A 115,343-nucleotide genomic window follows, 5' to 3' on the forward strand; every position below is an offset into this window, starting at 1 on the left:
AAATCATTAGTCCAGGGATTCCAAGCCAATTCAGGGTTTCCCTTTTCTTTAGTTAATTTTAAATCATGGCCCTCATAGGTGTCCTTATAAATGGTTTGAAGTTGTTCCTGAGAACCCAAGGATCCCTCATGATTCGTAAAATAAGTATCTGGAAGAGGGAACTTAATGGAATCGTATTTGTTCAAATGACGAATAGCTGGCATCCAATTTCTATGAGGCGCTTTGTGTTGAACCATTAGCATAAACGGTTGTCCCCCATCCTTAGCAGCCTTCATAAAATCTAGGGCTTGATTGGTAATAATGTCTGTTGCATAGCCAGGAATATCCAAAGTATCAGCCGTTTTACCTTGTTCTCCTTGTTTGATAAAGGTGGGATTGTAATAGTGTCCTTGATCTTCAAGAATGTTCCAGTAGTCAAATCCTTGCGGTAATCCATTTAAGTGCCATTTTCCTACTAACCCCGTTTTATAACCCTCTTTTTGAAGCATTTTTGGAAAGGTCGGTTGGCTTCCATCAAAACTTTCTCCATTCATCCTAAACCCATTAATGTGGCTAAACTTACCTGTTAAAACTACCGCTCTACTTGGTCCACACAACGAATTGGTACAAAAATTATTTTTAAACAACACGCCTTCATCTGCAATTCGGTCAATATTTGGGGTGGGAGCCAACTGTCCAATAGGATGACCATATGCACTGATGGCTTGTTCGGCATGGTCATCTGCCATAATGTAAACGATATTAGGTCTTTTGGCGTCTTCCTGCTCGGGCTTTTCTTCTTCTTTTTGTTTACAACTTTGACTTATAAGTATTAAACAAATTAGGTATAAAATATGTTTCATTAGGATTTAGTTTTAATAATGGTCGTTTGAATAACCTCATCATTAATAATCGTTCTTTCAAAAAATTTGAAGACCATATCCAACTCCTCATAAGGAATTCGTGAAATTTCATGCTTTCCTCCTTTAACAATGTTAAAATAATATGAGGTTTCAAAGTCTTCTAACTTATCTACAATCACCTTTGCTCCATCTAGAAATAAATAACCAGGCTTCTCTGGGTCACAAAAGTGATGTGGCGCCGATGCAAATGGCACTAAGTTATCTTCTGTGCCATGGTAAAAGACACTAGGTATAGCATTCTCTTTTGTTATGTATTCAGCATTTACAATAGCCCCAGCACATGAAAACATGCCAGCAAATTCAACTTGCTTATATTTCTCTAAATCATCTGCAAAATGCTCTTTCATAAACACCGCGTTCAAGGTGCCCTCTGCTCCAGCACTACTACCTCCGGCAATAAGGAGCTTGGTGTCGACATGCAATCGATTAGAATTGGAAACCACAAAGGCTGCTGCATCTAAATAATCAATAGCTGCTTGTTTAAAAACCTCCAGTTTATCCTCTTTTGTACAATCGCAACCGAATCCTGTTTTGGTACCTTTTCTAAGTAATCTATAAGAAATAGAAATACCGATATATCCATGCTGTGCCGCATATTGGCAAAGTTCTGCATCATCTTTAAAATCTCTAGAACCCACAGAAAATCCACCCCCATGCATCCATAACAATGTAGGTAGTTTATCCCCTGCCTTAATATTCTCTGGAGTATAAACATCCAGTTTTAAAGTATCCTTTCCTTTAATAGAATAGGTATAAGTTGTTTTGGTTTGTGCGGTCGCATATACACCAAGAAATAAGAAAAGTGCAATAGTTAAAACTCTCATTTAATTAATTTTTTTTATTAAAATGCCACTTAGGACGGGTTTACCTTCTACTGGTTTTAAAGTGATCTTGAGACCTTCATTCTTCGGAATAAGGATATTTGATATGATATTAACTCCATATTTTTCTGGATATTCTGAAGCCAGGTTGACATTTTTCTGAACCAAATACCCATTAAGATATATATCAAATATGCGACGGTTTGTTACTTCAACAACCTCAGCAGATTGGGTCAAATTATAAATGTTTTGAGTGGGTTTCATTTTTGGTTCAACAAAAAATAAACTTACTTGATATTCACCGCTAGGTATATCTACTTTATAATCGGTACATCCTTCTAACATGGTTTGAAACAAGGGGTCTGATGTAGTGTTTCTAACATTAAACGGAACGCCTTGATTTTTATCCTTGGTCATACCATAAGGGGCTCCACTTAGATAACCAAATCCTGGGGTTTGATATGTCTGGTCTGGTACAAATGTGAGATTTCGTTCTTGATCATGAAAATAAAAATGTCCCCCAACATTAATCCCAAACTGGTCAAAGTTTTTAAAATCTAAGGTCTCTAATTTATTAACTGAAACCACTTTTTCTACAGAAGAATTACCGGCCTCTAACCTCAATATGTTTTCACCATCTCGAAAAGGAACTTCCACGCTTGCTGCCCCATTTTCAAATGAAATTTCACCCAAGTTTATTCCATTTACATAAACCATCCCTTTAGGTTGATTTGAATACACCTGAATAGGATAAGTTTCATCTTGAAACAAGGTTAGTCCCGACAAGAAATTTGTTACGACATATACAAAAGGTTCTCTTTTATCTAAAACTGATTTATACCAGAAATAAATATCCTTTGGAGTTCTATCGTATTGCACTATTCCTTTTTGATTGACGTGCGGTATGGCGTCTCCTCGAAATTCTGAACCAAAATCTGCAAAATTCCACGCTGTCATTCCTGTCATAAAAGGTCGTTCCTGAATCTGTTCTACATAAGATTGATGCAACTTAAATTGGTAATCTGTTGAGAAATCAAACTTTTTTGGGGTTTTTGTAAAAATGCGAACATCGGCTCCAGGACCGTATTCAGAAAGTAACATGGAACGTTTTGGAAACCGTTGGTGCTGTTCATCTAAAAATGAACCTAAGTCCTTTATCTCAGCATCGTACCACCCAAAATACAGGTTCCAACCTAAAACCATTGGTAGATCTGCAATGCCTGTTTCATTATAGATTTCATTTAAATGGCAAGCCATAACGGTTAATCTATTTGGCGCCAACTCACGGGTCAAATTCTCCAATTGATTGGCTAATTTAAGTGTGGTTGATTTGAGTGCAGTTCGTTCTTCTTCAGTGTATTTATCAAACACCATACGAATGAAAATTTCATTCATATACCCAAACATCACCACCGAAGGATAATTATAATATTGTTTAATATGCTCCTTTTGCATGTTGATACAAACATCAAAAAACTCAGGAGAGTCTGTTACTTTATTAACGATGGGGATTTCAGTCCAGACTAAAATTCCCAGCTCATCACACAGCTTATACAAATCCCGATGATGGGGGTAATGAGCAAACCGTATAACATTCCCTCCCATATTTTTAATGAGATAAATGTCCTTTTCCTGAAGTTCAATGGGAACCGCATTACCTAAACCTTGAAAATCTTGATGTCTATTGACTCCTATTAATTTAATCGGCTTCCCATTTAAAAAGAATCCTTTATCAGGGTCCACAGATGTCCATCTAAAACCTACATGAGAATGCTTTGTTTCTAACACTTCCCCATGAGCATCTTTTAATTTTAGAACAAGGTCATATAAATAGGGTTGCTCTGGCGACCACAGCCTTGGTTGATAAACCAAAGGCAATTTTACTTTAAATTCATTGGATGATTCTGCCGGTAATTTGAAAGATTCTGTGCGGCTTTTTACTAATTCACCATTGGCATCCAATAATTCCATATACAGAGATACCTGAGAATTTGTATTGGAGGTATTATCTAATATAGAAGAAACTTCAACCCCAGCCTTTTCATTTGAAACTTCATAATAATCGACATAGAACCCTTCCGAAGCAAAATCATTGAGACTAAAATGTTGCTTTGGTAAAGAAATGAGTTCAACCTCCCGACAAATCCCTCCATAAAAGGTAAAATCGGCATTTAAAGGTGGGATGTTCTCATTATGAGAGTTGTCAACTGTAACTTCAATAAGATTATATTCCCCAAATCTAATGAATGGTGTGATATTAAAATTAAATGCTGTATATCCTCCTTTGTGATTACCAATTAACGTACCATTTACGTAAACGGTAGCCTCTTGATTAACGGCATTGAATTTTAGAAATTGAATTTGATCCTTTTCCTCTACAGGAATATAAATTTGTTTTTTATAATATCCTTGACCTCTCCTATAACCAGGGTAATCATCAAAAGCATCTTCAACATTCCATGTGTGGGGCAAATTAATGGTTTCCCAAGTATTGTGATCCTCTGAAAATTGCCAGCCAGAGTTTATGGTTTGCGTTTGGCAAAAGAAAACATCACAGCAAAACAACGCTAATAATAGGATGCTTGCTGTAACGTTTTTGCCAGATGGTAATTTAAATTTGATAATAAATATTTAAGTTATTTCAATATCAATTTAGTGGTTTGTTCGCTATCGTTTACTTGCATTCTAAGGAAATAAACTCCTGAACTGATTTGCTGATTATCATGTCTATCCCAGGTAAATTGGAAATTCCCTGCAGGTTGCTGTGCATCTAGAAGTTTAGAAACCAAACTACCGTTTATATTATAAATTTCCATTTTAACTTGAGAAGATTCTTTCAAATCCATTCTTACCTCCAAAATATCAGCAACTGGATTTGGATAGAAACTCAACATGTTTTTTAATTTAAAATCGCTTACAGAAAGTGGTGCATCAGATTTAATAATCTCAATAGCTCCTAAATAATAAAACCCGAAACTATTGTCATTGTTTGGTCCAGGCTCTGCCGTAAAAGTTATTTCTCCACTTCCGTTTGGCTGAATGTTCATAGCATCTGCTGTATTTGCCGTATTGTTGGAAGTGTTCAACGCAACCACTTCTGTTGTAGAACCTGCAACTGTATATTGGGTTTCCCTGTTATCGCTCACCCCATTTCTTGAAGCAAAAATCGAAAATGAGTAATAAAAAGAGGGATCTAATCCAGTTAGGGTAAAACCTCCTGTAGCCTCTAAACTTCCATTAAAGGTAGACGTTTCACCAAAAAAACTATCTGCTGCTGCTGATGAAGGAAACGGCAATGAAGCATCTGGGGTAGGATTTCCTGCTGTATTAACCGTATCAAAAGCATCATCAATGGTTAAAGTAACTCCAGTACTAGCCCCATTTGAGTCTATTAAAACACCTGAAAGCCCATCAGCATCTACTGCATTTGCTACTGAAAAGTTGTTCCAATTACCCTCAGTTTCATTCGTTGTAATACCAAAATCAATGTATGTATATTCCTGAGCGAAGGAAATACAAGAAAATAAAGCGAAAATAAATGTAATTTTTTTCATAATTCATTAATTTAAAATTAGACGTTTGGTTAAAGACTTATCATTATTGGTTATAGTCATGAGATACACCCCATTTTCAAGATTCCCTCTAGACCAAGAAATTTTATGATTTGAAATTTGATGGTTACCGTCATAAACTCTTGAGCCTAGAAGGTCATAAACTTGAATATTGGCTTGATTTCCCACAAATTCGCTATTGCTTACAGTACAGGTTTCACTCACCGGATTAGGGAATAATTTAAATTCTGTGCTAAATAAAAATTCTTCAACACTCAAAGCATTTTGGACTGCAATATGCACTCCCTTACCTAACACTCTTTCAAAAAGAATAAAATGGGCATCATCATTCATATGAATTCCATCCCCAGAATCGTATTCAGATAAAATGCCATTCCCATCAGCTTCTCCTAAATCAGTCCAAAAGTCAATCGTATTTTCCCCAAACATGGTATATGTCTCATCTATCATATCCAATTGAATATTTAAATTGGTGGTATTAGATCCAAAATCTCTTGGTTGTGGTGTCGTTACCCAAAGTGGAATATTAGCATTTGCTGCCACGTCACTTATCAGACCATAGTTATACAATTGGTCAGCTACCGGGTAGCCACTAGCGGCGTCATTTGATGGAAGATTGATAATAATTCCACCTGCTTCCAGTTCGACAGCCTTTGATATGTTTCGTTCCACATCGATGGTTCTATTAACTCCCGCAGGAATTGGTGTCCCAGTTGGCAAAATATTGTATGTAGCAAATCCACCTAATGCCAAATTAACCACCTCAAATCTGGTATCCATTTCCGTGAGATAGGTGTTATATCTCCACACCCATGCATTGTTAAGATCGGAAGGACCTGTTCCGGCCGCTGTTGAGGAACCAAGCACTATAATTCTATAAACTTCTCCCTCATTAGGGATTACTTCAAAAACATTTTCACTTGTATCAGTTAAACCCTCTCCCGAAATTCGAACCAAACATTCATTTGAAATTTCATCAGGAACTACCATATCATAATGTTGCGCTGAACCTACTGCAGTTGCTATAGTAGACCATGTGGCACCATTATCTGAAGAAAATTCTATCAGCATATCAGGAACTGATATACTAGTCCATTTAACTCTCACAGTCTTTCCAACTTCCCATAAATGACCTCCATTAGGATAATTAAGAGCCAGTTCTGGGTCAGGAGTGGTATCTGATATTGGTGTTTCACTAACAATCAACTGTACCGCCCCTAAATAATAAAACCCGAAACTATTATTGTTATTTGGGCCCGGCTCTGCGGTCAATACAATCTCCCCACTTCCGTTAGGTTGAATATTCAAAATATTGGCCGTATTCGTCGTGTTATTGGCTGGGTTTAATGCTTGAGAATCTGTAGTTGCTCCTTCTACAGTATACAAGGTTTCACGATTATCACTCACTCCTGATCTTGAGCTAAAAACGGAAAAAGAATAATATAGGGCAGGATCCAAATTAGACAATGTAAAACCGCCTGACGGATTCACATTACCATTAAATCCCGATTCTGTTTCCCCAAAGAAACTATCCATTGATGCCGAAGAAGGAAAAGGCAAAGCCCCATTAGGGCTTGATGTCCCGTTGGAATTAATATGGTCAAAAGAATCGGTGAGCGTAAACAGGATTCCCATATCAGCACCTGAATCATCTATCAAGTTTGCTGTAAGGCCTTCTTCGTTCTGTGAAGAAACCACTATGTTATTCCAATTGCCAGAAGTTGTGTTGGATGAACCTCCAAAATCTATGTAAGCATATTGTTGAGCAAAACCAACATAGCCTATCATAATTAATAAAAAAAGTAATAGTCTCTTCATAATTATAAAATTTAATTTGTGTGCTTTATTCTAAATAAAAACTCGTATTGAACTTAAATTCTGAGTTTGGGGCAATAGCAATTTCAAATTCTCCCGGTTCCACACCAAAAATCATGTCGCTGTTATAAAATTTCAAATCCTCAATAGAAATTGAAAAGGAAACCTTTTTACTTTCACCCTTTTTCAAGAATATTTTTTCAAAACCTTTTAATTCTTTCACAGGTCGGGTAACACTTCCTACTTTGTCATGAATGTATAACTGCACGATTTCATGCCCATCCATATTTCCTGAATTAGTAATGGTTATTGAAGCCTTCAAAGTTCCATTAGCATTTAAGGTCTTGGAAGACAATGTGAGATTCGAATACGTAAATTGAGTGTAACTCAAACCATATCCAAATGAGAATAAAGGTGAATTTGGCACATCTATATAATTACTTTTATAATCTTCCTTAGGATTAGTCTCAGGAATTGGCCTTCCTGTATTTTTCATGTTGTAATAAATAGGCACTTGCCCCACATTCCTGGGGAATGTCACTGATAGTTTACCAGAGGGGTTCACTTTACCAAATAATAAATCTGCAGTTGCTGCACCACCCATGGTACCTGGAAACCAAACTTCTAATATGGCATCAACCAATCCTACTTCTTCAGAAAGATTTAATGGACGTCCATTCATGATCACCAAGGTGATTTTTTTATCAGGATTAGCTTCTCTAATTTTCTTAATAAGCTTAGGTTGTAATCCAGGAATTTTCAAGTTGGTTCTTGAAGCCGCTTCCCCACTCATATGATGCCCTTCACCCATTACCAAAACAATTTCTTCTGCTTGTTTTGAAACTGAAATAGCTTCAGCAAAACCTGATTCATCATCCTTTAAAATATCACAACCCTTGGCATACAAAATTTGATTGGACTTGAGGTATTCTGAAACGCCCTCAAAGACGCTGACTGCCTTCCCCTGCCTATCACCTTTGGCTGCCCAATTTCCTAGAATATCATATTCATCTTTGACTAAGGGTCCTATAAAAGCTATTTTATTTGTGCTTTTTGAAAGCGGTAAGGCTTCACTATTGTTTTGTAGTAATACCGAAGATGCCGCTGCGATCTCTCTGGCTTTAGCTAAAAACTCCGGTTTATATTTAGTAGTGTTTTCTCGTTCTTCATTAATGTATCTGTAGGGATCTTCAAATAATCCCAATTTGTATTTAGCTAATAGAATTCTTCTACAAGCATCATCTACATAACGCTTAGGAATTTGACCTTCCTCTACAAGATCTTTTAAAAAATGATGGTACAATTTACCCACCATATCCATATCTACTCCTGCATTCATACCAATTCTAGCGGCGTCAATACTATCCTTGGCAAATCCGTGAGGAACTAGCTCATTAATAGATGTATAATCTGAAACCACAAATCCATTAAAATTCCATTCATCACGCAGGATATCTCGTAAGGTGAATTTATTCCCAGAAGTCGGCACCCCATTTAACTCATTAAATGCAGACATGAACGTTTCCACTCCAGCATCTACCGTAGCCTTGAAAGGGGGTAAATACACATTTCGTAATTCCCTTTCACCCATATTCACTGTGTGATAATCGCGGCCTGCTTGAGCTGCTCCATACGCTACATAATGTTTAGCACAAGCCAAAATCGTATTAGGCTGCGATAAGTCGTCACCCTGAAATCCTTTAACATAGGCTTTTGCTATTTGACTACCTAGGTACACATCTTCACCTGCACCTTCTGAAATGCGCCCCCAGCGTGGTTCTCTAGAAATATCCACCATGGGTGCAAAGGTCCAATGCAAGCCCTCTGCAGAGGCTTCTTCGGCTGCAATACGCGAACTTTCTTTAACCATATTCAAATCCCAACTACATGACATTCCTAAATTGATTGGAAAAATGGTTCGGTGACCATGAATCACATCATAACCAAACAACAACGGAATACCAAGTCTAGATTCTTCAATAGCGATTTTCTGTAAGTCTCTTGTACCTTTGACCGTAAATGCATTCAGCATTGCACCCAAATTGCCTTCACGGATGTATCTACCATTGTCTGTTCCTACGATAGGCCCCGTTTGATCCCAACTTCCACTATACATTACCGTCTGACCAATCTTTTCTTGAAGGGTCATAAGCTTCATTAAGGAATCGACTTTTGCCTCATAGTTTTGGGACCAAGAGATAATTCCTGTCAGAAAAGAAATTAAAAAGGTCGTATGCTTAAGCTGATTCATATCAATCTATTTTGCTTTAATTATTTTGGTTCGTTCTGAAATGCCGCTTTCATTAAAAGCTTCGATAGTGAAAAAATACTCGGTATCTTTATCCATACCTCGGAAATCGTAAAAATCCTCTTCATAAACCATGATGCTGTTATATAACTTATCAGGAGCAATTCCATAATAGATGTTATACCCTATTGCTTGTCCTTGCTTTTTCCAAGTAATCATAGCATTTCGCGAATCTTGCTGGCTTCTATCAACCTTAAAACCAGAAACTGATTTTGGCTTCTCTGATAACCCTTTTCCAAAAACTCTAAAATCGGACACTGCAAATAATCCAGAAGCATTATGAATATTTACCATCTTGATATAACGTGCTTGTTTGGATTTTGTTAGCTGCACATAATCATGTGGCACATCTTTATCATTCCTAGATTTATCAACTACCAAAGTCCAATTTTCAGCATCATTTGACATGAATATTTGATATTGGTAATAGATATCCATCGCTTTATTAAATTGCGTTGCCTTATGGTCTGCATAGTTAATTTGAAGCGCCTTTATTTCCATGATTTTGCCCAAATCAACCTGAAGCCACTCACCATTATCTGCTGTTTTTGCTGACCAGTAGGTTTGTATGTTTTCATCTGTTAGATTTGAAGCTCCATAACAGATTCTTTCATAAACCTTTTCTCCTCCATGATCCATTCTGTTTGTCTCCACATCCTGACATGCTTCAAATGAAGAAACGGTCACAGGTTTTTTATAGGATAGTAACATCCAGCCTGAAGAAGCACCCTCTGAATGATCTCTTCTTTCAGTTGGAAGCAGAATTGGAAAATCACCATAAGACGTAACAGAATACATCACATCATCTTTATCAAAACCAGCAGGAAACATATCAATTCTTCTTTCAAAACGATCTTTAACTGATATTTTACATGTTCCTGTATTCCAATAGTTTCCGTAGTTATCTGCAAAAGTATTTCCGTGACCTGCTCCAACTACAAAGCCCCCTGGCTTATAGGACATGGGATTGTGTTTTTGATACTCAAACGGTCCTAATGGATGATCTCCAACATGAACACCGTTGGCATACCCCTTAAATTCAGTTCCTGGAGCACCATATTGCATATAATATTTACCGTTGTGCTTAGTCATCCAAGCACCTTCAATAAAATTACCCCAAGGTGCAGGTTCCATATCATTATTGGGTCCAAAACGTTCCCAGCCATGTTCTGAAGGCTCTAAACCGACAACTTCCTTTATTTCCCCGTATGGTTTCTGAATATCATCAACTTCGGTCGCTTGATATAAGGTTTCATAATCTGCTTGATCTCCTTTAGGCAGCCACGTATTATAATCTACTTCAACACCCACAAGTGGCAATTTTCCGCTTGAACCATAATACATATAAACTTTACCATCATCATCCTGAAAAATAGCCGGATCCCAAGTGGGAAGCATTGCTGTATTAACATGTCTTGTCCATCGTCCAGATTTTGGATCGGCCGTTTTCCAGATTGGGTGATCTCTTTTCCAAGTAGAACCTACGTAAAACAACGTATCATTCACCACCCAAGCCGCAGGAGCACATTGGTCATCTTCTCTAGGATTTCTTTGAAAACTGCCATAAACGAAATTCCAATCTGACATATCTTTACTCCAAAAAAATCCCGCTTGATTGGTAGCAAATAAATAATAATCACCTTTATAGGTAATAATGACAGGGTCTGCGCTTGATCTGCGAGACACAGGAATATTATTATGATTTTCAGTCACATAATTGTAGCCAATATTTATTGGGTTACAATAAGTTGTTGCAGGAATATTAGGATCAAACCACTCCGTTTTCCCGTTGGTCTGAGAGACCAACTTAATTGGAATGGATCCCATTACTATTAGAATAAACAATAAAAACTTGATCCTATTCATGCTTATACATTTTCTTTAAACACCAATGACAAAGTCTTCATGCAGCCATGAATTTATTAAGTCATTATTTGTCTTAGGTTTTTAGTTTTTTAATTCAAATTCTCTCATCATTTCAGTCGCTGAATCGGTGCCAACAAAAACTTGGAAAGCACCTGGTTCTGCAACAAAATTCAAATCGTAATTATAGAATTTTAGATCCTCTTCTGTTATAAAAAAGGTCACCCTTTTAGTTTCTCCTTTTTTAAGGTCTATTTTCTTGAATCCCTTCAACTCTTTAACCGGTCTGGTAACAGAACCTACAACATCCCTGATGTATAGTTGAACCACTTCCTTACCGTCATAATTTCCCACATTGGTTACATCAACTGCAACTTGAATACTTCCATCGGCACTCATGGAATCTGCACTCAAACTGTAATTGGAATAATCAAACTTGGTGTAGCTTAAACCATATCCAAATGGAAATAGAGGTTCATTTCTAACATCTAAATAATTACTTCTGAATTTTTCAAACCTTCCTTCCTTATTCGAAAGAGGTCGACCTGTATTCTTATGATTATAAAAAATAGGAACTTGCCCCACATTCATAGGGAAAGTGGATGTCAATTTTCCGGATGGATTCACATCTCCAAATAAGACGTCGGCTATGGACAAACCTGCTTCGCTACCAGGGAACCAAACATTTAAAATAGCAGGTACCGTTTTATTTTCTTCTACAATAGCCAAAGGTCTTCCTGTAAATAAAACTACCACCACTGGTTTCCCAGTCTCCAACAAGGCGCTTAATAAATCCTTTTGGGCTTGCGGAATTTGAAGTTTGGAAACGCTACTACTTTCTCCACTTAACTCGGCTGTTTCTCCTATCGCAGCTACAATAACATCAGATTTAGAAGCAACCATCAAGGCCTCATCTATTAATTGTTTATCACTTTTATCATCCCTTGGGATTTCCTTATTAAACATGGTAATACGTTTCTCAAAATCTAAATCAAAATCTACATTACTTCCCTTGGCATAAAGAATATTTACTTGATCCCCCACTGCTTGTTTTAAGCCATCCAATACTGTAATAGACTTTTCTTGTTTAGTAGCCACACTCCAGGTTCCTGCCATATTAACAGCTGTATTTGCTAAAGGACCAACCAAAGCAATAGTTCCTGACTTTTTTAGAGGTAACAGTTGATTTTCATTTTTCAACAACACCATAGATTCAGCTCCAACTTTTCTAGCAAAATCCCTATGCTCTTCAGAGAAAACCTCGGTCTTGGCACGCTCCACATCACAATATTTATAAGGGTCATCAAAAAGGCCTAGTTTGTATTTGGCAGTTAAAATTCTTTTAACAGCTGTATCAATATCATTCATCGTCACCTTCTCTTCGTCCAATGACTTTTTTAAAGTGCCTGGTAAACCCTCACCAACCATATCCATATCAATCCCAGCCTTTAGTGCTAAGGCAGAAACGTCCTGAAGATCACCCATTCCATGAGCAATCATTTCAGGAATCCCAGTATAATCTGTAACTACAAAGCCATCAAACCCCCATTGATCTCTCAATAAATCAGTCATCAGCCACTTGTTACCAGTTGCTGGTATCCCATCTACTTCATTGAAGGATGCCATTACCGATCCTACTCCCGCTTCAACTGCAGCTTGATAAGGATATAAATATTCGTTAAACATTCGGTATTTACTCATATCTACCGTGTTATAGTCCCTACCAGCCTCTGGCGCTCCATATAGCGCAAAATGCTTCACACAGGCCATCATAGTATTGTTTTGGGTTAGGTCATCACCTTGATAACCTCCTACCATAGCTTTTGCTATTTCTCCACCTAAAAAGGGATCTTCTCCATTTCCTTCTGAAATTCTACCCCAGCGTGGATCTCTTGAAATATCCACCATAGGCGAAAACGTCCAGTTGATACCATCGGCAGTAGCTTCCTGAGCTGCAATTTGAGCTGTTCTTTTTATCATTTCCATGTCCCAAGTACAAGACAAACCAAGGGGAATTGGAAAGGTAGATTCATAGCCATGAATAACGTCCATACCAAAAAGTAAAGGGATTTTAAGACGGCTTTTCTCAACTGCTATTCGCTGTACTTCCTTAATTTTTTCTACGGATTTGATATTGAATAACCCCCCTACTTTCCCTTCTTCTATCTTTTGGGCTATGTTAGAGCTTTGTGCTTGTCCCGTAGTTATATCTCCAGAAGACGGTAAGTTTAATTGGCCTAATTTCTCATCCAAAGTCATCAACCCCAAAATGGAATCCACTTGAGCCTCAAATGGGTTTTCGGTATTGGAATTAGACACCTTTGTTTTGTTGGAAGCTTCTTGATTACAGGACATCATTGAAAAAATAAGCAATCCTGCAGTAAGGGTTTTTAGTTTCGTCATTGTACTCATTATTCTAATATTTTCGATTTTGAAAAAAGCCAGGGTAATAAATTGGGTTCAGCAAATGTTGAATCCCAACTGTTATGATTTGCGTTTCCATATAAATTAAAATTTGGCTTTCCTCCATAACTTAATAGGGCTTGTACCATTTGGATGGAATGTTCAGGGGTAACTACATCATCTTTGGCCCCATGAAAAATCCACATCGGTAATTTGGTCGCATAATTTTCTGCCAATTCTGGATTTCCCCCTCCGCAGATAGCAAAAGCAGCAGCAAAGACATTTGGTTTTCTTGATAAAAGCTCAAAGGTCCCCATCCCTCCCATGGAGAGGCCTCCAAGGTATATTTGATCTTTTTTAATGTAAGGTTTGGCTATGGTTTCTTCAAGTAATTTCATCACCAAATCCAAGGCCTTGGTTGGCGCAGCATCCTTTGGAAATGTTAATGTTAAAGGGTATGAACTCCTATCTACATTGGCATTGGCCCAATAATCATCTTTAGGACATTGTGGAAAAATCACAATTGCAGGAAAGGAGTCTCTATTCTTTTCAGAAGCAAATAAACTACTGCCATGTACTAATTGCGATTGATTGTCATTACCCCTCTCTCCAGCGCCATGTAAAAACAACACTAGCGGGTATTGCCTACTCTCCTTAAAATCCTTGGGAAACATTATTCGATACATTAACGTATCATTTGCATTAATGAAATTTTCCTTTTGATATAATTCCTTTTGTGCGTGTCCCATTCCATAAATCAATAGGATTGTTAGCACTAAATATTTCTTTATACTCACCATCTTTTAATATGTAAAACCTAAAATGTTTAATCCGTTTTGAACATCTTCATTTGCCATAAACAAGTCCCATAAAAGTCCTGTTCTGTAATTTTCAATCATCACAATTTGAGGGCCTTGATCAATAGCTAAATAGGCATTAGCGACCCAATAGTTGTAAGCAGGACTAAAGGCATCGTAAAAACCTGCAGGCCCCAAGAGTATATTTTCTTTACTGTAGAAGAAGTGCATCGCATTTAAGGACTCCTCTGGTGTGTAGGGAATGGAGCTTATCGCTGCTGTCGGGGAAATGACTCCCGTATCATTTTCTGGTTCATGGGCACTATATCCTATTGAACCATCACCATTTCTACTGTAACTAGCTGTTAAACCCCAACAATTAGGACCATAATCCGTGTAATTATTAGGATTATCGACACAATAAGAATAATTGATTAGGGTATGATTTCTATTTAAATCCCAATAATTGGCATATTGATCTGATAAATTTCTAGGATCCAATCCCAAATAAGAATAGTGAGCCCAAAACAAAGGCCCCGTTCCAGATCCAACATGATCTAAAACTAGAGGATACCCATATTGACTAGCACCTGATACAATGCTTCCATTATTTGCCCAACCTTGATGGTAAGCTTCCGCCGGAATAGGGAAATCCGGCGAAGCTGCACCTAAAATAAACGCTATTAATGTTTCATTATAACCCTTTAATTCCAAGTTAATGGCGAACTCATGGTTTGGACTCCAGTGCCAGAATAATTTATTTTGACCTTGGGTATACCAATCCCATTCCACGCCTTTCCAAAGCATATCTGCTTGATCGGCAAGAGCGATTTCATCTGCAGAACCTTCTTTAAAATACTCTTTGACACAAATCAAGCCTTGAACAAAGAATGCTGTTTCAACGATATCCCCTCCATCATCCAGATTACTGAAAGGTAAAGCAAATCCTGTTGGTCCATCAATCCAATGAGACCAGGCTCCATGAAATCTATCGGCACCTTCATAAAAGTTTAAAATTTGCTGAAGTCTAGCTACGCCTTCTGATCGTGTTATAAAACCACGCTCAATCCCCACCAATATGGCCATTAATCCAAATCCTGATCCTCCTGAAGTCACAACATTTTGATTTAGGGTAGGATTACTGGGGTGATATCTTTCTTTAGCCGCACCAGAATTAGGTTCGGCATAATCCCAAAAGTATTTAAAGGTTTCCTCTTGAACCAAGTCCATGATTTCATCATTGGTCAAAGGATTTTCTTCAGGGTCTGGGTTTGGGTTATAGGGGGGTTGATAACCTGGACCATCATCATTTCCACAAGAAACAACTAACAAAAAAAGTACAAGTACGGTTAAATAATTTCTGATCATATCAATATCTCTAAAAGGTAAATTCCAACTTTTTCAAACCATTTTGAACATCGTCATTTTTCATAAATAAATCCCACAACAATCCCGTTCTGTAATTCTCAATCATTACAGGAATGGGTCCTTGATCAATAGCTAGATAGCGAGGTAAATACCATTTATATTCTAAACTAAATGCATCATAGGGACCATATTTTCCTATCAAGGAATCTTCATTTTTATACATATACCTCAGCATGTTCATACTAGCCTCTGGAGTATAGGGAAATGAAGACAAAGCAGCTGTAGGAGAAATAACCCCTAAATCATTTCCTGGTCTATGTCCCGCATATCCTTTCATGGAATAACTGGAAGTCAAGCCCCACAGGCTATCACCATAACCTTTAAAATGTTTAGGATTTTCTTGGGCATATTCATGGTGGATAATGGCATGGTTTTGTACCAATTTCCAATAGTCTGCATACTGATCTTTTAAACCTTTAGGGTTCAACCCTAAATAGGAATAGTGCGCCCAAAATAACGGACCAACAGCGGCATCATCATGTTCAAAATAATCAAGTACCAAGGCTTTTCCATAAAGTGAATCATTGGAAACAATTTTTCCGTTCCTAGCCCATCCTTTTTCATAAACACTTTTGGAAATGGAATGCGTTGGTGAGGATGCAGCTAGAACATACATGATCAAGCATTCATTATACCCCCCAACTGGAAAGTTCATTTCCCACCCATAATTAGGAGACCAATGCCAGTAGAGTACATCTTTACCTCCCTGAGTATACCAATCCCACTCAACATCTCTCCACAATTCATTTATTCTGGCAACCAAAGCTTCTTCTCTTTCGTCACCTCCTTTAAAGTACTCCGAAACGGTTAGTAGCCCTTGTACTAAAAAAGCTGTTTCAACTAAATCTCCTCCATTGTCCTTTTTACCAAATGGGACAACCTTTCCTGTCTCTCCATTCAGCCAGTGTGGCCAGGCTCCATGAAATCGATCTGCTTTCTCGAGAAAATTAACAATTTGCTCATATCTTTCAAGGGCTTGCTGTCGAGTTATAAAGCCACGTTCCACCCCAACTAAAATGGCCATAAGGCCAAAACCACTTCCTCCAGTAGTTACTGTATTCTTTGGAGAAGTTGGATATTCATCATCCATATGTAATCTTTCCCTAGCCAAACCAGAATTTGGTTCTGCACCATCCCAGAAATAATCAAAGGTTTGTTTTTGAACAGTGTCTAATAATTGGTCATCAGTTAAATCAACCTGGTCGGCCTTTGATTCTGAAATTTTGTGGTCTGCTTTCTTACCTTCTGATTTACACCCCAACATAAATAAAACCAAGAAAAAGGAAAAGAAAAATATGGGATTTAAGCGTCTCATTTTAAATTCGATTTGATTTTAAGAAATTTAGCTGCATTTCGGTTTTAAGGAAATACAGCTAAAAATCAAATAAGGCTAATTCAAATAATTACAGTCACTTATGTGACAGTAAGTCTTTTATTAAAGCATACTTTGTATCTCCTCTTGAGATAATGCTCTATTAAACAATTTTAGTTCATCCATATAACTTAAATCAGAAAAATGATTCCATCCTATGAAATTGGGAGCCCCAGACATAATTGATAGAGAAGTACAATCAGTCCAATCAACACCTCCAAAAGACCCTTGTTTTACAACTTCTCCATTGATATAAACGACACATTCTGATCCTGAAATGGTAAAGGCAAGATGTATCCATTCATTAACTGTTGGATCTACATCTGCATCAGAACCCCCATCAAACCATACGCCACTACCACCGTTACCAGCATTCAGCTTGAATCGTTGCATGTCACCTGCTGCTTCTCTAAAGAAACAGAACCCTTTGGTCAAGTCATTGGCAGTGCCATCCATTGGTGGGCGTAAGGTTAAAATTCCTGCTCTGTTTGGATCATCGTTCAACTTATACCAGAATGCAGCACTAAATTCACCTCCCAATTCCAAATCTGCAGCTGGGAAGGTTAAATAAGAATCAGCAGCTCCTGCATAGGCGTCAATTCCCACTTGACTTTGACCTGCAAAACCTGGAGCACCTACAATACCTACCTCATCTTGGCTCAACAATTCCATGTAATTTCCTTCAAAAGGCATATAAAAGACTTCACCTTCAATAGTAGGTTCATATGGATTAGTGACATTTATAACATTCTGGATTTCTTCCTGAGAAAGTGTGGCATTAAAAAAGCGTAATTCATCCATAGGACTAGCATCTGAAGCGTGACCCCAATAATCAAAAGTTGGCCCCCCTGCTCCTATTACCATATCCACACAACCAGTCCAATCAACAGGACCTGTTGGAGTTCCAGTATTCATAGCAGCTCCATTAAAATAAACTACTGTTTCATCTGGGGAAACTGTAAACGCAATATTGATCCAATCTCCATTGTTTACACTGATTGATCCTCCATTATTCCAACTTTCTCCAGTTCCAACACCTACATTCAGTTTCACTGTTTGAGAACTGGAAGATCCTTCTCTAAATAAACGAAATCCTTGATTTCTATCGGCAGCGTCATCGCCTATCGTCAAGATACCTGCACGATCTGGACTAGAAACTACTTTGTACCAAAACATTCCGGTAAAATTGCTCCCTAACATATCTTCCATTGGAAAAGTCAGGTAAGAATCTGCAGCGCTTTGGAACGCGTTGTTCCCTAAAAATTTATCATCGGTCAAGGTAGGTGAACCTACTGTCCCAGCTTCTGAAACACTTACATATTCTCCAAAGTCAGCATCAAAAGGCATATAAAATACCTCATTGGCAAATAATGGTGTATAAACGGGTTTACTAATAGTAGCACTCACTTCCGTTTCATTTCCTTCCATATCGGTTGCAGTGACAGTAAGAATATGATTTCCAAAGTCTATACCTGATTGGTCAAAAGCGTCACTAAAAATTCTATAATCAGTAAATGAATCATATTGGTTGATTACCTCTCCATCTAGGGAAACCGTAATCACGTCAATCTCAATATCATCTTCTACCTTAAAATCCACTTCTATAGTGCTGTTCATTTCCAAGGCATCAATGGTCGTACCATCCGTAGGGCTATTCAATAGAATAACAGGCGCCCCCATGTCAGGTCCTGGATCCACAGCTGTGATGGGATCGATACCATCATAACAGGAATACATCAAGAACCCTGTGAATAAGGCCAAAGTATATTTTAAAATATTTTTCATATCAGTTTTCATTTATTAGTCAATTAATTATTAAGAGGTAAAGCATCCACTTGAGCTTGAGGATAAGGCAGTAATTCCTTATCTGCTGTAAAGTTTCTACCATCATAGCTTAATTCATCATACCAATTCAATCGAATCATATCAAAATAACGGACACCCCATTCCATAGCCAACTCAGCCAATTTTTCGTCCATGACCATTTGAGTGGTTACACCAGAAACACTACCTAATCCTGCTCTTGCTCTTACTAGATTCACAGCTTGATCTGCAGTCAAGGAATTACCACTAGCTCCATGAGTCAAAGCTTCGGCATACATCAACAAAATTTCAGCATATCTTACAATAATGTAATTTTTACCTGCACCGTAGTTGTTTCTACCTACTACAATTTGATTGGAAGGCATGTAATGTTTTCCACTGAAGAAATCAGCACGAACGGAATTATTGATCACATCTCCATCAGGGGTTGAATTTGAAACAAAAGAGGGTAAATTGGCATAGTTAGGGTCACTTTGAATCTCAGCAATTCCATCAGGAGTAAACAAAACACTGGTTTGAAGTCTTACAGTCTCACCTCTATCCAACATAAACTTGATATACTTCATACTTGGCTCATAGAATCCCCAACCGCCTTCAGCATTTGCTCTAGCAGGAGTGTAAGACGTTGGTCCAAAAGGTGCATATAAATGGTAGAAGGTGTCTCCTGTCGCATTCCCAAAATCAGAGAACTGAATTTCCCAAAGATTTTCGTCACTCACTTCACCATCTGTCTTAAACAGATTGTAAAAATCTGGATAAAGCATGAATTTGTTTGAGTTGATAATTTCACCAGTGACATTGGCCACCTCTTGATAATTCTCTAATTCTTGATAGGCCATTGCCTGTAAAGCCATTGCAGCATATTTAGTAATACCTCCATAAATATCTGTTCGTTCGTTAGGTCGTGCCTCCAATAGATGTGGTATTGCTTCATTCATTTGTGCAACAACATACTCCATCATGGCATCTTTGGATACAGTTCCATTAATGTACTCTGTATCCGGCTCTGTTGTATTAATAATGAAGACATCTCCCCAGTTCCTGGCTAAATTGAAGTGCAACCAAGCTCGCATGACTTTAATTTCTGCCAAATACTGGTCTGCTTCATCATAGTAACTAGGGTCTGCATAACTTCTATATAGATTTACCAACTCCATCGCCGTATTCAATTTCACTATATCGGAATAATGCAAAGCAAATAAAGAATTGTACATCCAATAATCTTTATTGTAAATAAATTGGTCTGTATCCCAGAATGGTTGTTGGTCTCCCAATCCTCCAGAGTTTACATCATCCCCACGCACAGATAATAAGAGTGGTTCCTCCCATCCTCTGGTACCAAAAATCTGATAGGCTCCCACAAGTGGATCAATCATATCTTCGGTATTTGTATAATCTAAATCATCGGCATTTAACTGCCCCTCTTGTTCATTAATCTTATCCGAACAGGATACCATTCCAAGGGACAAAAGAATGGCCCAAATGGTTTTGTTTATTAATTTTTCTATTCTTTTCATATCTCTTTTTTTATATTTTCACATTAATACCTACCGTATATACAGCTGGAATTGGATAGGTTTGTCTATCCACCCCGTTTGGAACTTCAGGATCAAATCCATTGTACTTAAAGAATGTAAATGGTCGATCAGCAGTTAATGTCAAACGAGTTTCTGGAAATTTACCATTAAGCAATTTAGTTCCCTTGATAGTGTAAGACAATTGAATATTTTGAATTCTGAAGAAGTCGCCATCTTCAATCCAAAAATCACTCAATTTTTGATTCCATGATTTTCTCAACCCTGCAGATGAAGGATATTCATTACTTGTACCTTCCCCATGCCATCTATTTTTTGCTAAATCAGCATCCATATTGGTATCATTGGTAAAAATGATTTCTCCTCTTTTACGGTTTAAGATTTTGTTTCCAGATTGGCCATAAAAACTAGCAGAGAATCCCCAGTTTTTATAATTGACTCCAATATTCCCACCATAGGTAAACTTAGGTAAGAAAGAGCCTAGAACTACTCTATCCTCATCAGTAATTTGTCCATCACCATTCTGGTCTCTATAAATTAAATCCCCTGGTTGGATATTTTGTCCTGCATCGATAGCTGCCTGAGCCGTAGGATCGGCATCAATTTGTGCTTGATTTTGATAAACTCCAATTCTTTCATAACCAAAGAAGGCTAAAATAGGCTCACCTTCCATGGTTCTTTGACGGAATTCAGCTGATCCAGAATCAATATACCCTCTTGAATCCTCAATGCTTATGGTCTCATTTTTCAAGGTTGTAAAATTGGCTCCAATACTATAACTGAAGTTTTCATTTACAGATTCATTCCAGTTTAAGACAATTTCCACACCTTGATTTCTAATTTGGCCGGAATTTCTTTGTAAAGTCACATTAGCAATTGGAATGTAAACAGGCATAATAGCATCATGAGTGTCTCTGATGTAATAATCTGCATCAATTGACAGCCTGTTATTTAAGGTTATCATGTTTAAACCAAAATTCTTTTCTTCAACAACTTCCCATGTATTATTTGTAAATGTACTTGTAGCTGTAACCCCAGATAATGGTTCGTTTCCAGCTGCAATAATTACTTCGCTAGTGGTATTGGCACCAGAACTTGGAGCCACATTATCATTACCTAATTTACCCCAAGCAGCTCTTAATTTTAAGAAATCGAAAATGCCATTATCTTGCATAAATCCTTCTTCTGAAATCACCCAACCGGCTCCAACCGATGGAAAATAACCCCAAGGATCTTGAGTAAATTTAGATGAACCATCTGCTCTAATGGTACCATACAACAGATACTTTCCTTTGTAGTTATAGGCTGCTCTCGCAAAATAGGACATCCCATAATATCTTCTTCCGTTCTCAGAAACGGTACGAGTTTCTGGATCTGGATCTGAGAAATCCAAATACCAAGAAGACTCCAATTGAATACCTCTGATATCACCTCCAGAACCTGATAAACTATTGTAAGCCTCATCTCTAAAAGAAGCTCCCCCTAACAAAGTAATGTTGTGATCTCCAAAATTATCTTCATAAGTAAGGGTATTATCCCAAATCTGATTGAAATAGGTATTGTCAGATCTAGAAATACTTGAGATTCGTTGATCTCCATAACCTATATTAAACGGAAGGCTCACGTTTCTTTGTTCAATAGCAGCTAAATTGGCGTTATATACCGTTTTAAAAGTTAATTTTTCAGGAATAATCTCAGTTTGCACATAAAAATTAGTCTGAACTTTTCTAATTTTCTGCCTGTTATTATTATATCTCAAATCTGGAAAAGGATTTTGAGAACCTCTATATCCAATTGCTCTTGCATTTGCATAAGGAGTTGGAGTAGCATCTGTATTTTGAAAATCATAAACAGGCAAAATTGGCACTGCAAAATACGCTTTGAACCAAGCAGAATTCTCTGGCAGGTATTTAGTGGCATTACTAAAAACCAAGTTAGAACCTATTTTAAATCGGTCTGATAAATCCACATCCACTTTAGTACGGATGTTGAATCTTTCATACTCGTTTTTCATATCTAAGATTCCTTCTTGTGAAAGATAATTGGCCCCAACTGAATAAGCCACATTCTCTCCTCCTCCACTAGCACTAATACTATGATTAGATATCAATCCCTCTCTCATTATCTCGTCATACCAATCGGTATTCACATTAGGAAGATTTGGGTTTACTCTACTTCGCCCAAAACGTTCCATAGCGTTCAATACAAATTGTACATCTGCTTCAGATCCCGATTCGTAGGCCATGGTCACAAATTGCTCAGCATTAGCCATTTGAACCACATTTTGAGCAAATTGAACTCCAGAGTAACCATCATATTCAAAAACTGGTTTTGAATTTTTTCTACCTGTTTTGGTAGTAATCAATACCACCCCATTGGCTGCTCGAACTCCATATATTGCTGAAGAAGAGGCATCCTTTAGGACATTAATTGATTCAATATCTTTTGAGTTTAAGAAATCGATGTTATCATAAAACATTCCATCTACTACATATAGTACATTAGTCCCAGACCCAAAAGTCCCAAGACCTCTAATCCTAACTGTAGGAGAATCCCCTGGAGTACCAGCGCTTACAATTTGTACCCCTGCCACTTTACCTTGCATGGACTGCATAACGTTGGCTGCAGGTGTTTTTTCAATTTCTTCAGCTTTAACAGTTGCTATTGACCCTGTTAAATCTGCTTTCTTTTGGGTTCCATACCCAACTACAACCACTTCATCTAATGCCGCTACATCCGTTTCCAAAACCACATCAATTGTAGAGCTACTCCCTACAGTGACCGATGCGCTTTTAAAACCTACAAAACTAAATTCAAGGACATCTCCCTGATTAGCTTTTAAAGTGTAGTTTCCATCAAAATCTGTACTTGTTCCTCGAGCTGTTCCGCTAATAATTACACTTACCCCTGGTAGAGGCATATTATCTTCATTGCCCGTCACGGTTCCACTCACTTGTATTTCTTGAGCAAAGCCGATTGAAGATATCATAAGCAACATTAAAATTAGCCTAAATCTTGTTTTCATACGTAGTTTGAATTTTGAAAATAATTAGTCGAATCTAAATTAAGATGTATTTGAAACTGAGTGAAATAATCAATTACATTTTAATTACGCCATTTTCCAAAAAAGTACCCAAAAGTGAAGCATGACGTACTTTAAATATACATAAAAATGCTTCTAACTCGTTACGAAAACGTTAGATGACGTATTTTTGACGTAGTAAAAACTACGATTTTAACATAAAAGCGAAGTGATTACTGAATATTCATCAAATAATCAGTCAAGGATTTGTCATTATCTAAATCAAGCTTCTTTTTAAGCCTGTATCTATGTGTTTCTACGCCCCTTACAGAAATGTTCATTAATGGCGCTATTTCTTTAGTAGTTAAATTCATCTTAATGTAGGCACAAATCTTGAGATCCTTTTGCGTAAGTACCGGATGCATCCTTTTCAATTCTTTAAAGAATTCTTCATGCACTTGATTGAAATTATATTCAAAAATTTCCCACTCATCATCATGACCAATGGATCCGTCAATACGCTTCACCAATTTTTTATACGCAAAGACATTACCAAATTCCTTTTTATTAGCGCCTAACTCCTTTTTAAGATCTTGCAGGGTTTCATTTTTCTTGACCAAGGCCATTGCCGTATTTGCTAATTGTTTGCTTTTCAATTTAACTTCATTCTTCAATGTTTGATTTTTTAACTCTACCAAGTTCTTTTCATTTTCTAAGGCCTTCTCCTTTAACAGCTGCTCTTGTTCCAATTCAAACTTTTCCTGCATTAATCTCTGTTCTTTCGAGACTTTTCGACGATGGAAAAAAATGATAAACCCAATTATGACTAAAATGAGAATGACGTACAATCCAAACCCTATAGAGCTCTTATACCAAGGAGGAAGTATCACAAAGGAGACTTCAATAGGTTCCGATTCATCTCCAAAACTATTTACCGCTTTCACAAGAACGGTATGCTTCCCATCTGGTAAACTTGAAAACTCCAAAAGCTGATTTTCCAATTCGTACCATTGATTTTCATCATTGTTTACCCATTTATAAGCGAAGAAATAATCCTTTGAACGTGGAGAGGTAAATGCCAACGAGATATTAGATTTAAACGGAAAATCAAAATCCCCCTTATCAACATCAACTAGTTCTCTGTTGACGCTAAGTGTTTCTAATTGTGGTTTTTCAACATCATGATTGGCACTAAATTGTTGCTCATTTATCATTAAAAATCCATCATTCAAATTAAGAGCGGAAATGGAGTCATTTATTTTTGAAATTTTCTCATAGCCTACAATTAATCGATTCCTCAAAAAAGAACTGGTAATAGAAAGTTGATTTGCCTCTCCTAAAATAGATTTAAAATGAATGACATCCCTTCCATCTTTGATAACCAAATCCTCTTGATCATCCTCAGAAATTATATAAGCATCTTGACCCAATTTATCCTCCAAAACCTTATAGGGAACAATAGAATCTAACAAAGGTTCATACTTCTGCCAACCACGATTGGTCTTAAAGAAGATATCATTTTTAATCCTATAGATCCTAACATTGTAATCAGAGAGTAATCCTTTCTTACTATAATCCGTTATATTTTCTATGGTATCAAAAGCACTATCAAATTGGACCTTATATAATCCTTTATAGGCATGAGCGACCCAAGCACTATTTGAATTTTCAAAGACAAGAAACCTCGTAGGAATCGTGGTCCTTCCTAAATGTTTCACACTCCATTTTTCATCACCAAGTCTCCTATATCGGACTAGACCCGTGTAAGTACCTTGTATATATAAATCATTTTTTTCAGGTACCTTTTTAATTACCCACCCCCCAGTATGATTTGATAAGGGAATAATAGTCTTATTGTCTACTAAAAAAGTCCCATTATTATGACCACAAAATAGTTGACCTTCAATTTCTACAAGATCCCAAACTTGACCTTGGGAATCTTCAATAAATACCAATTCCCCTTTCTCATCTAAATAAAATAACCCTGTATTACTACCTACATATATTACACCCTCATGCTCAATGACATCGTATACAGCACCAAGTTTTCCAGTTATATCCTTATAAAAATAAGCATTGGCATTAAGTTCAACATAGGACAATCCATTATCCAACCCACACCACAAACCAAAGCTACCATCATAATCCAAGCTTAAAACGGTATTATTAATAAACCCATTTTCTTTATTAATATGAAAAAGCACGTTTCCCCTATCGTCGGTTATATAAAGGCCATTTTTTATTGTACCAAAAATCATTTGACCGTTGGTATCTTCAGTAAATACATTTAACTGATGTTGCTCCAATAAATCATTGATTTCTGAATTCCATGGTTTAAGAACTCCGTTGGAATAAATGAAACAACCTTTGAGTCCAGTAAATAGATATAATGAAGCCCCTTTCTTTAAAATGGAAATCACTTTGGTATCAACCAACAAAGGGTCAAAAATTTCAGGCACCAGAACATTATTATCCAATATAAAAACGCCTCTTTTTAACGTTGAAACATAAACTTGACCCTCCACAATATCCATTGATATTAGAGTGGAACTAGCATTTTTCTTATCAACCTTAATTAATTCACCATCTTTATAGATATATATGTTGGTAAAGGATTGAAATAGCACCTGACCATTAATCGACAAAATCTTCCAAAATTCCTGATCTTTATAAGTTTCCTCTTCCAAGGAAGAACTTAAGGAAGTATAGGCCAACACTCCAAATTCATTCTTTTCCCAATAACCAAATTCCTCATACGATCCAGTGAAAATTTTACCATCAGCAACATGAACAGACCTTATAATGGTTTTATTGGGCATCTCATAAAATTTCCAAACCATTCCATCAAACTCCAACAACCCTTCATTATTTGCTACATAAAGTTTACCACTATTCCCTTTTGCAACCCCCCAATTTTGATTACCAGCACGATAATCTGAAATAGAATAGTTTTTAAAGTAAGGCGTATACTGAGCATGAGAAAAAATGGAAACCAAAAACAAACTAAAAGTAACCAGACACAATCTAAAGTTCATTTTATAATTTGATGTCAATGCTAACATTTTACAAGGATATTATTAAAGAATGGAATGAATTTATATATATGTTCAATTTAAAAAAAATCAATTGAAAATTCTTCGTAAAACTAATAATCCTCTCCCTTATAAACCCCTTATTCTCTCTTGTTTGTTCAAATAATTATTTAATTTTGCACATCAAATTTTTTTCAATGTTTAGAAGTCATAATTGTGGTGAATTAAGAGCATCACATATTAATACAGAAGTGACCCTATCTGGATGGGTCCAAAAAGTCAGAGACAAAGGATTTATGGTTTGGGTAGATTTAAGAGACCGCTATGGCATCACCCAATTGATTCTTGACGAAGAACGAACTCCTGAATCCATTATGGAAAAGGCTCAAAAATTGGGTAGGGAATTTGTTATCCAAGTAACGGGGACCGTTATCGAACGAAGCTCAAAAAATCCAAATCTGGCTACTGGTGACATTGAAATTTTAGTTAAAGAATTAACCATATTAAATCAAGCAAATCTTCCTCCATTTACTATTGAGGATGAAACGGATGGTGGTGAGGAATTACGAATGAAATATCGTTATTTAGATATTCGTAGAAATCCCGTCAAGAATAGCTTGATTTTTAGACATAAAGTATCACAGGAAGTTAGAAATTATCTTTCTAAAGAAGGTTTTATTGAAGTTGAAACGCCATATCTTATTAAATCTACTCCAGAAGGCGCCAGAGACTTTGTTGTTCCGTCAAGAATGAATCCTGGTGAGTTTTATGCTCTACCTCAATCACCACAAACCTTCAAACAATTGTTAATGGTTGGTGGCATGGACAAGTACTTTCAAATTGTAAAGTGCTTTAGAGATGAAGACCTTCGAGCCGATAGACAGCCAGAATTCACTCAAATAGACTGTGAAATGGCTTTTGTGGAGCAAGAAGACATTTTAGATGCTTTTGAAGGTTTGACTAGACACCTACTTAAGGAAATTAATGGTATAGAAATAAATAAGTTCCCAAGAATGACTTATGACGAAGCCATGAAAAAATATGGGAACGACAAACCAGATATTCGATTTGGAATGGAGTTTGGAGAGCTGAATGAAGTTTCCCAGCACAAAGATTTCAATGTTTTTAACCAAGCTGAATTGGTCGTTGGGATTGCAGTTCCAAATGGCAATAGCTATACCCGCAAGGAAATCGATAAACTTATCGACTGGGTAAAACGACCACAGATTGGAGCCCTAGGAATGGTTTACTGCCGTTACAATGAAGACAGGACTTTTAAATCGTCAGTCGATAAATTTTACGATGAAACAGATTTCGAGCAATGGGCTCAATTAACGGGAGCCAAACCAGGCGACCTAATCTGTATTCTATCTGGTGACAAAAATAAAGTAAGAGCGCAAATGAGTGCCCTAAGAATGGAATTAGCAGAACAACTTGGATTAAGGAATCCAAAGGAATTTGCTCCATTGTGGGTTGTTGATTTTCCGCTATTGGAATGGGATGAAGAAACCGAAAGATTCCATGCAATGCACCACCCATTTACATCTCCAAAACCAGGACAATTGGAATTATTGAAGACAAAACCTGGAGAGGTAAAGGCCAATGCCTACGACCTCGTTTTAAATGGAAACGAAATAGGAGGAGGATCCATCAGAATCCATGATAAGAAAACACAGTCCCTAATGTTTGATTATCTGGGATTCACTGAAGAAGAAGCCAAGGCTCAATTTGGCTTTTTAATGAATGCTTTTGAATATGGCGCACCACCTCATGGAGGTTTAGCTTTTGGATTAGACAGATTAGTTGCTATCTTAGGGGGACAGGAAACAATTAGAGACTTTATCGCATTCCCTAAAAACAATGCCGGTAGAGACGTAATGATTGATGCTCCTGCTCCTATTGACAATATGCAACTAGAGGAACTAAGTCTAAAAGTTAAACATCATGAAAAATAAGGTACATAAAAAACTAAATGAGCTAGAATCAACAGCCATTTGTGGAAACGATATTAGCTCATCTGTTTTATATGTATCTGCTTTAGCCATTGCTTATGCTGGACAATATGCATGGATTACCTTGCTTATTGTTTCGTTGGTCCTATTTTTATTCCGCCGAATATATGGTGAAGTCGTTGGAGCTCTTCCTTTAAACGGAGGTGCCTACAATGCCCTTTTGAACACCACTAGCAAATTCATGGCATCTTTTGCAGCAACGCTCACCATACTTTCATATATGGCTACAGCCGTTATTTCTGCAAACGAAGCCATACACTATTTGCATCATTTGGTTCCCGCAATGCCCATTATACTATCAACTGTGGGTTTGTTGGGAGTCTTTGCATTATTAACTATTGGTGGAATTACAGAATCTTCCAAGGTTGCTATTGGCATCTTTCTTTTTCATTTGATTTCTTTACTGATTCTGACAGGTTTTATAGCTTTCTATTTATTTCAAAATGGCATTTCCGTATTTTTTGAAAATTGGAATTTTGAATTAGCAGGAGGCAGTATTTGGATTGCTATTTTCCTTGGATTTTCTGCATCCATGTTGGGTGTTTCGGGGTTTGAAAGTTCTGCAAACTTTGTTGAAGAACAACAAAAAGGAGTCTTTCCTAAAACTTTAAGAAACATGTGGGGTATTGTTAGCATTATCAATCCTCTTATGGCTTTGTTTGCCTTAGCATTGTTTACAATCCCCGTCTTGAGAGGTGATGATTATCAAAATACTTTATTAGTTGAAATGGCTAATTTAGTTGGAGGAAATTGGGTCGCCATTCTCATTTCTATTGATGCCTTTTTAGTTTTGAGCGGAGCTGTTCTTACAAGTTTTGTGGGTGTTTCTGGATTGTTAGAGCGTATGACCCTGGACAGAATCATGCCTCAGTTCTTCCTCAAAAAGAATAAAAAAGGAAGTTCTTACCGAATCATTATTATGTTCTTTCTACTTACCGTTTCGGTTTTAATGATAACCCAAGGCGAGGTAAGTCTTTTAGCCGGTGTTTACACCATTTCCTTTTTATCCGTTATGGCCTTGTTCGGGATTGGAAATATTTTATTAAAGGTTAAAAGAGAATCCCTTCCTAGGCCAGAGAAGGCTCGATGGCCGGCGGTATTCATTGCCATTTTAGGTGTTCTAATAGCCTTACTTGGAAACATTTTAATGAATCCCAAGGAAGGAAATCCAAGCAACGTAAACGTATTTTTAAGCTATTTTATACCCTTCATGATATTCATCATCTTCATGTTGAATAGAACCTTAGTTTTAAAATTGCTACTTAAATTTATACACTACATGTTTGACCCAATTAGAAGAGGCGTCTACAAAATGGATAGAAATATTCTCAACTTCATAGACAAAATAAACCAACAGGAATTTATCTTTTTTACCAGAGGGGACAATATTGCCGCTTTAAACAAAGTCATGCTTTACATTACAAAAAATGAGCACACCCGAAAAATCAAAATTGTTCATGTAGTGAAACCGGGACATCAAGTTCCAGAAAACTTGGCCGTTGAAATTGACTTTTTAGATAGGGAATATCCTAAAATCAAATTGGAACTAATCATTGAAGAAGGAGAATTTAACCCCGAACTCATTCAAGAATTATCAAAGCGCTGGAAAATCCCAGTCAACTTTATGTTTATTGGTTCTCCTGGAGACAAATTCAGTTATAAGGTTGAAGAATTAGGAGGCGTAAGACTAGTGATTTAAATATGGCACAATTCTTTAAAAAAACCTTGACAACCTTTTTGTTTTGGAGAATCAAGCATATCTCTAACAAACAGTTCATATACCTTTTAAGCATGCTGGTGGGGTTTACCTCAGGAGTAGGTGCCGTCTTATTGAAGAACTTCACCCACTTTATACAACATATATTAGAAAGTAATATCATTCAATATTACCATCATGCCTTTTATTTCTTGTTTCCAATCATTGGGTTCGCATTGGTTTACCTTATCATAACTTACGTGATTAGAAATCGGGTAAGTCATGGTATTCCTTCAACCCTTTATGCTATTGCAAAGAGAAAAGGTATTATGAAGCAATACCAAATGTTTGGCTCCCTTCTTACAGCTCCAATAACAGTAGGGTTTGGTGGATCGGTGGGATTAGAAGGACCAACTGTTGCCACTGGAGCAGCTATTAGCTCCAACATTTCCAGATTATTTCACATGAATCAAAATGCCAGGAATTTGCTAATTGGTTGTGCCGCAGCTGGAGCACTTTCTTCTATTTTCAAAGCCCCTATTGCTGCCATCATATTTGCGATTGAAGTTTTTAGTCTTGATTTAACCATTACCTCCTTACTTCCATTACTATTAGCATCCTTGTCAGCCATTTTAACGTCCTATTTCTTTTTTGGCAATGATGTTTTGTTACCGTTTAGAATTACTGAAAACTTTGATTTGAAAGACATCCCCTTTTTCCTAATCTTAGGTATCATAAGCGCTTTGGTTTCCATGTATTTTACAGAAGTATATGACCGAATACAGAAGCTCTTTGATCAGATTAACTCTAATGTTATGAGGCTCATCATTGGGGGTGTGATTATTGGAGTATTAGTCTACTTCATTCCGCCGCTTTATGGTGAAGGTTTTGACGTGATGAACAATTTAATTGCTGGTGATCCAGAAAAAGCACTTCAAAACAATTTTTTAGGCTTGGACCTGACTGAATTTTGGGTTGTTATTTTCCTAATGGCTGGATTGGTTATGTTTAAAATTATTGCTTCAGCAGTAACCTTTGGAGCTGGAGGTGTTGGTGGAATTTTTGCACCTACCCTATTTATGGGAAGTATTATGGGAAATTGCATAGCGCGTATTATAAACAAATTTGAGATTTTCGGATTACAAGTATCAGAAACCAATTTCACATTGGTAGGAATGGCAGGATTGATGGCTGGTGTCCTACACGCTCCACTTACCGCTATATTCTTAATTGCTGAAGTCACTGGAGGATATGAGTTATTCATCCCCTTGATGCTTACTTCAACGATTTCTTTTGCCTTGACCAAATACTTCTATCCACATTCTGTTTACACCATGGAATTAGGCAGAAAAGGAGAGTTAATAACTCACGACAAGGATCACGCAGTATTGAGTTTGATGGACATTGATAAAGTAGTAGAAACAAACTTTATCCCAGTTACGGGCGACATGACCTTAGGACAAATAGTTCACGAAGCTGTTATTAAATCTAACCGTAATATTTTCCCTGTGATTCACAGGGACACCAAAAAATTAAAAGGCATCATCCTGTTGGATGACATACGCCCAATCATGTTTGATCGATCACTTTATGAAGAAGTGATTGCTAAGGACATCATGCAGATTCCTCCAGAAGTTATTGACCTTAACAAAGACAAGATGATTTCCATTATGAAAAAGTTTCAAGACAGTAATGCATGGAATCTCCCTGTCACAAAAGATGGCGAATACATTGGCTTTATTTCCAAGTCGAAATTACTTACTGTTTACCGAAGAAAACTAATTGATATTACCCACTAAATGAAACCCATTAAAATCATCACTTTTATCTTTTTTGTAGCCTCCTTGACAAGCATTCTATGTGGCTTTATACTAGATGTGGATTATTCCCAAAAATTAATTGGATTTGGATGCCTTGGGTTGTTTTTTATTGTCTTTCCACTATTCTCTTATTACAGATGGAAGGACAAGAATATGAAAGACTATATGCTCACTAAAGAAAATATTGACAAAATGCGGGAATCACAAAGAAGAAATAAACACTAATTCAAATTTCTTTTTTCTATAAAAAACCGCTTCATCAATTTTGCCGCTTCATCAGCCAGAATACCTCCTTCCATTTTGGTTTTAGGATGTAATTTCGTTTTTAGATTGATACACCCTCTTTCTTCATCTCGAGCACCAAAGATAATGTGACCTATTTGGCTCCAATAAAGTGCTCCTGCACACATTTGACATGGCTCTAGGGTCACATATAATGTACAATTGTGAAGATATTTACCTCCAAGGAAATTTGACGCCGATGTGATAGCCTGCATTTCTGCATGGGCAGTCACGTCATTTAATAACTCTGTTAAATTGTGGGCTCTAGCAATAATTCTATTCTCTATTACAATAACCGCTCCCACAGGTATTTCACCTTTTTCAAAGGCGACTTCAGCTTCTTGAAGTGCTTTCTTCATGAAATATTGATGATCAAACAAACCCTCCATAAGATAAAAATAAAAAAAGGCAGCTAAGAATAAGCTGCCTTTTTTATAAATCTCAAGTTCAATTTACTTTTTAACGATCTTCTTATTTACATTTAAAGAAGTACCTTTTATATTCAATATATAAATTCCAGATTGTAATTGGCTCATATCCACTTGAGCTGCATCTACTAAATTGGCTTGTTGCGTCAAAACTGATCTACCATTCATATCTGTTAAGGTAAGGGTTACATTACCAACGCTTGTAGCAGTTTTAATGTAAAGCATGCCATTAGTTGGATTAGGATACAAATTAAATTGATTAAAGTTGAAATCCTCTACACTTAAAGAAGTACAGTTTTGAAGCGTTTCATCATTTTCATCAGGCATTGAGAAATCTTCAACTTGATCTGTCATCAAGAAAGGTAGGCCTTGTGAAGCTCCTGCTCCTAAACCTCTATTTGCAAACACCTCCCAAATCAAACATTGATCTTCACCTCCGGTAAGAGCCATATCAGCCTGTAAAATAGCATTTCTTCCTGTAACAAATCCAGGACTACAAGGCTGTAATTTCATTCCATCCATTACTACTTGCATCACTTTATTATTTCCTCCATCACCATTCATTAAATCAGGATCAAATCCATATTTGTCCACATATGCCCATGTTAAATCCCATAGCATCGTAGCCCATACAAATCCTATATTATGCACAATCTCATTCCAGGACACCTCTTCTCCGTTAATGGTACCAAGAACAGTATCATCATTAGTAGCCCCATAGGTAAAGTCATTAATCGCAAAATCTGTACTGTATGGAGCTGGTCTCAAACCACTACCATCTGTATCTTGAGCCAAAACAAAAGTAGCAATAGCCTTTGCGTCTGTTGGTTGATCTGTTGACTTCATTGTCATCATCAAAGCTACCCAGTCAGACCATCCTTCACCCATTTGTTCCGCATTACCTAAACAACCTGTGTTATTAGCTCCACCTGTAAGTCTATTTGAGATTCCATGACCGTACTCATGTGCCATTACGCCATTATCCAAGCTACCGTCAATATTAAATACCTCATCCAATACGATTGTAGCATTGATAGTTTCTCCTCCCAACAAGGCATCAATAATTGGCTGACCATCTGCATTGTTAACAAAGATTGAAGGAATCGTGAACGCAGGATCAGACTGTCCAGCCATTGTCACATATTGTACATAATCTGGATCATTAGTTGGATTGTTATGATTGACCATAATCACGGCAACCGCACCAGCATCTTGAGCGTTTTGAATTTTATCAACAAACGTACAGTTACCTCTTTTGATAACAGCAATTTTACCTGTAACATCAGCTCCATTTACTAAGGCATTACATCCCTCCGTAGGAGCCCCAGTACCATCATCAACAACTACAAGGTCTGCTGTAACTGGAATAGAACTTGGTCCTGTAATGTTGTTTCCTGGTCCTGTAGCTGGTAAAGCAGCAATGTAACCTCCAGCTAAATCACCGGTATTAATAGTAAGTGGTTGGGGAATGGCATTATCGGCACTATCCCATAAAAACATTCTCATAGAAGGATTGGATCCATCTGGAGGTGTTCCAAATGTAGCATTGTTCATTCCAGAACCATCTTGCCCATCCGCAAAAACATAATCATTACCTGCTCCTCCATTTCCGTAGTTGTTACTTTGGAAGTTTCCACTTGCTTCATCAAAACCATATTGATACCAAACATCGTGCATCATATTATTGGCGTAAAACAAATTGGTAATGGCAGCGTCTACATAACCTGCAGGTTGTTGCTCAAAATCAAGAGGAAAATCAAAAGATAAGGTTTCCAACCCATCAGGAGCATATCCCGTTCCATTATTACCATCTTGATCCTCTTGCGCCCATACATTATTCCCTCTAGTAATTGTGTGCTCTGCACCAGCAACACCATCAGTATCATGCCATCCATATGGAGATGCAATATCATTAGAAGGCTCAGACAATAAACTTCTTGAACCATGATTAGGGCTTTCTACAGGATAAGGATAAACATTATATTCAGATCCATCTGCAGTTAAAGTTGCTGCCTTAAATAAAGAGAAGGCTTTTTCGTTAGTTCTTTTTCCATGAGCAGTGGCACTGTGATTTACATGTTCTCCAAAATTACAGCTTAAAACCCAATCAGCAGTATCCAAAATACTTCCATCTTGTGCATCTACACGAATACTCCACCAGTGATTACCATCTAAAGCTTCAACACTTACATCCCAAGCCAACTTTAACTCATTAGCTTCTTGATTGTAGAAGTATACTAATTTAACAGGAATGTTAGATCTTGAAATCCCCGCATTATTGAAAGTAATCTCATTTTCAAATGCTCCAATCTCTTCAAGTCCTTGTAAATTCCCTAGGTTAAATTCCATAGCTACTTTTTGCAAAGCTGCCTGAGCATTAATGCTTGGATATTGTGCATTAATTTTTTGAGCAATGTCCCCAATTAAATTATTTGCATAATAAAAAACCGAATTATCTCTTAATGCGACACTAGAAATGGCATTAAAAATTTCAATTCCCTGATATCTTTGATTAAGATATAAATGCGTTAAATTAGATTTTTTAGAATATACCTCGTGATTGATGTATAAATCAGAAAAATCATTGGCTGTAAATCCATATTCTCCCTTAATATTTTCTAGGTAAGAATTTACAACCTCATTGTAACGGGAATCCGCTAATCTCTTTTGTCCAAATGTCAGATTAAAACTGAGGCATATCAACAAAAAAGAAAAGAATCTTAAGTAACTTTTTTTCATTTTTAATTTTGTTTTGTTCCTTTTTTAGTTGAGAATGAGCAAATATAAGAGATGATGTATTTAATTTTATAATTTCTTAACAAAAAATATTCAAATTTAACTTTAATCCTTTTATTAGACTTCCCCTAAATTTGCATTTACAATTATCCATTGACACCAAATGATTTTAAATCAACTTCATAATATTGAAGATTTAAGGAATCTTTCAAAAGATGAACTTCCTACCTTAGCCAAGGAGCTCAGACAATATATTATACATGCAGTTGCCACCAAGGCAGGTCATTTGGGCGCTAGCCTAGGAGTAGTTGAGTTAACCATAGCCCTCCATTACCTGTTTAATACACCTAAAGATAAATTGATTTGGGATGTAGGACACCAGGCTTACGGACACAAAATACTAACTGGAAGAAAAAATGTATTTGATACCAACAGGCAACTACATGGTATCAGTGGTTTTCCTAAAATATCAGAAAGTCCCTTTGACGCTTTTGGAACAGGTCATTCATCAACTTCTATATCTGCCATTCTTGGAATGGCAAAAGCAGCCCAACTAAGAAATGAGAATAGACAACATATCGCTGTCATTGGAGATGCTTCCATAGTCAGTGGAATGGCATTTGAGGCTTTAAATCATGCTAGTGTGTCTGGAACCAACGTACTAATTATTTTGAATGACAATGGCATTGGGATTGACTGGAGTGTAGGTGCTCTAAAAGAGCATTTTAAAAACTTATCCCCAAACTCCGATCAAAACATTTTCAAAGCACTTGGTTTATATTACACTGGGCCAATTGATGGTCATGACCTTCCTATGTTAATGACGGCCCTGGAAGATTTAAAAAATATTCCAGGCCCCAAATTATTACATGTCAAAACTGTTAAAGGAAAAGGCCTAAAGCAAGCTGAATTAGACCAAGTAACCTATCATGCTCCAGGAAAATTTGACTCGGTCACCGGTGAATTATTTCAAAAGTCAGACCTTCCAACACCCCCCAAATTTCAAGATGTTTTTGGTTATACGCTGTTAGAACTCGCCAAAACTAATGAAAAGATTATTGGAATCACCCCAGCAATGCCTTCAGGCAGTTCCCTAAAATATATGATGGCTGAAATTCCTGAAAGAGCCTTTGATGTAGGGATTGCTGAACAACATGCGGTCACCTTTTCCGCTGGTTTAGCAGCAGATGGTTTTATACCCTATTGCAATATTTATTCAACATTTTTACAACGGGGATACGATCAAGTCATTCACGATGTTGCCTTACAAAATCTTCCAGTAATATTTTGTTTGGATCGGGCTGGACTGGTAGGAGAAGATGGAGCAACCCATCATGGTATTTTTGACATAGCTTATCTAAGAAGCATTCCGAATTTTATATTTTTTGCCCCTAGGAATGAAGAAGAACTACGCAATATACTTTTCACGGTCCAGTTGGAATTAAAAGCTCCCATCGCCATAAGGTATCCTAGAGGGAGAGGAAGAAATATCAATTGGGAAAGCCCCTTCCAATCCATTGAAATAGGAAAAGGAATTTGTTTAAAGCAAGGAGAAAAACTAGCTATCATATCTTTAGGAACTATGGCATACAATGTGGAGGATGCCCTTTCTGATTTAAGGAATTTGAATATCGCTCATTATGATATGCGTTTTATAAAGCCTTTGGATACAGAACTTTTACATGGAATTTTCAATAAATTTCAAACCATTATCACTGTTGAAGACGGCATTATAACTGGAGGATTTGGTAGTGCCATTTTAGAATTTGCAAATGAACATGACTATACCAATCGTATAAAAACTTTGGGAGTTCCAAATCAATTTATAGAACAAGGAACGATTCCAGAACTCCAAAAAATATGTGGCATTGATACTGAATCTATTAAAAACTGCATCTTGAAAGAACTAAATTACAAATAAGTTCCTTTTATCTTTTTGTGAGTCAGAATGGCATTACTATCTGATAGTTTTGCTACATAATTACAAACCATCATCAACATTTCATAAGTTGTCAGGTTCTCATGTAATGAAAGATGTTTTTCTAAAGTCTTTAGAATAAGTTTATCATAATTGGATGTTTCCCCTTTCATAAAGTTATCTAACGCCTTGGTGTAGACAATTAAAAGATCATTCAAAACCTCATACCCTGCTATCTCCTTCCCAATAACTTCCTCGGATTGATAAACTTGTTTTACACTTAATTTAATAATGTCGGAAATTTGGGCTTCATATTGACATTTATCCAACAGGGAAGCACCAAACTCATTTTTTAATATGCTTTCCTCGTTTTTCACAAAGACATCCACGGCCTCATTGATAAGTGTATTAATTGCTAGCGCTCTTAAATAACTAACACGATCCTTGGTATTGGTTAATTGGTGATACTTATTGGCATTTATGGAATCCCTGACCAAATTAATCAAATATTCTAAAGCATATTCTTCTTGAATAAGCCCCATATTTATTCCATCTTCAAAATCAATTATAGTATAGCAAATATCATCGGCTGCCTCAACCAAATATGTCAATGGGTGGCGTCCAAAACTAACTGTGGAACCAGTTCTAGTTTCAATCAAACCTAAATCACTTGCCACATCCATAAAGGCGTCTTTTTCACTCTGAAAAAAACCAAACTTTTTATCTGCGATATGCTTAGTAGGCCTTTTAGGTAGAGATTCTTTTGGGTACTTCATAAATGCACCCAAAGTAGCATAACTCAACCGAAGGCCTCCTTCCCTACCGGCTCTACTTTCAGTTAGAATCTTGAAACCGTTGGCATTTCCTTCAAAATCACATAGATCTTGAAACTCCTTATCACTTAACACCTCTTTAAATCGAAATCCCTTACCAGTCTTAAAAAATTCGCCGATAGCCTTTTCACCCGAGTGTCCAAATGGTGGGTTCCCAATATCATGAGCCAAAGCGGCAGCTGCCACAATAGCACCAAAGTCATTCGCTTGATATCCATGTATAGTAGTAAGATGGGGATACTTTTCTATAATCTTTGCTCCAACTCTCCTACCCAGGGTTCTTCCTACCACGCTTACCTCCAAACTATGAGTCAATCTGGTATGAACAAAATCTGTTTGTGACAATGGTATCACTTGGGTTTTATCTTGAAGACTTCTAAACTCTGATGAAAATATAATACGATCATAATCCACTTCAAATCCCAATCGGGTTTCATCCTGCTCATTCCTGAGCCTTTTATTTGTGTCTCCAAAACGTTTTAAAGAAAGTAATTGCTCCCAGTTCATATTAAAGATTTAATGCATCGCAATATAGCCATTACCATGTTAAAAAATTGTTTCGAAATTTAAAAAATATAGGTTTTACCTAACCTTTAGGTAACATTTTAATGAAGGATGTTTAACCTGTGATTAACTTAAACTTTACATAATCGAGGTTTCTTTGCCCCATGAAATTAAACCGAGAAATGAAACGACTTATATTCGTATTTACTTTATTAACTTCCATATTTACCTACGCTCAAGAATCAGGTTCCATCGTTGGTAAATTGACTGATAAAGAAGCTAATGATGAGCCATTGGTTTTTGCCAATGTATTAATTAAAGGGACCATTAAAGGAACAACTACTGATTTTGATGGTTTATATGCTTTAGAAAACATAGATCCTGGAACGTACACCTTGGTGTTTAGTTTTGTTGGTTATGAATCACAAGAAATCACTGTAACTGTTGAACCTGGAAAAGTAACAGAACTAAACGTACCTATGGGAGCAAATGCTGCTGCCCTAGACGAAATTGTAATCACTACAACAACAAAACGAGAAAGTGAGGTTGCCTTACTTTTAGAGCAAAAGAAAGCTGTTGAGATTAAGCAAAGTATAGGAGCCGAAGAACTTTCAAGAAAAGGGGTGAGCGATGCCGCTGCTGCTGTTGCTAAAATATCTGGTATTTCTAAGCAAGAAGGTTCAAGTAACGTTTATGTGCGTGGTCTAGGCGACAGGTACCAAAACACCACAATGAATGGTTTGGCATTACCATCAAATGATGTTAACAAGAAAAATATCAATCTAGATCTTTTTTCTTCAGATATTATTGAAAATGTATCCATTAGTAAAGCTTATTCAAGCAAGTACTACGGCGACTTCTCTGCCGGTAATGTAGATGTTACTTCTAAAAACTACAAAGGCGATGGCATGCTAGAAGTATTTGTTGGAAGTGGATTCAATTCTAATGCTATCGATAAAAGCTTTGTAAGAAGTGAAGGAACAGGATATTTTGGATACTACGGAAGATACGAACACAATCCATTCGCAATTATTCTTTCTCATGGTATCGACCCAGTAGATGCAGGAACCCCAATGAATGTTACCTATGGTGCTTCGGGAGGTAAATCATTCGACTTTAAAAACGGTTCACGTTTGAGCTTGTTTGTTACCGGTTCTTTTGGAAACAATTTTGAATACCGTAAAGGTTCTAACATTGATTATACCCTAACAGAGAAAAAAGCCTTTGAAGATAGTGCAGAAGAGTATGAATATACCACAAACACTACTGCTATGGCAAACCTTAATTACCGTATTGATGACAACAATAAATTATCCTATAACTCTTTATTTATCAACAGTTCTTCAGATGTTGTTGGATACTACGGTATAGATGGTTTAGGAAGAAACCGTGATGGTATTGCTGATACAGATAAAGGATTTTATCAAATGAACGTTCAATTTGACCAAAATCAAATTTTTGTAAATCAAATCTTAGGTGAGCATACCTCTGGAAAAGTTGATTTAGATTGGGGATTGGGCTATAATGTTGTTTATGCCAAACAGCCAGATAGAAAACGTATCAGTTTAGAAAACTATGATTATGCTTTGGACAATGATCCAACTACTAATCCCATCTTCTATAGCAACGTTGCATTTGACAACCAACGCTACTTCCAAAACATTGAAGATGAAGAGTACAATGGTCGATTAAACCTTGCTTATAACATCTCTGACGAATTCAAATTAAACTTTGGGTACAATGGAAGAAGCAAAACAAGAACATTTAACAACATACGCTACGGATATGACATTCTAGATAGTAATTATCAAATTACCAATGTAAATAATTTCAATGCTATTTTCACCTTAGATAACTTGAGAATTAATTCTGCTTCTGAGGAAGGTATATACGATATCAATGTTTTAAATCCTTACCCAGGATTATCAAACACCAACAGACCAGGTTTACCAGAAAACACTTATAAGGGTCTATTAAATATTCAATCTGGTTATTTAAATGCAGAAATCAAGGCAGGAAAGTGGTTATTTGTTCCAGGTCTAAGACTAGAATCTATTGACCAAAGTATTGAATACGATGTGATCAACTTAGGTTCAAATGGGGAAGACACAAAATCATTTTATGATAATTTCTTTCTACCTAGTTTAAATATTAAATATGCTTTAAATGATGATATGAACCTTAGACTTACTGGAAGTCAAACCATATCCCTACCAGAATTTAAAGAAGTCGCTCCATTCGTTTATGAGGATGTATCAACGAGAGTTGGTGGTAACCCAGATCTTTTAGAAGTAGGATATTCAAAAGTTTATAGCATCGACTTAAAGTACGAATGGTTTTTCAGCAAAAGTGAAATCTTTTCTATGGCAGGTTTTGCCAAAGAAATCAACGACCCCATCAACTTAGTGGTTGGTGCAGACGCGACAGGTACTCAACGTTACTTTAGAACTGGTGATAAGGCCCGTGTATATGGTGTTGAATTAGAGGTGAAGAAAAATTTAATCGCTGATGCTGATGATGAATCCATTCTATCTATGGGAATGAATGCCACCTACATGCATACACAACAAGATTTGTATTCTGAAATTGACGGCGACACCTATAATGTTGGATTCTCAAACCGTACTGAAGACGAACTACAAGGAGCCTCTCCGTTCATTATTAATGCAGACATCAGTTTTTCACCTAATTTCAGCGCAAGTTATAAACCGGTTGCCAATTTAGTATTCTCATATTTTTCTGATAGAATTGATGCTTTAGGATCTGGTCAATTAGGAAATGTTATCGAAAAAGGTGTTCCTACTTTAGACTTTATCTGGAAAAACACCATTAATAAAAATTTTGAAATCAATCTTAGCGCAACCAACCTTTTAAATCCTAACATCGGATACTTCAGAGAAACAACTTTAGGAGATATTACTGTTAACTCGGTAAATGGGAAAGGTGTTTCAGACTATAAACGAGGTATGAATGTTGGATTACAACTTAAATACAATTTTTAACAACCCATAATTTTAACAATAGAAAAATAATTAAACTCGAAAAAGATGAAAAATAATTTTATTTTAGGATTAGCAATTATTTCAATGCTATTCTCATGTACGACAGACGACACTGCGGATATCGTGATCAATGATAACAGTGACAACAGCACCACAATTGAAGGTGGTAACGGCGGAAACACTGGTGAAACTGTTTACTTATCTGGTACTTATACTTCAGATTTAACTTTAGACATTAATAACAATTATGTAATTAATGGTCCACTTATCATGGCTTCCGGAACAACTTTAACTATTCCTCCATGTATGACTATTGAAGCTTTAGCTGCTGGAGCTAATGTATATGTTGCTATTGCCCAAGGTGCTCAAATTGATGCTAACGGTACGGCAGATTGCCCAATTGTGTTTACATCAAATGCAACTAACCCTGCAGCTGGAGATTGGGGAGGACTAATCTTATTAGGAAGAGCTCCTATCAATTCAGTTACTGGATCTGCAACTTCAACTTCTGAAATTGCAAGTTTACCTTACGGTGGAACCAATGAAGCTGATAACTCTGGATCATTACAATATGTTCGTGTTGAATATGGTGGTGGTGCTGCAGATGGTCAATCTGAAAACAATGGATTTTCTTTTTATGGTGTAGGTAATGGTACAACTGTTAATTACATTCAAGGTTATGTTGGAAAAGATGACGGTATTGAGTTTTTTGGTGGAACTGTAAATGCAAGTCACATTTCAATGATTGGTATGGAAGACGATTCAGTTGATTGGACTGAAGGATTTTCTGGCACATTAACCGATGTTTACATTGAGCATATGGGAGACCATGATAAAGGTATTGAAGCTGATGGTTACAATACTGATTATAGCAACGCTGCCGGCTACTATTCCAAGCCAACTATCAATAATCTTCACATTGTAGGATTAGGATCTGAGACTGGAAATGAAGCTGTTCGTTTAAGAGCTGGTACTCAAGGTATCTTCAACAATGTTCTTATTGAAGGTTTTGATGAAGGTTTTGATTTAGACGGTGACTCAGGAGACAATCCAACAGGAGCTGGTGTAATTAGTGGTGACTTACATATTACTGATGTTACTTTTAACGATGTTACAACTAAAGTTAAAAATGATACTGGTGTAACCTTTACTGAAGGTGACATCATTACTGGTGATGGTAATGGTACTGGAACTGATTATACTTCTTGGGGAGCAGGATGGACTCATGAATAATTAGAAAGTGAACTATAAATAAAAAAGCACCCTAAAAAGGGTGCTTTTTTATTTTATTAGAAGGTTCTTTTAGAAACCTAATCTCTAGAAGCTATGTGAGCTTTATTTGTCCATTCGCTTACACTGGCAATGGTATTATTGCTGTAATCTACTTCCTTTAAAGATGTTTCTGTCCAGAAAAACCACTTGCCTACTTTTTGGCCATTATCATATTTACCTTGAGCAAGTTTGTTTCCTTGAAGATCAAAGCTCGTCCAAGTGCCTTGTAATTTGCCCGCTTGGTTAAAATATCCTGTTTGGCTCACTACACCATTATCATGGTAATACGTCGCCTCATACAATTTATTTGACTTTTCTATCCTAGACCCTAATTTACTTTGTGCAAATGATGTAACTCCAGCCAACATCATCACTAAAATCACTAATTTTTTCATGTCTGTTTGGGTTTATTATTTTGTTTCTTACTCAAATATAGTCAATAATTTACTTTCAGGAAACCTTTTCTTAACACTTAGATAACATTAAGCTCGTATATATCTGTTTTTCAATAACTTACCCAATGTTAAGTTTTTAAAATACGAAGAATTTAACATTCTTAATATTAAATTAATATTATGATTACATAGAAGTTAACATTCTAAAGGATATTTGTAACGTTGTTATAAACACTACGAATAGTTCATATGAAATATTAGTTTTTGTCGACTACCAATAGTATGTTCTATGGAAACTGCCTCGTTGGAGGCAGTTTTTTTTATACTTAAACTTAATATTAAGGAAACATTAAGTTAACATTAGAGTAAGTTCTTTGCAGCGACAAAAACTAATACATAATAATGAACAAGAAAATAATCGCAATAGCGCTAATGCTATTTGCAATACACTTTTCTAGTAGCCAAACAATAGAGACTTCTACCTTTGGCAAAGGCCTTTTAAATCTAAAAGCAAAAGATAGCTCATGGACCATGAAACTTGGAGCAAGATTTCAAGTACTCTCTTCGTCCTCATGGGATTATTCCGACCAAAAACTTTCGGATCAAACCACCAACACTCTTATTAGAAGATCAAGGTTAAAATTTGATGGATACGCATTTTCGCCAAAACTTGTTTATAAGCTTGAAATAGGCTTGTCAAACAGAGACATCTCAGGAGGCTCAAAATACACGGGCAATACGCCTCGATATGTAATGGATGCCGTTCTAAAATGGAAATTCTATGAGAATTTTGTACTTTGGTTCGGACAAACCAAATTACCGGGAAACAGGGAAAGGGTTATTTCCTCTGCCAACCTTCAATTTGTAGACCGCTCCATTTTAAATTCTCGATTTAACATTGATAGAGATATTGGATTACAATTACACCATAAAACAGCCATAGGAAATTCTCTTGTCATGAAGGAAATTGTATCTATTTCACAAGGAGAAGGAAGAAATGTAACCACAGGGAATCAAGGAGGCTATCAATATACAGGCCGATTAGAGGTCTTTCCATTTGGTGAATTTGATAAAAAAGAAGATTACATGGGGAGCGACTTGTTAAGAACTAAAACCCCAAAACTATCGCTAGCAGTCACCTATGATTACAATCAAGATGCGGTAAGAACTCGAAGTAATATGGGCTCATATATGGAAAATGATTTAGGTTTATATCAAACCAACATCTCTACAATCTTTGCCGACTTCATGTTTAAGTATAAAGGTTTATCCATCATGGGGGAATATGCCAAAAGAAATGCCGATGACCCAATCGCTAAAAATTCTGATGGCACAGAAACTGGAGATATTGTTTTAATAGGAAAGGGGTACAACATTCAATCGGGCTATTTATTAAAAAACAATTGGGAGTTTTCTGGTCGTTATTCAAACAATGAATTTGAAGAAATTACCAATGCAGATAGAATGAATTCTTATACCTTAGGAATATCAAAATATTTTGTTGGACATAAATTAAAGTTACAGACGGATTTCTCATATTTGAATTCCGAATCAAACGATAGTGTTTTAGCCAGATTACAGGTAGAAATTCACTTTTAAATTAAAAAATAACAATAAGGTAACATGTCTAAATAATACACTATAGATATTTGCCTCTATTTCTTAAAACACATGGATAATATTTATTTATTAATGGTTATTGCCTTAGCTACCTTAGCAGTTATTGACTTGGTAGTTGGGGTTAGTAATGATGCTGTAAACTTTTTAAATTCAGCAATTGGTTCTAAAGCAATCTCCTTTAAAACCATTATGATTGTTGCCAGTATTGGTATCGCGGTGGGAGCCATATTCTCCAGCGGTATGATGGAGGTTGCTCGAAAAGGGATTTTTAACCCTCATGAGTTTATGTTTGATGAGATCATGATTATTTTCATGGCTGTCATGATAACCGACATTTTACTTCTTGATTTTTTCAACACGGTCGGAATGCCTACTTCAACTACGGTTTCTATTGTATTTGAACTTTTAGGTGCTTCTGTTGCCATGGCTCTTATTAAAATTGCCCATCAAAACGGAGATTTTTCTGATGTGGTAAATTACATCAATACCTCCAAAGCAACCTCAATTATTTTTGGGATATTACTCTCGGTGGTTGTAGCCTTTTCAGTCGGGGCCATCATTCAATGGGTCACTAGATTATTGTTATCCTACAATTTTTTAAACAAATCAAAATGGGTAGGAGCAGTATTTGGAGGCTTTGCATTAGCATCTATTACCTATTTTATCTTCTTAAAAGGTATTAAAGGGACTGCTTTTGCAGGTCAAGAATTGGATATTCTAGGTGGAATGAAAATCAGTAAATTTCTTGAAGAAAAAGTACTGATCATTGTCGCTTTAAGTTTTGTTCTTTGGACTTTAATATCCTATGCTTTAATGATCATTTTTAAAACCAATATCTATAAATTGATCATTACAGTTGGAACCTTTGCTTTAGCTTTGGCTTTTGCAGGAAACGACTTGGTTAATTTTATTGGTGTTCCTATAGCTGGTTACCAATCCTACAACGCTTGGGTAAGCTCTGGAGTTTCGGCTGATGCTTTCAGTATGGGTGTCTTGGCTGAGAAAGTGCCAACACCTACTATAATGCTAGTTATCTCAGGATTGATAATGGTAGCAACCTTATGGTTATCCTCAAAAGCTAAAAAAGTTACCGAAACAGAAATCAACTTATCAAGAGAAGGTGATGGCAAGGAACGATTCCAACCAAATTTCCTATCTCGTGGTTTTGTAAGATCGGCTATAGCGATGTCTCAATTTTCTAGCTATTTGTTACCAGGTTCTTGGCAAGAAAAAATCGAAAAACAATTCACCAAACCTAGTGCCGCCGTTTCTAAATACAAAGCAGAAGATCAACCGGCTTTTGACATGGTTAGAGCAGCCATTAACTTAACAGTAGCTGCCGCATTAATTTCATTAGCAACATCCATGAAATTACCTCTTTCAACTACCTATGTAACCTTCATGGTTGCCATGGGAACGTCTTTAGCAGATAGAGCTTGGGGAAGCGAAAGTGCCGTTTATAGGGTTGCTGGAGTTCTTAACGTCATTGGAGGATGGTTCTTCACCGCATTCATGGCGTTTATTGCCGCAGGCTTGATTGCCTATTTGATCAATTGGAATGTTAAAGTAATGGTTCCGGTACTTCTTTTACTAGCGCTTATTTTAATTGCTAGAAATTACATTACTCATAGAAGACAAAGTTCTGAAACTAAGGCCGAAGATAGCTTGACTTATTCTGAAAACAGCTCTATCCAGGGCGTTATTCACGAAAGTGCAAAAAACATTGCGAATGTTGTGAAGAGAGGAAATAAAATTTATAGCAACGCTATAAATGGTCTCGCTAAGCAAGATTTGGCTTTACTTAAAAAGAATAGAAAGCAAGTTTTGAAATTATCTAATGAGATTGATGAACTTCGAGACAATATTTTTTACTTTATTAAAAACTTAGATGAATCTAGCATTGGAGCAAGCAATTTCTACATTCATGTTCTAGGTTATTTGCAAGACATGGCTCAATCATTGGAATATATTTCAAAAGTGAGTCATAAGCATATCAATAACAATCATAAAAAACTAAAATTCAGCCAAATAAAAGAACTTAAGGAGGTTGATGATAAATTTGAAATTTTATTCAATGATACCAAAGACGCCTTTGACTCTGGGTCATTTGAAAAAATCGGAGCTATATTAAGTAGTAAAAATGAGGTATACGCCCTGGTAAAGGAGAAAATTCAGCATCAAGTAGAAAGAACAAGATCTGAAGAATCAAGTCCAAAAAATACCACCTTATACTTCAGTATCCTTTTGGAAACTAAAGACCTCTTGACTGCAACCATGAATTTAATGGAGGAGTATTATCATTCTCATGATGATTCAGTAAAACCTGCTAAGCCAAGAGCTACGAATGAGGAAGAGTAAAATCTTCTTTCTTCTAATACAAAAAAAAGCATCTCGAATTGAGATGCTTTTTTTATTAACACTTTTTAAAAAATTAAGATCCACACATTAAGCAATCATCACCTTCTGACTCCTTTGCTTGAGATATAAGAGCTTTTAACTCCTCTGGTGACATTGGCTCAACTTCGGTGGTTTCTTGGGCAAATTTCGCAGCTGTTTTAGCCGCCTTATCTTTCTGTTGAGCTACTACCTTTTCATCTATAATCGGCGCTTCCGTTTTTTGCTCTTTTTTGGTATTATCCAAAGTAAACTTAATAGCATCTACAGCACTCTTCGTTCTTAAATAGTACATCCCCGTTTTCAAACCACTTTTCCAGGCATAGAAATGCATAGAGGTTAGTTTTGCCATGGTAGCACCTTCCATAAACAAGTTTAAAGATTGGGATTGATCAATGAAGTATCCTCTATGGCGGGACATATCAATAATATCCTTCATACTTAACTCCCAAACTGTTTTGTAAAGTTCCTTGATGTTTTGTGGAATAATGTCAATATCTTGAATTGAACCATTGGCTCTCATGATTTCTTGTTTCAAGCCTTCATTCCATAGACCTAACTCTACCAAATCTTCCAAAAGATGTTTATTAACTACAATAAATTCACCTGATAAAACCCTACGGGTGTATATATTTGAAGTATAAGGTTCAAAACATTCGTTGTTACCTAAAATTTGAGACGTTGAGGCAGTTGGCATAGGCGCAACTAATAAAGAGTTTCTTACACCATGTTTTTTGACCTCTTTTCTCAATTTCTCCCAATCCCAATTTCCGCTCAATTCATCATCTTTAATTCCCCAAAGGTTGTGTTGGAATTCTCCTTGACTGATAGGAGACCCTTCATAGGTTTGATAGGCTCCATCCGTTTTGGCCTCTTCCATACTTGCAGTAACGGCGGCATAATAAAGCGTTTCAAAAATATCTTGATTCAATTTTTTGGCCTCATCACTGGTAAAAGGCATTCTCAATTTAATAAAGGTATCTGCCAATCCCTGCACTCCTAACCCAACTGGCCTGTGACGGAAGTTTGAATTTTTAGCTTCTTCGACAGGGTAGTAATTTCTATCAATTACTCGATTTAAATTTTTGGTAACTCGCTTAGTAATCCTAAACAGCTCTTTGTGATCAAATTTGCCATCCTTCACAAACATAGGCAATGCAATAGACGCCAAATTACAAACGGCTACTTCATCAGGCGCTGTGTACTCCAAAATTTCAGTACATAAATTAGAAGAACGAATTGTTCCTAAATTCTTTTGGTTTGACTTACGGTTAGCTGCATCCTTATATAACATATAAGGTGTTCCGGTTTCAATTTGAGATTCCAAAATCTTCTCCCAAAGTTCACGAGCCTTCACGGTTTTTCTTCCCTTTCCTTCTTCCTCATACCTTAGGTATAGAGCTTCAAATTCTTCACTATGAGTATCAGGCAAACCAGGACATTCATTTGGACACATCAAAGTCCAAGGACCATCTTCTTGAACTCTTTTCATAAACAAATCTGGAATCCACATTGCGTAAAATAAGTCACGCGCACGCATTTCTTCCTTTCCATGGTTCTTTTTTAAATCCAGAAAGTCAAAAATATCGGCATGCCATGGCTCCATATAAATCGCAAAACTACCTTTACGCTTTCCTCCTCCTTGATCTACATAACGTGCCGTATCATTGAAAACCCGCAACATAGGCACGATTCCATTACTAGTTCCGTTGGTTCCCGCAATATAACTACCGGTAGCTCTAACATCATGAATAGACAACCCAATACCTCCAGCAGATTGGGAAATTTTGGCTGTTTGCTTTAACGTATCATAAATACCATCAATACTATCTTCCTTAACGGTTAATAAAAAACAAGAAGACATTTGTGGTTTTGGCGTACCCGAATTAAATAAAGTTGGTGTAGCATGCGTAAAGTATTTTTTGGACATCAACTCATAGGTTTCAACAGCAGCTTCTAAATCATCCATATGAATTCCCACGGCTACACGCATCAACATATGCTGCGGACGCTCTGCTATCTGTCCATTTATTTTTAAAAGATAAGATCTCTCCAAGGTTTTAAAACCAAAATAGTCATATCCAAAATCTCTATTATAAATAATAGTTGAATCGAGAACTTCACGATTATCCATGATCACTTTATAAACCTCATCAGATAACAAAGGAGCTTCCTTTCCTGTTCTTGGGTTTACATAGGTATATAAATCATGCATGACCTCACTAAAGGTCTTTTTAGTATTCTTATGTAGGTTAGAGACAGAGATTCTAGCCGCTAAACGCGCATAATCTGGATGCGCCGTAGTTAATGTAGCCGCAATTTCTGCTGCCAAATTATCCAATTCGCTGGTGGTAACACCATCATACAAACCTTCAATAACTCTCATGGCTACTTTAACCGGATCAACGAGCTCGTTTAATCCATAGCATAACTTTCTTACTCTAGCGGTGATTTTATCAAACATCACCGGCTCTTTACGACCGTCTCTTTTTACTACATACATAATTTAGTTTGTTTTTATTTTTCTGATACGCCTTCAGAAAAAGGGTTAATTAGCTACTGTCCGAATTTCAAGAATTTAAAATCCGGCGGGTTTATTTAAAGAATTTGGGCTAGAGAACACAAGTTTCAATACCCCGGTATTTATATGTTTGGAAATTAATACTGACTAGAAATCAGCATCAAATTTGAATTTATCTTCTTCCTCCTCCTTATTTAGGACGCCTGCCTTTTGATATTCAGACACGCGCTTTTCAAAGAAATTAGTTTTTCCTTGTAAAGAAATCATGTCCATAAAGTCGAAAGGATTGGTGGTGTTGTATACCTTTTCACAGTCTAGCTCAGTCAAAAGTCTATCGGTAACGAACTCTAAATATTGGGTCATTAGATTAGCATTCATACCTATCAAACTTACAGGAAGTGACTCGGTTATAAACTCTCTTTCTATATCTAATGCATTTGTCAAAATATCTTTGATACGTTCTTTTGGAACTTTATTCACCAAATGGTGGTTATGAAGATGCACTGCAAAATCACAGTGTACTCCTTCATCTCTAGAAATCAACTCATTTGAAAAAGTCAACCCTGGCATTAAGCCGCGTTTTTTCAACCAAAACAAAGAACAAAAGGCTCCAGAAAAGAAAATACCTTCAACCGCTGCAAAGGCGATTAAGCGTTCGGCAAAACTAGGTGACTCAATCCATTTTAAAGCCCAATCGGCTTTCTTTTTAATAGCAGGAAAATTTTCTATTGCCTTAAACAAAACATCCTTTTCCTTTTCGTCCTTCACGTAAGTATCAATAAGAAGCGAATAAGTTTCACTATGGATGTTCTCCATCATGATTTGAAACCCATAGAAGAATTTGGCTTCACTATACTGAACTTCATTAACAAAATTTTCGGCCAAATTTTCATTTACAATACCATCACTAGCTGCAAAAAATGCCAAAATATGTTTAATGAAATACTTTTCGTCATCATTCAATTTACTATTCCAATCAGTTAGATCTTGATGCAAGTCAATTTCTTCTGCCGTCCAAAAACTTGCTTCCGATTTTTTATACCATTCCCAAATATCATGATGCTGAATAGGAAAAATAACAAATCTATCTTTGTTTTCTTGAAGGATGGGTTCTACGGCTTGAGACATTAGATTTAACTGCTTTTAAATTAGTTAGACGAAAATTTTTGTAGAGATTTGGTCTAACAAATATTGCCAATTGTGATTGAAAAAGAAAGATTTTGAATCAAACGTTTTCAACAAGTTTTTAACACGGCGTTAACGAATAATCTTTAATCGAAAATCAACTAAAAAACCATAAGTCACTGTATTTGTGCTTGTTAAATAAAAAATAGTAATAAATTAAAAAAAATAAGATTTACCCTACTAAATCACCTTAAGCAAGCACTATTATTGACAAAAACCAAGCATTTTTTTAGTCCAGAAAGGAGGAAAGTCATTGTTAATAAAAAGACAAAAAATCAAAAAGCCAGTTATAAAACTGGCTTTCTGATTGATTAATAGCATACCAATTTGATTGAATGCTTTTTCCCTTTTAATTAATAGCTGAGACAAATATCATAAATCTTTCAGGTTTTTCGAGCGACAATTGTATAGTTGGTATCAAATTTTGTATAAATGGTAATTTTTTATGTTTTTAAACCAGAAAACACTATAAAATGTACAATTCACACATAAAATATTACCAAATATACAACCCCAAACCCTTTACATTTAATATATTGTTATCTTTGGTTTTATGATAAAAGCAGTGATTGTTGACGACGAACCTAAGGCTATTCAAAGCCTTATTTGGGAACTGGAAAATTTCAAAGATGAAATTACCGTTGTAAAGTCATTTAATTCTCCAGAATTAGCTCTTGAGTATTTAGAAGAATTTCCAACAGACTGCCTTTTTCTAGACATAAACATGCCATCAATGGATGGCTTTCAATTCTTAGATAAATTAGCGCACAAGGACTTTGCAATCATCATTACGACAGCCTATAATGAATATGCCCTAAAAGCTTTAAAAAATGAGGCGATAGATTACCTACTCAAACCCATTGATTCTGATGATTTAAAGGATACTATCAAGAAAGTAAAGAAACACATGACAAGTGCTCTTTCGCTTTCTAGGGTAGAAGAAGTCCTTTTAAATTTTAATACCAAACTAAAACATCAAAAACTGACCTTAAATACGGATGGCAAACTTATTTTTTTGGATATTGATGATGTTTTGTACATTGAATCTGACGGAAATTATAGCACCATTCACCTGAATAACCATCAAAAAATGGTAGTGACAAAAAAACTAAAGGATATTAACGCCCTACTACCGGAGAGTGTTTTTTTTAGGATCCACAACTCATATATCATCAACCTAAACAAAATCAAGGAATTTGTGAAAAATGATGGCTATGTGGTGATGACTAGTAACGATAAAATCCCTGTGGCCAGAAAACGAAAATCAGATTTCTTGAATAAATTTTAATGACTCGTACATATCACATAAAGCGTTTTGTAAAAATCATCTCATTTTTGATCCTTTTCTTTTGTCTGAAAACTTCCATTTGGGGTCAAGAATCTAGATTGACTGATGAATTTGTAGAAACTATTGAGAAAATCATTTCTGCGAAAACCAAAGATTATGCCAACATTGAGGGTCAACTATTCAAACAAAAAAGAGACACTTTAAAAATGAGGTACTTTTTGGAGCAATCCAAAAAAGCAAATTACCTAGAAGGACAAAGTTACGCTTTAAATGAGATAGGGGTTGTATTAAGGAATCTTTCATCCTATTCCAAGTCTATTGAAATGCACGAGAAATCTAATGAAATTGCTATTAAAGCAAATAATAAAGAGCTTCAAGTCATCAGCCTGAATATGCTAGGAGTTGTTTATCGCAGACAAGATAACGTAAGAGCTGCATTAGACTACCATAAAAGAGCTTTAGAGATTTCAGAAAATACAGATAACCCTTCAAAAGAGCTCATCAAAAGTATTGCAGTATCACAAAATAGCATGGGAAATATTTACCTATTGCTACAACAATACGATTTAGCCATAAGTCAATTCAAAAAGTCCTTAAAAATAGAATCTGACTCAAAAAATAGTTTGGGACTAGCGATCAATTACCAAAATATTGGGTATGCCTTAGAAGAAAAAGGACTTATTGACTCTGCACTAGTTAATTACAATAAATCTTTGAAATACAACAACATTATTGAATCTGAGGTTGGCCGTGTTATTTGTTATAATAGTATTGCCAAAATAGAAATAAAAAAAGGAGATTATGAAAAAGCGCTTCCCTTAGTACAGGAAGCACTGTCCAAAGCCTTGGACATAAGTGACCAATATTATATTGCCACCAGCTATCTCAACCTTGGTCTTGCACAACTTAAATTAAAAGACTATAAAAATGCAGAGGCTAATCTCATGAAAAGTCTTGATCTTTGTAAAGAATTCAACTACAAATCTTACGAATCTGAAGCCTATAGTTACCTTTCTGAATTACAAGAACAACAGGGCAACTATAAAACTTCATTAGACTATCATAAAAAGTATGTAGAGTTGGATAAGGCCATAACGCATCGTAAAAACTTCCAGTATGTTAATGACCTTATTCTTGAATATGAAAGTGAGAAAAAGAATAATCAAATTCGTGCCTTAGCAGACGAAAATGAAATTGTAAAACTCAAACTTAAACAAAACAAACAAATAGGATTATTAAGTCTTCTTGGAGGATTATTACTTATTGGGATTTTACTTGTACTTTATAGACAACGTAAACTTAAGAACGAAAAAAGAATTTTTTCTTTAGAGCAAGAGATGCTGAGAAACCAAATGAACCCGCACTTCATTTTCAACTCTTTAAACTCCATCAAACTTTACATAGTCAATAACGAAAAAGAAAATGCTGTTTATTATTTAAATAAATTTTCAAAATTGATGCGTCGCATTTTAATCGCTTCCACTGAAAAAGAAATTTCACTTCAGGATGAATTGGATACAATGCAACTCTATATGAATATTGAAAATATGCGATTCTCAAATGAAATTGATTATCGTGTTGATGTAGAACCTGGAGTCAATCCACTGCTGATTAAAGTACCTTCACTTCTACTCCAACCATTCTTGGAGAACGCTCTTTGGCATGGATTATCTAACAAAGAAGGCGTGAAACAAATTGATGTCTTTGTGAAAAAGAAAAGCTTTGATCACATAGCAATAACCATCACAGATAATGGCATAGGTAGGGAAGCTTCACAAAAAATTAAAAGCCAGAAAAAACTAAAAAGAAAATCTGTGGGAATCGACCTTACAAAAGCCCGCTTGGAAAATTTCTCTAAATCCTACACCTCCAGTTACCAACTCAAAATAGAGGATTTGGTTGAAAACGGAAAAGCTTCCGGGACACGAGTCACGATTGACATCCCGGTAAAATCAATGGTCTTAAAAACAGCTTAACTCAATAATCCTGAGCTACCTTTTCTAATTCCTCATACCAATCCTCTCCAAATTTCCTAATTAAAGCCTCCTTAACAAACTTGTAAACTGGCACCTGAAGTTCTTCACCTAAGCTACAAGCTGGGTCGCAAATGTGCCACTTATTATAATTTACTGCAGAAAATTCAGAATAATCCTTAACTCTAACTGGATACAAATGGCAAGAAACAGGTTTTTTCCAATCAATGACTCCTTTATTGTAAGCCTCTTCAATACCACAAAGCGCCGTACCTTTATTGTCAAAGATCACATAAGCACAATCTGCCCCATCTATCAATGGCGTCTCTAGTTCACCTAAATCGGTTGTTATAAATGTTCCTTGTTCCTCAATCACCTTGATTCCTTCCTCTCTTAAAAAGGGTTTCACCTTAGGGTAGATCTCCTTTAAAATTTGAGTCTCATTCTCCTCTAAGGGCGCGCCAGCATCCCCCTCAACACAACAAGCCCCTTTACATGCAGACAAATTGCAAACAAAATCATTTTCAATGATTTCTTCCGATATTATGGTTTTTCCTAATTGAAACATGCTGCAAAAATAGGTAAAGTTTAACTTGTAAATAACATTGTAAATCAGATATAAACATCTACTTTTGCAAAAAATTTCAAAAACCTCATGGAACTAAATGCAAAAGAAATATTTACGGCATTTATGGTACTATTTGCCGTAATAGATATTATAGGAAATATTCCTATAGTTATCGACCTCAGAAAAAAAGCAGGTCATATTCAAAGTGAAAAGGCATCTGTTATTGCGGGAATCATCATGATTTTATTCTTGTTTCTGGGTAAAAATATTTTATCACTAATTGGTATTGGGGTTAATAGTTTTGCCGTGGCTGGTTCCTTTATTCTTTTTTTCATAGCCTTAGAAATGATTTTAGGGATTACTTTATATAAAGAAGACGAGCACAGCTCCATGACAGCAACTGTATTTCCACTTGCATTTCCATTAATTGCAGGCCCCGGAAGTTTAACAACTTTATTATCTTTAAGGGCTGAATTTCATATCGAGAATATCATCATTGCAGTTATTATGAACGTAGTGGTGATTTATATTGTTCTGAAAACTTCTTCAAAAATTGAAAAGTTAATAGGAGCAAGTGGCATCAGTATTATCAGAAAGGTTTTTGGAGTAATCCTATTGGCTATTGCTGTGAAATTATTTGCACATAATATTAAGGAATTGTTCGTTTAACATGAGAATTTTAATCATCATTTTATCTGTGTTGGCCCTCATTTTAATGGCCTTCAATATAACTCAAATCGACTTTGACCATCCTTTTGAAGGCCAAAGTATTATCGCCTTGATAACCATTTTGGCAAGTTTGTGCGCCCTGGTTTTGCTACAAATTTTAAGAATTTCCAAAAAGATCGAAAAACAAATTGGAAAATAAGATGGTTTTTGATGCATTAATCATAGGAGGTGGTGCCTCTGGAATGTCTTGTGCCCTAATTTTAGGTTCTGCAGGAAGCAAACCTTATGCAGAGAACAAAAAGGTAGGCATCATTATGCATCAAAAAACGTCCCATCTTCAAACCGCTCTTTTCAATAATGTTTTGGGTTTGGCCCCAGGAACTACTGGGGAATCTATTCTGCATGAAGGTAAAGCAAAATTAAAGGCGCTATACCCACATGTGGAGCAGATTGAAAAAGAAAAAGTGCTCTCCATCAATGAAGAGAGTCATTTCTATATAATTAAAACAAATAAAAACACCTATCAAGCCAAAAATGTGGTCATAGCTGTGGGATATACAAACTTGTTCTCCATTAAAGGATTGGAAGAATTCGTAGCGCCACATCCAAGAGCCAAAGAAGAGAAAAATAGAATTTGGCTTAAAAATGAAAATCATCTCATCAAAAATGGGCTATTTGTATGCGGGTCCTTAGCAGGATGGCGAAGTCAGTTTTCAATTGCTGCAGGTAGTGGGGCTCAAGTGGCTACCGATATTTTAACCAAATGGAACAACGGAGAACACTCCCAAGTTCACGACAAAATTTAAGGTTTATCTTGACTTAATTGAATGACTTCATCAATCATGATGTCATTTTGATTGAGAATTTCTTCATAGGCGCCTTTACCGTATAATTGATCAGCGAGATTAGCCTTTATGTATTGCTTAACCTCATCATTATAAGCTATGAAAGTGATATTGGCCCTGGTTTTATCATTTAGATAATTTTGAAACTCCAAGACTAAATCATCATCTGTAACAAAGGAATCAATAAACGTATCACGGTCATAAGCATCATAAGCATGTCTATCTGCCTCTAGATACTCAAAAACAAAATTGCTGATAAAACCGCGTCTTTGAAGATAAGTAAGGGTTTCATTTTGCATACCCATATCTAATGGCACAAAAACATCTGGTATGATACCTCCCCCGCCATAAACAACCTTTCCTTTAGGCGTTGTGAATTTTAAGGAGTCATGAACCTCTATTTTACTTCCATCCAGTAATTCACCACGCTCCAAACGCTCGTAGTATTCATCATAATAATCCTGATTGCCGTTAGTGTAAGATCGTTGAATGGATCTTCCTGTTGGTGTATAATACCTAGAAACCGTTAATCTTACGGCACTTCCATCTCCAAGATCCATTTCTCGCTGCACTAATCCCTTTCCATAGGATCGTCTTCCTACAATCGTTCCTCTGTCATTGTCCTGAAGCGCACCAGCCACAATCTCACTGGCAGAAGCCGAATTTTCATCTATTAATACATAAACTTCACCATCTTCAAAATCTCCTTTTTTAGTAGCATAACTCTTTTCAATATCCCCTCGCTTGTTTTTAGTGAAAAGAATGAGCTTGTCATCTTCTAAAAATTCATCAACAATTTGCTCTGCTACCCCTAAAAATCCTCCAGGGTTTTCTCTCAAATCCAAAACCAATTCAGTAATACCTTGATCTTGAAGCTTGGTAAGTTGCTTTTTAAATTCCTTATAGGTGGATTCTGCAAATCTGTTGATTTTAATATATCCCAAGCTCTCTGTTAGTTTATAAGCGGCATCAACGCTTGCAATAGGAATATGATCTCTTTTGATTTTAAAATTTAAGAGGCGGTCTTCATCTTTTCTGTAAACTGTTAAACGAACGGTTGAATTAACTGGACCTTTGAGTTTTCGAATAATATCATCATTTTCAATGTCTTTACCATATAAGGTATCTCCATCAGCCATAATAATTCTATCTCCACCTTTTATACCAGCACGATCACTTGGACCTCCTTCCACTGAGCGAATGACCGTTATGGTATCTCTAAACGTATAAAAATTAATTCCTATCCCCACAAAATCACCTTTCATGTTATCTGTGACCCGTTCCATTTCCTCCTTTGGAATATAAATAGAATGCGGATCTAAATTTTCAAGAATTCCATTAACAGTAACGTCCACAATGCTATCGGTATTGACATCATCTACATATTCATAATCGATGTAATCTATCAACCTGTTTAGCTTGTCTTTTTTACTATTGCTTGAGAATAATCTATCGTTGGCATCAGCATAGTCTAGATTACCTCCAATATAAATTCCAAACGCTATAGCGATTCCTAGAAATAAAGGGATATATGTTTTGTTGAATTTCAAATGTCTTCTTCTAAATCTTCTAATAACTTTAGCTCAATACCAGCCTTTTTCATGAACTGCAAACCTGAATCATCCTTATAGGGTTTTTCATAAACTACCCTAGTAATTCCAGCCTGATGAATGAGTTTACTACATTCCTTACAAGGCGATAGTGTTATATATAACGTAGCTCCCTTACAAGATTGTGTAGAGGATGCCACTTTTAATATGGCATTGGCTTCAGCATGCAGTACATACCATTTCGTATAGCCCGCTTCATCTTCACAAAAATTTTCAAAACCAGTTGGGGTTCCATTGTATCCATCAGAAATGATCATTCTATCTTTTACAATAATAGCTCCTACCTGCTTTCTTTGACAATACGACAATTTCCCCCACTCTTTGGCCATTCTTAAATAGGCCTTGTCGTACTTAAGCTGTTTATGTTCTTTCATTAAAATTTATGATTAACTAAGATACTCGGTTGCAAACTGAATTACAACGAGTTGATTAAAGTTTATGAAAAATTTATAGTTAGTTTAAGATAACCAATCGCTGTTCAGAATCATTGGAATGGTTAACCCTACCACAATAGATGAGAGGACCATGACCCAATCTCTCTTGTTAAATCGGAATAAGGTTTGGGTGAGATATCCCAAAAACAATACGATAAATACAATGATAACTTGAGCTATTTCAATTCCCACAGCAAATTCAACCAAGGTTAATAATTTATTATCATTACCTCCTACCAACATCTTAAATTCCCTCGCAAATCCCAAACCGTGAATTAACCCAAAAAATAAGGTAGTTAAAAACAAGACATCCACTTTTTCCTTTTGAGCTCCTTTACCTGCTGTAAACACATTAAACAAGGCTACTACCATGATGCTTACAGGAATTAAAAATTCTACTAAGGCTCCATTAACTTTAACCACATCATAAGAAGCTAGAACTAATGACAAGGTATGACCTAACGTGAACATAGAAACCAAAAGCAATACCCGTTTCCAATCTTTAAAAACATAAGGCACCGTTAAAGCCATTAAAAAAAGTACGTGGTCATATGCATTAATATCCAATACATGATGGATTCCGTATTCCACGTTAAATAAAAAATCGTCCCACATAGACTCCAATTTTAGGTTGCCTCAAAAGTACAATTTCAAAATGGATAACATGAGTTTTAACGCAACTTTAGAAATATGCTCGTAGAAACACATTAGGGGTAAAGCCCAATGCCTGCTGAACCACCTCATTTATTTGGTTGTCGTTTACTTGATAAAATCGGTTTAATTCATTGTTGTGGTTTAATAAATTCCATATGGAAAAACCTATTTTAGCCCGAGCCTTTCGATGCAAATGAAAATCATAGGACCCTGAAAGATCAATCCTTAAATAATCATCCAACCGATTGGCATTGGTTTCTCCAAAAACAACTTGGCCATCTGAAATAGATGATTCTGAAAGAGGTTGGGAAATAGGCCTGCCTGTATGCCAATTAGCTCCTGCTGAAAGCATAAATCCTTTATTGGAATAAGTACATCCTAGAGTTACAGCATGGGTGATATCATAATTACTAGGAAAAGACCCACTTTCCAAACTATCAAAATGATAGACATTGTCCATGTAAGAATAGCTTGTCCAAAGATTGATTTTTTCAAATGCCTTTCTAAGTAAAACATCGACTCCCAAAACCTCATAATCGCCACTTGAACTTATATATTCATATTGGTTTTGAAATCCCTGACTTTGTGCTGTAATCCCTTCCACCTTTTTTGAATAGCCCTCTAGGCTAATAAGCCATTTATGCTTTTCAAAAGTTAGACCTATTGACCCTTGTTGGCTTTCCGTTATGGGAATATCCTCATTATTTGCTAGCTGCCACCTTCTCTTTTCTATCCCCAAGAAATCATTTTGAAAATTCACAATCTGTGATGTACTTTGGTGCTTCATTTCTCCTAAAATCTCTAAGGTCAAGCCATTGACAATCTGATAAGAAACATTGAGCCGAGGTTCTAAATAATAGGATTTGAATTTTTCCAAATACTCATACCTCCCTCCCACGGCCAAATTCAACATTCTATTTTTTGATCGATAGCCCCCTTGTAGGAATGCGCCATGACTTCTTAATACCTCAGCCACCAATAGCTTATAGGTTGGGTTATCAACATCATCTAAATTACGAACTTTAGTTTCAACAAAATGATAACCGCCCATCACATTAAACAACTCTTTAAAAGATTTATTGAGTTTTAGTTTGAAGCTAGATTCTGAAACTGAATTTTCTTGTAAAAAACGTTGAGAATCCAATATATTAGCATTAGTCGATTTCAACTTATAATCGGTTTCATAAATTTCAATTTCAGAGCGAAATGAGCTAGACCAATGTCTAGTGTACAAGATTCCTCCTGCAAAACTATTCTGGGTCAATTTACTTTCCCTTGACTCATTTTGACCATTAACTACTGCATTTTCATTAAAAAGCAACGCATTATTGACATTCAAAAAATTGAATCGAAAATGATCCTTTTCAGTTACCTGCCACAACCACCTCAACGACGCATCATAAAAATTAAACTGTTTATCAGAGTTGGTTACCAAACCACTTTCTTCAATTTCGGTGTCTTGTGAAATGCGATCAAAAAACTCATTATACGTAGGTGTTTTTATAAAATCACTAATCGATTTTCTACCTGCTATCTGAACGGAAGAATTTTTACCTACAGGCACGTCCAGAAATGCATTGGCATCTATCAAACTCAAACCAAAATTGGCTTTAAGAACAGGCGTAATATTACGATCGGTTTTCATTAAAATTGTTCCAGAAACACCATCTGTATAAGAAGCGTCAGCCGCATTTTTTAATAAGGATACTTCCTCTGTAATTTGTGGGTTATACATAGAAATCAATCCAAAAAAATGCCCTGATTGATACATTTTTATTCCATCCCACAATATAAGATTCTGATCATGAGTCCCACCTCTTATATTGATATTTGAGACTGTTTCATTAACACTTTGAACACCCGGAAAAGCCTGTAATGAGTGAAGTACATCGGCATCTACAATTCCAGGAAGAATATCAAAATCTGTATAATTTATTTGAAAAGATCCATCACTAACCTTATTAACCCCTTGAGTCATAAAATTGGAAATAACCACTTCGTTTAATGCTTGTAAATTTGGTTGAAGTAAATAATTGAGGCAATCTCCTTTAACCATATCTTTTACAAATCTAACCGAAGAGGTATAACCCAAATGCCTTAAAGCAATCCTTCCAAATTGATCCTTGACCATGAGCTGAAAAAAACCGTTTTCATCACTTACTGCATAATCTATTTCTGATTGTATGGTTGCGCTTTCAATGGCCTCCATTGTATTGGCGTCAAGTAAGTACCCACAAATCATAATACCCTCCAATTTCTTTATGGAAATAAAATAATCATCTGTTTTGACAAACAATAGACCTGTTTGGTTTTTCAGATAAGCCAAAACTTCATCTAGTGACTGGTTTGAGGAAGGGGGTGCAAGCCTAATTTTTGAAACAATATCATTGGCATAATTAAATTGCACTTGATATTGCTTTTGAACTTCTTGCAGAATATCATGAAGTTCCTTATCCCCTTGAATTTCTTGTGAGAAGCTCGAAGGAAAGAAAAAAAACAAAAAACATAAGAAAGCCCCAAAAGTTTGCCTTTTAATTGGCATGTATAAGAATATGATTATTAGTTTCTATTGAAAAACTCATGTTCATCGGTGCAGTGATTGCCTGTAAGGCCTTACCAAGGTCATCATGCGAAAATCCTCCAGTAAATGAGCGGTGCACATCGACATTCTCAAAGTCCACCTCAACTCCAAATTGCCTCTCTATTTCAGCCAATACTTCTTTGAAAGGCACATTTTCAAACACACTTTGGTTATTCAACCAAGTGGGTTTACCAAAGTTTACATTTCCTTCTTCTAATTTACTATTTAATATTCTAATAGCCTTTCCTGGAGTCAAAAATCGCTTCAAAGTATCCGCAACAACTTGAACCTTCCCTTCAAAACAAACGACTTCAAAGTAATCGTGACGTTGCTTTACATTAAATTGTGTCCCTACTACGGTAACCGTTCCGCTTTGGGTAACAACATCAAAAGTTTTCCCTTTTTCAACTTTAAAATAAGCCTCACCCTTTAAATTAACCGTCCTGGATTGATCCCAATTAGATTCATCAAAAGAAATTTTAGATGCCGCATTTAAAGTCACCAAGGACAGGTCGGGAAGCTTTATTTCTCTTTGTTCACTTGCCGCCGTTGTAACAACTGTTTGACTATTAAACATAAAAGCTGCAAAAAGTCCAAAACCGATCACCAATATCGCAGCAACTTTCCAAATCCAGTTTTTCTTCTTTTTTGAAACTACCCGATTTTTTGCTTTATACTGGGATTCAAATACTTCAAATGAAGGCATCTGATTGTCCGCATCCGATTTAAAATAAGTTGCAGTATCCAAAATTTTCTTGAAATCGGCATATTCTTCCAGCGACTGAAACATTTTGAGCTCCTCAGCATTAAGATCATCATTCAACCATTTTCTCACTAAATCTTCCTTATTCATATTTGACCTATTTATTGATATAACAACTGAGTGCTAAAAAATCCTGATTATTTTATTTTAAAGTGTTCCAACTCCTTCTTTAAGGTATCAAAAGCGGAATAAATTCGATATTCCACCACTTTTTTGGTCACCCCCAGCATTTCTGCAATTTCGGCGTGCTTCTTCCCTTCCACCTTACTCAACATAAAAGCAACCCGCTGATCTTCTGGAATCTTGGATAACACTTTCTGATATCTTTCGAGGTATTCCTTTTCTTCCAAAACGAATTGAGGCGTTTCAACACTTTGGCGACTAAGTTTTAATTCGGCATGTTTCAAGACTACTTTTTGATGTTTAATTTCATTCAACATCATGTTGTTTGCCACCGTGAAAAGATAGGATTTTGCTTTAGATAAAGTTACCTGCTTACACTGGTTCCAAAGAGTAACAAAGGCTTCTTGAGCCTTATCTTCTGGATTAAATTTCTCTCCATATTTATAATATAAAAAATCATATAAGTCCTTGGAGTATTTATTGTAAATACCTGAGAACACAGATTCTTCACAAATATTTTTATGCAGTTCTTTAGCCAAGTGAATTCATTCTGGTTTCTAAAGGTATATAAATATTTTAAAATTTTTTCAGGAGATTTTAGGACTAAGTTGTTTCATTAATAAAGACATCCTTTAAATCTTATGAAAATTAAATTTTTCCATATTGCATTACTACTCTTGACCATCTTCTCTTCCTGCAGAAAAGAGGAAATGGAATTTATAGACACGAGCCCAGAGGATACCATCGAACCCAATTCAAGTGTAGCCATGAGCATGCAGCGTATAGCCATGAAAGATGGTTCTCCTGATAATATTATTGATCAAGCCAATTGTTTGACAGTTGATTTACCTGTTACCGTGGTAGCCAACGGCACCGAATTAATCATCGCTACAGAAGATGATTATAGTTCCATCGAAGCCATTTTTGATGATTCTATAAACGATGTTGATTTTCTTGAGATTTATTTCCCCATTACAGTCATCTTTAGCGATTATTCAACCACAGTCATTAACAATCAAACCGAGTTAACCAATTTGGCAGCCACTTGTACTGGTGAAAATGAAATTGACGACGACATAGAATGCCTCGATTTTGTATACCCCCTAAATCTTTCCATTTTCAATTTGGAGAACGAACTTCTTTATGCCATAACCCTCCTTGATGACAGTGAACTTTACACTTTTATTGCTTCTTTAACACCTGAAATAATAGCGCAGATGCAGTTCCCGATAAGCATTCAATTGTTTGATAACACACAAATGGTTATTAACAATCTCAACGAATTGGAATCGGCCATTTTATCATACGGTAATGAATGTGATGAAGATGATGATTATGATTATGATGATGATGACTGTATCGGCTGCAACCCCAACTTAATTGTAGAAATATTAACCAATTGTAGTGATTGGAGTGTTGATAAATTAGAAAGGAATGGCAATGACTATGATGATCTTTATATTGGTTATGTCTTTAATTTCTATACAGACGATTCCCTTTCCGTTACATATGGCTCAAATACGATTTATGGCACTTGGAGTACTGCAGACAATAATGGCACAACTATAGTCGTCATAAATGTACCTAGTTTACCATACTGTAACAACGATTGGATCCTACACGAACTAGATGCTCCTCCAGGTGAAACTAAAGTGGACCTTAGACTAGGAGATGATAGAATTAGATATGAAAATTACTGCAATTAAATCCCTTTAAACAAATACGTTATGAAAACCAAACACACCTTTTTTTATGCCCTATTAAGCCTTTTATGCTTTTCACTTATGTCTTCTACCTGTTCTTCAGATGATGATGACAACATGCCTAACTCATCTGTTCAAGATGCCGTTATGGTATCCCAGTCTGGCACATGGAAAATTAGCAGTTTCATTGACTCTGGTCAAAATGAAACCAACCATTTTACTGGGTACACATTCACCTTTGAAGACAATGGGGATTTAACTGCAACCAACGGCTCAAACACTTTAACAGGTTCATGGTCTATTACTAACAGCAATAGTAATGACGACAGCAATGATGATATGGACTTCAACATCTTCTTCCCAGTAGATGAAAGCAGTGCTTTTGAAGACCTTAACGATGATTGGGACATTTCTTCATACAATGAAAACACAATCAACCTCATTGATGTAAGTGGCGGAAATGGAGGAACAGACACCTTGACATTTACAAGACTATAGAAATGAAAATTGAAAAAGAAAATACCATTGAAGTAAATAGTTGAAAACCAAATACTGCTCTAGTTTGTAGTCTTTTCTAGAGCAGTATTTACAAAACCAATCCTTATGAAAAAAATAATCGTAGTTATTGTCTTGGTTGTCATTGGTATTGCATCCTATTTCTATGTTTCAAAAAACCATAGGAATATTGCAAAGGAAGAAGCCACCTATCAGTTTACAGCTGAGGAGCTTGCCTCTCAATTTGCTATAAATCCAGATCAGTCAGAATCCAAATACCTTAATCAAGTCATTGAGGTATCAGGAACCATATCTGAAGCAAATGAGCTTGAATTAGTTTTGGATCATGCGGTAGTCTGTCTGTTCCAAAACTCACCAAATTTACCTTCTAAAAATAAAATTCTTACCTTAAAGGGACGCTTTATAGGTTACGACAACTTACTGGAACAGTTGAAATTAGATCAATGCATTATTATTAATTAACATCAAAACCTTTTATTATGAAACTAAAATTACTTTTCGTTGCCCTATTTGCTGGAGCTCTGCTCCAAGCACAGACCACTTACAACCTTGATTGGGAAACTGGATTTAACAGTCCTGAGGCTGATTTGACCATTGAAGTTGGAGATACTGTAATATGGACCTGGACAGACGCTTTACCACATACGGTTGAAAGCGTTTCAGGAAGCTCAGTAGAAACCTTCAACAGTGGCTTTCTTACTGGCATGGGTCAAACGTTTTCATACACCTTTACCGTAGAAGGCGTCAATGATTATATCTGCGGTGTACACTCCAACATGTTTGGAACTATTACTGTTGTTCCCAGTTTAAGCATCAAGGAATTTGATCAAACCTCTTTCAGCATTTTACCAAATCCAACCTCTGAAGAAATTCAAATCAATTTGGTAAATCCTATTATTCTTGGAAGCATTCAAGTTTTTGATCTTCTTGGAAAACAAATGATCGATGAGCCCATTCAAGAATCCAACCAACTTACCATTCCAGTTCAGAGCTGGAAAAAAGGAATTTATTTGGTTAAAATCAATTCTGGAGAAAATACCGCGATAAAACGTGTTGTAATTAATTAGAAGAACTTTTAAATCTGCTTTCAGGAAGATTCCTGAAAGCAGTTAAAAATGACCATATGAGATTATTTTGTTTTTTTCTTTTGTTATTCCCTTTAGCTATATTTTCTCAGGAAGAAGATGATCTATTAAGTGAAATCGATACCTCCATTGACTCAAATCAAGTGGTTCAAGCCACTTTTAAAGGACTAAAAATTGTCAACTTTGAATCCACCAAATTGGTAGCTAAAAATGAATTGACTCTAGTTGTCGCCCATAGATTTGGGAGCATTAAAAATGGTTTTGACACCTTTTTTGGATTGGATGATGCCGTAACCAGATTAAATTTCATTTATGGTATTTCGGATGCATTCAACATCAGCGTTTCCAGAAGCTCTTATCAAAAAATATATGAAGGTGCCATTAAGTATCGATTACTGCAACAGGAAACCGAAGGATTTCCATTTACTATAGTGGGACACCAATCTATACTGGTCAATACCTCTTTAGAAAAAGACAACCTCCCAAAATTAGAGTTTAAGCATCGTTTAGGTTATACTGTTCAATTTTTGATTGCTCGAAAAATGAACAGAAATCTCTCTTTAGAAATTGCCCCTACATTTTTTCATGACAATTATGTAGTTGTCAATGATCAAGACAACTCCCAGTTTGCTTTGGGATTTGGAGGACGGTACAAGTTGGGCAACCGGTGGTCTTTAAACATGGACTATGGCTGGCATATGAATAGAGCAGATAATTCACCTTTTAAAAACCCGCTTTCCATTGGAATTGATTTGGAAACAGGCGGACATGTTTTCCAGATGCATTTTACCAATGCCCAACCAATGAACACCAACATGTTTTTAGGGCAAGCTACTGGTGACTGGAGCGATGGCGATATTTATTTCGGATTTAATCTTAGTAGGGTATTTTAAATAAAAAGAAAACTATGAAAAATGTATTTCCACTTTTACTCTTTATGGTGTGTGTTCTTTCCTGTACAAATACAAGTGAAGAAGACCTCATAGACCAAACACCCATAGATGAATCAGAAACCATTACCTATAACAACCACATAAAAACCATCATTGACTCTAACTGCATTAGCTGTCATGGCGCGCCCCCTATTAATGGCACTTCGCTATCACTGACTACTTATTCACAAGTAAAATCAGCGGTTGAAAACAACAATCTAATAGGAAGAATATCCTCCCAAGATCCTAGTTTTTTGATGCCATTAGGAGGTCAACGCTTACCTCAAAATTTGATAGACTTGGTTATTGCCTGGGAAGACGATGGTTTAATAGAATAAAAACAAATCGTTATGAAAAAGCTCATTTTATTAGTCGTATTGGTCTCATTACAAACTTTGGGGCAAAACAAGTATTTAACCAAAACAGGATATTTAAAATTTGAAGCTTCGGTTCCTTCCTTTGAGGAAGTAAAAGCCGAAAACAAAGCAGTTACTGCTATTCTAAATTCTGAAAATGGCGAGTTTGCTGCCTTGGCATTGGTGAAAGGTTTTCGTTTTAAAAATGCGTTGATGGAAGAACATTTTAATGAAAATTATGCCGAGTCTGAAACCTATCCAAAAGCAACTTTCAAGGGTCGTGTTAAAAATTTTTCCTTGGATGACCTAAACAGTAGCAAATCGTGGACCATAACAGGTGAGTTAAATTTTCACGGAAAAACCAAAACTTTAGAAGGAGTCGCTGTTCAGATCACGCAAAAAGGGGAGCAATTGATTCTTTCGGGAACATTTGAGGTGCGCTCATCAGACTTTAATATTGACATACCAAAAATTGTAAGAAATAAGGTTTCAGAAACTGTTGAGGTTTATTTTCTTTTCGAACTCACCAAGAAATAACTATTTAACAGGTTCCGCCATTCGCGGGTCTGGTTTCAAGGCCAATTTTCTGCTTCTTATGACTTCAATGCTACAAAACCCAAAGTCCTCAACGACTTTTCCGAAGCATTCATAAACACCAATACCATGAATGGGATATTGATCTACCGTATCATGAAAATGAACCGTATCAAAATAATGCCCCTCAACATCAACAAAAGTGCAAAAGCGCATCACCTTACCATTTGATGCTTTATGAAATCTTGTATTGACCAATTTCCCATAGAGCAAAACAGGCTTATTTAAAAACATTTCCATATCACGAGCCTTAACATGTGGTTTTAAAGGCTCTTGTATTAAATCAAAATAGTCACACAAAGGAAAATCCAACAGTTCCATCTGGTCATAGGCATCTTCAATCCACGTTGTTTGAAGTTGAGGCAAAGAAAAATGTTTTTGTGGCGCTACAAACAAAGCCTTTTGAGCTGATCTAGATTTAGTTGCATTCAACTTAAAAATAGCCTGCCAAAGCAATTCTTTTTTTGAAACCCCCATAAACCGAAAAGCATCAATGCGTATTAAAATTGTTAATTGCTCAATCCCAATAACCACGCGATCCACAAAGTCATCCAAAGACTTAAAAACTCCATTTAATTGGCGTTCACTAAGCAGTCTCTGAATGGTAAAGCTCTCTAGGTTCTTTAAATTTCCAAATCCTAAAAAAAGATGCTTCCCCTTAATAATATTTGGATGATCACTCGTATTAATACAAGGAGCTTCAACAATTCCCCCCAACATTTTTGCCTCATGAATGTAGTGTTCCTTGCTATAAAATCCGCCACCATTGTTCAACACAGCTACCATGAATTCCAACGGAAAATAGCATTTTAAATACAAGCTTTGATAGCTTTCAACCGCATAAGACGCCGAGTGACCTTTTGCAAAAGCATAGCCTGCAAAGCTTTTGATCTGCTCCCAAACCTCAAAAATGAGGGCGTCTTCATAGCCTCTTTCCCGGCAATTAGCAATAAACTTTTGTTCAACAGCAGTAAACTCTGCCCTTGACCTAAACTTACCACTCATACCCCTCCTTAACACATCGGCCTCTCCTAAATTTAGTCCTGCAAACAAATGGGCTACCTTGAGCACATCTTCTTGATAGACCATTACCCCATATGTTTCTGGCATAATATCCAATAAAACAGGGTGCGCTTGCTTTCTCAATTCTGGATGCCTCTGCCGTTTTATATATTCATGCTTCATGCCAGAACCAGAAACCCCAGGTCGAATGATAGAACTAGCAGCTACCAATCCCAAATAATCTTGAGTTTCTAACTTTCTCATAAGCCCTCGCATTGCAGGAGACTCTACATAATAAGCGCCGGTTGCCTTTCCTTCCTTAAGCAGCGTATTTACCTGGACATCTTTCTTAAACTTTTCAATCTCTGTAATATCTATTGGTGGTAACTCAGGTCTGTTATACCTAATAATTTCTAAGGTATCTTGAATTTTGGCCAGCCCTCTCTGACCTAAAATATCAAACTTAAACATCCCAGTATCTTCAGCGATGATCATATCAAATTGCACCGTAGGAAACCCCTTGGGCGGCATATCTGTAGCCGAAAAATAATGAATGGGCTTATCTAAAATCAAAATACCACAAGAGTGCACACTCAAATGATTTGGAAAACCTTTAATGAGTTCCCCATATTTAATTACCAAGTTCCCCAACTCATCCAATTCTCTTTTCTCATATTTACCAACACTTATTTTATCGATTTCTTCTTTAGGCATTCCAAACACCTTCCCTAGCTCCCTTACTACCGCACGATATTTAAATGTATTGTAGGTTGCCAATAAGGCTACATGTTCAAACCGATCAAAAATATATTGGGTCACATCATCCCGATCCTTCCATGAAAAATCAATATCAAAATCTGGAGGCGAGACCCGATAAGGATTAATGAATCGTTCGAAGTATAAATCCAGTTCAATGGGATCTACATCGGTTATCCCAATAATATAAGCTACAATACTATTGGCACCACTTCCCCTACCCACATGTACATATCCCTTTTGTTTGGAATGATGTACAATGTCATAATTAATCAAGAAATAGGATACAAAATCCATCTCCTTGATGGTTTTAAGCTCTTTATCCAATCTATCCATCACCTGTTTGGACGGATTGGCATATCGCTTGGATATATGATCTACACACAATTGCTCCAACATGGCATAATCAGCTTCTTTAGAAGTAGAATACACACTTTGGTTTTGGGTAATGCGTTCCCCATCAAAAGCAAATTCAATGGAACATGCTTCTAACAAAATCCTAGTGTTTTCAATAATATGTGGATGCCATTGAAAAGCTTGCTCTAGCTCCCCTACTGGAATCATCACGTCCTGCTCACTACACTCTTCAGATTTGGGTAGTTTACTCAACAACGTATTGTTATCTATAGCTCTCAATAAACGATGCGCATTAAAATCGCGCTTGCTCCTCACCGTAACTTGTTGCTGTATCACCAACTTGTCTCGGTACTCTTTATAAATGGTAAAGGGAAGCTTTCTCAAATCACGTATGGAAACCCCTATAAACTCATAATCTTTAAACTGTTTCTTTTCCAATTGCATGACTTGCTCAAAAGGATACACCACAAAAACCTGCTCAAAATGAGGTGCTGTTTTTGGCAACGTTTTTTTTTGATGTGAATGATGGGACAAGAACCTGTTTAATTCATAAAATCCGTCATTATTTTTAGCCAATCCCACAAATCTCTGCTCTGCTTCATCCCTAAAATCAATTCCTAAAACAGGTTTAATTCCCAAGGATTTTGACTTCCTAACAAAATTCAAACAGGCAGAGGTGTTATTAATATCTGTAAGCGCCAAACAAGACACCTCATTCTTTTGGGCCAATTCCAAGAGATCTACTTCAGAAAAAGTCCCAAACCTTAAAGAATAATATGTATGGCAATTCAAATACATTATTGATTTCTATGTGCTAAAACAATGGGTGGTTCCCCATTAAAAGGATTGTGAAATCTCCCTATGGTTTTAGCCCCCATAGCCGCAGCCTTTTGGACACTCATCTCACCAAATCGCAACCGAATATGATCCATGGCATTATACAGACGTAGCATTTCCTCAGTATCATCAAACAAATTGATTTGATAGTTACCACTCACCAAATCACTAAACTTAACTCCAACCAAACGAATCAACAACCGCCTTTCATAAAGCTTTTCAAACAGCTCCAATATTTTAGGGACAATTACATGATCTGCACTTGTGTAAGGAATCTTGATTTGCTTGGTATAGGTGTTAAAATCAGAATATCTAATTTTAACCGAGATACAAGAAGTCAACTTGTTGCCACGTCTCAATTGAAAAGCCAGATTCTCTGCCATAGCAAAGATGGTCGTTCGTAGTTTTACCATATCAATGGTATCTTTATTAAAAGTGCGTTCTGTTGAAATGGATTTCCTTTCATAATATGGAACAAGCGGTGTGTTATCAATACCATGGGCACGTTTCCAAATAGTAGCTCCATTTTTTCCCAAGACACTCACCATCATTTCCAACGGCATTTGCTGTACCGTTTGCACCCTATCTACTCCCAGATTTCTTAAAACCTGATACGTCTTTTCACCTACAGAGGGAATTTTTCTGATAGAAAGCGGTGCCAAAAAGGATTTTTCAAAGCCCATATCTATTCGCAATTGATTATTGGGCTTCGCTTCTCCTGTAGCCACTTTAGAAACCACCTTATTACCAGAAAGACCAAAAGAAATAGGCAATCCTGTTTCCTTGATTATCTTCTGTCTAAGTTCAGAAGCATATCTATAGCTCCCAAAGAATTTATCCATGCCACTCAAGTCTGCATAAAACTCATCGATACTCGATTTTTCAAAAACAGGAACCTGCTCCTTGATGATCTCTGTTACAGCCTGTGAATGCTTCGTATAAATAGAAGCATTTCCTCTTATGACTACTGCCTCTGGACACAGCCTTCTAGCCACTTTCATAGACATTCCAGAGTGTACCCCAAAAGGCCTCGTTTCATAACTACAAGCCGCCACTACACCTCTGTCGCCCGTTCCCCCTACAATGAGAGGTCGCTTCTGCAACCGGCTATCAATTAAGCGTTCGCAAGAGACAAAAAACGTATCTAAATCCAGATGTAAAATTTGCTGATTCATAGACTACAAAATTAGCTACATTTTTAAGCAATTATTGCTTATATTTGTAGCAAATGAAATACATCACAAAAAATATTCGTCACTTAAGAAACTTAAAAGGAATCACCCAAGAAGCCTTTGCCGAAGACTTAAAAGTGCCAAGGTCACGAATAAGTTCTTATGAAGAAGGAAGGTCCATTCCTAATGTGGATATGTTGATCAAACTTTCAGATTATTTTAAAATTCCTATTGACATTCTCATTAAAAAAGACCTTACCAAAGCCAAGGACACCTCCTTTATAGAAGTGGGCAACAAACGGATTCTATTCCCGATAACTGTCGATGAAACCAATGAAAACCTTATTGAAATTGTTCCCACAAAAGCCTCTGCAGGCTATCTGGCCGGGTATGATGACCCAGAGTATATAGAACAGTTAGACAAAATAAAACTGCCCTTTCTACCCACTGGGAAACACCGCGCATTTCCTATAAAAGGAGACTCTATGCTCCCCATGAAAGATGGTGCTTATGTGGTAGGAAAATTTATTGAAGATCGAAGTGACATCACCAATGGAAAGACCTATGTATTGCTGACCCTTAATGATGGGATGGTATACAAAAGAGTATTTAACCAAATTGAATCACAGAATAATCTGCTTTTAGTCTCAGACAACCCTCATTACGAACCTTATACGGTTCCCATTGATGAAGTATTGGAATTATGGGAATTTACCTGTAGCATCAACACCCAAGAGTACAATGAGGAAGAACTAAAAATAAGCAGTATTATAAACCTATTTCAGTCTTTGGGAGTTGAATTGCAAGCCCTAAAGAAAGTGGTTAAATAAAATCACTAAAAACACAATCTTCAGCTAGTATTTTCCATCCAATTAAGCATAAAAAAAGTCCTTACAAATCATTGTAAGGACTTTATGTACTTGAGGTGGGAATCGAACCCACACTCCGAAACCGGAACTGGATTTTGAATCCAGCGCGTCTACCAATTCCGCCACTCAAGCAATTTTGGACTGCAAAAGTAAAAAATAAATTTATACCAACAATCAAAAATTACAGCTTTTATTGTTTTTCTGTTGAAATAAATTCATAAATTTGCACCTCGTTTAAAGAAACCGTATTAAATAGTTACTAAACAACCTATTAACCATGCCTAGAGTTAAAACCGAAGCGAAAATTTTTGCTTGTACACAAAGTCAAGTATTAGGTGAAAAAATTGCAAAAGCCTTTGGTGAGCCTTTAGGCAACGTTATAACCTCTACTTATAGTGATGGTGAATTTCAACCATCCTATGAGGAATCTATTAGAGGCGCCAGAATTTTTGTAATAGGTTCCACGCACCCTGGACCTAGCAATTTAATGGAAATGTTGTTAATGCTAGATGCGGCAAAACGAGCATCGGCTAGACACATTACGGCCGTGATGCCCTACTTTGGTTGGGCAAGACAAGACCGTAAAGACAAGCCAAGAGTACCTATTGCCGCCAAATTGGTAGCAAAAATGTTGGAAGCTGCGGGAGCAACCAGAATCATTACAATGGATTTGCACGCAGACCAAATACAAGGGTTCTTTGAAAAACCGGTTGACCATTTATTTGCTTCAACCATCTTTTTACCTTATCTAAAAAGTTTGAATTTAGATAATTTGACCATTGCTTCTCCCGATATGGGAGGTTCTAAAAGAGCTTATGCCTATTCAAAGGCATTAGGAAGTGATGTGGTAATTTGTTACAAGCAACGCGCCAAAGCCAATGTTATTGAGCATATGGAATTGATTGGTGACGTTACAGGTAAAAATGTGGTATTAGTAGATGACATGGTTGATACCGCTGGAACATTGACCAAGGCAGCAGATTTAATGATGGAGCGTGGTGCTGAAAGCGTAAGAGCTATTTGTACTCACCCTATCTTATCTGGAAATGCTTATGAAAGACTTGAAAACTCCAAACTTGAGGAATTAATCGTCACAGATTCTATTCCATTAAAACAAGAAAGCAAGAAAGTAAGAGTTTTAAGTTGTGCCGATTTATTTGCCGATGTGATGTACAATGTACATTACAACAAGTCAATCAGTTCTAAATTTGTTATGTAATTTAATAATTAATTATAAACGCGAAAAATGAAATCAATTACAATCAACGGATCTCAAAGAGAAAGCGTGGGCAAAAAATCAACAAAAGCCTTACGTAATGCTGGCCAGGTTCCTTGCGTGTTATACGGAGGAGACAAACCAGTACATTTTGCAGCTGATGAAATTGCATTCTCACACCTGGTTTACACCCCGAATGCTCACACAGTTGTAATTAACTTGGAAAACGGAGAGTCTTTCAACGCAATTATGCAAGACATCCAGTTTCACCCTGTAACTGACAAAATCTTACACATAGATTTCTATCAGTTATATGAAGACAGACCTATCACTATGGAAGTTCCTGTTCACTTTGTAGGAAACTCTAGAGGTGTTAAGGCTGGTGGTGTGTTACGTAAAAACTCTCGTAGACTTAGAGTTAGAGCTATCCCTAGCTTATTACCAGACTTCATTGAAGTAGATGTAACTCCAATGAGAATAGGTAACAAACTTTATGTAACCGCTTTAGAAAATGACGATTACAAAATCATGCATACTGAAAATACAGTTGTTTGCCAGATTAAGAGAGCAAGAGCTGCAATGGCATTGGCCGGTATGGATGAAGATGATGAAGATGAGGTTGAAGGAGAAGAAACTGCAACAGCAGAAGGAGCTGAAGCAACTGAAGCTACATCAGAAGCACAAGAATAGATTAGGTTTTACCTATTTATATAAAAAGCATCCTAACATAAAGGATGCTTTTTTATTTTTACAAAAAAGAGAAACGTGCTATCCTTCTTTAAGAACTTATTCAAGCAACAAGACATACAAATATCTGAAGAAACTGATCCCATGAAAAAATTTTTGATCGTTGGTTTAGGCAACATTGGTGAGAAATATGAAAATACCAGACATAATATTGGTTTTAAAGTTTTAGATTATTTGGCAAGTACCGAAGACCTTACTTTTGAAACACAAAAATTAGGGGATGTCACCACCTACAAACTAAAAGGAAGAACTTTTATCCTCCTTAAACCAAGTACCTATATGAATTTGAGTGGTAAAGCTGTTCAATATTGGTTGACCAAAGAAAAGATCCCTTTAGAAAACCTTTTGGTTATAACAGATGATCTCAATTTACCATTTGGAACCTTAAGATTAAAAACTAAAGGTAGTGATGGCGGGCATAACGGTTTAAAGGACATTCAAGATAAGTTGAACACAAATAAATACAACCGCTTTCGATTTGGCATAAGCAATGATTTTGGTCAGGGCAGACAAGTCGATTATGTTTTGGGTGAGTGGAATGAAGAAGAACTTGACAAATTAAAGGAACGGCTCGAGACCTCCTCTAAATTGATTAAATCATTTGGCCTCTCAGGTGTTTCAAATACCATGAATACTTTTAATGGAAAATAAAAAAGGGAGCATTTAGCTCCCTTTTTTATTTGTAGCCTATCGTGCGTTCCTATTAATTCACAATAATCTTTTTAGTAACATTTTGGTTTCCAGTGGAAATATTTAATAGATACATTCCTGACTGTACACTTCCTAAATCAATGGTTGTACTGAAATCTGAATTGTTGCCATTCACTAAATCATTATAAACCTTTCGTCCCCTGATATCATAAACATCGATATTGATATCCCCCATAACACCATTAAATTGAACGGTAAAGCTTCCATTATTTGGGTTAGGGAAAACGCTAAAACTATTCAAATCAAATTCTCCAACACTTAAGGAAGGTAATACAGTAACGGAATAGTCCTCAACTTCGGCGTCATGATCACTATCACAAGCTAAAGGGAATTGAGCATATTGAGTAACTACTCGTAAAGTGGTGGTTCCAAGCACTGCGTCACTAGGTACAATAACAGATAAAGGCGACTCACTTGTTTCTCCATCTGAAACATTTTGAGCAACACCCATATTATACTCTTCACTCGCTTCAAAAACACAATTCTGGTTCCAATCTATCCACACCATGGTTCCTAAAGCATAATTCCCATCGGTATTTACTCTTACCGATAAGTCATAAGCTTCATCTCTATTCACCTCAGTTCCTATATCAGTGTAATCACTATATCCAGATGGTTTCCCTGATGAATTATCAATGGTATTAAATGTTAAATTAGTCACACTCGTATCCCAATCCATATTAGCTACCGAAGTACAAACGCCATTGGTAAGTATTAAATCTATTTCAATTTCTTTGGTTAAAGATGCTGAAGTACCTGTAATAGTAATTGTATAGGTCCCACTATCTAAAGAGCTTAATCCAGTCAAACCAACTGTAAAGGCGCCATCAGTAGTTAAAGTTTCTGGACTGATAGTTAATGTAGTACCAGCGGGATTCCCACTTGCCGATAGCGTTGTGGTTTCATTAAACCCATTGGTCACCTGATAATAGAGGTCTAAGGTCACCTCATCTTCAGAACACCCCAATGCTGGTGAATTTACTAATGATATTCCAAAATCTGGTTCGTTAGATATGGAAAAGGACTCACTAACAGCATAAAAAATATTGTCGGCTGCCTCAACCAATAACCTTGCGTCGTTATCTACAATAACATCTGGAACGCTTATTTCTTCCGAACCATCATTGGCCACATTTGATGCTACCTCAGTAAATGTAGCTCCTCCATCTAAGGACAATAAAATGTTAACCGTTTGACAATTGATACTTGCATTTGTAGTAGAACCGACATTCCAAGTAACTGTTTGCGTAGAATTTGGTTCCCAAGTTGGCGGCGTCCCTACAGTAAATGGAGCAACATCCTCCACGGTAATAGTCATTAAATCAAAACTTGATTGTCCATTAAGGCCAACAGCCGAGGCATCCCTATCCCTTACAGTAAGAGCCCAATTTAAATCCCTGGCCACATTAACAACTGTTTCCCAATCTCCATTTAAACCAGGAAACGTTTCGGTTAATTCTCCGTCAAGAACCCTGCTAAATTTCGGAATGTATCTATCTGGTGAATCGGTTGGCATTAAAGATCTGGTTGTTGTCCCTGCAAATAGGGACGGTCCAAAATTGGATGCAATAACTTGTCCGCTATCTGTTTGTTCCCAACAAAAAGACAAAACATCACCTCCATCAGGATCTGTTCCTTCTCCTTTTAGCACATAAGCGGTCCCCCTAGGGATGTGATAGTCATTTCCTGCGTTTGCGAGAGGGGGATTGTTGGTAATAGTAGTTGTTACCGCACAATTATTAGGGGCTGTAGCTATATTATTCATAATTTGGTTGATGCTGTGATAGTGAAAATAAGCATCACTATGCATTTGTAAATTTTGACCAGATACAATCCCCGCATAAGCCATAATAGTAGAACCACTTCCAGGTTCTGAGTTCACTCCTGTTCCTTCCGTGCTGAAAGCGAAGGTATGATTTGCTCCCATTTGATGACCCAACTCATGAGCTACATAATCAATATCAAAATTATCCCCTTCTGGAATGCCATCAGCTGGACTAGTTATTCCACTTCCTTTAGAACCATCTTCACATACACAACCAATACATCCTGCATTTCCTCCACCTCCAGTAGCACCAAATAAATGCCCAATATCATAGGCAGCTTCACCAATAGTATTCGTTAAGGTATTTTGAAGCTGTCCATTCCAGCTTCCCATACCAGATGCCGGAGAATATGGATCATTGAAAGGATTTGTATAAATCAATTCAGGGGCATCTACAACTAAAAAGGTTATAGCCATATCTGTTTCATATACCTCATTTACTCTTGTTATAGAAGCATTAATAGCCGCCAAGGCACCTTCTACCGTTCCACCATGATAAACAGTATATTCTCCAGTTACTGACATAGCTAGACGATAAGACCTTAAAGTTTGATCATTGGCATCAAATTGATTGTTTTGTTGAGTCAATTTATTGGCTTCAACCATTTCATCAATGGTAGAACAAACAAATTCATCTACAAAATCATTTTTTGAGCTTTTCTTATAAAGTACGTACTTGGAAGAACCATGCGAAACTGGCATTAAAAAATTAGCTTCCTTGTCCATATATGTAATCATGGTTTGGACACCTTGAGGACTAACACTCATACGAAGTTTTGCGCCCTGATTTGTCACCCCAAATCCAACATAAGATTTAATTTGAGGAAATTTCAGTGACAAAGATGGTGAAAATACAGGAGCCTCATAAATAAGAAAGGATTCAAGGTTTCCATTATCACCCGGAACGTCTATTACTGTATTTGAACTGATTCCTTGCCCCCTTAAAGGAGCAGAAACCAAACCTTGCCTAAACGCATTAGCATTCAAGTCAAAGATACTTACCTCGTCATTTTTCAAATGAAACTTAGAGATAGCCAACCTTTCATTTTCACTGGTAAGCGTTGACTCGCTCCAACCATTGCTTTGGGAGAATGAAGAGTAGCCGAACAAAAAAACCATTAAAGAAAAGGCAAAATGTAGTTTTGTTGTCATAAAAAATTGTTTTTTAGGAGTTTATCAAATATAATTTTTTGAATTTAATGAAACAATTTTATCGTGTTCAAAAAAGAATTTGAGAACAAGCTTATTTTACGTCAAAATCTTCACTTTCAACTCCACTTTTTATATTCGCTTATTTTTTAACTAGTTAGATTTTTTAAAATCAAAATATTTTTTCTCATTATACCCTAAGAATTCTTGTTTTGCCGACACTTTAAAATCAGAATACCATCCCATTTTTAAAATACTCTCCTTTTAAATCAAAAAAAAACTTACATATTATCACAAAATCAATCTTTTTCTTAAGTTTTTTGTACATTTAGCGCCGATTTCACCCTAAACTGATTAAAAATATGAAAAAAACTACTCTGTTAAGTTTAATATGCTTTATCAGCCTATTAATCACAGAATCAATGCATTCCCAAGAAAAACGACCTTTCCCCAAAAAGGTTTTTGGCCAAAATTTAAGTTCTCAAAACTTAAGAGGCCTGCAAGATCAAGGATTCATTAGATGTGCATCAGATGAATACAATGCCAAATTACTTGAAAAGTACCCAAACATGATGGGTAGCGAATCTGCTGAGGCAGAAATAAAAGCTAAAATTAAAAATCTTAGAGACTCAGGTTTTTTCAAAAACCCTAATGTGGTTATTCAAATTCCTGTAGTCGTTCACGTATTGCACAATGGTGAACCTGTAGGAACCGGACCAAACATTAGTGATGCTCAAGTGATTTCTCAAATTACGGTAATGAATGAGGATTTCAGAAAGTTGACTGGAACTCCTGGTTACAATGACAATGCCGTTGGCGCCGACATGGAAATTGAATTTGTTTTAGCCCAGAGAACACCAGACGGATGTCCTACAAATGGAATAAACAGAGTGAACATTTGCCAAGATGGAACCAATAGTGCCGATGTAGATTTTTGGAAAGCCCAAACTTATTGGAATCCTGCCGACTATATGAATATGTGGTCATCTAAATATGTTGGTGATTTAAATGGAATCCTAGGATTTGCACAATTCCCTGGTGGACCAGCATCTACAGATGGAGTTAGCGCTTCTTACAACTTTTTCGGAAGTTCTGATTATGATGATGGTACTTTTGAACTAAGTGCACCTTATGACAAAGGAAGAACCATGACCCATGAAGTAGGTCATTATGTTGGTTTATGGCATACATTTCAAGGAGGATGTTTCGGTGGAGATGAGGTAGACGACACTCCTCCAGTTTCATCCCCTAATTATGGCTGCCCAGAAGGCGCGGACTCATGTATTGGAGGAGATTTGGATATGATTGAAAATTATATGGATTATACCGATGATACCTGCATGAACACTTATACCGAAGGACAAAAAGAAAGAGCTTTGGTTTTCATGACAACTTACACAAATAGAATGACACTTTCAACCTCTGATGGTGATGAGCCTTTAGATCCTGAAACAACTGATGCCGAAGTAGCCCTTGTATCTGGTAATCCATCGATTTGTGGACCAAATTATGAACCAACTCTATATTTAACGAATTGGGGGACTTCAACCTTAACTTCAGCAACTATTTCTTATGATGTTGATGGAGGAGCTAGCGAAACTTATGAATGGACTGGATCTTTGGGTACTAACGAATCTGAATTAGTCACTCTACCAATGGCAACAGGAACAGCCGGTGAACACACTTTAAACGCAAGTATTTCTGCAGCAGGTGACGCTAGAACTTGTAATGATGAATCTAGTATCTGTATGACTCTTAGTTCAGCGCCAGACATGATTGCGACCGAGCAAGTTCATTTAGATTTAACAACTGATAATTATGGGGATGAAACAACTTGGACTTTTTCAGACAGCAGCGGAACGGTACTTTATTCAGGTGGTTCTTATGCCAATAACACTGACTATTCTGCTGTTTTTGATGTAGTTCCAGGCGAATGTTATACGTTTAGCATTTATGATGCTTATGGTGATGGAATTTGTTGTTCATGGGGAGAGGGAAGTTATACTTTGACTACCGATGACGATACTGTCATTTATAGCGGAGGAGAATTCGACAGTTTTGAAAGTGTTAACATGTTAGTTGAATCTTTAAGTATCGATGAATTTACTCAATCGAATATTTCTTTATTCCCTAACCCAACCAGCAATGCTTTAAACATTAAAGTTTCAAATGGTGATTTACCAGATAACTATACCATCTATAATGTATTAGGTCAAGTTGTTTCTAGTAAATCTATCAGATCAAATGCTGACTTAATGATCAACACATCAGAATTCAGCAATGGTATGTATTTCATTAAAATCAATAAAAACGATCAAGCTATTTCTATTCCATTCATTAAAGAATAGTTTGTATACATATGATTTTTCACAAAGAGGATTGACAAATGTCAATCCTCTTTTTTATTTTTGAAAAAATTCTCATTCTTGGAAATAATTAACACGTCATCAAAAAAATTTGAAGACCCTTCAGTGGTCACTATTGGAACTTTTGATGGTGTTCATATTGGTCATCAAAAAATTATTGAGAAATTGGTTGATTCGGCCAAATCCAATCATTTGAAGTCCATTGCCCTTACCTTTTTTCCGCATCCTAGAATGGTTCTTCAAAAAGATGCCAAGATCAAACTAATCAATACCATTAATGAAAGAGCTCAATTAATGGAAGGTTTGGGGTTAGACTACCTTTACATCAAAAAATTTGATTTAGATTTTTCAAGATTGACTGCCGAAGAATTTGTTTCTCAAGTGTTAGTAGCAGAACTACATGCAAAAAAAGTCATCATTGGGTACGACCACCATTTTGGGAGAAATAGAAATGCCAATATTGAAGATTTGAAAGTTTTTGGAGAGGAATTCGGATTTGAGGTGGAGGAAATTTCTGCGCAAGACATCGATGAAGTAGCCGTAAGCTCTACCAAAATTAGGAACGCCTTAAAAGAAGGGGACGTGCAGACAGCTAACACCTATCTAGGATATGAGTTTATGCTTACTGGAGAAGTTGTGAAAGGGAAAGGCCTTGGAAAAGACCTTCAATATCCAACCGCCAACATACAAATTCCTGAAGCTTACAAATTGATTCCCAAAATAGGTTCGTATGTCGTCAAATCAACTATTGAAGGCCAAACCTATTTCGGCATGATGAACATTGGACTTAATCCTACGGTAAAGGATGATGAAAAGGAATCTATTGAAGTTCATTTTTTCGAATTAAACCAAGACCTATATAACAAATCACTTACCATACATTTTTTGACCAGAATTCGAGATGAAGAAAAATTTGCCGGATTGGATGATTTGGTGCAACAGCTAGAGAAAGACAAAGCATTTTCTTTGGATTTTATAAAAACCTATGATCAATAAATTCCTATTTAAACAAGTAGATAACAGTTCGCTTATCGTCTTTCGAATTATTTTCGGATTGCTATGTTTTTTGGAATCAGTTGGCGCTATTTTTACAGGTTGGGTGAAAAAGGCTTTTATTGATCCAGATTTCACCTTTTCATTTATAGGGTTTGAATGGCTTCAACCATTACCAGGTTATGGCATGTATGCTTATTATGTGCTCATGGGAATCTTTGGGTTGTTTATTATGGTTGGTTTTAAATACAGATTTTCAGCTTTGATGTTTACACTCATGTGGTTGGGTTGTTATCTCATGCAAAAATCATCTTATAATAACCACTATTACTTGCTCATCCTTTTGAGTTCCATCATGGTCATTATGCCTGCCCATAAGCATACCTCCTTTGATGCTAAACGTAACCCTAATTTGCAAAAAATTTCTATGCCTAATTGGTGTCGATGGGTCTTTATACTTCAGATGTTTATTGTATATAGCTACGCATCCATCAATAAAATATATCCCGATTGGCTAGATCTAACCGTTATGGAACTGCTCATGAAAGGGAAACAACATTATTATTTGGTTGGAGATTTATTACAGCATAGATGGGTTCATTATTTTTTAACCTATGGAGGTATAATTTTTGACGGACTTATTATTCCCTTGTTACTTTTTAAACCCACGAGAAAATGGGCCTTTTTTGCATCTATATTTTTTCACCTCTTTAACTCCTTTGTTTTTCAGGTTGGTATTTTCCCTTATTTATCCTTAGCATTTGCCCTATTTTTCTTTGAACCCAAAACTATTCACAACTTGTTTCTTAAGAAGAAACCTTTTTACGAAGACTCAGAAATTGAAATTCCAAAATATCATAAGCTGTATTTATCCCTCTTTGGCCTATACTTTCTATTTCAAATTGGGTTTCCACTCAGGCATCATCTCATTCAGGATGACGTTCTATGGACTGAGGAAGGCCACCGAATGTCATGGCGCATGATGTTAAGATCTAAACAAGGGATTGCCACCTACAAAATCGTAGACCAAGAAAAAAACCAATCGCAAATAGTCAAATTAGACGATTTTCTCACAAGAAAACAAATGCGTTTGGCTACGACAAAACCAGATGCCATTTGGCAACTTGCACAGCATCTTAAAAAGCAATATGAGAAAAATGGACAAGAAATTGAGGTTTATGTGGATTGTAAAATAAGCGTAAACGGAAAACCTTACCAACAACTGACCAATCCAGAAATTGACCTCGCTAATATCCAATGGGAGCCCTATAAACATGCCAATTGGTTATTACCCTCAAAATAGGCTCGCTTTTATTTCCTGCAACCTAAAATCTTCTTAATTTTGTGCTTCAATTTCAGATGGTAATACCCATCAACTAAATATTATCCTATGTTACAAGTACCTTTTATTAGAGAAAACAAAGAAGAGGTTATTAAGCGACTGGCCAAAAGAAATATTGACGCCAGTGAAATGATTGAAAATGTAATTTCGGCCGATGAGGAAAGAAGAAGTCTTCAGGCAAACCTGGATAATATTTTAGCAGATTCCAATGCCATCTCGAAAGAAATTGGCTTATTATTTAAATCAGGACAGGTTGACAAGGCAAACGAATTAAAAGCCAAAACATCTGAGTTAAAAGAGACATCCAAACAGCTCAACGACAAACTCAACCAAAAGGTTCAAGAGCTCAATGATCTATTATACAAAATACCTAACGTTCCAAATGACATTGTCCCTGCAGGAAATTCTGATACTGACAACGAAGAGGTATTTAGAGAAGGGGATATTCCGCAATTGAGTGAGAATGCCTTACCTCACTGGGAATTGGCTAAAAAATATGATATCATTGATTTCGAATTAGGAAATAAAATTACTGGAGCTGGATTTCCTGTTTACAAGGGAAAAGGTGCTAGACTGCAACGAGCTTTAATTGCTTATTTCCTTGATAAAAATACCGAAGCAGGTTATACAGAATATCAGCTACCACATTTGGTAAACGAAGCCTCTGGATTTGGCACAGGCCAATTACCAGACAAAGAAGGACAAATGTACCATGTCACAGAAGATAATCTGTATTTAATACCAACGGCTGAAGTTCCTGGAACCAATATTTTTAGGGATGTCATCTTGAATGAAACGGACTTACCAATTGGAATTACGGGATACACCCCTTGTTTCAGAAGGGAAGCCGGAAGTTATGGAGCTCATGTAAGAGGCTTGAATAGGTTACACCAATTTGACAAAGTGGAAATTTTAAGGGTCGAGCATCCTTCAAAATCATATGATGCCCTAGACAACATGGTTAATCACGTAAAAGGTATTTTACAAGAATTAGAGCTGCCATATCGTATCCTAAGATTATGTGGAGGAGATTTAGGCTTTACCTCGGCATTGACTTATGACTTTGAAGTCTTTTCAACAGCTCAAGAAAAATGGTTAGAGATATCATCAGTTTCTAATTTTGAAACCTTTCAGGCAAACAGGCTAAAACTTCGATTTAAAAATTCTGAAGGAAAAAATGAATTGGCCCACACCTTGAATGGCAGCTCATTAGCATTACCTCGAGTTTTAGCTGGTATATTGGAAAATAACCAAACAGATAATGGCATTATGATTCCAAAGGCACTAATTCCTTACACTGGTTTCGAAATGATTGATTAGCATGTAGGTTTTTTCCTATTTTGACGATAAAATGACAAAAAAATTAGTTGTAATCTATTTTTTGTCATTTTTTTTTTGCTTTTTTAAGATTTTTTTAGCAAGTTAGCATACCATAAAAAATCAAACCTACTTATAAATGAAGAATATCCTTCGCATATTATTAATTGCAGCCATGGTCGTTCTTGCCGCCAAGTTTCTAGGAGATGACTTCTTGAAACTGGATCAACACCCAAATCAATCATCTGCTGCCATATATACAGAATAACTGAGGTTTAAAAATAAAGCCCCAATCAAGTATTTGAATCATGTTTAATTCAAGCATTGATTAATAGCACATTTATTTTGGTTGGCAAAATGCCTATACTTGCTGTATAGGCATTTTTTTATATTACCATTGGCAATATCCCAAGAATGGATTTGTTATATTTACCCAAAGTAAGGTTATGCGGGTTTTGATTGTTGCTTTCTTGCTATTATCTTTTTCAGGCTTTTCTCAGGAAGATGCTCTGGCTAGAGAGTATTTCAAAAATGGAGATTTTGAAAAAGCGGTTGTTAGCTACAAACAACTTTATGACAAATCGCCCAACAATTATAATTACATCCAATATCTTATTAAATCCTACCAACAACTGGAGCAATATAATAAAGCGGAAGAGATACTTACTTTTCAACTTTCCAGATCCAGAAATCCCGCCTTTTTGGTTGAATTAGGGTATAATTACCAGTTAAAAAATGACATGGAAAATGCCAATAAATATTACCAAGAAGCCTTGGCGTTTATTGACCAAACCCCATCCTATGTTTATACGCTGGGAAAATCTTTTGAGGATAAAGCCCTTTTAGACCTGGCCATTGCCACCTACGAAAAAGGCATGCAAATAAATCCTGGGCTTGACTTCAATATCCAATTGGCTAGAATCTATGGTGATCAAGGTAATATTGAAAAAATGTTTGATAGCTATTTGGATTTTGTAGAGAAAAATGATTCCTATGTCAATACCATCAAAAGAAATTTTGGCGAATTTATCACCGATGATTTTGACTCTGAGAATAATCAAATCCTGAAAAGGATTCTTCTAAAAAAAATCCAAACCGAGCCTAACCTGCTTTGGAATGAAATGTTAAGTTGGTTATTTGTTCAGCAAAAAGAGTATCATAAAGCTTTTGCACAAGAACGTGCTATTTTTAACAGAAAACCAGAAAGCTTTCATAGAATAAAGGAATTGGCCCTAGTAGCAGATGCAGACAAACAGCATGATAAAGCTATTGAAATTTTCACTTACATATCAGAAACTGCCCAAGACTTAGAGACAAAATTAGAAGCCAATTACTATCTGCTAAAAATTCAGATTGAAAACTCAAAGCCTTCAGACTACGCCAAAATCTCACAACAATTTCAACAAATTTTTGACCTTTATGGCGTGTCTCCCCAAACTTTAGAACTCCAAATTCTACACGCTCATTTCACTGCCTTTTATCTGCATGATACGACACAAGCTATTTCCTTATTAAAAGGAAGCCTAGATATGACTTTATCTGGTTTTCAAGAAGCCAAAATAAAAATGGAACTGGCCGATATTTTAGTTTTTGAAGAAAAATTCAATGAGGCCCTAATATATTATACCCAAATTCAAAGAAACTTAAAAAACAGTACGCTATCCCAAGAAGCCAGATATAAAGTTGCCAAAACAAGCTATTACAAAGGAGATTTTAAATGGGCAGAATCACAGCTTACCATTTTAAAATCATCTACCTCACAGTTAATTGCAAATGACGCTTTGGATCTTATGCTATTAATACGCGATAACAAATATGAAGATTCAACGCAAACAGCCTTAAAACTTTATGCAAAGGCAGACTTGTTGGCATTTCAAAACAAGACCAATGAAGCCATTGAGCTTTTGGCTAACATTCTTGAAAATCATACGGGAAAAAGTATTGAAGACCAGGCTTTGTTTAAACAAGCGCAGCTTTATGAAAAAACAAATCAACATGATTTGGCCGTTGCCAATTATCAATCTATCATTACCAATTATGCAGATGATATACTGGCGGATGATGCCTATTTTCATCTAGCTCAATTATACAACCAGGTGCTGGATCAACCTGAAAAGGCTAAAGATTTATATGAAAACATAGTCTTTAATCATCAAGATAGCATTTACTTTGTAGACGCTAGAAAAGCCTATCGCCGCTTACGAGGTGATGACATTAATTAACCCTTTAATTATTTTTTATGTTGATATATAATGTGACTCTCAATGTGGATGAAAGTGTACACGATCAATGGTTATTATGGATTAAAAATCACATACCAAAGGTTTTGGCTACTGGGCACTTTACTGCAGCAAAACTTATAAAAGTTTTAGTGGATGAAGAAATGGGAGGTGTCACATATTCAGTTCAATACCATGCCAAATCAAGAACCCATTTAGAGAATTATTACGAAAATGACGCGCCTATTCTTAGGCAAGAAGGCCTCAAACTATTTGCTGATAAAGTTTTGGCCTTTAGAACAGAACTGGAAGTTCTTGACGAGTATTCTGTAACGTTTAATTAAGTCTATGTCGGTAAGAGCCAAAAAGCACTTAGGTCAGCATTTTTTGACTGATGAAAATATTGCGAAAAAAATTGCAGATACCCTTTCTTACAAAGGATATCAACATGTTTTGGAAATTGGCCCAGGTATGGGGGTCTTAACCAAATATCTTTTGGAAAAAGAAACAACAACCCATGTTATTGAAATAGACACAGAATCTGTCGAATACCTAAAAACCCATTATCTAAATCTAGCCGATAGAGTCATTGAAAAAGATTTCCTAAAATATGATTTAAAAGAAGTTTTTAAAGATGAACCCTTTGCTATAATTGGTAATTTCCCCTATAACATTTCCTCTCAAATAATCTTTAAGATGTTGGAAATGCGTGATCAAGTTCCGGAGTTTTCTGGTATGTTTCAAAAGGAAGTCGCTCAACGAATTTGTGAAAAATCGGGAAGCAAAACCTATGGAATTTTATCTGTTTTAACCCAAGCTTTTTATGACGCCACCTATTTGTTTACAGTCCCACCTACCGTTTTCAACCCGCCACCAAAAGTTGATTCTGGTGTTTTATTGCTCACACGAAAAGAAAATTTTGCTTTAGACTGTGATGAAAAACTGTTTTTCAGAGTAGTCAAACAAGGATTTCAACAAAGAAGAAAAACCCTTCGTAACAGTTTAAAAACCTTTAATTTATCAGATAAATTAAAAGCAAATGTTATATTTGACCAAAGACCAGAACAGCTGAGTGTAGAGCAATTTATTGAGCTCACCCAACTAATTGAAAATGATTTAGAATAACCAAAAAAAACCTTGCTATTTGTCTGAAGAATTAGAACATATCCAATTTGAATTAACTGACGAACTTCTTGAAAAAGTAGAACTCCTAATCGAACAAAAAAGTGATAAGGAGCTCAAAACTTTTTTAGATGATTTTCACTATGCGGATATTGCCGAAATTCTGGATGAATTAGACCAAGAAGATGCGGTCTACATCATTAAGCTTTTGGATTCTGAAACTACTTCAGATGTCTTAATGGAAATGGATGAGGACAACAGGGAAAAAGTCCTCGAGAATTTATCTGCCAAAGAGATTGCCAATGAAATCTTAGAGTTGGATACCGATGATGCTGCCGATATCATTGCTGAATTACCTGAAGAGCGACGTCATGCCGTTATTTCAAATATTGACGATGAAGACCACCGGGCAGAAATCAAAGAGCTATTGGCTTATGATGAGGATACTGCAGGGGGATTAATGGCCAAGGAGCTAGTTAAAGTATATGAAACATGGACCGTAGCTGGTTGTTTACGCAGAATAAGAGGACAAGCAAAAGATGTTACTCGCGTTCATTCCATTTATGTGGTGACCAAAAAGGAAAAGCTGATTGGCCGATTATCTCTTAAAGATCTTATTGTAGCCAAAAGTGATCAAAAAATATCGGACATCTACATTTCTAGTGTAGATTATGTGAATGTAGAAGAAAATGTAGAAGAAGTAGCCAAAATTATGGCTAAATATGACTTGGAAGCTATCCCAGTAGTAGATGATGAAAAAACCTTATTGGGTAGAATTACCATTGATGACATTGTTGACGTATTAAGAGAAGAAGCTGATAAAGACTACCAATTGGCAGCTGGTATTACCAATGACGTTGAAGCGGATGATAGCATTTTTGAACTCACACGTGCCCGTCTCCCATGGTTATTGATTGGGATGTTTGGAGGCTTGGGGGCGGCTACAATCATCACAGGTTTTCAAACCGTCATGGAAAAATATGTGATATTACTTTCTTTTGTTCCTTTAATTCAGGCAACAGCAGGAAATGTAGGGGTACAATCTTCTGCCATTGTGGTACAAGGTTTAGCCAATGACTCCATAAAAGGTGAAATTTTGACTCGTTTATTCAAGGAGTTTTTACTGGGTTTAGTTAATGGTCTTGCCATTGCATTGGTCGTGCTACCTGTGAGTCATTTTCTTTTTGAAACCCCTTATTTAGTTTCTGCAACCATCTGTATTGCCCTAGTTACTGTAATTGTCATTGCCGCTTTAATAGGAACCTTTATTCCTATATTTTTAGATAAAAAAGGCGTAGATCCAGCTGTCGCAACAGGTCCTTTTATTACAACCAGCAATGATATTTTTGGGATTTTGATTTATTTTTTGATTGCCAAAGTCATTCTCGGATTTTAGTATTTTATCCAAACAAAATTTCTTTTCGAAATGAAAATTCTGCATTTAGACACAAACCACCCTTTGTTAATCGACCAATTGAATAATTTAGGGTTCCAAAACGATGAAGATTACACCTCTGCCAAAATAGATATTGAAAAGAAAATTCATCTCTACGACGGTATCATCATTCGAAGTCGATTTACCATTGACCAAACCTTTCTAAAAGCAGCAACCAATCTAAAATTTATTGGACGTGTCGGTGCCGGATTGGAAAATATTGATTGTGACTACGCACATAAAAAAGGAGTTTATCTCATTTCTGCCCCAGAGGGTAATAGAAATGCTGTGGGAGAACAAGCCCTAGGTATGTTGTTATCACTTTTCAATCATTTAAATAAGGCTGATAGTGAGGTGAGGTCTGGACTTTGGTTGAGAGAAGCAAACCGCGGCGTGGAATTGGATGGTAAAACAGTTGGAATTATCGGGTATGGAAACATGGGTAAGACTTTTGCAAAGAAACTAAAAGGCTTTGACGTTGAAGTACTTTGTTTTGATATCAAGGAAGGCGTTGATGATGAAAATGCCAGACAGGTTTCTCTTGAAGAATTTACTGAAAAAGTAGACGTGATCAGTTTACACACGCCTCAAACGCCGCTTACGCTGAAGATGATTGATAAAACATTTATAGACTCTATTAAAAAACCGTTTTGGTTTATTAATACAGCAAGAGGTAAAAGTGTTATCACCGAAGATTTAGTAGAAGGTTTAAAATCTGGAAAGGTACTTGGTGCGGGATTGGATGTCCTAGAATACGAAAAAGCTTCCTTCGAATCTCTTTTTGAAACCGAAATGCCCATTGCTTTTCAATATTTAATCCAGGCAAAAAATGTACTTTTAACCCCACATATAGCAGGATGGACTATAGAGAGCAAAGAAAAACTTGCCCAAACTATCGTAGATAAAATCCGAGCCAAATTCATAATGAAAAACTAGATAAATTCTAGTTTCCCCATTCAATATTCAGACAACCAATAAATTAAAAACAGTTTATTTGTAGCTATCTTCTTATATTTACAATAAGCTTCATCAAAATTTTGGTTGACTTTGAGACTAAGAATGGTTCTTTTATGGTTTTTCCTTCCCTTTCAATTTATGTTTTCACAGAATGAAAACTTAAGTAGCGAAGAGGCGTTAATGCAGTTCCAGAAACTTCAATCTGAAATCAACTTAGAATTTCCAGAAGATGATATTAAAACTTACCAAAGAAAGTCCTTTTCAGAAAATCAACTTCAATCTTATCTGTCAAAACACTTTCAATGTCTTGACCTTTTACCTCATATCAAAGGAAATTACGCCTTAAAATTAGACACCTATTTACACTCAGGGAATTGGTTTTACAATATTGGTTTCTCCCAACAAACCATTAATTCCTATCAAAAATTCTTTAAAAAATATAAGGAATTTGAATCCCATTTGACTTCCTCAGAAAAGGAAAAATATATTGAAATGCGCAACTATGCCTATTCTGTCCTAGCAGAAAGCTACGCCAAACTCAACAAGCTTGATAGTGCAAAAATAACACACCTTCAAAACATAGAATTTTCAAAAACCTTGAAAGGTATTTATTATCCATCTGCGCTTAACAATTATGGCTTATACTTTTATTGGGACAAAAAAGATTTGTCAAATGCTTTAATTTATTTCAATAAAGCATATGAAATCAACCAAGATTCGTTCCCCAAGCATACCTTAATTGGAAGTATTAGAGATAATATCGCCGATATTTATACAGATCAAGGCTTCGTGGTTAAAGCACTCCCCTTATACCAATCCAACTTCTCTTTTTATCAAAAAACTCCTAATGAAAAAACACAAAAAATAGACCTACCCAGACTGATAAGTGCAGGGGCGCAATTGGTTCGTTCCCATCTCAAGTTGAACCAAATTGAGCAAGCGGAACAGGCATTTCTACAATTAGGAGAATTAGCCAAGAAAAACGAATTGAATTTGAGTGATAGCTCGAAGTTAGAAATTCTAAAAACAGAAGAATTATTATTTCTATCACAAAATAAAATAAAAGAGGCCTATGCTACCTCAAAGAAAGTATGGAGTCTTTCTGATAGTATTTTGACAGCATCCAAACGAGCAGATACCAAATGGAGGAATGAACTAAACAATGTCACTTTAGATAGGGTGGCCTTAAACTTCAAAATTGAGAGATTACAAAAAGAAAACAGACTAAAAAACCAAAGGTTGAAATGGTGGATCATCACACTAATTCTTTCCATAGGAATCATTCTACTTACTTCCCTAGTTCTAAGGAGAAGACAATATGTAATTAATGCAAAAAACAAACAGCTTTTAGCAGAAAAGACTCTGGAAAACACCTCTTTGAAAGTTCAAAAACTAAATTCCGAAATCAAATCTAAGGAGCGTGATTTAACAGATTTTGCTCTCAATTTATCCCAAAACCAAGAATGGGCAGAACTATTAGCTCAGAAAATTGAAATCTTAAAACAATCGCCAACAAAAGAACGAAGTGCCTTATTAGATGAATTGGAAAATGAGGTTAAGAATAAAATAACCTTTGATAGTAATACCAAGGATTTCTTTGAAAGACTGGATAAATTAAGTGATTCGTTTTACAGCAAATTGACTAAAAGATTTCCAAACCTTAGTAAAACTGAAATTAGACTTTGCTCCCTCATTAGACTGAAAATTGATAGCCGAAGCATTGCTTCCCTTCAGAATATAACCTTAGCTTCCCTAAACACGAGTAGGTATAGGCTGCGTAAAAAACTACATCTACCTGAAGATGTTGACCTAGATCAATTCATTCAAAGCATGTAACTTTTTAAGTGTTATAAACATTTTTGTCTATTGTTTGTCTATTGGTCGTTCATCACATGTCTATCTCATACACAGTGTTTTACAAAAACCTCTTTGTAATTTAGTATCGTTGTCAAAAACAACACTCTCTCCCTAAATAGTACTATTACCAGCAAGCCTTTTTGTTAACGAAAAACCTCTATTATGAAACATTTAATCTTTGGTTTAATAGTATTAGGAATGACCAACCTAGTAATTGCCCAGAATGAAATAGCCATGGTGTCTAACACTTTAGACCGTGGTCCTTCAAAAATGAATTATGCAAAGAAAACAGCTTTTGAGAAAACCTTTGAAAATAAGAAATTACCAGTCGTCGTAGAAAAAATGCACTCCATGGTTGCTGCATTTGACATCAAAAGTTTAGACATTTACACACCTCATGAAACAGCAAATTACAACGTGAAATTTGATGAAGGGAATTATATGATTGAAGCCAACTATAATGATTCAGGCACCTTAATTTCTAGCAAAGAAGAGTTCAAAAATATTCCGCTTCCTTTTTCTGTAAGTCAAAATATTGTCAAAAACCATCCAGGTTGGGCAATCAATGCCACAACTTGTAAAATAATCTATGAAAATTCAGAAATTACAAAACTTACATATAAGGTCACACTCAAAAAAGGGGATGAAGAAAAAATAATACAAATTAATAGCTAGCTAACCAACCAAATTCTTTATACCAGGTGGTTTCCATGTTTAGGAAGCCACCTTTTTTTTATTCATTTGGAATCCCATTCTATTTATCAGTTAGAATTCTTATTTTTAATCTGACAGTAAATTTAGTTTTCAACCATGAAATATAGTGCAGCAACTCCCGAGGAATACATTTCTCAAGTTCCAATAAAACGCCAGGATGCCTTAAAAAAGTTAAGAACTACCATTTCGGAGCATTTGCCTTCTGGGTTTGAGGAGGGCATTCAATACAACATGATAGGATACTATGTGCCGCATGACTTATACCCTGGCGGATATCATTGCAACCCTAAAGAGCCATTGCCGTTTATGAGCTTTGCTTCCCAAAAGAATTCCATCAATTTATACCATAGTGGCATTTATGCTGTACCCGAATTAAATCAATGGTTTGTAAAAGAATACCCCAAACATTGCAAGACTAAATTGGACATGGGAAAAAGCTGCATTCGATTTAAGAAGCTAGATGATATTCCCTTTAAACTTATAGGTGAATTATGCACCAAGTTAACCCCAAAACAGTGGATAGACATTTATGAAACTAATCTAAAAAGAAAATGAAAAAACGCGTAACAGGAATCGGTGGTATGTTTTTTAAAACGAAAGACCCTAAAGCAACAAAAGAATGGTACCGAAAACATTTAGGCTTCAACACAGATGATTATGGTTGTACTTTTTGGTGGAAGGACAAAGAAGGAAAAAAGTGCTCCACCCAATGGAGTCCATTTGCGGAGGATACATCCTATTACCAACCTTCTAAAAAGGATTTTATGTTTAACTACCGAGTGGAAAACCTTAAGGAATTATTGGAAACTTTAAAGGACGAAGGTGTTACCATTGTGGGCGAAATGGAAGAATATGACTACGGCAAATTTGGATGGATCATGGACAATGATGGAAATAAAATAGAGCTATGGGAACCAATTGACCAAGCCTTTAAATAAGCAACAGAGTTTTTATTTATCTTTATAGAACTAACCTCAAACGAGTTAAATAATGGATAATAAAAAAGATTTAAGAGACGAATTGGATGATCTTATAGGCGACTTTAAAGAAGGGGCCAAAAAAGCCTCTGACAAAGCCGATGAATTCTCTAAAGATGCCAAGGAAAAAGCAAAAGACTTTGCACATGCAGCAGATGAAGCTTTTGATCGAGCCACTGGAAACAACAAAAAGGTACTCGCCGGAATCTTAGCTATCTTATTGGGAGGGTTTGGCGCACATAAATTTGTATTAGGTTACGTAAAAGAAGGCATCATCCTTTTGATGATCACCTTGGTAATTTCCATTATGAGCTTTGGTTTTCTAAGTTTTTTGGTCTGGATTTTTACCTTAATAGAAGGAATAATTTATCTAACAAAAAGTGACGAAGAGTTTTATATGACCTATCAAGTGGGAAAAAGACCTTGGTTTTAGACTTATTATTTATCGGCTTCAAAATTTAAGGGAAGGCTATCCCCTATTCTTTGATTTGCAAAATACCCGGTAAACATGACCGCATCTGCGGGCATGTGGTTTCCAAATTCATCCACGTAAAAAATATCCTCTTTGGTGGTTATGGATGATTGGTTGTTAAAATTATTGTTGTAAACAATCAGAAGAGGTTGTTTAAAAATCTTTATTTCCTTGATATTCGTTTTATCCGTATCAGAAACTGCAAAAACCCCCGTTTGAGCGATTTCTGTTTTTTTATAGAAAATTCTGAAGCCTTCCTCATGAAGCTCCCCTTTTACCAAGGACCTCATGAAATGTAATGAGGAACCAAAATAGACTTCTTTTCTTCGGTTTATAATTTTCTTGGAACCATCCCAGTTTTCATCGGTTTGATAAAAGGAAGTCCCAGCGTAATAAACTGAAATAGGAAATACCTGTCCGAAGGTATCATTTTTCTCATACTGAATGTTGAAATCCTGAAGATCATAAGATATCCTATATTTCAATCTTTTGTTCTCGATAATCAATGGTTCTTTGGAGGATGCCACTAACTGGTTACTTTTTCCAAGGAATCTGAGTATTAAAGCATCTTCATTCATAATTTCACAGGAAAGAGCATTTTCACTGTTTCCCAAAAAATACCTTTTAAACGCCTGAAGCTTTTGCTTTCTTGTCCAACCATCATTAAAACTGAGATTGACTTCGTTTAAAGAAGCGACATTTTCAGTTAATTGAATTTTTAAAATAGAGCCTGGCTTGTATTCTTCCATGACTACCTTTTCGTAACCAATAAAAGAAATGATCAAGGCTGATCTTACCGATTCATCTATATTCAAGGAGAACTCTCCCTTTTCATTGGTAGTAGTACCTATTGTGGTATTATCAAAATATACACTAGCACCTTCTAAGGGCTCACCGGATTGTGAATCAAAAACAACTCCTTTGATATCCTGAGAAAAACCTACAAGATGTAAAAAAAAGAAAAGAAGAAATAGTTTATTGATTCTCATTTTGTTCAGATAACTTGCGTTCCAATTCTTCCTGAAACTCTTCCATAACTGGTCTAACCGTACTTTCTGGCAAGTCAGCAATTTTGATATACATCAATCCGTCAACGGAATTGTTAAATAGTGGATCAACATTAAAGGCCACCAACTTGGCATTTTGCTTGATGTACTTTTTAAGAAGCACAGGCAACCTAAGTGCTCCAGGCTCAACCTCATCAATAATTTTATCAAACTTATTTAAATCGGCCTCAGTTTCATCAAAAACAAAGTCCTTATCCTCATCCTTTAACCTCACCTTAAACTCTTTCTTTGGTCTCACAAATTGCGCCAAATAAGGATCGTAATAATGGGACTTCATAAACTCAATCATCAATGATTTTGAGAAATTGGAGAATTGATTACTAATACTTACACCACCGATGAGGAATTTATGCTCCGGGAAACGTAAAGTGGTATGTACAATCCCCTTCCAAAGCAAAAACAATGGCATGGGTTTTTGCTGGTATTCCTTAATAATAAAGGCCCTTCCCATTTCTATGGATTCGCTCATCATCTTATATAGCTCTGGCTCAAACCTGAACAGGTCTTGAAGGTAAAAACCATTAATCCCATACTCCGCATAGATTTTCGACCCCAATCCCATGCGGTAAGCCCCGGCAATCAATTTAGCATCTGAATCCCATAAGAACATATGGTGATAATAGTCGTCAAACTTATCCAAATCAATGGATTCATTGGTCCCTTCACCTACTTCCCTAAAGGTTATTTCTCTCAGCCTTCCTATTTCACGTAAAATGTTAGGGATATTTTTGGCTGGTGCTAAGAAGACCTCATAATTTTTACTTTGAAGCAAACGCAGGTCTAATTCCCTTAACTCTTCAACCTCTTTATCCATTACCTCTGGATCTATAGGAGTAACAATCCTTTTTGGAGGCTTGGGTAGTTTAAGTGTGGATGAAAAATTGGACAAGAACCTTCCTTTTTCATCAAAAGAGTTAGCCAAAATATAAGTCTTCCTCCTAATAAATTCAGTAAATGAGTCTAATGTTTCATGCTCCTTTTGATCTGTAACAGAAATAGGCCTACCTATCCTAACCTTAATAACCCGTCGTTTTTGGGTTAACAATTCTGAGGGCAATTTGGCTGTCCTTAGTGTATCACTAATCTTGGAAAGCTTATAAAAAAGTTTACTATTCTTGGCATGAAAATAAATAGGTACGACTGGAACTTCTGCCTTTTGAATCAATTTCATGGCAGACTCTTCCCATGGTTTATCAACCATCAATTTACCGTCTCTATAGGTAGAAACTTCTCCTGCAGGAAATATTCCAAGCGGATGTCCTTCCCTCAGGTGATTTAGGGCTTGCTTAATACCAGAAACACTGGATTTAGCATCCTTTCGTTCCTCAAAAGGATTCACAGGCATTATAAATGGTTTCAAAGGCTCAATACGATGCAAAAGGAAATTGGCAATGATTCTAAAATCGGTTCTTTGAGTCAACATCAATTTTAAAAGCAAAATACCATCAACACCTCCTAAAGGGTGATTGGAAACCGTGATGTATGCGCCATCCTTGGGTAATCGCTTTAAGTCCTCTTCTGGAATTTCAAATTTTACTTGAAATTCATCAATAATTTTATCCAAAAATTCCAAGGAATCCAGATGTGCATTCCTTTTGTAAATTTTATTTAAGGTAGATATTTTTAAGACCTTCATGAGCGTCCATCCAAAAAATGTACCTACAAAACCATAGTTGTCAATTTGTATAGCTTTCGCCACTTCTTTTGCGGATACCAATCCTGAATTAAGTTGTTTGCTCATAACAACAAAAATAGTAAAATGTTTATTTAGTAACTATTTGCACGGTTTCTGGTGTTAACTGCTTTAAAAGCACTTCTTTACCATTCTCCAATTGATTTATCGCAACATCATTATAATGCCTAATGGTGTATAAAGACACCCCTTCATGGTAGTTTACCTTGAATTTTGACTTCAGTTCCTTTAATAACGTTTCAAGACTGTTATAAAGATCATCCACACACACCGAAAAACTAATGGCAGAGTTTTGAATCACATCCACCTTCATTTTCTTGTGATGCAACAGCTTAAAAATGTCACTGATATTTTCCTCAACAATATAGGAGAAATCTAAGGAAGATAGAGAAATTAACACCAAATTTTTCTTGACAATAAAGCAAGGAACATGGGGCTCAATCCCTTGTCCTTTTTGTACTACGGTCCCTTTATTTTTGGGATTCATAAAGGATTTTACAAAAAGTGGGATTTCTTTTCTTTGAAGCGGTTGTAACGTTTTTGGGTGAATTACCGAAGCCCCATAAAAAGCTAATTCTATCGCCTCCCTATAAGAAATACTCTGCAACAACTTGGCGTTCTCAAAATACCGTGGATCTGCATTCAACACACCCTCCACATCTTTCCAAATAGTCACACTACTAGCATTGAGACAATAAGCAAAAATAGCAGCAGTATAGTCACTTCCTTCTCGTCCTAAAGTAGTTGTGAAATTATTGGCATCACTCCCTAAAAATCCTTGGGTAATATTGAGTACATTTTTCTTTAAACCCTTGGAAATATTAGCTTGGGTAACGTCCCAATTCACTTTGGCATATCTATAAAAATTATCTGTCTTGATAAACTCTCTGACATCTATCCAAGTATTTCTCAACCCAATCTCATTCAAGTATTCACTTATTATAGTAGTTGAAATTAATTCCCCAAAACTCACTGCTTGATCATACACAAAATTGTAATCTGGAGATTTATTTCTTCCAAAGAAATCGGTTAATTCTTGAAATAATTGAGCTACCTTTTTATAAACAATATGCTGTTCATTTTCAAACAAGTCCAAAAGAATACCGTTATGGTATTTCTTCACCTCCTGAATGGAACTTTGCAATGTCTTTTTACTGTGAAAATAATTTTTGACCACTTCTTCCAAAGCATTAGTGGTCTTCCCCATCGCAGACACAACAACCAAAGTATTTTTGTAACCTACTTCCTGTAAAACTCGGACCATGTTTTTGACCCCTTCAGCATCCTTTACAGAAGCCCCTCCAAATTTAAAAACTTGCATACTACAACTTGGCTAGATAATTTTTTATTCCGTTTTGATCTAGGTGTACCACATCCCAATCACGCTTTACATCGGCACCTTTACTGTGATAAAAGGAAATGGCAGGCTCATTCCAATCCAACACCTCCCAACTAATCCTTTTTACTCCTAATTCATTTCCATGTTGCACCACTTTATCCAATAACTGCGTTCCTATACCATGTCCTCTCATGGATTCTTCCACAATTAAATCTTCTAAATGAAGTACTTCGCCCTTCCAAGTAGAATATCTTGTATAAGTCAATGCAATTCCTACAATCCGTTCTTCCCTTTCTGCCACAAAGCATTGAAATTTTGGTTTCGGGCCAAACCCATCATATTCCAAATCACTAACGGTAATTTCCACCGCATCGGGTTCTTTTTCAAAAACAGCCAACTCTTTGATGCGTTCCAAAATTTGAGACATATCATTTTTTTCAGCCTTTCTGATGTGAATCTTCATAAATTCTCCTTTATTTTCAAAGATAATCTAAACTTAACCATTTAATCAGATTTTCTTACCACGAAAACGATGTAGTTGGATAAAAAACCACGATATTTGTTCTAAACTTAATTCATCTTCATGTCAGTAAAGAATCAAACTCTTGGTGAGTTTATTATTGAGAACCAAGCATCCTTTAAATATAGTTCTGGGGAACTTTCAAGATTAATCAATTCCATTAGACTTGCAGCCAAAGTTGTAAATCACGAAGTCAACAAGGCTGGCTTGGTGGATATCATTGGGAGTTCAGGCGAGAACAATATTCAAGGTGAGGATCAACAAAAATTGGATGTTTATGCCAATAATAAATTCATCCACACCCTAACAAACAGAAATATTGTATGTGGTATTGCCAGCGAGGAAGAAGATGATTTTGTTTCCATCAACAGTCAAGATGAAAACCATCAAAACAAATACGTGGTATTGATAGACCCCTTGGATGGCTCCTCTAATATTGACGTTAATGTCTCTGTGGGAACCATCTTTTCGGTGTACCGAAGAGTTACCCCCATTGGCACACCAGTGACCATAGAAGATTTTCTACAAAAAGGAGATCAACAAGTAGCTGCAGGTTATGTCGTTTATGGGACGTCTACCATGTTGGTTTACACTACCGGTGACGGGGTTAATGGTTTCACTCTGAACCCTGCTATAGGTACTTTTTACCTATCACACCCCAACATGCAATTCCCAGAAGACGGAAAAATCTATTCAGTCAATGAAGGGAACTACATCCATTTTCCGCAAGGTGTGAAAGATTACATTAAATATTGCCAAATGGAAGAAGGTGACCGCCCCTATACCAGTAGATATATTGGATCTTTGGTTTCTGATTTTCATCGTAATATGATCAAAGGAGGTATTTATATGTACCCCAAAAGCTCTACTAGTTCCAATGGAAAATTGAGACTGCTTTACGAATGCAATCCCATGGCCTTTTTAGCAGAACAAGCAAATGGTAAAGCTAGTAATGGTACCCAACGCATCATGGATATTAAACCCACTGAATTGCACCAACGAGTTCCTTTTTTCTGCGGAAGTAAAAACATGGTCTCTAAAGTCGAAGAATTTATTAAAAAATACGAATAAAAAAAGCGAGCTTTTAGCTCGCTTTTTTATAATTCTATTAGATAAGTTTCTTATCTGTTCATATGTTTTATCTCTTCAATAAACGTGTCCAAATCAACCTCAAGGTGTACCAGCTTTAGAGCTTTGTCAGTAACATACTGAGCATTTTCAGGATGAAAACCAAGACCTACACATAATTTCTCTAACATACTTACTTGATCTTCTCCTTCAATATGATCTGCCCAAACCATTCGTGCTAAATCATATAAACGTTCTAAACGATCGTCATAAGCAAGTGGCGGGTTAATAGGATGCGTTTGGTAATCCTTTAAAATTTGCGTGTAATCGGCTTCACTAATATGAAGGTTATGAGCTAATCTATCAAGAAACTTCTTCTCTGCATCATTAATAACACCATCGCTCATAGCAATTCTTACAATGGCAGCAAAGTGGTCTTGATTTCTTTTTCTAAAACCGAAATCAAATAAATCTGAAATAGACATCGTATACTAATTTTTTAAAGTCGTGCAAATATACTACTCTTAATAGTTTTTTAAACACAAACTCTACAACAAAATTTTATCTTTGCATCAAATAAATTGCTTTGAGCCACAATACCCTCTCGCAAATCTTTACACAGACTTCGCAAACGCAAAATCTGCAAGCTGCTATTTCCCAAACCCAAGGGAAAACGCATCTGAAAGGTCTGGTAGGATCTTCGCTATCACTCGTTTTAGCCGAAACCTTTAAAAATGCTGAAAAACCGTTTCTTCTTATTTTCAATGATAAGGAAGAAGCTGCTTTTCACTTGAATGATTTGGAAATTCTCCTGAATGACAAAGACGTTCTTTTTTACCCTGGAAGTTATCGCAGACCCTATCAAATTGAAGAAACAGACAACGCCAATGTACTGCTAAGGGCCGAGGTTTTAAACAGGATCAATTCCAGAAAGAAACCTGCCGTAATTATCACCTATCCCGATGCTTTATTTGAGAAAGTAGTGACTAGAAGGGAGTTGGAGAAAAACACTCTAAAAGTAGCTATAGGCGAACAATTATCCATTGATTTTATCAACGAGGTTCTATTTGAGTACAAATTCAAAAGAGTTGATTTTGTGACAGAACCAGGGGAATTTTCCGTAAGAGGTGGAATCGTAGATGTTTTTTCATTTTCAAATGACGAACCCTACCGTATTGAGTTCTTTGGAGATGAAGTGGATAGTATTAGAACCTTTGATGTGGAGACTCAGTTGTCAACTAATCAAATTAAAAAAATCAATATCATTCCTAATATGGCCAATAAATTCATGGAAGAAACCAGGCAAAGCTTCCTCGAATATATGGCTCAAAAAACGGTGGTTTTCCTCAATAATGCCGACCTACTTTTTTCAAGAACCGATGCTCTTTTTGAAAAAGCCAAGGAAGCCTTTGAAAAACTTTCCAAGGACATCAAACATGCCCAACCAGAGGAATTATTTTGTCATTCCAAATTACTGAAACAGCAATTATTGGATTTTAATTTGGTTGAATTTGGAACATCATCTTTGTTTTCAAACCAAGCAGACCCTATTCTATTCAACACCTCACCACAACCCTCCTTTAACAAACAATTTGATTTGTTGATTGAGAATTTGGATGAATACCATCAAAAAGGGTACACCAATTATATTGCCTGTGTCAGTGAGCAACAAGCCAAAAGATTTCATGATATTTTTGATGACATCAGTGCCCAAAACAACCAAGAGATAGAGCAAAACATTCATTACAAAACCATTGTACTCTCTCTATACCAAGGATTTATAGATCATGACAATAAGATAACCTGCTACACAGACCACCAAATCTTTGAGAGGTATCATAAATTCCACATCAAAAATGGCTATGCAAAAAAGCAAGCCATTACATTAAAGGAATTAACCAATCTGGAAATAGGAGATTATGTCACCCATATTGACCACGGAATTGGACGCTTTGGAGGGCTTCAAAAAATTGATGTAGAGGGTAATAAACAAGAAGCCATCAAATTAATTTACGGGGAACGGGATGTTTTATATTTGAGTATCCACTCTCTTCACAAGATTACCAAATTTAATGGCAAGGATGGTAAGCCTCCTAAAATCTATAAATTAGGTAGTGCTGCTTGGAAAAATCTTAAACAAAAAACTAAAACGAGGGTAAAAGAAGTTGCTTTTAACCTGATAAAATTATACGCCAAACGAAAGCTTAAAAAAGGACACCAATACAATCCAGATAGCTACATGCAACATGAGCTAGAGGCCTCGTTCCTTTATGAGGATACCCCAGACCAAAGTAAAGCCACCGCCGATATTAAAATGGACATGGAAAGCGAAAGACCTATGGACCGTTTGGTATGTGGTGACGTAGGATTTGGAAAAACAGAAGTAGCAATCCGAGCTGCGTTTAAGGCTGTGGATAATGGCAAACAAGTAGCCGTTTTGGTTCCCACAACTATCTTGGCCTACCAACATTACAGAACATTTAAGGAACGTTTGAAGGACTTCCCAGTTACGGTAGATTATGTGAATAGGTTTCGAACTGCCAAAGAAAAACGTACCACTTTAGAAAAACTGGAAAGTGGTGCAGTAGATATCATTATCGGCACCCACCAACTAGCCAATAAAACGGTGAAGTTTAAAAATCTTGGTTTGTTGATTGTGGATGAAGAACAAAAATTTGGTGTTGCAGTCAAAGAGAAATTACGAACTTTAAAGGAGAACATTGATGTATTAACCTTAACCGCAACCCCTATTCCAAGAACACTTCAATTTAGCTTGATGGCCGCCAGGGATTTATCGGTAATTACTACACCTCCACCAAATAGATACCCCATTGAAAGCCACGTTGTCAGGTTTAATGAAGAAACCATAAGGGATGCTGTTAGTTATGAAATTGAACGTGGCGGGCAAGTGTTTTTTATTCACAACCGTATTGAAAACATCAAGGAAGTGGCAGGCCTCATCCAAAGATTAGTTCCTGATTCCAAAGTAGGTGTTGGACACGGGCAAATGGATGGTAAAAAATTGGAAAGCCTCATGCTTGCCTTTATGAATGGTGAATTTGACGTTTTAGTAAGTACCACCATCGTAGAAAGTGGTCTGGATGTGCCTAATGCCAATACCATATTTATCAATAACGCCAACAATTTTGGACTAAGTGACCTGCATCAAATGAGAGGTCGCGTGGGACGAAGCAATAAAAAAGCGTTCTGTTATTTCATCACACCAGATTATTCGGTAATGACCGAAGACGCCCGGAAACGAATCACAGCCTTGGCACAATTCACTGAATTGGGAAGCGGATTCAACATCGCAATGAAAGATTTGGAGATACGCGGTGCTGGAGATTTGCTAGGTGGTGAGCAAAGTGGTTTTATAAATGAAATTGGTTTTGATACCTATCAAAAAATATTGAACGAAGCCATTGAAGAGTTAAAAGACAACGAATTCAAAGACCTCTATCAAGATGACAAAAAATCAAAACAATATGTAAAGGAAGTCACTATTGATAGTGATTTTGAACTGTTGTTCCCAGATGACTATGTCAATAACATTACCGAGAGGTTAAACCTTTACACCAAACTCAATGAGATTAAAACAGATGATGAATTAGAAAAATTTGAAACAGAAATCATTGATAGATTTGGCGATATGCCTACCTCCGTTTCTGATTTGTTTGACAGTGTGCGTTTAAAATGGCTTGCTGCCAAATTGGGACTGGAAAAAGTAATCATGAAAAATGGAAAGCTTGTAGGTTACTTCATCAATGACCAAAAAAGTGGCTTTTATCAAAGTGAAGGATTTACCAAACTATTACAATTTGTGCAAACCCATCCAAGAGCCTGTAAAATGAAAGAAAAACAAACAAGAACCGGATTGCGATTGTTATTGACTTTTGAAAATATCAAGAGCGTCAAACAAGGGCTTTCAGTATTAAAACCCATCTTGGCTCAATAATTGAATCAACTTAAAAAAAGACTTATGAGACCATTAACATACCTCTGCTTATTGCTTCCGTTTTTCATGCTTGGACAACATACGATTTCTGGTAGTTTTTCCCCAGCTGAAGAATTCTCGTATGTTTTGTTGTACCGAGCCACTCCAAGTAAAACTGATTATATTGGTCAAGCCAAGTTATCAGATGACGGTGCTTTCTCTATAGAACTGGATGTCAACCAACCTCAAGGCATCTATAAAATTGTCTACGCCATTCCGCAGGAAGAGAACAACTTTAACTTAATTTATAATGGGAAAGAGGATATCGTAGTCCATTACGATCTAGAAGAAGGCTTGACCGTTTCACAGTCTCAGAACAACATTCTTTGGCTTGATTACATGTCTCATATGATGGCTATTAACCAGCATATCGGCGCTCTGTATTCAAAAGAGCCTGTAGATAAAAAAGCCCTTGAAGAGGTATTTGAGGAGCAAGGAAATATTCAAGAAACATTTGAAAATAAATCTAATGGGTTATTGGTGGAAGCTTTTATCAAGGGGAATAAAATGTATGTCCCAAAAACATATGAGCCCATTTCAGAATATGGAACGCATTTAAAGGCTGAATATCTAAACCATATTGATTTTGAAAATCCGTTGATTCAAAGTTCCGATTTCCTGTTGGACCGTCTCATGGCCTATGTTTTGGAAATGACCCCAGAAAATCCCGATGCCTACAAAAAGGCTATTGACGAAGTAGTTGGAAAAGTTGGGAACCATCAAGAGGTCAAAAAAATCATATTAGAAATGCTCTGGCAAAGTATGACCGAAAAAAGTCAAGATGACGTAGCTAACTATATATCAGACCAATATTTGATGGCAATCGCCAAACAGGAAAAAGACACTTACCTTCTAAAAATGTTGTCTGCCTATAAAAATACCAGTGTTGGTAAAGTTGCCAAAGATTTTAATATTTCCTATGGAATAAATGGAGAATCAGTAACAACCACGCTACATGATTTATCGGGCTACGACTCCTATTTATTAATATTTTGGAGCAGTGGCTGCGGGCATTGTTTGGCCGAGTTACCACAAGTAAAAGCCTTTATGGAAAGCCATCCCAAGGTGGGAGTGGTGGCCTTTGGTCTGGAAGAAGGCTATGCTGATTGGAAAAGTGAAATCAAAAATTATCCCCACTTTTTCCATGCCATCGGTTTGGGGCGATGGGAAAATCCTACTGCCATTGAATATGGTATCAGTTCAACCCCTACTTATTTTGTATTGGATAAAGATAAAAAGGTGCTTTTCAAACCTTATGATTTGGAGGCTGTAAAATCATATTTCAAAGAAGATTAAAAATGATAAAGGGCATCCTTTAAATGTTCCAAGTCAAAGGTTGATCCTTGCTTGACTATGGCAATGATATCAAACCTTACTTCGACATCCAACCCATTTTCGGTAACATATTCATCAACCGCTTTTACAAGGTTTTTAATTTGTTTGGGTTTGACAAAATCTTGAGGATTTCCAAAATCGGTAGTCGATCTCGATTTTACCTCAACAATAGCCAGAACATTCTCCTTTCTGGCAATAATATCCACCTCTGCTCTATCAAAACGGTAGTTGCGTTCTAAAATAGAATAACCCTTCCCTAGCAGATAATCTACGGCGAGTTGTTCTCCCTTTTTTCCTAGTTCATTATGTTTTGCCATCACCAACAAATTACCATTTTTCCTGAAAACAAAAAAGGCACATGAAATCATGCACCTTTTCTTATTTTTAGTTTGAACAGATTAAGTTGGAATTTGCCCACCGTTATCTCCGCCATCGCCACCGCCATCATCGTCTCCGCCGTCATCATCTGATTCACAATCAGACAAGTTGAACTCATCATACATGGCCCAACTGTTCCCGTCAAACTGGTCTCCCAGTGCCCAAGCAGTTTCTCCCCCGGTAGGCCCTTGTACCTCAGCATGTGCTGCAAAACAGTAGTTGTCTCCCACTTCAGAAATCGGGATGATATAAACCACTTCGGTTGACGTTTGTGAAGTGGGCTCGGTAAATTCAAATTGACCAATCTGCGGATTTCCTGCGCCATTTAAAGGCACCCAATCTGATTCACAAATACCTATACTTAAATGGGTCGTTCCGATGGTCCAATCCTCGTTAGTCGTATAAGTAATAATCAGTTGGTCACCATCAACATCAATAGTCACCGAACCAGCAACATGGGTTTGACCAGCAATCAGGTGTGTAATAAAACAATGTTCTCCATCGTTCTCCGGCTCATCAAAAGGAGTTGTTTCCACCTTTTTGGGTTTCTTCTGGGAAGCTCCAATGTTCTCATCACCTAGGGACTCATTGGAACAACCAAGAACTAGGCTTAAAGACATAGCAGTTAACATCAAAGTAATTTTTTTCATGGTATTAGATTTTTGGGTTGTAAGCCTAAGGTACACAACACAATAGATGTTATGAAAATTTTTTCGATGAACCGTACTAATTATAACGTTTAGTGTAGGATTTTTCTTTTATAAATCGTTAAAATACAATGTTTTAGAAACTTCAACTAACTGTCATTCACTTTTAAAGTTTAAAGTAGATCCGTTTTTGCTCACTGTAAGTTCAACTGTTCTTCCCAAGATAAGCGCCCTATTATCATCTTCGTGGCCCGAAGGCATATTAAAGGCAATAGGGAAATCATAATCGGATAAAGCATCCAAAATTAATTGTTCTATTGAGGTTCCCCAAACGGTCGTATTCTTTTTTAATTTGGTCATATCTCCTACAACCACACCCACACAGTGATCAAAATATCCAGCGCGTTTGAGACTTTGAAGCATTCGATCAATATGGTACTTATACTCGCCTATTTCTTCAATAAAAAGAATTTTTCCTGAAGTATCAATACTTGTTTTAGAACCCAACATAGTATGAAGCATAGTCAAATTACCTCCTACCAAAGGAGCCGTGACCACACCCTCCTGATTGTATTGGGAAGCTTCCAAATGATAACTTAATGACTCCCCAAACAAAGCTTTCTTGAAGGTTTCAATGGTTTGATCCAAATCTGTCTGGTCTGCGGTGAGACTGGTACACATCATAGCGTGAATACTTTCTACACCCAAATTATGTATAGCATTGTGGAGGGCGGTAATATCACTATAACCGATAAGCCATTTAGGATGGGCCTTAAACTTAGAAAAGTTTAATTTATCCAAAATCCTTACAGTTCCATATCCACCTCTGGCACACCAGATAGCACTTATGGATGGATCATCCAAAACTTTCTGCAAATCTTCACAGCGTTCATCATCGGTACCAGCAAAATGATTGGCTTGGCTAAAAACATATTTACCAACCACAGCATGAAGTCCCCAACTTTGAAGTAGCTTCTTCGCTCTATTTATCTCAGCTTCCCGGTTTTTTAATATTCCTGATGGGGCCACAATAGCAACGGTGTCCCCTACTTTTAAATATGGTGGTTTTATCAAGGTTTGTGTTTTTAAGTTTGTTGTACTTTGTGCCTTAACTTTAGGGATTCCAAAAGAAAATACCACACAAAACACACTTAAGATTAGGGCTTTTTTTGACATATGGTAAATGTACATTTTTTTTCTAAATCCCTCTCAAAATGCGTACTTTTGCTCTTCTTTAAAACGATTGAATATGTCAAAACGATATACCATTACAGCAGCTTTACCATACACCAACGGACCCATTCATATTGGGCATTTAGCCGGTGTATATGTGCCTGCTGATATTTATGCAAGATACCAACGTATGGTAGGTAATGATGTTGCTTTTATTTGTGGAAGTGATGAGCATGGAGTTCCTATCACCATCAAAGCAAAGAAGGAAGGTGTCACGCCTCAAGATGTGGTAGATAAATACAATGCAATCATCAAAAAATCTTTTGAAGACTTTGGTATTTCTTTTGACAACTATTCACGTACTTCAGCACAAATCCATCACGAAACGGCACAAGAATTCTTTAAAACCTTGTATGATAAAAATGAATTTATTGAAGAGGTTACTGAACAGTTATATGATGAAGAGGCACAACAGTTTTTGGCAGACCGATTTGTAATAGGAACCTGCCCTAAGTGTGGAAATGAAGAAAGCTATGGAGACCAATGTGAGAAATGCGGAACCAGTCACAACGCCACCGATTTAATCAATCCGAAATCGGCCATTACAGGGAACACCCCTATTTTGAAAGAAACCAAACACTGGTTTTTACCACTAGATCGCCATGAAGCATTTTTAAAAGAGTGGATTTTAAAAGGTCATCAAAAAGATTGGAAGCCCAACGTTTATGGTCAAGTTAAATCATGGATTGACGATGGTTTACGTCCGCGTGCCGTCACCAGAGATTTGGATTGGGGAATCCCGGTTCCTGTAGAAGGAGGCGAAGGAAAAGTACTTTATGTTTGGTTTGATGCTCCTATAGGATACATTTCATCCACCAAAGAATGGGCCCAAAGGGAAGGAAAAGACTGGGAGCCTTACTGGAAAGACGAAGACACCAAATTGGTTCATTTTATTGGTAAAGACAATATTGTTTTTCACTGCATTATTTTCCCAAGTATGTTGAAAGCCGAAGGAAGTTATATTCTTCCCGACAATGTACCGGCCAATGAGTTTTTAAATCTAGAAGGGAATAAATTATCTACTTCTAAAAACTGGGCTGTTTGGTTACCAGAATATCTAGAGGAGTTCCCAGATAAACAGGATGTTTTAAGGTATGCCTTAACCGCCAATGCACCAGAAACTAAAGACAATGATTTTACTTGGAAAGATTTCCAAGCAAGAAACAATAACGAATTGGTAGCCATATTTGGAAATTTCATCAATCGTGTGGTGGTCTTAACCAACAAATATTACCAAGGTGTGGTACCAACACCCGCACATTTAACTTCCATTGATGAAGAAACTTTAGCTGCTGTTAAAGCATATCCAGCAGTTATTGCCAGCTCCATTGAACGCTACCGTTTCAGAGAGGCCAGTCAAGAATTGATGAATTTGGCCCGTCTTGGAAACAAATACTTGGCAGATGAAGAGCCTTGGAAAAAAATCAAAGAAGATGAAGAACGCACCAAAACGATCATGTTTGTAGCACTTCAAATTGCATCAGCGCTAGCTGTAGTTAGCGAACCCTTCTTACCTTTTACCTCTGATAAATTAAAGAAAATATTAAAGGTGGAAACGGGTGACGTTCAAACCTTATGGGATGAGATCGTTAACAAAGACATTTTAATTCCTGCTGGACATCAAATTGGAGAAGCAGAATTGCTTTTTGGAAAAATTGAGGATGCCGAAATCCAAAAACAGTTAGACAAATTGGAAGCCACAAAGAAAGCTAACGAGGCTGCTAATAAAACAGTAGAACCTCAAAAGGAAGAGATCACTTTTGATGATTTTACCAAATTGGATTTACGCGTTGGAACCATCCTTGAAGCAGAAAAAATGCCTAAGGCGAAAAAGTTATTGGTTTTAAAAGTAGATACTGGGATTGATGTGAGAACCATTGTTTCGGGAATAGCCGAAAGTTTCACTGCTGAAGAAGTGGTTGGAAAAAAAGTGACTGTGTTAGTTAATTTAGCACCACGTGCCTTAAGAGGCGTTGAAAGTCAAGGAATGATTTTAATGACCGAAAACGCTGAAGGGAAATTGGTATTTGTCAACCCAGATATGGATCAAGTAGAAAATGGATTGCAGATCAGTTAAAAAATGGATTACAAATCACATTGGAATAAAGTTTATAACAACAAAGTAGATGAAGAACTGGGTTGGTTTGAATCTGATCCAAAAATGACCTGGAAACTTATTGAAGCTTGCCAATTAGACAAGCATGCCCGAATTTTAAATGTTGGCGCAGGGACTTCCAGACTTATTGATTTACTCATTGAAAATGGTTTTGATAATACCATTGCCAATGACCTTAGCGATTCAGCTTTAAGCAAGCTTCAAAGGCATATTTTAGATACATTTCAGGTCCATCTTGAATGTATTGTAGACGATTTAACGGCACCTGAAAAACTAACTAAAATAGCACCGGTTAATCTTTGGATAGACCGTGCTGTTTTACATTTTTTCCTGACAAAAGAAGAACAAGATTCTTATTTTAACCTAATCAAAACCCTAGTAGCGTCAAAAGGTTTTGTCATCATTGCTGTTTTCTCATTAGATGGAGCAGACACATGCAGCAACCTACCATTACACCGCTATGATGCCCATATGCTACAGGAAAAATTGGGAAGTGAATTTCAACTTCTTTCCAGTTTTAACCATACCTTTATAACACCTAGTGGTGCTGAACGCCCCTATATTTATACCTTATTTCAAAGAAACTAATGTCTGTTTTAAAATACATTACACAATTAACCAATCTTCCAGAAGTTTCGGTTAAAAATACGATTTCCCTTTTAGAAGAAGATTGCACGATTCCCTTTATATCAAGGTACAGGAAAGAACGTACAGGAAATTTAGACGAAGTTCAAATTGCTGACATTGTCAAATTCAAAGAGCAGTTTGCGACTTTAGAAAAAAGGAAGGAGACCATTTTAAAAGCTCTAATAGAGCAAGAAGTCCTAACTCCTGAATTGGAGCAGAAAATTAAACAATCTGAAGACCTTACAACTCTGGAGGACCTTTATCTTCCGTATAAAAAAAGCAGAAAAACCAAAGCTGAGAAAGCCAGACAAAACGGTTTGGAGCCCCTAGCTAAAATGATTATGGCCCAAAACACCCATGATCTGGACTATACGGCTCAGAAATTTGTAAACGGAGATATCCAAGATGTGGAAGAAGCCTTGGAAGGTGCCCGACATATTATTGCCGAATGGGTAAACGAACGAACCGATTTCAGAAATCAAATCCGGTATCAATTAGAGCGGTTTGCCAGCATTACAACCAAGGTTATTAAATCTAAAAAAGAAGACGAAAACGCACAGAAGTTTAGAGATTACTTTGATTGGAATGAGTCCTTAAGTCGTATTCCATCCCATAGGTTACTGGCTATATTAAGATCAGAATCAGAAGGCTTTATTAGGATAAAAATTGAGATAGATGATGAGCGGGTTTTGGATAACATGGAAAGCCGATTGATCAAATCAAAAGGGGATTGTTCGCAACAAATTGAATTGGCCATTGCTGACGCCTACAAGCGCCTATTATTCCCATCGTTATCAAATGAAGCACTTCAAAATGCGAAAGCCAAAGCTGATGATGCTGCTATTACCGTCTTTGCCAAAAACTTAAAGCAATTATTATTGGGGTCACCGCTAGGTGAAAAACGGGTTTTGGCTATAGATCCTGGGTTCAGGACCGGATGTAAAATTGTGTGTTTGGACGAACAGGGTAATTTGAAACATAATGAGACCATTTACCCCCATCCGCCCAAAAACGATTTTACAGGAGCCATCAAAAAAATAAGCACGCTCTCTGAAGCTTACAGAATTGAAGCCATTGCCATTGGAAATGGTACTGCTTCTCGAGAGACCGAAAGTCTTATTAGAAAAATTAGGTTTAAAAATGACATGCAAGTTTTTGTAGTAAGTGAAGCGGGAGCTAGTATTTATTCAGCATCAAAAATTGCAAGGGACGAATTTCCAAATTACGATGTTACCGTAAGAGGAGCCGTTTCCATTGGTCGTCGCCTTCAAGATCCATTGGCTGAATTGGTTAAAATTGAGCCTAAAAGCATTGGCGTTGGTCAATACCAACATGATGTGGATCAAACCAAATTAAAACAGGAACTAGATCGCGTAGTAGAGAGTTGTGTAAACGCCGTCGGGGTAAATATCAATACCGCCAGTAAATCCTTATTGAGTTATGTCTCAGGAATTGGCGAAAAAATGGCTGAAAACATTGTGAATTACCGTTCTGAAAAAGGAGCCTTTTCAAGCAGAAAAGATATTTTGAATGTCCCTCGATTGGGAAATAAAGTCTTTGAACAAGGCGCTGGATTTCTAAGAATCAAGGATGGTGATAATCCGCTGGACGATTCTTCAGTACACCCAGAAAGTTATAGGATCGTTGAACAAATGGCAAAGGATTTAAATAAAACGGTCAAAGATTTGATAGGAAACACAACCTTAATCAAACAGATTATACTCAAGAACTATATCAAAAAAGACATTGGTTTACCTACCCTAGAAGACATTGTAAAAGAATTGGAAAAACCAGGTTTAGACATTCGTGAAGAAGCTAAAGTCTTTACCTTTAATCAAAATATCAAAACCATTGATGATCTACAGGAAGGTCAGCTACTACCGGGAATTGTTAATAATGTAACCAATTTTGGTGCCTTTGTGGATATCGGCATTAAGGAAAGTGGTCTTATTCATATTTCCAATCTTTCTGATGGGTATGTAAGTGATGTGAATGAATATGTGCACCTTCATCAACAAGTCATTGTCAAAGTTTTGGAGGTTGATAAATCAAGAAAACGTATTCAACTAAAATTGCATAAATAAGGTATGTTAAAAATTGCTTATCATCCTATTTATAAGCATCCTTTACCTAAAGGCCATCGGTTTCCTATGGAGAAATATGAATGGCTTCCCGAGCAATTATTACATGAAGGCACCTGTACCCCAGACAATTTTTTTGAGCCTTCAGACTTGGAAAACCATAATCCAATTTTAGCGGTTCACGATGCCGAATATTTCTATGATTTATTGAATGTTACCTTAGACCAACAAGCTGCGAGAAAAATAGGCTTCCCTTTAAGTCGAACCTTGGTCCAAAGGGAAATCATGATAGCGGATGGCACCATTAAGGCCAGTCAATTTGCTTTAAATCATGGAATAGCCATGAATATTGCTGGAGGAACACATCATGCTTATTCTAATCGAGGAGAAGCCTTTTGTCTACTCAACGACCAAGCCATTGGCACACTATATTTATTGAATCATCAATTGGCAAAACGGATTTTGATCGTTGACTTGGATGTACACCAAGGTAACGGTACAGCCGAAATATTCCAGAATGAACCAAGGGTCTTTACCTTCTCCATGCATGGAAAAAACAATTATCCATTTAAAAAAGAACAGAGCGATTTGGATATTGAATTGGAAAATCAGACAGGTGATAAAGCCTACCTGAACATACTCAAGCAAACCCTTCCCCAACTAATTGAAAACCATCAACCAGATTTTATATTTTATTTGTCTGGAGTCGATATTATAGCTTCCGACAAACTAGGCAAATTAGGCATAAGCCTTGAAGGTTGTAAAGCAAGAGATCGATTTGTTTTGGAAACCTGCAAACAATATCAACTTCCCGTGATGTGTAGTATGGGAGGTGGTTATTCTCCTGATATTAAAATCATTGTAGAAGCTCACGCTAACACCTATAGGTTAGCTCAAGAACTCTTTTTTTAGCTTTTAATTTAAATTTATTCTAACAATTTGGGGCATAAAAATTATGTAACTTTACTTAAAACAAGATGATATGCTTACTAAAAACATAGAAAAGGCCCTAAACAATCAAATTAAAATTGAAGCAGAATCCTCGCAAATATATTTGGCAATGGCATGTTGGGCCGAGGTAAAAGGTTTGGAAGGAGTTGCTGGTTTTATGTATAAACAATCTGATGAAGAGCGCGAACACATGCTTAAGTTAGTTAGGTTTGTTAACGAAAGGGGTGGTCATGCACAAATTTCTGCCTTAAAGGCTCCAAACGTAACTTTTAATTCTTTTAAGGAAATGTTTGAAAAACTGTTTGAACATGAAGTTTTTGTATCTGAAAGCATCAACGAACTTGTTCATATCACCCTTCAGGAAAAAGACTATTCCACGCATAACTTTTTACAATGGTATGTTTCTGAACAAATAGAGGAAGAAGCCATGGCGAGAACTATTTTAGATAAGATCAACATGATTGGAAATGATAAAGGTGGTTTGTATTTATTTGACCGAGATATTCAACAATTAACAGTGAGTTCGGCATCTTCCACATCACCTGAATAAATTTAACATTTAAATTTATTTAGATTTAATCAAAATAAATTAGATTTGCCTCGGAATTAATCATTTGCATTATTGTGGGGAAAAAGAAGGAGAAGAAAAAGCAGAAAAAAGCGCTCAAAAAACTTCATGAAGCTGGTATTATTAATGCCAACAAAGTAAAGAGCAAATGTTGTGAAAAATATAAAAAAGGAGAAAAGAAAAGGTGCTCGAAATGCCCCTGTTTTGATCTCTTAAAAAATGTCGCATAAATTAAAAGAGCCTTAGAAAATTCTAAGGCTCTTTTCTTTGAACACCTACTTTCCTGAAAAGATTTCCTTCAACTGGGTAACCACATTTCCATTTCCAGATACTGTGATTTCACCAATCTTATCGGCAATCTTTTCAACGTATTCCATCTCCTTTAACTTGAACAACATCTCGTTCTCTTCCATCAATTTCGCTGTGTTGAGCAAGCTTCGGGTTGCAGCAGTTTCTTCACGCCTTGTAATAACATTGGCTTGTGCTTTCTTTTGTGCAACCAATACTTGGTTCATGATATCCTTCATATCACCTGTCAGAATCACATCCCTGATGCCACAGTTCAAAAGGATAACACCTAGTTTGGCCACATCTGATTTAACACTCTCAAAAACAGCTTTCGCAATATTCTCTTTGCGTTCTAAAAGTTCATCCAAGGTGTAAGCACCTACATAAGCTCTCAACGCCAACTGCATAATCACATACAATTGCTTTTCATAATCTTTGTTTTCCAACAAGGCCTTTTCCACATCTTTAACTTTATACTGTGTATAAAAGTTAATACGGATGGCTGCCTTGTCTTTGGTCAACAATTCCTGACCAGAAACTTCCAATTGTAATTGACGCATATCGACTTTGGCAATTTTGATTGAGGTGTCGTTCCTCCAGAATCTATAAGTACCACCCGCAAGTGTCTTTACATATTCATCATCTACCAAAAGCACTGCTTTTTCATAAGCTGCTACATCAAATGTTCTAATGTATTTGTTTACCTCTAAATTGCTGAACAAAGCCTTATCTATCTTTTCTGTGATATAGATCTTGCTCAAATCGGCACGTACAAATTCACGTTCAATCAAACCTTTCCAGTACACATAACGTCCTGCTGCATGAAGAGTTTTGAAATTTCCGTTTTCATAAACTAGCACCAATTCGCCATCTTTAACTTCCACTACTTCCAAAAGCGCCTCCAAAGTCTTGTCTTTAAGTAAAATTTCGAGTGCTATTGGAGCAGAAAAGATACTAGCCAGGTTATATACAACCACTTGCTGTCTAAATCCTACCCAATGGGTTCCCTGAGTGATTACA

General features: G+C 36.4%; 88 protein-coding genes and 1 tRNA gene (2 of these 89 cut by a window edge). 48 read left to right on the forward strand and 41 right to left on the reverse strand.

The annotated features are described in order from the left end of the window. The 15 genes from ZA07_RS04435 to ZA07_RS04505 all read right to left on the reverse strand — a co-directional run. Positions 1 to 842 carry the 5' end (the start) of a sulfatase gene (locus tag ZA07_RS04435; protein ID WP_053970529.1) on the reverse strand. The gene continues 850 nt to the left of window position 1, outside the view, so the window shows 842 of its 1,692 coding nt (coding positions 1-842); it begins with the start codon at positions 840 to 842; its stop codon lies beyond the left edge, outside the window. Beyond that, the gene (locus ZA07_RS04440; RefSeq protein WP_053970530.1) at positions 842 to 1,726 is read right to left on the reverse strand and encodes an alpha/beta hydrolase; all 885 of its coding nucleotides are present in this window, start codon (positions 1,724 to 1,726) and stop codon (positions 842 to 844) included. Before ZA07_RS04440 ends, ZA07_RS04435 begins: the two co-directional genes overlap by 1 nt. Further along, positions 1,727 to 4,288: a glycoside hydrolase family 2 gene (locus tag ZA07_RS04445; protein ID WP_053970531.1), complete on the reverse strand. Its 2,562-nt coding sequence runs from the start codon at positions 4,286 to 4,288 to the stop codon at positions 1,727 to 1,729. A 71-nt stretch (positions 4,289 to 4,359) separates the two neighbouring features. Beyond that, entirely contained in the window at positions 4,360 to 5,277 is a 918-nt protein-coding gene (locus ZA07_RS04450) for a T9SS type A sorting domain-containing protein (protein WP_053970532.1), read from the reverse strand. Positions 5,278 to 5,283: 6 nt separating this feature from the next. Then, entirely contained in the window at positions 5,284 to 7,113 is a 1,830-nt protein-coding gene (locus tag ZA07_RS04455) for a T9SS type A sorting domain-containing protein (protein WP_082316513.1), read from the reverse strand. Positions 7,114 to 7,138: 25 nt separating this feature from the next. Further along, positions 7,139 to 9,361: a glycoside hydrolase family 3 N-terminal domain-containing protein gene (locus tag ZA07_RS04460; protein ID WP_053970534.1), complete on the reverse strand. Its 2,223-nt coding sequence runs from the start codon at positions 9,359 to 9,361 to the stop codon at positions 7,139 to 7,141. A 6-nt stretch (positions 9,362 to 9,367) separates the two neighbouring features. Beyond that, positions 9,368 to 11,245, reverse strand: a complete 1,878-nt coding sequence (locus ZA07_RS04465) for a family 43 glycosylhydrolase (RefSeq protein ID WP_369793526.1) — start codon at positions 11,243 to 11,245, stop codon at positions 9,368 to 9,370. Between the two features lie 120 nt (positions 11,246 to 11,365). Further along, positions 11,366 to 13,684: a beta-glucosidase BglX gene (gene bglX / locus ZA07_RS04470; RefSeq protein WP_082316579.1), complete on the reverse strand. Its 2,319-nt coding sequence runs from the start codon at positions 13,682 to 13,684 to the stop codon at positions 11,366 to 11,368. 8 nt (positions 13,685 to 13,692) lie between these two features. Continuing rightward, positions 13,693 to 14,460, reverse strand: coding sequence for a dienelactone hydrolase family protein (locus tag ZA07_RS04475; RefSeq protein ID WP_369793491.1), 768 nt, complete (start codon positions 14,458 to 14,460; stop codon positions 13,693 to 13,695). Positions 14,461 to 14,487: 27 nt separating this feature from the next. Continuing rightward, the gene (locus ZA07_RS04480) at positions 14,488 to 15,849 is read right to left on the reverse strand and encodes a glucoamylase family protein (RefSeq protein ID WP_053970538.1); all 1,362 of its coding nucleotides are present in this window, start codon (positions 15,847 to 15,849) and stop codon (positions 14,488 to 14,490) included. Positions 15,850 to 15,859: 10 nt separating this feature from the next. Further along, a complete protein-coding gene (locus tag ZA07_RS04485; RefSeq protein WP_053970539.1) occupies positions 15,860 to 17,224 on the reverse strand; it encodes a glucoamylase family protein in 1,365 nt (454 codons plus the stop codon). Positions 17,225 to 17,344: 120 nt separating this feature from the next. Next, positions 17,345 to 19,066: a LamG domain-containing protein gene (locus tag ZA07_RS04490; RefSeq protein ID WP_082316580.1), complete on the reverse strand. Its 1,722-nt coding sequence runs from the start codon at positions 19,064 to 19,066 to the stop codon at positions 17,345 to 17,347. Positions 19,067 to 19,089: 23 nt separating this feature from the next. Further along, on the reverse strand, positions 19,090 to 20,622 hold the full coding sequence (locus ZA07_RS04495) for a RagB/SusD family nutrient uptake outer membrane protein (RefSeq protein ID WP_053970541.1): 1,533 nt from the start codon (positions 20,620 to 20,622) through the stop codon (positions 19,090 to 19,092). 10 nt (positions 20,623 to 20,632) lie between these two features. Continuing rightward, the gene (locus ZA07_RS04500) at positions 20,633 to 23,629 is read right to left on the reverse strand and encodes a TonB-dependent receptor (protein ID WP_231628629.1); all 2,997 of its coding nucleotides are present in this window, start codon (positions 23,627 to 23,629) and stop codon (positions 20,633 to 20,635) included. A gap of 266 nt (positions 23,630 to 23,895) precedes the next feature. Then, complete coding sequence (locus ZA07_RS04505) at positions 23,896 to 26,697, reverse strand: LuxR C-terminal-related transcriptional regulator (RefSeq protein ID WP_157492062.1); 2,802 nt, start codon at positions 26,695 to 26,697, stop codon at positions 23,896 to 23,898. 194 nt (positions 26,698 to 26,891) lie between these two features. Here ZA07_RS04505 and aspS point away from each other — a divergent pair, with 194 nt between their 5' ends. Genes aspS through ZA07_RS04525 form a run of 4 tightly spaced genes read left to right on the forward strand, consistent with a single transcriptional unit; the run spans position 26,892 to position 32,447 of the window. Next, the gene (aspS, locus tag ZA07_RS04510) at positions 26,892 to 28,649 is read left to right on the forward strand and encodes an aspartate--tRNA ligase (RefSeq protein ID WP_053970544.1); all 1,758 of its coding nucleotides are present in this window, start codon (positions 26,892 to 26,894) and stop codon (positions 28,647 to 28,649) included. After that, complete coding sequence (locus ZA07_RS04515) at positions 28,639 to 30,405, forward strand: APC family permease (RefSeq protein WP_053970545.1); 1,767 nt, start codon at positions 28,639 to 28,641, stop codon at positions 30,403 to 30,405. Before aspS ends, ZA07_RS04515 begins: the two co-directional genes overlap by 11 nt. A 2-nt stretch (positions 30,406 to 30,407) precedes the next feature. After that, positions 30,408 to 32,201 carry a chloride channel protein gene (locus ZA07_RS04520; RefSeq protein WP_053970546.1) on the forward strand — a complete coding sequence of 598 codons (1,794 nt, stop codon included), beginning with the start codon at positions 30,408 to 30,410 and terminating at the stop codon, positions 32,199 to 32,201. Then, complete coding sequence (locus ZA07_RS04525; RefSeq protein WP_082316514.1) at positions 32,202 to 32,447, forward strand: hypothetical protein; 246 nt, start codon at positions 32,202 to 32,204, stop codon at positions 32,445 to 32,447. It begins immediately after the preceding gene. On the opposite strand, the gene ZA07_RS04530 is transcribed toward ZA07_RS04525, so the two are convergent. Both ZA07_RS04530 and ZA07_RS04535 read right to left on the reverse strand, forming a co-directional pair. Beyond that, the gene (locus ZA07_RS04530) at positions 32,444 to 32,893 is read right to left on the reverse strand and encodes a nucleoside deaminase (RefSeq protein ID WP_053970547.1); all 450 of its coding nucleotides are present in this window, start codon (positions 32,891 to 32,893) and stop codon (positions 32,444 to 32,446) included. The two genes, ZA07_RS04525 and ZA07_RS04530, sit on opposite strands and share 4 nt — an antisense overlap. A gap of 63 nt (positions 32,894 to 32,956) precedes the next feature. Then, the gene (locus tag ZA07_RS04535) at positions 32,957 to 35,671 is read right to left on the reverse strand and encodes a T9SS-dependent M36 family metallopeptidase (RefSeq protein ID WP_053970548.1); all 2,715 of its coding nucleotides are present in this window, start codon (positions 35,669 to 35,671) and stop codon (positions 32,957 to 32,959) included. A gap of 160 nt (positions 35,672 to 35,831) precedes the next feature. On the opposite strand from ZA07_RS04535, the gene ZA07_RS04540 reads away from it, so the two are divergent. Next, positions 35,832 to 37,589 carry a 1-deoxy-D-xylulose-5-phosphate synthase gene (locus tag ZA07_RS04540; protein WP_053970549.1) on the forward strand — a complete coding sequence of 586 codons (1,758 nt, stop codon included), beginning with the start codon at positions 35,832 to 35,834 and terminating at the stop codon, positions 37,587 to 37,589. Here the strand turns inward: ZA07_RS04540 and dgt are convergent. Next, positions 37,580 to 38,926, reverse strand: a complete 1,347-nt coding sequence (dgt, locus tag ZA07_RS04545) for a dGTP triphosphohydrolase (RefSeq protein ID WP_053970550.1) — start codon at positions 38,924 to 38,926, stop codon at positions 37,580 to 37,582. The two genes, ZA07_RS04540 and dgt, sit on opposite strands and share 10 nt — an antisense overlap. 179 nt (positions 38,927 to 39,105) lie before the next feature. On the opposite strand from dgt, the gene ZA07_RS04550 reads away from it, so the two are divergent. Both ZA07_RS04550 and ZA07_RS04555 read left to right on the forward strand, forming a co-directional pair. Next, positions 39,106 to 41,925, forward strand: coding sequence for a TonB-dependent receptor (locus tag ZA07_RS04550; protein WP_053972042.1), 2,820 nt, complete (start codon positions 39,106 to 39,108; stop codon positions 41,923 to 41,925). A gap of 45 nt (positions 41,926 to 41,970) precedes the next feature. Further along, positions 41,971 to 43,158, forward strand: coding sequence for a hypothetical protein (locus ZA07_RS04555; RefSeq protein WP_053970551.1), 1,188 nt, complete (start codon positions 41,971 to 41,973; stop codon positions 43,156 to 43,158). Positions 43,159 to 43,235: 77 nt separating this feature from the next. Here ZA07_RS04555 and ZA07_RS04560 read toward each other — a convergent pair whose 3' ends face one another. Then, positions 43,236 to 43,592, reverse strand: coding sequence for a toxin-antitoxin system YwqK family antitoxin (locus ZA07_RS04560; RefSeq protein WP_053970552.1), 357 nt, complete (start codon positions 43,590 to 43,592; stop codon positions 43,236 to 43,238). 402 nt (positions 43,593 to 43,994) lie between these two features. Between ZA07_RS04560 and ZA07_RS04565 the strand changes: the two genes are divergently transcribed. Both ZA07_RS04565 and ZA07_RS04570 read left to right on the forward strand, forming a co-directional pair. Then, complete coding sequence (locus ZA07_RS04565; RefSeq protein WP_053970553.1) at positions 43,995 to 45,191, forward strand: porin; 1,197 nt, start codon at positions 43,995 to 43,997, stop codon at positions 45,189 to 45,191. 72 nt (positions 45,192 to 45,263) lie between these two features. Next, positions 45,264 to 47,570 (forward strand): inorganic phosphate transporter, encoded by a 2,307-nt coding sequence (locus tag ZA07_RS04570; protein WP_053970554.1) that lies wholly within the window; start codon positions 45,264 to 45,266, stop codon positions 47,568 to 47,570. A gap of 73 nt (positions 47,571 to 47,643) precedes the next feature. Here the strand turns inward: ZA07_RS04570 and ZA07_RS04575 are convergent, their stop codons facing one another. Then, complete coding sequence (locus ZA07_RS04575) at positions 47,644 to 50,109, reverse strand: ribonucleoside-diphosphate reductase subunit alpha (protein WP_053970555.1); 2,466 nt, start codon at positions 50,107 to 50,109, stop codon at positions 47,644 to 47,646. 165 nt (positions 50,110 to 50,274) lie between these two features. Beyond that, positions 50,275 to 51,255, reverse strand: coding sequence for a ribonucleotide-diphosphate reductase subunit beta (locus ZA07_RS04580; protein WP_053970556.1), 981 nt, complete (start codon positions 51,253 to 51,255; stop codon positions 50,275 to 50,277). A gap of 610 nt (positions 51,256 to 51,865) precedes the next feature. Between ZA07_RS04580 and ZA07_RS04585 the strand changes: the two genes are divergently transcribed. Together ZA07_RS04585 and ZA07_RS04590 are read left to right on the forward strand one after the other, a co-directional pair. Then, positions 51,866 to 52,600, forward strand: coding sequence for a LytTR family DNA-binding domain-containing protein (locus ZA07_RS04585; protein ID WP_053970557.1), 735 nt, complete (start codon positions 51,866 to 51,868; stop codon positions 52,598 to 52,600). Then, positions 52,600 to 54,576 (forward strand): tetratricopeptide repeat protein, encoded by a 1,977-nt coding sequence (locus ZA07_RS04590; protein ID WP_082316515.1) that lies wholly within the window; start codon positions 52,600 to 52,602, stop codon positions 54,574 to 54,576. The genes ZA07_RS04585 and ZA07_RS04590 overlap by 1 nt, the downstream gene beginning before the upstream one ends. Position 54,577: 1 nt before the next feature. Here ZA07_RS04590 and ZA07_RS04595 read toward each other — a convergent pair whose 3' ends face one another. Continuing rightward, on the reverse strand, positions 54,578 to 55,141 hold the full coding sequence (locus ZA07_RS04595) for a DUF3109 family protein (protein ID WP_053970558.1): 564 nt from the start codon (positions 55,139 to 55,141) through the stop codon (positions 54,578 to 54,580). A gap of 87 nt (positions 55,142 to 55,228) precedes the next feature. Here ZA07_RS04595 and ZA07_RS04600 point away from each other — a divergent pair, with 87 nt between their 5' ends. The 3 genes from ZA07_RS04600 to ZA07_RS04610 are packed head-to-tail and all read left to right on the forward strand — an operon-like array spanning position 55,229 to position 56,616. Next, entirely contained in the window at positions 55,229 to 55,810 is a 582-nt protein-coding gene (locus tag ZA07_RS04600) for a MarC family protein (protein ID WP_053970559.1), read from the forward strand. 1 nt (position 55,811) lies between these two features. Further along, positions 55,812 to 56,009 carry a hypothetical protein gene (locus tag ZA07_RS04605; protein ID WP_053970560.1) on the forward strand — a complete coding sequence of 66 codons (198 nt, stop codon included), beginning with the start codon at positions 55,812 to 55,814 and terminating at the stop codon, positions 56,007 to 56,009. 1 nt (position 56,010) lies between these two features. After that, entirely contained in the window at positions 56,011 to 56,616 is a 606-nt protein-coding gene (locus ZA07_RS04610) for an FAD-dependent oxidoreductase (RefSeq protein ID WP_053972044.1), read from the forward strand. Here the strand turns inward: ZA07_RS04610 and ZA07_RS04615 are convergent. The 6 genes from ZA07_RS04615 to ZA07_RS04640 all read right to left on the reverse strand — a co-directional run bounded on the left by ZA07_RS04615 (position 56,613) and on the right by ZA07_RS04640 (position 63,359). Further along, positions 56,613 to 58,205: a S41 family peptidase gene (locus tag ZA07_RS04615; protein WP_053970561.1), complete on the reverse strand. Its 1,593-nt coding sequence runs from the start codon at positions 58,203 to 58,205 to the stop codon at positions 56,613 to 56,615. The two genes, ZA07_RS04610 and ZA07_RS04615, sit on opposite strands and share 4 nt — an antisense overlap. After that, positions 58,202 to 58,639 carry a dCMP deaminase family protein gene (locus ZA07_RS04620; RefSeq protein ID WP_053970562.1) on the reverse strand — a complete coding sequence of 146 codons (438 nt, stop codon included), beginning with the start codon at positions 58,637 to 58,639 and terminating at the stop codon, positions 58,202 to 58,204. The genes ZA07_RS04615 and ZA07_RS04620 overlap by 4 nt, the downstream gene beginning before the upstream one ends. 84 nt (positions 58,640 to 58,723) lie before the next feature. Further along, on the reverse strand, positions 58,724 to 59,314 hold the full coding sequence (locus ZA07_RS04625; protein ID WP_053970563.1) for a HupE/UreJ family protein: 591 nt from the start codon (positions 59,312 to 59,314) through the stop codon (positions 58,724 to 58,726). A 67-nt stretch (positions 59,315 to 59,381) separates the two neighbouring features. Next, positions 59,382 to 61,895 (reverse strand): TonB-dependent receptor plug domain-containing protein, encoded by a 2,514-nt coding sequence (locus ZA07_RS04630; RefSeq protein ID WP_053970564.1) that lies wholly within the window; start codon positions 61,893 to 61,895, stop codon positions 59,382 to 59,384. Continuing rightward, positions 61,885 to 62,787, reverse strand: a complete 903-nt coding sequence (locus tag ZA07_RS04635; protein WP_053970565.1) for a FecR family protein — start codon at positions 62,785 to 62,787, stop codon at positions 61,885 to 61,887. Before ZA07_RS04635 ends, ZA07_RS04630 begins: the two co-directional genes overlap by 11 nt. 47 nt (positions 62,788 to 62,834) lie before the next feature. Continuing rightward, on the reverse strand, positions 62,835 to 63,359 hold the full coding sequence (locus ZA07_RS04640) for an RNA polymerase sigma factor (protein ID WP_053970566.1): 525 nt from the start codon (positions 63,357 to 63,359) through the stop codon (positions 62,835 to 62,837). 102 nt (positions 63,360 to 63,461) lie between these two features. Here ZA07_RS04640 and ZA07_RS04645 point away from each other — a divergent pair, with 102 nt between their 5' ends. The 7 genes from ZA07_RS04645 (at position 63,462) to ZA07_RS04675 (ending at position 67,949) form a co-directional block, all read left to right on the forward strand. Beyond that, positions 63,462 to 64,526, forward strand: coding sequence for a hypothetical protein (locus tag ZA07_RS04645; protein WP_053970567.1), 1,065 nt, complete (start codon positions 63,462 to 63,464; stop codon positions 64,524 to 64,526). A gap of 21 nt (positions 64,527 to 64,547) precedes the next feature. Continuing rightward, a complete protein-coding gene (locus tag ZA07_RS04650) occupies positions 64,548 to 65,021 on the forward strand; it encodes a hypothetical protein (protein WP_231628630.1) in 474 nt (157 codons plus the stop codon). 99 nt (positions 65,022 to 65,120) lie between these two features. Beyond that, positions 65,121 to 65,501 (forward strand): hypothetical protein, encoded by a 381-nt coding sequence (locus ZA07_RS04655; RefSeq protein ID WP_369793527.1) that lies wholly within the window; start codon positions 65,121 to 65,123, stop codon positions 65,499 to 65,501. Between the two features lie 17 nt (positions 65,502 to 65,518). Then, positions 65,519 to 66,106 (forward strand): T9SS type A sorting domain-containing protein, encoded by a 588-nt coding sequence (locus tag ZA07_RS04660; protein WP_053970569.1) that lies wholly within the window; start codon positions 65,519 to 65,521, stop codon positions 66,104 to 66,106. Positions 66,107 to 66,162: 56 nt separating this feature from the next. Further along, the gene (locus tag ZA07_RS04665; RefSeq protein WP_053970570.1) at positions 66,163 to 67,017 is read left to right on the forward strand and encodes a DUF5777 family beta-barrel protein; all 855 of its coding nucleotides are present in this window, start codon (positions 66,163 to 66,165) and stop codon (positions 67,015 to 67,017) included. A gap of 14 nt (positions 67,018 to 67,031) precedes the next feature. Continuing rightward, on the forward strand, positions 67,032 to 67,394 hold the full coding sequence (locus ZA07_RS04670; RefSeq protein WP_053970571.1) for a hypothetical protein: 363 nt from the start codon (positions 67,032 to 67,034) through the stop codon (positions 67,392 to 67,394). A gap of 12 nt (positions 67,395 to 67,406) precedes the next feature. Next, the gene (locus ZA07_RS04675; RefSeq protein ID WP_053970572.1) at positions 67,407 to 67,949 is read left to right on the forward strand and encodes a YceI family protein; all 543 of its coding nucleotides are present in this window, start codon (positions 67,407 to 67,409) and stop codon (positions 67,947 to 67,949) included. On the opposite strand, the gene ZA07_RS04680 is transcribed toward ZA07_RS04675, so the two are convergent. Further along, complete coding sequence (locus tag ZA07_RS04680) at positions 67,950 to 70,919, reverse strand: DNA polymerase III subunit alpha (RefSeq protein WP_053970573.1); 2,970 nt, start codon at positions 70,917 to 70,919, stop codon at positions 67,950 to 67,952. Beyond that, positions 70,919 to 72,133 carry a DNA polymerase IV gene (gene dinB / locus ZA07_RS04685; RefSeq protein WP_053970574.1) on the reverse strand — a complete coding sequence of 405 codons (1,215 nt, stop codon included), beginning with the start codon at positions 72,131 to 72,133 and terminating at the stop codon, positions 70,919 to 70,921. Before dinB ends, ZA07_RS04680 begins: the two co-directional genes overlap by 1 nt. Before the next feature lie 53 nt (positions 72,134 to 72,186). Between dinB and ZA07_RS04690 the strand changes: the two genes are divergently transcribed. Then, entirely contained in the window at positions 72,187 to 72,960 is a 774-nt protein-coding gene (locus ZA07_RS04690) for a LexA family transcriptional regulator (RefSeq protein WP_053970575.1), read from the forward strand. An 87-nt stretch (positions 72,961 to 73,047) separates the two neighbouring features. Here ZA07_RS04690 and ZA07_RS04695 read toward each other — a convergent pair. Further along, positions 73,048 to 73,131: transfer RNA gene (locus ZA07_RS04695), tRNA-Leu, on the reverse strand. 145 nt (positions 73,132 to 73,276) lie between these two features. On the opposite strand from ZA07_RS04695, the gene ZA07_RS04700 reads away from it, so the two are divergent. The 3 genes from ZA07_RS04700 to pth all read left to right on the forward strand — a co-directional run bounded on the left by ZA07_RS04700 (position 73,277) and on the right by pth (position 75,613). Further along, a complete protein-coding gene (locus tag ZA07_RS04700; protein ID WP_053970576.1) occupies positions 73,277 to 74,218 on the forward strand; it encodes a ribose-phosphate pyrophosphokinase in 942 nt (313 codons plus the stop codon). Between the two features lie 27 nt (positions 74,219 to 74,245). After that, the gene (locus ZA07_RS04705; protein ID WP_053970577.1) at positions 74,246 to 74,905 is read left to right on the forward strand and encodes a 50S ribosomal protein L25/general stress protein Ctc; all 660 of its coding nucleotides are present in this window, start codon (positions 74,246 to 74,248) and stop codon (positions 74,903 to 74,905) included. A 141-nt stretch (positions 74,906 to 75,046) separates the two neighbouring features. Continuing rightward, positions 75,047 to 75,613: an aminoacyl-tRNA hydrolase gene (gene pth, locus ZA07_RS04710; protein ID WP_082316581.1), complete on the forward strand. Its 567-nt coding sequence runs from the start codon at positions 75,047 to 75,049 to the stop codon at positions 75,611 to 75,613. Between the two features lie 52 nt (positions 75,614 to 75,665). Here pth and ZA07_RS04715 read toward each other — a convergent pair whose 3' ends face one another. Beyond that, a complete protein-coding gene (locus ZA07_RS04715; protein ID WP_053970579.1) occupies positions 75,666 to 78,650 on the reverse strand; it encodes a zinc-dependent metalloprotease in 2,985 nt (994 codons plus the stop codon). A gap of 359 nt (positions 78,651 to 79,009) precedes the next feature. Between ZA07_RS04715 and ZA07_RS04720 the strand changes: the two genes are divergently transcribed. The 15 genes from ZA07_RS04720 (at position 79,010) to ZA07_RS04785 (ending at position 94,379) form a co-directional block, all read left to right on the forward strand. Then, complete coding sequence (locus tag ZA07_RS04720) at positions 79,010 to 80,995, forward strand: M43 family zinc metalloprotease (protein WP_082316516.1); 1,986 nt, start codon at positions 79,010 to 79,012, stop codon at positions 80,993 to 80,995. Between the two features lie 78 nt (positions 80,996 to 81,073). Continuing rightward, positions 81,074 to 82,009 (forward strand): bifunctional riboflavin kinase/FAD synthetase, encoded by a 936-nt coding sequence (locus tag ZA07_RS04725; protein WP_053970581.1) that lies wholly within the window; start codon positions 81,074 to 81,076, stop codon positions 82,007 to 82,009. After that, a complete protein-coding gene (locus tag ZA07_RS04730; protein ID WP_053970582.1) occupies positions 81,999 to 83,309 on the forward strand; it encodes an HTTM domain-containing protein in 1,311 nt (436 codons plus the stop codon). Before ZA07_RS04725 ends, ZA07_RS04730 begins: the two co-directional genes overlap by 11 nt. Before the next feature lie 87 nt (positions 83,310 to 83,396). Continuing rightward, on the forward strand, positions 83,397 to 84,668 hold the full coding sequence (gene serS, locus ZA07_RS04735) for a serine--tRNA ligase (RefSeq protein WP_053970583.1): 1,272 nt from the start codon (positions 83,397 to 83,399) through the stop codon (positions 84,666 to 84,668). 136 nt (positions 84,669 to 84,804) lie between these two features. After that, entirely contained in the window at positions 84,805 to 84,933 is a 129-nt protein-coding gene (locus ZA07_RS16330; protein ID WP_255349985.1) for a hypothetical protein, read from the forward strand. A gap of 178 nt (positions 84,934 to 85,111) precedes the next feature. Then, the gene (locus ZA07_RS04740) at positions 85,112 to 86,887 is read left to right on the forward strand and encodes a tetratricopeptide repeat protein (RefSeq protein ID WP_053970584.1); all 1,776 of its coding nucleotides are present in this window, start codon (positions 85,112 to 85,114) and stop codon (positions 86,885 to 86,887) included. A 17-nt stretch (positions 86,888 to 86,904) separates the two neighbouring features. Beyond that, on the forward strand, positions 86,905 to 87,228 hold the full coding sequence (locus ZA07_RS04745) for a DUF4286 family protein (protein ID WP_053970585.1): 324 nt from the start codon (positions 86,905 to 86,907) through the stop codon (positions 87,226 to 87,228). Between the two features lie 4 nt (positions 87,229 to 87,232). Continuing rightward, complete coding sequence (gene rsmA / locus ZA07_RS04750) at positions 87,233 to 88,009, forward strand: 16S rRNA (adenine(1518)-N(6)/adenine(1519)-N(6))-dimethyltransferase RsmA (RefSeq protein WP_053970586.1); 777 nt, start codon at positions 87,233 to 87,235, stop codon at positions 88,007 to 88,009. Between the two features lie 19 nt (positions 88,010 to 88,028). Further along, entirely contained in the window at positions 88,029 to 89,402 is a 1,374-nt protein-coding gene (mgtE, locus tag ZA07_RS04755) for a magnesium transporter (RefSeq protein ID WP_082316517.1), read from the forward strand. Positions 89,403 to 89,432: 30 nt separating this feature from the next. Continuing rightward, entirely contained in the window at positions 89,433 to 90,377 is a 945-nt protein-coding gene (locus ZA07_RS04760; RefSeq protein WP_053970587.1) for a 2-hydroxyacid dehydrogenase, read from the forward strand. 159 nt (positions 90,378 to 90,536) lie between these two features. Then, a complete protein-coding gene (locus tag ZA07_RS04765) occupies positions 90,537 to 92,234 on the forward strand; it encodes a hypothetical protein (RefSeq protein ID WP_197276700.1) in 1,698 nt (565 codons plus the stop codon). A gap of 183 nt (positions 92,235 to 92,417) precedes the next feature. Beyond that, a complete protein-coding gene (locus tag ZA07_RS04770; RefSeq protein WP_053970589.1) occupies positions 92,418 to 92,930 on the forward strand; it encodes a hypothetical protein in 513 nt (170 codons plus the stop codon). Positions 92,931 to 93,065: 135 nt separating this feature from the next. After that, positions 93,066 to 93,524 (forward strand): DUF1801 domain-containing protein, encoded by a 459-nt coding sequence (locus tag ZA07_RS04775; protein WP_053970590.1) that lies wholly within the window; start codon positions 93,066 to 93,068, stop codon positions 93,522 to 93,524. Then, positions 93,521 to 93,907, forward strand: a complete 387-nt coding sequence (locus ZA07_RS04780; protein WP_053970591.1) for a VOC family protein — start codon at positions 93,521 to 93,523, stop codon at positions 93,905 to 93,907. The genes ZA07_RS04775 and ZA07_RS04780 overlap by 4 nt, the downstream gene beginning before the upstream one ends. A gap of 52 nt (positions 93,908 to 93,959) precedes the next feature. After that, a complete protein-coding gene (locus ZA07_RS04785) occupies positions 93,960 to 94,379 on the forward strand; it encodes an NINE protein (protein WP_053970592.1) in 420 nt (139 codons plus the stop codon). A 5-nt stretch (positions 94,380 to 94,384) separates the two neighbouring features. On the opposite strand, the gene ZA07_RS04790 is transcribed toward ZA07_RS04785, so the two are convergent. The 4 genes from ZA07_RS04790 to ZA07_RS04805 are packed head-to-tail and all read right to left on the reverse strand — an operon-like array spanning position 94,385 to position 98,980. Beyond that, the gene (locus ZA07_RS04790; RefSeq protein ID WP_053970593.1) at positions 94,385 to 95,407 is read right to left on the reverse strand and encodes a carboxypeptidase-like regulatory domain-containing protein; all 1,023 of its coding nucleotides are present in this window, start codon (positions 95,405 to 95,407) and stop codon (positions 94,385 to 94,387) included. Next, the gene (locus ZA07_RS04795; RefSeq protein ID WP_053970594.1) at positions 95,394 to 97,226 is read right to left on the reverse strand and encodes a lysophospholipid acyltransferase family protein; all 1,833 of its coding nucleotides are present in this window, start codon (positions 97,224 to 97,226) and stop codon (positions 95,394 to 95,396) included. Before ZA07_RS04795 ends, ZA07_RS04790 begins: the two co-directional genes overlap by 14 nt. A 22-nt stretch (positions 97,227 to 97,248) precedes the next feature. Next, positions 97,249 to 98,499, reverse strand: coding sequence for an aspartate kinase (locus ZA07_RS04800; RefSeq protein WP_053970595.1), 1,251 nt, complete (start codon positions 98,497 to 98,499; stop codon positions 97,249 to 97,251). 1 nt (position 98,500) lies between these two features. Beyond that, complete coding sequence (locus ZA07_RS04805) at positions 98,501 to 98,980, reverse strand: GNAT family N-acetyltransferase (RefSeq protein ID WP_053970596.1); 480 nt, start codon at positions 98,978 to 98,980, stop codon at positions 98,501 to 98,503. 120 nt (positions 98,981 to 99,100) lie between these two features. Between ZA07_RS04805 and fbp the strand changes: the two genes are divergently transcribed. After that, positions 99,101 to 100,108 carry a class 1 fructose-bisphosphatase gene (gene fbp, locus ZA07_RS04810; protein ID WP_053970597.1) on the forward strand — a complete coding sequence of 336 codons (1,008 nt, stop codon included), beginning with the start codon at positions 99,101 to 99,103 and terminating at the stop codon, positions 100,106 to 100,108. 50 nt (positions 100,109 to 100,158) lie between these two features. On the opposite strand, the gene ZA07_RS04815 is transcribed toward fbp, so the two are convergent. Continuing rightward, on the reverse strand, positions 100,159 to 100,590 hold the full coding sequence (locus ZA07_RS04815; RefSeq protein ID WP_053970598.1) for a TerB family tellurite resistance protein: 432 nt from the start codon (positions 100,588 to 100,590) through the stop codon (positions 100,159 to 100,161). Positions 100,591 to 100,691: 101 nt separating this feature from the next. On the opposite strand from ZA07_RS04815, the gene mfd reads away from it, so the two are divergent. After that, positions 100,692 to 104,060 (forward strand): transcription-repair coupling factor, encoded by a 3,369-nt coding sequence (gene mfd / locus ZA07_RS04820; protein ID WP_053970599.1) that lies wholly within the window; start codon positions 100,692 to 100,694, stop codon positions 104,058 to 104,060. Between the two features lie 24 nt (positions 104,061 to 104,084). Beyond that, positions 104,085 to 105,395, forward strand: a complete 1,311-nt coding sequence (locus tag ZA07_RS04825) for a TlpA disulfide reductase family protein (RefSeq protein WP_157492065.1) — start codon at positions 104,085 to 104,087, stop codon at positions 105,393 to 105,395. Here ZA07_RS04825 and ZA07_RS04830 read toward each other — a convergent pair. The 3 genes from ZA07_RS04830 to ZA07_RS04840 all read right to left on the reverse strand — a co-directional run bounded on the left by ZA07_RS04830 (position 105,392) and on the right by ZA07_RS04840 (position 107,635). Further along, positions 105,392 to 105,751, reverse strand: a complete 360-nt coding sequence (locus ZA07_RS04830) for a YraN family protein (protein WP_053972047.1) — start codon at positions 105,749 to 105,751, stop codon at positions 105,392 to 105,394. The two genes, ZA07_RS04825 and ZA07_RS04830, sit on opposite strands and share 4 nt — an antisense overlap. An 81-nt stretch (positions 105,752 to 105,832) precedes the next feature. Continuing rightward, positions 105,833 to 106,462, reverse strand: coding sequence for a hypothetical protein (locus ZA07_RS04835; protein ID WP_157492066.1), 630 nt, complete (start codon positions 106,460 to 106,462; stop codon positions 105,833 to 105,835). Positions 106,463 to 106,615: 153 nt separating this feature from the next. Next, positions 106,616 to 107,635: an LD-carboxypeptidase gene (locus ZA07_RS04840; RefSeq protein WP_082316519.1), complete on the reverse strand. Its 1,020-nt coding sequence runs from the start codon at positions 107,633 to 107,635 to the stop codon at positions 106,616 to 106,618. A 7-nt stretch (positions 107,636 to 107,642) separates the two neighbouring features. Here ZA07_RS04840 and metG point away from each other — a divergent pair, with 7 nt between their 5' ends. The 5 genes from metG (at position 107,643) to ZA07_RS04865 (ending at position 114,017) form a co-directional block, all read left to right on the forward strand. Then, complete coding sequence (gene metG, locus ZA07_RS04845) at positions 107,643 to 109,769, forward strand: methionine--tRNA ligase (protein ID WP_082316520.1); 2,127 nt, start codon at positions 107,643 to 107,645, stop codon at positions 109,767 to 109,769. A gap of 3 nt (positions 109,770 to 109,772) precedes the next feature. Further along, positions 109,773 to 110,396, forward strand: a complete 624-nt coding sequence (locus tag ZA07_RS04850) for a class I SAM-dependent methyltransferase (RefSeq protein ID WP_053970603.1) — start codon at positions 109,773 to 109,775, stop codon at positions 110,394 to 110,396. Continuing rightward, on the forward strand, positions 110,396 to 112,519 hold the full coding sequence (locus ZA07_RS04855; RefSeq protein ID WP_053970604.1) for a Tex family protein: 2,124 nt from the start codon (positions 110,396 to 110,398) through the stop codon (positions 112,517 to 112,519). The genes ZA07_RS04850 and ZA07_RS04855 overlap by 1 nt, the downstream gene beginning before the upstream one ends. A gap of 3 nt (positions 112,520 to 112,522) precedes the next feature. Beyond that, positions 112,523 to 113,428: a histone deacetylase gene (locus ZA07_RS04860; RefSeq protein ID WP_053970605.1), complete on the forward strand. Its 906-nt coding sequence runs from the start codon at positions 112,523 to 112,525 to the stop codon at positions 113,426 to 113,428. A 70-nt stretch (positions 113,429 to 113,498) separates the two neighbouring features. After that, positions 113,499 to 114,017 (forward strand): ferritin, encoded by a 519-nt coding sequence (locus tag ZA07_RS04865; RefSeq protein WP_053970606.1) that lies wholly within the window; start codon positions 113,499 to 113,501, stop codon positions 114,015 to 114,017. A 293-nt stretch (positions 114,018 to 114,310) separates the two neighbouring features. On the opposite strand, the gene ZA07_RS04870 is transcribed toward ZA07_RS04865, so the two are convergent. Beyond that, positions 114,311 to 115,343, reverse strand: partial view of a slipin family protein gene (locus tag ZA07_RS04870; protein ID WP_053972049.1) — the 3' portion only. The gene runs 65 nt beyond the window's last position; only the last 1,033 of its 1,098 coding nucleotides appear in the window; its start codon lies beyond the right edge, outside the window; its stop codon occupies positions 114,311 to 114,313.

Origin of the sequence: Mangrovimonas sp. ST2L15, assembly GCF_001280515.1 — a bacterium.
In the GTDB taxonomy this organism is placed as follows: domain Bacteria; phylum Bacteroidota; class Bacteroidia; order Flavobacteriales; family Flavobacteriaceae; genus Mangrovimonas; species Mangrovimonas futianensis.

Coding starts and splice junctions, on each gene's coding strand:
- ZA07_RS04440 (WP_053970530.1), bottom strand. CDS start 1,726: ATGAGAGTTTTAACTATTGCACTTTTCTTATTTCTTGGTGTATATGCG.
- ZA07_RS04450 (WP_053970532.1), bottom strand. CDS start 5,277: ATGAAAAAAATTACATTTATTTTCGCTTTATTTTCTTGTATTTCCTTC.
- ZA07_RS04455 (WP_082316513.1), bottom strand. CDS start 7,113: ATGAAGAGACTATTACTTTTTTTATTAATTATGATAGGCTATGTTGGT.
- ZA07_RS04460 (WP_053970534.1), bottom strand. CDS start 9,361: ATGAATCAGCTTAAGCATACGACCTTTTTAATTTCTTTTCTGACAGGA.
- ZA07_RS04465 (WP_369793526.1), bottom strand. CDS start 11,245: ATGGGATCCATTCCAATTAAGTTGGTCTCTCAGACCAACGGGAAAACG.
- bglX (WP_082316579.1), bottom strand. CDS start 13,684: ATGACGAAACTAAAAACCCTTACTGCAGGATTGCTTATTTTTTCAATG.
- ZA07_RS04480 (WP_053970538.1), bottom strand. CDS start 15,849: ATGATCAGAAATTATTTAACCGTACTTGTACTTTTTTTGTTAGTTGTT.
- ZA07_RS04485 (WP_053970539.1), bottom strand. CDS start 17,224: ATGAGACGCTTAAATCCCATATTTTTCTTTTCCTTTTTCTTGGTTTTA.
- ZA07_RS04490 (WP_082316580.1), bottom strand. CDS start 19,066: ATGAAAAATATTTTAAAATATACTTTGGCCTTATTCACAGGGTTCTTG.
- ZA07_RS04495 (WP_053970541.1), bottom strand. CDS start 20,622: ATGAAAAGAATAGAAAAATTAATAAACAAAACCATTTGGGCCATTCTT.
- ZA07_RS04500 (WP_231628629.1), bottom strand. CDS start 23,629: ATGATATCTTCAATCGGCTTTGCTCAAGAAATACAAGTGAGTGGAACC.
- ZA07_RS04505 (WP_157492062.1), bottom strand. CDS start 26,697: ATGAACTTTAGATTGTGTCTGGTTACTTTTAGTTTGTTTTTGGTTTCC.
- aspS (WP_053970544.1), top strand. CDS start 26,892: ATGTTTAGAAGTCATAATTGTGGTGAATTAAGAGCATCACATATTAAT.
- ZA07_RS04515 (WP_053970545.1), top strand. CDS start 28,639: ATGAAAAATAAGGTACATAAAAAACTAAATGAGCTAGAATCAACAGCC.
- ZA07_RS04520 (WP_053970546.1), top strand. CDS start 30,408: ATGGCACAATTCTTTAAAAAAACCTTGACAACCTTTTTGTTTTGGAGA.
- ZA07_RS04525 (WP_082316514.1), top strand. CDS start 32,202: ATGAAACCCATTAAAATCATCACTTTTATCTTTTTTGTAGCCTCCTTG.
- ZA07_RS04530 (WP_053970547.1), bottom strand. CDS start 32,893: ATGGAGGGTTTGTTTGATCATCAATATTTCATGAAGAAAGCACTTCAA.
- ZA07_RS04535 (WP_053970548.1), bottom strand. CDS start 35,671: ATGAAAAAAAGTTACTTAAGATTCTTTTCTTTTTTGTTGATATGCCTC.
- ZA07_RS04540 (WP_053970549.1), top strand. CDS start 35,832: ATGATTTTAAATCAACTTCATAATATTGAAGATTTAAGGAATCTTTCA.
- dgt (WP_053970550.1), bottom strand. CDS start 38,926: ATGAACTGGGAGCAATTACTTTCTTTAAAACGTTTTGGAGACACAAAT.
- ZA07_RS04550 (WP_053972042.1), top strand. CDS start 39,106: ATGAAACGACTTATATTCGTATTTACTTTATTAACTTCCATATTTACC.
- ZA07_RS04555 (WP_053970551.1), top strand. CDS start 41,971: ATGAAAAATAATTTTATTTTAGGATTAGCAATTATTTCAATGCTATTC.
- ZA07_RS04560 (WP_053970552.1), bottom strand. CDS start 43,592: ATGAAAAAATTAGTGATTTTAGTGATGATGTTGGCTGGAGTTACATCA.
- ZA07_RS04565 (WP_053970553.1), top strand. CDS start 43,995: ATGAACAAGAAAATAATCGCAATAGCGCTAATGCTATTTGCAATACAC.
- ZA07_RS04570 (WP_053970554.1), top strand. CDS start 45,264: ATGGATAATATTTATTTATTAATGGTTATTGCCTTAGCTACCTTAGCA.
- ZA07_RS04575 (WP_053970555.1), bottom strand. CDS start 50,109: ATGTATGTAGTAAAAAGAGACGGTCGTAAAGAGCCGGTGATGTTTGAT.
- ZA07_RS04580 (WP_053970556.1), bottom strand. CDS start 51,255: ATGTCTCAAGCCGTAGAACCCATCCTTCAAGAAAACAAAGATAGATTT.
- ZA07_RS04585 (WP_053970557.1), top strand. CDS start 51,866: ATGATAAAAGCAGTGATTGTTGACGACGAACCTAAGGCTATTCAAAGC.
- ZA07_RS04590 (WP_082316515.1), top strand. CDS start 52,600: ATGACTCGTACATATCACATAAAGCGTTTTGTAAAAATCATCTCATTT.
- ZA07_RS04595 (WP_053970558.1), bottom strand. CDS start 55,141: ATGTTTCAATTAGGAAAAACCATAATATCGGAAGAAATCATTGAAAAT.
- ZA07_RS04600 (WP_053970559.1), top strand. CDS start 55,229: ATGGAACTAAATGCAAAAGAAATATTTACGGCATTTATGGTACTATTT.
- ZA07_RS04605 (WP_053970560.1), top strand. CDS start 55,812: ATGAGAATTTTAATCATCATTTTATCTGTGTTGGCCCTCATTTTAATG.
- ZA07_RS04610 (WP_053972044.1), top strand. CDS start 56,011: ATGGTTTTTGATGCATTAATCATAGGAGGTGGTGCCTCTGGAATGTCT.
- ZA07_RS04620 (WP_053970562.1), bottom strand. CDS start 58,639: ATGAAAGAACATAAACAGCTTAAGTACGACAAGGCCTATTTAAGAATG.
- ZA07_RS04625 (WP_053970563.1), bottom strand. CDS start 59,314: ATGTGGGACGATTTTTTATTTAACGTGGAATACGGAATCCATCATGTA.
- ZA07_RS04630 (WP_053970564.1), bottom strand. CDS start 61,895: ATGCCAATTAAAAGGCAAACTTTTGGGGCTTTCTTATGTTTTTTGTTT.
- ZA07_RS04635 (WP_053970565.1), bottom strand. CDS start 62,787: ATGAATAAGGAAGATTTAGTGAGAAAATGGTTGAATGATGATCTTAAT.
- ZA07_RS04645 (WP_053970567.1), top strand. CDS start 63,462: ATGAAAATTAAATTTTTCCATATTGCATTACTACTCTTGACCATCTTC.
- ZA07_RS04650 (WP_231628630.1), top strand. CDS start 64,548: ATGAAAACCAAACACACCTTTTTTTATGCCCTATTAAGCCTTTTATGC.
- ZA07_RS04660 (WP_053970569.1), top strand. CDS start 65,519: ATGAAACTAAAATTACTTTTCGTTGCCCTATTTGCTGGAGCTCTGCTC.
- ZA07_RS04665 (WP_053970570.1), top strand. CDS start 66,163: ATGAGATTATTTTGTTTTTTTCTTTTGTTATTCCCTTTAGCTATATTT.
- ZA07_RS04670 (WP_053970571.1), top strand. CDS start 67,032: ATGAAAAATGTATTTCCACTTTTACTCTTTATGGTGTGTGTTCTTTCC.
- ZA07_RS04675 (WP_053970572.1), top strand. CDS start 67,407: ATGAAAAAGCTCATTTTATTAGTCGTATTGGTCTCATTACAAACTTTG.
- ZA07_RS04680 (WP_053970573.1), bottom strand. CDS start 70,919: ATGTATTTGAATTGCCATACATATTATTCTTTAAGGTTTGGGACTTTT.
- dinB (WP_053970574.1), bottom strand. CDS start 72,133: ATGAATCAGCAAATTTTACATCTGGATTTAGATACGTTTTTTGTCTCT.
- ZA07_RS04690 (WP_053970575.1), top strand. CDS start 72,187: ATGAAATACATCACAAAAAATATTCGTCACTTAAGAAACTTAAAAGGA.
- ZA07_RS04700 (WP_053970576.1), top strand. CDS start 73,277: ATGCCTAGAGTTAAAACCGAAGCGAAAATTTTTGCTTGTACACAAAGT.
- ZA07_RS04705 (WP_053970577.1), top strand. CDS start 74,246: ATGAAATCAATTACAATCAACGGATCTCAAAGAGAAAGCGTGGGCAAA.
- pth (WP_082316581.1), top strand. CDS start 75,047: ATGAAAAAATTTTTGATCGTTGGTTTAGGCAACATTGGTGAGAAATAT.
- ZA07_RS04715 (WP_053970579.1), bottom strand. CDS start 78,650: ATGACAACAAAACTACATTTTGCCTTTTCTTTAATGGTTTTTTTGTTC.
- ZA07_RS04720 (WP_082316516.1), top strand. CDS start 79,010: ATGAAAAAAACTACTCTGTTAAGTTTAATATGCTTTATCAGCCTATTA.
- ZA07_RS04730 (WP_053970582.1), top strand. CDS start 81,999: ATGATCAATAAATTCCTATTTAAACAAGTAGATAACAGTTCGCTTATC.
- serS (WP_053970583.1), top strand. CDS start 83,397: ATGTTACAAGTACCTTTTATTAGAGAAAACAAAGAAGAGGTTATTAAG.
- ZA07_RS16330 (WP_255349985.1), top strand. CDS start 84,805: ATGAAGAATATCCTTCGCATATTATTAATTGCAGCCATGGTCGTTCTT.
- ZA07_RS04740 (WP_053970584.1), top strand. CDS start 85,112: ATGCGGGTTTTGATTGTTGCTTTCTTGCTATTATCTTTTTCAGGCTTT.
- ZA07_RS04745 (WP_053970585.1), top strand. CDS start 86,905: ATGTTGATATATAATGTGACTCTCAATGTGGATGAAAGTGTACACGAT.
- rsmA (WP_053970586.1), top strand. CDS start 87,233: ATGTCGGTAAGAGCCAAAAAGCACTTAGGTCAGCATTTTTTGACTGAT.
- ZA07_RS04760 (WP_053970587.1), top strand. CDS start 89,433: ATGAAAATTCTGCATTTAGACACAAACCACCCTTTGTTAATCGACCAA.
- ZA07_RS04765 (WP_197276700.1), top strand. CDS start 90,537: ATGTTTTCACAGAATGAAAACTTAAGTAGCGAAGAGGCGTTAATGCAG.
- ZA07_RS04770 (WP_053970589.1), top strand. CDS start 92,418: ATGAAACATTTAATCTTTGGTTTAATAGTATTAGGAATGACCAACCTA.
- ZA07_RS04775 (WP_053970590.1), top strand. CDS start 93,066: ATGAAATATAGTGCAGCAACTCCCGAGGAATACATTTCTCAAGTTCCA.
- ZA07_RS04780 (WP_053970591.1), top strand. CDS start 93,521: ATGAAAAAACGCGTAACAGGAATCGGTGGTATGTTTTTTAAAACGAAA.
- ZA07_RS04785 (WP_053970592.1), top strand. CDS start 93,960: ATGGATAATAAAAAAGATTTAAGAGACGAATTGGATGATCTTATAGGC.
- ZA07_RS04790 (WP_053970593.1), bottom strand. CDS start 95,407: ATGAGAATCAATAAACTATTTCTTCTTTTCTTTTTTTTACATCTTGTA.
- ZA07_RS04795 (WP_053970594.1), bottom strand. CDS start 97,226: ATGAGCAAACAACTTAATTCAGGATTGGTATCCGCAAAAGAAGTGGCG.
- ZA07_RS04800 (WP_053970595.1), bottom strand. CDS start 98,499: ATGCAAGTTTTTAAATTTGGAGGGGCTTCTGTAAAGGATGCTGAAGGG.
- ZA07_RS04805 (WP_053970596.1), bottom strand. CDS start 98,980: ATGAAGATTCACATCAGAAAGGCTGAAAAAAATGATATGTCTCAAATT.
- fbp (WP_053970597.1), top strand. CDS start 99,101: ATGTCAGTAAAGAATCAAACTCTTGGTGAGTTTATTATTGAGAACCAA.
- ZA07_RS04815 (WP_053970598.1), bottom strand. CDS start 100,590: ATGTCTATTTCAGATTTATTTGATTTCGGTTTTAGAAAAAGAAATCAA.
- ZA07_RS04825 (WP_157492065.1), top strand. CDS start 104,085: ATGAGACCATTAACATACCTCTGCTTATTGCTTCCGTTTTTCATGCTT.
- ZA07_RS04830 (WP_053972047.1), bottom strand. CDS start 105,751: ATGGCAAAACATAATGAACTAGGAAAAAAGGGAGAACAACTCGCCGTA.
- ZA07_RS04835 (WP_157492066.1), bottom strand. CDS start 106,462: ATGAAAAAAATTACTTTGATGTTAACTGCTATGTCTTTAAGCCTAGTT.
- ZA07_RS04840 (WP_082316519.1), bottom strand. CDS start 107,635: ATGTCAAAAAAAGCCCTAATCTTAAGTGTGTTTTGTGTGGTATTTTCT.
- metG (WP_082316520.1), top strand. CDS start 107,643: ATGTACATTTTTTTTCTAAATCCCTCTCAAAATGCGTACTTTTGCTCT.
- ZA07_RS04850 (WP_053970603.1), top strand. CDS start 109,773: ATGGATTACAAATCACATTGGAATAAAGTTTATAACAACAAAGTAGAT.
- ZA07_RS04855 (WP_053970604.1), top strand. CDS start 110,396: ATGTCTGTTTTAAAATACATTACACAATTAACCAATCTTCCAGAAGTT.
- ZA07_RS04860 (WP_053970605.1), top strand. CDS start 112,523: ATGTTAAAAATTGCTTATCATCCTATTTATAAGCATCCTTTACCTAAA.
- ZA07_RS04865 (WP_053970606.1), top strand. CDS start 113,499: ATGCTTACTAAAAACATAGAAAAGGCCCTAAACAATCAAATTAAAATT.